We start from the raw sequence: 115,343 nt of genomic DNA on the forward strand, positions 1-115,343 counted from the left end.
GCCCTTACGGCGAGTCACTTTTTGTCAAACGCGACAAAAAGTAACCAAAAAACGCTGCGCTCCATTCATCCGGCCCTCCGCTACGCTCCGGGTTCCCTCACTCCGGCCTTGCTCCCGGGAGGACCGCGCTGCAGGGCCCATCCTGGGCCCCAGCGCTTGACGGGCATCCATGCCCGTCACCTCCCTCCGCAAGGCCTGCGTTCGGCCTCCTGAAGTCGCGAAAGTACGGGCGGCGCCTGGACTGACGCAGCTGTCGCTAGCGAGGTATGAGGATAGACTCCTGATCGGCAACGGCAACGGCAACGGCAACGGCAACGGCAACGGCAACGGCAACGGCAACGAGCAGCACGTCTGCATCTGCGTGATCAGATAAACTGCCTTCATGTCTGATTTTTCTCTTCCCCAAGCCCCTCTGCAACGCCTGGACCTGCCTTGGTTGCGCCACGCGGGAATCGAAGCCGCGGTCCTGCGTCTGGACCTGATCGACCCGCTGATCAGCGGCAACAAATGGTTCAAGCTGCGTCATCACCTGATCCAGGCCCGCACGGCCGATGCCCCGGGCCTGATCAGCCTGGGCGGCAACCATTCCAACCATCTCCACGCCCTGGCGGCCGCCGGCAAGCGCTTCGGCTTCGCCACCGCCGGCCTGCTGCGTGGCCACCCGCAGGAAACACCGACGGTGCTAGACCTGCGAGCCCTGGGCATGGAACTGCACTGGCTCGGTTTCGGCGGCTACCGCGCCCGCCATGAGCCCGGTTTCTGGCAGCCCTGGCAGGCCCGGTACCCAGGTTGGCACTGTATCCCCGAAGGCGGTGGCGGCCTGGCCGGTGCCCAGGGCTGCGGGTTGATCGTCGAGCAATGCCGGGCGCAACTGGCAACGCTCGGCTGGACCGACTACGACGCCTGGTGGCTGGCGGCGGGAACCGGCACGACCCTGGCGGGCCTGGTGCTGGAGGAGGCGGGCAGGCATGTGGTCCATGGCGCCCTGGCCGTGCCCCTGGACCACGGCGTGCCGGAAACCATCGCAACATTGGCGGGCGTGCAGGGCTACCAGCTGCACGACGCCAGCCGTGGCGGTTTTGCCCGTATCGACGACGCGCTGCTGGCGTTTATCGCCGACACCGAACGGCAAACCGGCATGCCGCTGGAGGCGCTCTACACCGGCAAGGCCCTGCTGTCCCTGCGCGACCAGGTCGAGGCCGGGCGTTTCGCCCCCGGCACCCGCCTGGTGTTCCTGCACACCGGAGGCCTGCAGGGACGACGCGGCTACTTGTAGGGCAGCATGCGCAGCAGCGTGTTGTCGCGCCGCACGTAGTGGTGGTAGAGCCCGGCCAGCGCGTGCAGGCCGATCAGCCAGTAGCCCCAGCTACCGATGCGCTCGTGCCAGCCCTTGATGAACTTGCTCAGGTCCGGATCCGGGGCGACGATGGCCGGCAGCTCCAGGCCATAGAACGGGATCGGCTTGTCGGCGGCGCTGAGGATTGCCCAGCCGGCCAGCGGCAGGCCGATCATCATCAGGTACAGCAGCAGGTGCACCAGGTGCGACAGGCCCGTCTGCCAGGCTGGCGGCCTGGGCACGATCGGCGGGGTGGGGCGCGACAGGCGCAGGGCCAGGCGCAGCCAGACCAGCACGAATACCGTCAGCCCGAGCATGAAGTGCAGGTCTTTCATCAGGTCGCGTTCGGCGCTGCCCTTGGGGAACAGGCCGCGCAGCTCGATGCAGGCGTAGACTGCGGCCAACAGCACCAGCATCAGCCAGTGCAGGACGATCGACAGCCGCGCGTAATGGGTCGCGGGAGTGGATGAAACCATGGTGGATCCTCGTCATCAGGTCAAAAAGGGCGCTCTTGCTGGCGCCTGCCCCTAACTCTAATCGCTGGCGTGGAAATGTGTTTGCTTCAGATCTATCAAACGCGGCCGACACAGCGGGCTTGGGTGATGGCTTTGGGCCTGCACCCGATCTCCATCGCACAAGGATCCTGTGTCAATGAAACGCCTCATCTCCACCCCTCGGGTAGCGCTGTTCGGCGCCCTGTCCCTGCTGCTCGCCGGCTGCGAGCAAAACCCGGCGGTCAAGACGCCACCGATTGCCGCCCTGACCATTCCGCTGTGCGTGAACGACGAATGCGCCGTACTGGACCAGAACGGCGCATTCCGAGTCGCCCCAGGCAGCGAGTTCACCCAGATCTATACCCAACCCTTCACCAACGCCTTCATCTTCGGGCGTGGCGACTACTGGCACCTGGCAAGTGGTGACGGCAAGCAGGTGATTCGCGCCGACCTCACCGACGAGCTCTACACCCTGACCCCTGGCCTGTTCGGCTACGTCCGCAATGGCAAGGTCGGGGTGATGGACGAGCAGGGCAAGGAAGTCCAGCCGGCCATCTTCGACAATGTCTATGTCGGTGGCGACAACGACTTTATCGTCTACGAGATCGACGAACTGCGCGGCATCCTCACGCCTCAGGGCGAGAAGGTCAGCGAGGCGGTATTCGACTCAATGTACGTGCGCGAGGATTTCGCCAAGCGCGGCAACTGGGTGCTCGCCGAGCGCCAAGGCGAAAGCTGGGGATACAACCTCAAGACCAAGGTGTTGCGCAAGCTGGACTTCGACACCATTGTCAGCGCGGCCGACGGGTATCTGGTGGTCTCCCGCGAAGGCGGCGCAGGCAAGGGCCTGGCTGATGCCACCGGCAACCTGGTGATTGCGCTCGACAAGGGCTGGCTGGGCACGCCAGGCGGTGGCCTGGTGGCGTATCGGGATGGTTACGACAAACCTTGTGGCTACCTGGATTATCAAGGCAAGGTCGTGATCGAGGCGCAGTACCAGAACTGCGAGACGTTCGGCAAGGTTGGCGGCATGGTGCAGTTGCCGCGTACCGACGAAGACCGGGGCAAAGCCGGGATGATCGGGCATGACGGCAAATGGCTGATCGAGCCCGAGTACGACTCGATCGGCGACGCGGGTATTGGCCTGCTCGGCATGAGTGGCCACCGCCCTGGTTTCAACCATATCGGCAAGCTGCAGAACATGTTCCTGGCAACCTACGGAACCATCGACCTGGACCAGGGGAAGGTTGTGTTCCAGCCCACCTACAAGCAGATCGGTGTGGTCGCGCCCAAGCGCTATGCCTTCACCGAGCTGAAATCGCCGAAGAAGACGGTCATGCTCCTCGGTAGCCCGAGTGAGACGGATACCGTGGGCCTGATGGACGAGCAGGGCAAGGTGTTGGTCAAGCCGGAACAGTTCGTGTCGTTCAAGCTGTTGGCCGATGGCCATCACCTGCTCGCTGCCGAGGGTAGCAGGTCGGACAACTTGCGCGCACTGTATGACCTCGATGGCAAACTGCTGGTGCCCGCCAAATGGCAAGACCTGGAAGTCGACGAGGCGCGTGGCGCGATCTTCGCCTATCGGGTCGAGGGCAATGGCGACGACGCCGTGCGCACGCTGCGCGCCCTGTATCGTCTGGATGGCAGCGTGGTGTTCGACACCAACCGCCTGCCCTGCGGCGCGGAACAGGTGGTCGACGGCAAGGGCCAGGTGCTGTGGCCGAAGGATGCCCAGGCGCATTGCCCGGCGCCTGAGCCAGTGGCCGAGGCGTCCTGACGCTTGAGCTCCCGTCGCCGGCGAATCGGCGGTGGGGGCTGCTTCAGCGTGGGGGGAGGTCTGGCCAGTTGTCGGCCACCAGGAACATCCGTTCGACCTCTGCCCATGTCCCGTCCGGCTGTTCCTCCACCCTGCTCAGCAGGTGTGCGTGGGCATCGGGCTCCAGCCCTTCCCGCCAGGCGGTGAAGCGCGCTGCATTCCAGCAGGCTTGTGCTTCGAACCGCGCCGGTGCCAGCCATGCGTGGCGGGGCAGGGGCTGCCAGCATCCATTATCGGCTTCGCTCCATTGCGATTGACGTAGCCAGCCACCGCGCAGGTGCCGGGGGTTGGCGCCGTCAGGCGAGTGGGTCTGTCCCGACCGTGGGTAGAACAGGTAGCCGCCAAGCCACAGGTGGGCCTGCACCCGATCCAGGCCCAGTCCGGCCAGCACCGAGTGACTCCGCGATCCGCTCGACATGGGCAACTGGTGCTGTACCAGGTGCGCCAGCTTGCGCCCCAGCCGGTCATGGCAACCGGGGCCGAGCCAGAGGTCCGGGTTGCCGCCGTCACCGCTCGGTGGTCCCAGATAGAGCTTGATGGCCAGCTCCAGGTGATGATCGCCTTCGCGGTCGCGCAGCAGGATGTCCAGTTCGCCCAGGGTGTGCCCGCCGTCGCGGATCGCCAGGTTGGCCGCCAGCAGCTCGATGCCCGGCGCCTGCTGCAGGGCGAACTGCCACAGGCTTTCGTAGTACAGGCCCAGGCGCCGGCTGTTCAGGCGTGTCAGCCAGGCCAGCAGCGGCGCAGGCTCCTGGTCGAGCGACGCGAGCCATTGGCTCAGGCGCTGCGGATCATCGGCCCAGGCGCTGCCCTGCAGCGGGTGGCGCTGGGGGCAGCCGGCCTGCGCCAGCAGCGGGGGCGACAGCAGCGCCCAGGCCAGGTCGCGCACGGCAGGGTGGCGCAGCTGGCGGGGCAGGGACTCGAGGTCGGCGAAGGGCATCATCCTGCGAGCATAGCCGGTTTGCCGCTGGCCGGTCCTTTCGCCCATAATCCCGGCATTGTCACCCCGCCGCAGAGCCTTGCAGGAGCACCATGGAGCAATTTCGCAATATCGGTATCATCGGACGCCTTGGCAGCTCCCAGGTGCTCGACACCATTCGCCGACTGAAAAAATTCCTCCTCGAGCGCCACCTGCACGTGATCCTCGAGGACACCATCGCCGAAGTCCTGCCTGGCCACGGCCTGCAGACTTCCACGCGCAAGCTGCTGGGCGAGGTCTGCGACCTGGTCATCGTGGTCGGCGGCGACGGCAGCCTGCTTGGCGCCGCCCGCGCCCTGGCCCGGCACAACATCCCGGTACTGGGCATCAACCGCGGCAACCTGGGCTTTCTCACCGACATCCGTCCCGACGAGCTGGAAGAGAAAGTCGCCGAGGTGCTCGACGGCCACTACCTGGTGGAGAACCGCTTCCTGCTGCAAGCCGAGGTACGCCGCCACCACGAGGCCATCGGCCAGGGCGATGCCCTCAATGATGTGGTGCTGCACCCGGGCAAGTCGACGCGGATGATCGAGTTCGAGATCTACATCGACGGCCAGTTCGTCTGCAGCCAGAAGGCCGATGGCCTGATCGTTGCCACCCCGACCGGCTCCACCGCCTATGCGTTGTCAGCCGGCGGCCCGATCATGCACCCCAAGCTCGACGCCATCGTCATCGTGCCGATGTACCCGCACACGCTGTCGGGCCGGCCGATCGTGGTGGACGGCAACAGCGAGCTGAAGATCGTCGTGTCCAAGGACCTGCAGATCTACCCGCAGGTCTCCTGTGACGGCCAGAACCACTTCACCTGCGCCCCCGGCGACACCATCACGGTGAGCAAGAAACCGCAGAAGCTGCGCTTGATCCATCCGCTGGACCACAACTACTACGAGGTCTGCCGCACCAAGCTCGGCTGGGGCAGCCGCCTGGGCGGCAGGGACGACTGATGCTCGATCCGGCGCGCAGTTTCGACATCATCGGTGACGTGCATGGTTGTGCGCTCACCCTCGAACGCCTGCTCGACGCGCTCGGCTACAAGCGGGTCGGCGGGGTCTGGCGCCACCCGCGGCGCCAGGCGCTGTTCCTCGGCGATATCGTCGACCGCGGCCCGCGCATCCGCGAGGCGCTGCACATCGTCCACGATATGGTCGAGGCGGGCCAGGCCTTCTGCATCATGGGCAACCATGAGTACAACGCCCTGGGTTGGGTTACCCCGGCACTGCCCGGCAGCGGCAAGGCTTTCGTGCGCGAGCACACCCCGCGCCATGCCCGGCTGATCGACGAGACCCTCACCCAGTTCGCCCAGCATCCTGGCGACTGGCACGATTTCATCCAGTGGTTCTATGAGCTGCCGTTGTTCGTCGACGCCGGGCGCTTCCGCCTGGTGCACGCCTGCTGGGACCCGCGGCTGATCGAGCCGCTGCGCCAGCAGTACCCCACGGGCCGCATCGACGAGCACTTCGTGCAGGCGTCGGCGGTGTCCGGCAGTTTCGCCGCCACGGTGTGCAACCGCCTGCTGCGCGGCACCGACATGCGCCTGCCGGACGGCCTGACGCTGACCGGCGGCGACGGCCTGACCCGCGCCTTCTTCCGCACCAAGTTCTGGGAGGAAGACCCGCAGACCTACGGCGACATCGTTTTCCAGCCCGACGCGCTGCCCGACGAAGTGGCCCGCACGCCCCTAAGCCACAGCCAGAAGAACGCCCTGCTGCGCTACGACGAGGACGAGCCGCTGCTGTTTGTCGGCCACTACTGGCGCAGCGGACGCCCGGCGCCGATCCGGGGCAACCTGGCGTGCCTGGACTACAGCGCCGTGCTCTACGGCAAGCTGGCGGCCTACCGCCTGGATGACGAAACCCGCATTGACCCGCACAAGTTCGTCTGGGTCGACGTCGACCGTCCGCAGGCCAGCCAATGAACGTGATCGAAGTACTGCGCCTGCCGCTGGCGGTCGACCTCAGCGGTTTCGTCGCCTTGCTGCGGCGCCTGCAGGTACCGCACCGGGTGGTGGAGGAGGGCGAGGAGCAGGTGCTGTGGGCGCCGCCGGCCATGGCCGGGGATGTGCTCGAACTCTACCGGCGTTTCCCTGATGGCAATGCCGATCTGCAAGCCTTGCCGGAACCCGTGGAGGTCGCTCCGGCGGCGCCTTCGCTGAAGGAGCAGGCCATGGCCTGCAAGGTCACCGCTGCGGTGCTGATCCTGAGCCTGGTGGTCGCCGGGGTAACCGGCCTGGGCGACAACCTGTCGACCATCGGCTGGTTCACCTTCCTGTCGTTCAAGGTGCAGGGCGACTACCTGTACTTCACCCCGTTGCTCCAGGGCCTGGCCGAAGGCCAATGGTGGCGCCTGGTGTCGCCGATGCTGCTGCACTTCGGCGTGCTGCACCTGGCAATGAACGGCCTGTGGTACTGGGAACTGGGCAAGCGCATCGAGTTGCGCCAGGGCCCGTGGATGCTGCTGGGTCTGACCTTGCTGTTCAGCCTGGTGTCCAACCTGGCCCAGCATTTCACCAGCGGCCCGAGCCTGTTCGGTGGCTTGTCCGGCGTGCTCTATGGCTTGCTAGGGCATGTCTGGCTGTACCAGTGGCTGGCGCCCAATCCGCAATTCAACCTGCCCAAAGGCGTGCTGGTGATGATGCTGATCTGGCTGGTGATCTGCCTGAGCGGCGTGGTCGGCCAACTGGGCTTCGGCCAGATCGCCAACGCCGCCCATGTCGGCGGGTTGCTCATCGGATGCCTGACCGGCCTCTTGGGCGGAGCACTCGCCAGGCGTAGACTGTCGGCCTGACTGAGGAGACACCATGTCCACTTTCGCGCAAATGATCGAAAACATCACCCCCGAGATCTACGAGAGCCTGAAGACGGCCGTGGAGATCGGCAAATGGTCCGACGGCCGCAAGCTGACCGCCGAACAGAAGGAGCTGTCGCTGCAGGCGGTGATCGCCTGGGAGATGAAAAACCTCCCCGAGGAGCAGCGCACCGGCTACATGGGCCCGCAGGAGTGCGCCTCGAAGTCGGCGCCGATCGCCAACATCCTGTTCAAGTCGGACTCGGTACATTGATCGAACTCGCTCGTGGCTCTTTGAGCAAGATGGCGGTGCGTCTGGACGCACCGGTCGTTCAATACAGTTTCCGCCTGGATGACGCCGAGGTGCCGGTCAACCCGCTGATCGGCCAGTCGATCCGCCTGGAATACCTCGGCGCGATCCACTGCACCCACTGCGGCAAGCGCACCAAGACCAGCTTCAGCCAGGGTTACTGCTACCCGTGCATGACCAAGCTGGCCCAGTGCGACGTGTGCATCATGGCCCCGGAGAAATGCCACTACGACGCAGGCACCTGCCGGGAGCCTTCGTGGGGCGAGCAGTTCTGCATGACCGACCACGTGGTCTACCTGGCCAACTCGTCGGGCATCAAGGTCGGCATCACCCGCGCCACCCAGCTGCCCACCCGCTGGCTCGACCAGGGTGCCAGCCAGGCGCTGCCGATCATGCGCGTGGCCACTCGTCAGCAATCCGGGCTGGTCGAGGACGTGCTGCGCAGCCAGGTGCCGGACCGCACCAACTGGCGCGCGTTGCTCAAGGGCGACGCCGAGGTGCTCGACCTGCCGGCCATCCGCGAACAGATCTTCGACGCCTGCGCCGACGGCATCCGCGGCCTGCAGGAGCGCTTCGGGTTGCAGGCCATCCAGCCGTTGCCCGACGCCGAGGTGGTGCAGATGCGCTACCCGGTCGAGGCCTACCCGAAAAAGATCGTCAGCTTCAACCTCGACAAGGACCCGGTCGTGGAAGGCACCCTGTTGGGCATCAAGGGTCAGTACCTGATCTTCGACACCGGCGTGATCAACATTCGCAAGTACACGGCCTACCAGCTGGCCGTGCTCCAGTAAAAGGATCGTCACCATGCGTACCGAACAACCGCAAGTGATCTACCTCAAGGACTATCAGGCCCCCGAATACCTGATCGACGAGACCCACCTGACCTTCGAACTGTTCGAGGACCACAGCCTGGTCCATGCGCAGCTGGTCATGCGCCGCAACCCCGAGCGCGGCGCCGGCCTGCCGCCGCTGGTGCTCGATGGCCAGCACCTGGAGCTGCTGAGCGTGCAGCTGGACGATCAGGCGCTGGGCGCCAACGACTACCAGCTCGATGACGACAGCCTCACCGTGCATCCCAAGGCCGAACGTTTCACCCTGGATACCAGCGTGAAGATCCACCCGGAAAGCAACACCGCACTGGAAGGCCTGTACAAGTCCGGCAAGATGTTCTGCACCCAGTGCGAGGCCGAGGGCTTCCGCAAGATCACCTACTACCTCGACCGCCCGGACGTGATGAGCACCTTCACCACCACGGTGATCGCCGAGCAGCATCGCTATCCGGTGCTGCTGTCCAACGGCAACCCGGTCGGTGACGGCCCGGCTGAAGGCGGCCGCCACTGGGCGACCTGGGAAGACCCGTTCAAGAAGCCGGCCTACCTGTTCGCGCTGGTGGCCGGGGACCTCTGGTGCAAGGAAGACACGTTCGTTCGCCAGTCAGGCCGCGAGGTGACCCTGCGCATCTATGTCGAGCCGGAAAACCTCGACAAGTGCGACCACGCCATGGTCAGCCTGAAGAAGTCGATGCGCTGGGACGAGGAAGTCTATGGTCGCGAGTACGACCTGGACATCTTCATGATCGTCGCGGTCAACGACTTCAACATGGGCGCCATGGAAAACAAGGGCCTGAACATCTTCAACTCCAGCTGCGTGCTGGCCCGCGCCGAGACCGCCACCGACGCCGCCCACCAGCGTGTCGAGGGCGTGGTCGCCCACGAGTACTTCCACAACTGGTCGGGCAACCGCGTGACCTGCCGCGACTGGTTCCAGCTGTCGCTCAAGGAAGGCTTCACGGTGTACCGCGATGCCGAGTTCAGCGCCGACATGAACTCGCGCACGGTCAAGCGCATCGAGGATGTCGCCTACCTGCGCACCCACCAGTTCGCCGAGGATGCCGGCCCCATGGCCCACCCGGTGCGTCCGGCGAGCTTCATCGAGATCTCCAACTTCTACACCCTGACCGTGTACGAGAAGGGCGCCGAGGTCGTGGGCATGGTCCATACCCTGCTGGGCGCCGAGGGCTTCCGCAAGGGCAGCGACCTGTACTTCGAGCGTCACGACGGCCAGGCGGTGACCACCGACGACTTCATCAAGGCCATGGAAGACGCCAACGGCGTCGACCTGACCCAGTTCAAGCGCTGGTACAGTCAGGCCGGCACGCCGCGCCTGGAGGTCAGCGAGGCCTATGACGGCGCCGCGCAGACCTACAGCCTGACCTTCCGCCAGAGCTGCCCGCAGACCCCGGACAAGGTCGAGAAACTACCGTTCGTGATCCCGGTGGCCCTGGGCCTGCTGGACGCCGAGGGCAACGACCTGCCGCTGCGCCTGGTGGGCGAGGCGCAGGCCGTCGGCAGCAGCCGCGTGCTGTCGGTGACCGAGGCCGAGCAGACCTTCACCTTCGAGGGGATCAAGGCCAAGCCGTTGCCGTCACTGCTGCGCGGCTTCAGCGCACCGGTCAAGCTGGGCTTCCCGTACGACCGCGATCAGCTGATGTTCCTGATGCAGCACGACAGCGACGGCTTCAACCGCTGGGAAGCCGGCCAGCAGCTGTCGGTACAGGTACTGCAGGAACTGATCGGCCAGCATCAGCGCGGCGAAGCGCTCAAGCTCGACCAGCGCCTGATCACCGCCCTGGCTACCGTGCTTGGCAATGCGTCGCTGGACCCGGCCATGGTCGCCGAGATGCTCTCGCTGCCGGGCGAGGCCTACCTCACCGAAATCAGCCAGGTGGCCGACGTCGATGCGATCCACGCCGCTCGCGAGTTCGCCCGCCAGCAGATCGCCGAGCAGTTGTTCGACGCCCTGTGGTCGCGCTACCAGGCCAACCGCGAGGTGTCGCGCAACACCGCCTATGTGGCCTCTGCCGAGCACTTCGCCCGTCGCAGCCTGCAGAACATCGCCCTGTCCTACCTGATGCTCAGTGGTAAGCCGCAGGTACTGGAGGCGACCCTGGAGCAGTTCGACCAGTGCGACAACATGACCGAGCGCCTCACCGCCCTGGCGGTGCTGGTCAACTCGCCGTTCGAGCCCGAGCGGGCCAAGGCGCTGGAGGCCTTCGCCGAGCACTTCAAGGACAACCCGCTGGTCATGGATCAGTGGTTCAGCGTACAGGCGGCCAGTGCACTGCCGGGCGGCCTGGCGCGGGTCCAGTCGTTGATGCAGCACCCGGCCTTTACCCTGAAGAACCCGAACAAGGTGCGGGCGCTGGTCGGCGCCTTCGCCGGGCAGAACCTGGTCAATTTCCACGCCGCCGATGGTTCGGGGTACCGCTTCCTGGCGGACCTGGTGATCGAGCTCAACGCGCTGAATCCGCAGATCGCCTCGCGCCAGCTCGCACCGCTGACCCGCTGGCGCAAGTACGACGACAAGCGCCAGGCGTTGATGAAGGGCGAGCTGGAGCGGATTCTCGCGTCCGGGGCGCTGTCCAGCGATGTGTATGAGGTGGTGAGCAAGAGCCTCGCTTGAGACCCCTGGGGCTGCTGCGCAGCCCTTTCGCGGCACAAGGCCGCTCCTACAGGGGGCCGCGATCCTCTGTAGGAGCGGCCTTGTGCCGCGAAAGGGCCGCGCAGCGGCCCCAATTGTTCTTGTGGTTAACAAAACATAACGTCCCGCTCGTTGTGTTCCGCCGAACAACCCCGATACGATGACCCGAAGCTATTCCAGGGCTCTGGAACAGGGTTTTCGCAGTACCTGGCAATAGATTGACCCACCACAAGAACACAACAGGGGGCAGTCATGAGAGAGCGGGCAAGGGCACGCTACAGCCTGGCGGCCAGCGCGATGCTGGCGCTGACGCTGAGTATCGGGGCCGGGCAAGTCCTGGCGGCGGTGGCCGCCGAGGAATACTCGGTAGAGTCGGCCAAGGCCAGCCAGAGCCTGTTGATCGGCGCCACCCACGCCGGGCAACGCCTGGTGGTGGTCGGCGACCGCGGCCACATTCTGTTCTCCGACGACCAGGGCCAGACCTGGACCCAGGCCCGGGTCCCCACCCGGCAACTGCTCACTGCGGTGTTCTTCCTTGACGACAAGCGCGGCTGGGCCGTCGGCCACGACGCGCAGATCCTCGCCAGCAGCGACGGCGGCGCGACCTGGAGCAAGCAGTTCGAAGACCTGTCCCGCGAAGCCCCCTTGCTCGATGTGCGCTTCCTCGACCCGCAGCACGGCTTCGCCGTGGGCGCCTACGGTGCCCTGCTGGAAACCCTCGATGGCGGCCAGCACTGGCAGGACGTCGCCGAGCGCCTGGACAACCCCGAGCAGTTGCACCTCAACGCCATCACCCTGGTGAAGGACGCCGGCCTGTTCATCGTCGGCGAGCAGGGCGGCATGTTCCGCTCCAGCGACGCCGGCCAGAGCTGGACCAAGGTCCAGGGGCCCTACGAGGGCTCGCTGTTCGGCGTGATCGGCACCGCCCAGCCCAACACCCTGCTGGCCTACGGCCTGCGCGGCAACCTGTTCCGCTCAACTGATTTCGGCGACAGCTGGCAGCCGATCGAGCTCAAGGCCGAGCGTGGCCCGCTCGAATTCGGCCTGGCAAGCGCTACGCTTCTCGAAGACGGCAGCCTGGTGCTGGTCGGCAACGGTGGCAGCGTGCTGCGCAGCCATGACGACGGGCAGACCTTCAGCGTGCGCAACCGCGCCGACCGCATCGCCCTGTCGGGCGTCAGCGGTCTGGGCGGTGGCGGCCTGCTGCTGGTCGGGCAAGGGGGCGTGCACCTGGCCTCGGCCGACGGCACCCAGGAGGCGCGTCCATGACCAGCCGGGAGAGCTTCGACATGCAGCACAAGGACAAGGCCACCCTGCTGGAACGCCTGATCTTCAACAACCGCCCCATCGTCATCGCCATCTGCGTGTTGGTGAGCATCTTCCTGTTCTGGCAGGCCACGCAGATCCGCCCCTCCACCAGCTTCGAGAAGATGATCCCGCTGCAGCATCCGTTCATCGAGCAGATGCTCGAGCACCGCAACGACCTGGCCAACCTCGGCAACACCGTGCGTGTGTCGGTGGAGTCGACCAAGGGTGACATCTTCGACAAGGACTACATGGAGACCCTGCGCCAGATCCATGACGAAGTCTTCTACATCCCCGGCGTCGACCGTGCCGGCCTCAAGTCGCTGTGGAGCCCCAGCGTGCGCTGGAGCGAGGTCACCGAGGAAGGCTTCTCCGGCGGCGAGGTGATCCCCAACACCTACAACGGCTCCCAGGACAGCCTCGACACCTTGCGCGACAACGTGCTCAAGTCCGGCCAGGTCGGGCGCCTGGTGGCCAACAACTTCAAGTCCAGCATCATCGACATTCCGCTGTTGGAGAGCCACCCCGATCCGCAGGATCCGGGCAAGCAGGTCAAGCTCGACTACCAGCAGTTCTCGCATCAGCTGGAAGAGAAGATCCGCGACAAGTTCCAGGCACAGAACCCCAATGTGAAGATCCACATCGTCGGCTTTGCCAAGAAGGTCGGCGACCTGATCGACGGCCTGGTGATGGTGGCGATGTTCTTCGGCGTGGCGCTGGTGATCACCTGGGCGCTGCTGTACTGGTTCACCTGGTGCATCCGCAGCACCATCGCCGTGCTCATCACCACCCTGGTGGCGGTGGTCTGGCAGCTGGGGCTGATGCATGCGGTGGGCTTCGGCCTGGACCCGTACTCGATGCTGGTGCCGTTCCTGATCTTCGCCATCGGCATCTCCCACGGGGTGCAGAAGATCAACGGCATCGCCCTGCAGTCGAGCGACGCCGACAACGCCCTGACCGCGGCGCGGCGCACCTTCCGCCAGCTGTTCCTGCCGGGGATGATCGCCATTCTCGCCGACGCCGTGGGCTTCATCACCCTGCTGATCATCGACATCGGGGTGATCCGCGAGCTGGCCATCGGCGCCTCGATCGGCGTGGCGGTGATCGTCTTCACCAACCTGATCCTGCTGCCGGTGGCGATCAGCTACGTCGGCATCAGCCAGAAGGCCATTGCCCGCAGCAAGAAGGACGCCACCCGCGAGCACCCGTTCTGGCGCCTGCTGTCCAACTTCGCCAGCGCCAAGGTGGCGCCGGTGTCGGTGGTGCTGGCACTGCTGGCCTTCGCCGGCGGCCTCTGGTACAGCCAGAACCTGAAGATCGGCGACCTTGACCAGGGCGCGCCGGAGCTGCGCCCGGACTCGCGCTACAACCAGGACAACAGCTTCATCATCAGCAACTACTCGACCAGTTCCGATGTGCTGGTGATCATGGTCAAGACCCCGGCCGAGAGCTGCTCGATCCACTCGACCATGGCGCCGATCGACGAGTTGATGTGGACCATGGACAACACCCCGGGGGTGCAGTCGACCATTTCCCTGGTGACCGTGTCGAAACAGGTCATCAAGGGCATGAACGAGGGCAGCCTGAAATGGGAAACCCTGTCGCGCAACCCGGACATCCTCAACAACTCCATCGCCCGCGCCGATGGCCTGTACAACGCCGACTGCTCGCTGGCGCCGGTGCTGGTGTTCCTCAACGACCACAAGGCCGAGACCCTGGAGCGGGTCACCGCCGCGGCCAAGGCCTTTGCCGACAGCCACAACAAGGACGGCCTGCAGTTCCTCCTGGCGGCGGGTAACGCCGGCATCGAGGCGGCCACCAACGAAGTGATCAAGTCGGCCGAGCTGACCATTCTCATCCTGGTCTACATCTGCGTGGCGGTGATGTGCATGATCACCTTCCGCTCCTTCGCCGCGACGCTGTGCATCGTCCTGCCGCTGGTGCTGACCTCGGTGCTGGGCAACGCGCTGATGGCGTTCATGGGCATCGGCGTGAAGGTCGCCACGCTGCCGGTGGTGGCGCTGGGCGTGGGCATCGGCGTGGACTACGGCATCTACATCTACAGCCGCCTGGAGAGTTTCCTGCGCGCCGGCCTGCCATTGCAGGAGGCCTACTACGAAACCCTGCGCTCCACCGGCAAGGCAGTGCTGTTCACCGGCCTGTGCCTGGCCATCGGTGTGTGCACCTGGATCTTCTCGGCCATCAAGTTCCAGGCCGACATGGGCCTGATGCTGACCTTCATGCTGCTGTGGAACATGTTCGGCGCCCTGTGGCTGCTGCCGGCGCTGGCGCGGTTCCTGATCAAGCCAGAGAAGCTGGCGGGCAAGGAAGGCGGGTCGATCTTCGCTCACTGACCAAGGCGGCAGTAGAGTCTGTGGGAGCGGGTTTACCCGCGAATACGATGGTGCACTCACCGACGCATTCGCGGGTAAACCCGCTCCCACAGCGTATACTGTCGGCTCTTTTTTCCATCGGTAATCTCTCGTCCCATGTCCACCCTCGCCACCGCCCTCGCATCCTGCGACATGCTCCTGATCGATGGCCTGCACGCCTTCGACTTCACCTTCGACGCATCCGGCCTCACCATCGAGTGCATGGATGGCCGCCAGCTGCGTCGCTGGACCTTCACCCCCGACCAGATCAGCGCCGCCATCGGCGCGGGCGACGATTGGAGCCTGGCCAGTGACGAAGGCGAGCATCGTCTAGTCTGTATGAGTGCCTTTCGTGCCCCGGATGAAGAAGACGATGAACAGGAAATGGACACGCCTGCTGACCACTAGCCTCATGGCTTTGTCAGTCAACGCCCAGGCCGCCACGTTGCTGGTGGGCAGCTACACCGACAACGGCAGCGAAGGGATCTACCGCTACGACTTCAATGTCCGCACGGGGCAGATCGACGCTACGCCCCGGCAGGTGGTCAAGAGCGTCAGCCCCTCGTGGCTGGTGCTGTCCGCCGACCAGCGCCAGTTGTTCGCGGTCAATGAAACGCCAAAGGGCCAGGTCAGCAGTTTCTCGCTGGGCAAGCAGGGTGAGATCAAGCTGCTGAACCAGGTGCCCAGCCAGGGCGACGAGCCGACCCACGCCAGCCTCAGCCACGACCAGCGCTACCTGTTCGTTGCCAACTACGCCGTTGCCCCCGACCCCGGTGGCAGCCTGGTGGTGATCCCGGTGGCCCGGGACGGCAAGCTCAAGCCTGTGGTGCAGCAGGCCCGGCATGCGCCGAGCAAGGTCAATCCCGAACGCCAGGCCGGTGCCCATGTGCATTCGCTGGTGTTGTCGCCCGATGGCCGCCACCTGTACGCCAGCGACCTGGGCGCCGACAAGGTGTTCATCTACCGCTACGACGGCGCGAGCCCCGAGCATCCGCTGAGTCCGGCGATCCCGCCTGTGGTCGAGTTGCCACCTGGCAGCGGCCCGCGTCACCTGCTGTTCGACGCCAAGGGCCGGCATGCCTACCTGACCCTGGAGATGAGCGCCGAGGTGGTGGTGTTCGATGTGCAGGACGGCGCGTTGACCGAGCGCCAGCGCCTGCCGCTGACCGAGAGCAAGGACGCTGCGGCGAAGGCCGCTGGTGGCCTGCACCTGTCGGCCGATGGGCGCTTCCTCTATGTCAGCAACCGTGGCACTGCCAACGAGATCGTGGTGTATGCCGTGGGCAAGGACGATGGCCAACTTACCCTGCTGCAGCGCCGTTCGGTGGAGGGCGACCATCCCCGGGAGTTTGCCCTCGATCCGGATGGCAACTACCTGCTGGTGGCGAACCAGAAGAGCAACCAGATCGTGGTCATGCGCCGCGATCCGCGCAGCGGCAAGCTGGGGGACACGGTGCAGAAGCTGCCCCAGCAGGCGCCTTCGGATCTCAAGTTTTTGGAATGAACCTGCGTTTGCCCTGTAGGAGCGGCCTTGTGCCGCGAAAGGGCCGCAGAGCGGCCCCAGGATTTCAGCGTTAATGCATCAATCGCCGGGGCTGCTGTGCAGCCCTTTCGCGGCACAAGGCCGCTCCTACAGGGGGCGCGTGTCCAATTATCGATGGGGGTGATATCCGCTACTGCTGCAATGAATTTTTCCAGGCAGATGCATCGGCGTAAGTTTTGACCCAAGGCCCCAACGGGCTAACGTCAACCACCGAAGTCGAGGTCAGCCCACATGAACTTCAATCTCTTCCCGGTCATCGCCGCTTCCGCCATCTCCGCCTCCGTTGTACTGCCAGCCCACGCCCAACTTGAGCAAAGCGCCAAGGCGTCCAACACCCACAGCTACACCCAGAAGTACCTGCAGCAGAGCGCGCATTTTCATGCCGCCCTGAGCAAGCACGCCAATTGAGTGTGTAAAGCCATTGGTAATGGCACAACGCCATGTGATTTAATTTGACGCTGATTTTTTGACTCGCCAAAGGGGCAGAGCATGATGTGGCGTATCACGGCGGTAGTGCTGTTGTTGATGTCCGCGCCGATCCTGGCGCTTTGAGCGATACGCTGTCTCACTTGGCCATCACGGCCTTGAACAGCGGCGATGCCAGCCAGCCCTGCAACCAGCTCCGCAACCGCGGATAAGCCGCCTCGGCGAACCATTCGGGTTCGACCCCGGCAAACTGGCGCATCAGGGGCAGCAAGGCGGCGTCCGCCAGGCTCGGGTGAGCGGCCAGCAGGTAGGGCCTGGTTTCGAGCAGGCGTTCCAGCTCGGCCAGCCAGGGTTCGGCCTGGGCGCGGTAGTACGCCCGGGTGTGCTCGGGGTAGCGCTCGGCGTACTTGTACAGGTTCACCTGCGCCTTGAAGGTGCTGTCGTTGCGCGTGATCAGCGTTTCGGCCTGTTGCGCGGCAGCGGGGTCGGCCTGCAGGCGCCAGTCTTCTGGATCATGTTGGGTGAGCGCCCAGCGCATGATGTCCAGGCTTTCCTCCAGCACCGCATCCCCGGTATCGAGCACCGGCACCGTGCCCTTGGGCGACAATGCCAGCAGCCCGGCCGGCTTTTCCTTCATCTTCACCTCGTGGACCTGCACGTCGCAGCCGGCGTAGCGCAGGGCCAGGCGCGCGCGCATGGCCCAGGGGCAGCGACGGAACGAGTAGAGGATCACCCGCACACCTCCACGTCGCTCAGGCCATTGCCCTGGCGGCGCACCTGGATCTGCACCGGAATGCGCTCGTGCATCTCCTGCACGTGGGAGATCACTGCCACCTTGCGCCCCTGGGCCTGCAGGCCGTCGAGGGCGTCCATGGCCAGTTGCAGCGACTCGGGGTCGAGGCTGCCGAAGCCTTCGTCGATGAACAGCGATTCGATACGCAGAGTGCTCGACGCCATGGATGCCAGGCCCAGGGCCAGGGCCAGCGACACCAGGAAGGTCTCGCCGCCCGACAGCGAATGCACCGAGCGCAGTTCGTCGCCCATCTCGGTGTCCAGCACGAGCAGGCCCAGGGCACTACCGCCGCGCTTGAGGCGATAACGCCGGGCCAGCTGGCGCAACTGGCTGTTGGCGTGATGCAGCAGCAGGTCGAGGTTGTAGCCCTGGGCGATCTTGCGGAACACATCACCCGAGGCCGAGCCGATCAACGCATTCAGACGTGCCCAGCGTTGCCATTGCTGGTAGGCCTGTTCGATCTGTTCGGCCAGGGCCTGGCTGGCCTGTTGCCGGCGCTGGTCCTCGGCCTGTTGGGCGCGCAGCTCGGCGCATTGCTGCTCCTGGGCTGCCAGCTGTGCGGCCAGTTCGGCGAGGGCGGTTTCCAACGCTTCGACGGGCAACTCGCCGTGGGCCTGGGCAGTGTGTTGCTGCAGTCGCTGCTCACGCTCTCCTAGCAACACGCGGCCTTGCTCGACGGCTTTTTCCGCGGCCTGCAGGCGTTGACGCAGCTCGCCCACCTGGCTGTCGTCGATGGCCAGCAGGCGGCCGAGGCCGGCGTCGTCCAACTCCGGGTGTTCGCTGCGCCACTGGGCGATTTCGCCCTGTAGCTGCTGGTGCTCCTGCTCCAGTGCCTGCTGGCGCTGCTGGTTGGCCTTGAGCTCGCCGGCCAGTTGCACGCCCTGGGTGTGCAGCGCCTGCAGTTGCCGGGCGCTGTCTGCCTCGGCGGCGCGGGCCTGTTCCAACTGGGTGTCCATGTGCTGCTGCCAGGCTTCGGCGCTGGGCTGGTCGCCGAGCAGCTCGCCCAGGGTGGCCTGGGCCTTGTGGCGTTGCTCCTCCAGCACGGCGAGTTTCTGTTGCAGCTGCTGCTGGCTGTGCAGGCGTGCCTGTTGCTGATCGCGCTGTTTGTCCAGCTGGACCTGGCGAGCCTGTTGTTCTTCCAGCTCGTCCTTGCGCAGGTCGAGTTGCTGGCGGCGCTGGGCAATCTGCTGGTCGAGGCCGAGGAACGCATTGGCCGGGTCGTCGCGCAGGGCCTGGAGAATGTCCGGGGGCAGCACGCTTTCGAGGCTTTCGAGGGCCTGCGCGAGTTGTTGCTCGTCGGCGGCCAGGGCCTGGTGCTGCTGGTCGAGGTGGCGCTGGGCCTGTTGCTGGGCTTCGCCGGCGGCCTGCAATTGCTGGGTGAGACGGGCGGCATCCCTTTGCAGGGCGAGCAGGGCGCCCTGGCGTTTCTCGTCGCGGTCGATCTCGTCGCCGAGGCGGCGCAGCTGACCGTCGAGCCACTTGCCACGGGCGCTGTCGTCCTGCGGCGCCAGCGCTGGCCACAGGGCATGGGCCTGAACCTGCTCGAGCACGGGCTGCAACTGCTCGCCCAACTGCTGCTGTTGCTGCTGGTAGTCCTTGAGCTGGGCGTTGACCACGCCCAACTCGGTGCGCAGCTCCACCAACCTGGTATTGAGCTGTTCGACCTGCCGCTGCGCCGCCGCTTCCTCAGCCTGGTCGTGGCGACCGAGGCTGTGCAGCAACGCTTCGGGCTGATGGAACGGGTGCTCGGCGCTGCCACACACCGGGCAGGGCTCGCCATCGCGCAGCTGGGCGCGCAGTTCCTCGACGCTGGTGTTACGCGCCAGGCGCTGGCGCTCGAGCAGCTGGCGGGTCAGGGTCAGCGCCTGCTCGGCGCCCTCCAGTTCTGCCTTGGCCGCCGTGCCTTCGCCGATCAGTTGCTGGCGCTGCTGCATGGCCTGTTGCTGGCGCTCGCGCAGTGTATTGAGGCCGTTGCGCAGTTCCATTTCGCGGCCATGCAGGCGCGACAGTTCCTCGACCGCGCGTTGCTGCTTGCGGTTGTCCTGGAGCATGGCGCCGAGCAGGTCGATCTGCTCGGCCAGCGCCTGGGGTTCGGCCCCCGCCTCGCGGAACAGCAACTCGAAATGTTCGCGCTGGGCTTGCAGCTGGGCGTTGGCCTGGCTGGCCTGGGCCTGCAGGCCGGGCAGCTCTTCGCGGCCCTTGGCCAGGCGGCCGCCGATCAGCATCACCTGCTTGAGTTGCGGCAGGTAGGCCTGCCAGGCGTCGGCCAGGCTGCCGAGCGGTTCGCTTTCGGCCAGAGCGCTGTCGATCTGGGCCAGTTGCTCCAGGCTGCGCTGCTGGTTGTCTTCCAGCAGCTGCAGTTGCTGCTGGGCTGCATCGACTTCCTGTTCGGCCTGGGTGCAGGCTTCCCGTTGTTCGGCAAGCTCCTTGTCCAGGCGCGTCAGGTCGCCCTGGGCGGCGAAGGCCTGGCGCAGGCGCGGGGCGTTTTCGCCGTGCAGGGCCTGGTGCTGGACCAGGTGCTGGCGGGCCGTTTCCAGAGCCTGCTGCAGCGCGTCGGTGTGTTGCTGCAGTTCGGTTTGCTGGCGCAGTTGCTGGTCGATATCGGCCAGCACCGGGGCCAGTTGCCCGGCCAGGTGCTGCTGGCGGTGGAACTGGTGGCGCTGGGGCGCCAGGCGCTCCAGGCGTTGCAGGTCGACGCGCTGCTCGGCCAGTTGCTGCCACTCGTGTTGCGCATTTTGCAGGGCCGTGCCGGCTTCGCTGTGCTGGGCCTGCAGGCGCTGCTGTTCGGCAAACCAGATGCGCTGCTGTTCCAGTTGGCGCTGGCGCGCCTGTTCGGCCTTGAACTGCTGCTGGGCCTGTTCCAGTGCCTGGTCGAGGGCGGCGCGGGCTTCGGCTTGCATCGGCAGCAGGTGTTCAGCCTGCTTCTTCAGGTCGTTGTGAACCTCGCCGGTTTCCCGCGCCTTGCTGAAGGCGCGTTGGCCCAGGCGGGTGTAGATCGCGGTGTTGGTGAGTTTTTCCAGCAGTTCGCTGCGCTCGCGGTCGTCGGCCTTGAGGAAGGCGCCGAATTCGCTCTGGGCCAGCATCACCGCGCGGGTGAACTGCTCGAAGTTCAGGCCCAGGCGGGCCTCGACCAGTTGCTTGTATTCGTTCTTGCCGCTGCCCAGCAGCTGCTCGCTGTCCAGGTCGTAGAGGCTCTGGCGGCTGTTCTGCAGCTTGCCGGTGGCTTTTTCGCGGGCGCGGTTGGCTTCCCAGCGGGCGCGGTAGCGGCCGCCGTCGATGCCGACGAAATCGACTTCGGCGAAGCCGCTGCCGGTGCCGCGGCGCAGCAAATTGCGCGGATCCGAGGTGGGGATCTCGCCGTCGGCGTCCGGCACCTTGGCTTCCCGGGCGATGTCGTTCAGGCGCGGCACGCTGCCGAACAGCGCCAGGCACAGGGCGTCGAGCAGGGTGCTCTTGCCGGCGCCGGTGGGCCCGGTGATGGCGAACAGGCCAGCGCTGGCCAGGGGCTCGGCGGTGAAGTCGATATCGACCGGGCCGGCCAACGAGGCCAGGTTTTTCAGGCGGATGGCGAGGATCTTCATGCCTGCTCCTCCTCTTGCAGGACGTCCTGCAGCAATTCGGCGAAATCGGCCAGGGCCTGCTCGTCGGCGGGGTTGCCGTAGACCTGCTCCCAGGCGCGGCCGAACAGGTCCTGCGGGGTCATCTGGGCCAGCTCGACGAAGGCTTGCTCGTCGTCTTCGGCGCGGCCGCTGCCGGCGTATTCGGCGCTGATGCGCACCAGGCGCACAGCCTTGCCCTGCAGGGCGCCTTCGATCTGCTGGCGCAGGTCGGGCTGCGGCTCGTCCAGGCGCACCCGTACTTCCAGCCAGGGCTGGCGGTTGGGGTCTTCGAGCAGGTCGATCACCGGCAGTTGCCCGAGCTGTTCGAGCAGTTCGCCCAGCGGCGCCGGGCCGACCCGTTGCAGGGCCACCGCGCGGGGTACCGGACGCGGCTCGATGCTGACCAGCTCGGCGCCGTCCAGCTCGACTTCCAGGACCTGGTGCGGGTAGTTGATCTCGGCGAACGACAACGGGATCGGCGCGCCGCTGTAGCGGATGCGGTTCTCGCGGTTGACCTTCTGCGGCTTGTGCAGGTGGCCGAGGGCGACATAGCTGATGGCCTTGTCGAACAGTTTGGCCGGCAGGGCCTCGGCATTGCCGATGATCAGGCTGCGCTCGGAGTCCTCCGAGATACTGCCTCCGGCCATGTGCGCGTGGCTGATGGCGACCAGCGCCTGGTCTTTCTTGCGCTTCTTCTGCGCCGCGGCGATCAGTTGCTCATGGACCTGGTTGATGCCCTGCAGGTAGTCGTCGCCCAGCGCGGGGCCGGTGACTTCGGCCGGACGCAGGAAGGGCAGGGCCAGGCACCAGGCGCCGACCTTGCCGCGGGCGTTGGTCAACGGGATCAGCAGCCGCTCGGTGTCCAGCTGGCCCTCGTCGAGCCAGTGCACCCGGCCCAGGGCGTGGGTGCGCAGGCGGCGCATCAGCGGCGCCGGCAGCTCGATGCGCGAGCCGGAGTCGTGGTTGCCGGCGATCATCACGATGTCCAGCTTGGGCTGTTGCTCGTGGGCCTGGACGATGAAGTCGTAGAGGCGCTCCTGGGCTTTGACCGGCGGGTTGACCGTGTCGAAGATGTCGCCGGCGATCAGCAGCGCGTCGGGCTGGCGCAGGCGCAGTTGGCCGAGCAGCCAGTCGATGAAGCAGGCGTGTTCGAAGTCGCGTTCCTGGCCGTGCAGGCTTTGACCCAGGTGCCAGTCGGAGGTATGAAACAGACGCATGGAAGATCCGTTGGGTGAGCGGCAGGGGGCTTATGGACAAGGGCGCTATGGTAACTCATCGCGGGGCGGGCACCGAGTGGCGTTCCCTATGTGTCTGGCGAAAGAGTTGCAGCGCCGATGAGATCGAGCGCCGCGCGGGCGGCGCGCGATTTCGAACACGCTGCAAGGCTCAAGGCATGCTCGGCTACTTCGGATACAACGGCGGCAAGCTACCCGCTTCCCCCGACGGCGCCAGCACCTGCTCGGCCGGCGGGATCGAGCCGATCGCCCGCCACAGCTCGTCGCCGTGCCAATACTGGCCACTCTCGCTGTACAGCGCGCCATTCAACCCATCCAGTGCATCGGACAACGGCACGAAGCGCGCCGCCATCTCGGCCAGGGTTTCCGGCTGCTGCCGGGCCCAGGCGTCCAGCGCCTGGCGGGTAGCCTGCGGGTCGTTGGCCTGGCAGGCGCGCTTGAGGTCGTCGAGCAGCGTGCGCGGGCTCGGGCCGGCCTGCGCCGCGCGCAGCACCGCCGGTTGCGAGCGGGCCCGCCACCACAGGGTGAAGCCGAGCAGGGTGGTCAGGGCCAGGACCAGCGTGGCCAGTTGCCAGGGCCAGAGCGGGCCGGGGCTCAGGTTGCCGTCGCCGACCGGGGTGTCGGCGCTCAGCGCCGGGTTGTCCTGCACGTTCAGGGTGCGCGCCGGCAGACTGCTGTGTTCCAGGTGGTCTTCGCGGGTGTTCCACCAGGTCACCTCCAGCGCCGGCAGGGCCAGGTCGCCGGCGTGGGTCGGCACCAGCGCCTCGCGTTCCTCGCGGTTGGCGACCATGCCGCGTTCGCCGATCTCGTTGCGCAGCAATGGCTGGTCGGGGTAGCGGCGCAGGCCGGTGGCCTCGGTAGCCGGCAGTGGCGGCAACTGGGTGCTCGACAGACCCTCTGCGCGCACGGTGATGTTGCGCGTCAGCGAGTCGCCGATCTGCGTCGGCTGGCGCTCCGGGTCGGGGTTCCAGTGTTCTTCCAGGGTCAGGCTGCGGGCCGGCAGCCAGGGGCGGTCGGCCGGGTAGCTGGCCGGGATCGGTTTGACCGTCAGGCGCAGCGGCAGCGAGCTGACCTGCACCTGGCGGCCGACCCGCGGTGTGCCGGCCGGCTGTTCGCCATTGTCGGCGGCGGTGGCGGTGAAGCGCAGCGGCGGCACGTCAAGGCTGCCGCTCTGTTGCGGATAGATCGCATAGCGGGTCTCGATCACCCCGTGGCGCACGCCGTTGATCTCTTTCTCATAGGTGCGCGACTCGCCCAGCGGGTCGACCTTGGCGTTTTCCAGCTGCAGTGGGCTGAGGCTGCTGTCGTCGTACAGCGCCACCGAATGGTAGATGCGCAGGGTCAGCACGGCCTGGGCCTGGACATAGACCTCGCTGCTGTCCAGGGTGGCCTCGACGAACACCTGCGCCGCCGCGTCGGGGCGCTGGCTGTCGGCCTGCTGCACCTGCAGCTCGATGGCCTGGCTGCGCGACTGGCCCAGCTGCAGCTCGGGGATGCGCAAGCTGCCGCTGCGCCGGGGCAGCAGGGTGATGATCCAGCGGGTGCTGGCGCGGGTTTCGCCGTCCAGGGTGTGCAGGCTGTTGAGCTGGCGCGTGCCGCGCACCTCGAAGTCGGGTTCGAGGGTGCGCAGGTCGGGCTTGCCGAACTGGGTGACGTCCTGGCTCTCGAGGGTGAGTTCCAGGGTTTCACCGGCTTCCAGGCGCGTGCGGTCGACGCTGGCCTGCAGGATCGGTTCGGCCTGGGCCGCGAGGCTCCACAACAGGCCTAGGAGAAAGACGCCGAGGCGACTCATCGTGGGGTTTCCTGATGCAATTGCTGTTCGTACCAGAATTTGCGCCGTAGCAGTTCCGCCGGGTTGTCGGGGATCTCCCGCAGCCATTGCTCCAGGGCCTGGCGCTGTTCGGCGTCAAGGCTGGTGGAGAGCGGCCGCTGGGGCGGCTGGGTGAGGTTGTCGTCATCGCCGCCGGCAGCGCCGGGCGGGGCCTGGGCGTTGCCCTGGCTGTCGCCGTTCTGCTGGCCCTGGGCCTGTTCGTCGCTGCCGGGCGTGCCCTGGGCCTGGCTGCTGGTCGAGCTGCTGTTGCCTTCGGTCTCGTTGCCGGGGGTGCCTTGGGCATCGGCGTTGCTCGGTTGTGTCTCGGCGCTGGCCTGGCGCTGTTGCAACAATTGCTGGACCAGGGCCTGATTGTCCAGTGCCGCCTTCAGGTCGGGCTGGCGCTCCAGCGCCTGCTCATAGGCGTCCAGCGCCGCCTCCAGCTCGCCGGCGCGGGCCAGGGCGTTGCCACGATTGTAGTGGGCGGCCGCCGTGCCGGCCTGGGCAAACGCGGCAGCGGCGCCTTCGAAATCGCCGGCCTGGTACAAGGCCATGCCGCGCCATTGGCTGTCCTCGAAGTGCCGGGCTGCCTCGGCGGGGCGTTGCCGCTCCAGCAGGCGCTGGCCCTGCTGGTCGGGGCGCAGCCACAGGTCGTTGAACTCGAAGGCCTGGCTCGGTTGGGGCAGGGCTAGCAACAGGGGCAGGCAGAACAGCCAGCCACGCCGGCCGGCGCAGGCGGCGAGCAGCAGCAGGGGCAACAGCAGCCAGTAGCCCTGATCGGCCCAGCTGTCCAGTTGCAGGGTCTGGCCATCGTTGTGCAGCAGCCGCGGGTTGTCGAACAGGCCCAGGCCGCGCAGGTCGAGGTCGTCGATGCGGGCGTGGCGGTAGCGCCCGCCGGTCGAGCCGATGAAGCTCTTCAGCGAGGCGCTGTCCAGGCGTGGCAGGAGGATGCCGCCCTGATCGTCCTTGAGGTACTCGCCATTGGCCTGGCGCACCGGGGCGCCTTCGCCGCTGCCGACGCCCAGCATCAGCAGGCTCGGGCCCTGGCGCCCGAGGGCCTGGCGGATGCCTTCGCGCTCGGGTTCGCTCAGTGACGAGCCGATCAGCAGCAGGCGGCCCTGGCCGAGGCCGCTCTGGGCGAGCAGGGCCAGGCCCTTGTGCACGGCGAGGTCGGCACGCTGGCCGGGCTGCGGCATGATCGACGGGTCGACGGCCTCGAGCAGGTTGCGCGTGGTGCCCAGGTCATCGGACAGCGGCACCAGGGTGTGGGCGGAGCCTGCGTAGACGATCAGCGCGGTCTGGCTGTCACGACGGTGCTCGAGCAGGTCGAGGACCTTGCGCCGGGCCTGTTCCAGGCGGTTCGGCGCGCTGTCCTCGGCGAGCATCTGCGGCGTCAGCTCGAGCAGGATCACCAGCGGGTCGGCCGGGCGCTGGCGGGTTTCCTCCAGGCGCTGCCAGCTGGGTCCGAGCAGGGCCAGGACGATCAGCAGCCAGGCCAGGCCCAGGGCGATCCACGGCAGCTTGCTGGTGCTGCCGCTGCCGCCGCCGAGCAAGACCGCATGGAACGGCTGCGGCAGGATCAGCTGCCAGCGCCCGGCGCGCTTGCGCCGGTGCCAGAGCTTGAACAGCAGCCAGCCGAGCAGGGGCAGCACCAGCAGCCAGAGCGGGCGCAGCCATTGTGGCCAGAGTTCGATCATCGCCGCCTCCTCAGGCGCAGGCGCTTGAGGCGCTGGCGCCATTCCGGGTGGGGCTGCAGGAAGCGTGGCTTGCGCAGCAGGCGTTGCAGCAGGTTGTCCGGCCATTGCACGGCCACCACCAGCAGCACGCTGAGCAGCAGCGCCAGGGCCAGTGGCCAGGCATACAGTTCGTGGGCGGTGCGCGCCTGGGTCGGCTGCTGGGCCACCGGTTCCAGCTGGTCGAGGGTGTCGCCGATGGCGCCCAGCTCGGCGCCGTCATGGGCGCGGAAATAGCTGCCGTGGGTGATCTCGGCGATCTCCTTGAGCGAGGCTTCGTCCAGGTCCAGGCTCGGGTTCAGCCCGAGCAGGCCCGGTGTGCCGCTGGCCTCAGGGTTGGCGCCGATGCCGATGGTGTAGATACGCACGCCTTCCTGGGCGGCCAGGCGGGCGGCGGTCAGTGGGTGGATCTGCCCACCGTTGTTGGCGCCGTCGGTGATCAGGATCAGCACCCGGCTCTGCGACGGGCGCTGGCGCAGGCGCTTGACCGCCAGGCCGATGGCGTCGCCGATGGCGGTGTTCTTGCCGGCGATGCCGATCTGCGCCTCGTCGAGAAAGGTTCGCACTGTGCGCCGGTCGAAGGTCAGCGGGGCCTGCAGGTAGGCCTGGCTGCCGAACAGGATCAGGCCGACACGGTCGCCCTGGCGGTCCTGGAGGAAGTCACCCATCAGCGCCTTGACCAGGTCCAGGCGGCTGATTTCATCGTCCCTCCACTGCATGTCGGGGAAGTCCATGGAGCCCGACACGTCCACCGCCACCAGCAGGTCGCGCCCGCTGGCCGACACCGGCAGCGGATCGCCCAGCCACTGCGGACGGGCGGCGGCCAGCAACAGCAGCAGCCAGATCAGGATGAACGGCGCCTGCTGGCGCCAGGTCGGCAGGTTCAATCGTGCGCGGCGCCCGGCCAGGCCTTCGAGTTCGTCGAGAAAGCCCACCTTGAGCACCGGCTCGCCGCTGTCGGCGGCGGGCAGCACCAGGCGCGCCAGCCAGGGCAGCGGCAACAGCAGGAAGATCCACGGCCAGGCCAGTTCAAACATGCTTGCGGATCCAGGTTTCGACCGCCTGGGCGAGCCCGGCGATGGCCTTGTCGTCGAGCTTGCACTCGGGTTTGTAGGTGCCTTCGACCAGCACCATCCAACGGGTCAGGCCGGCGGCCGGGCAGCGGTTGTCGAGAAATGCCAGCCATTTACGGCCGCTGAGGGTGTGACTGTTGGCGCCGGGGTACTGGTTGCGGCACAGGCGCTTGAGCAAGGCATTGATCTGTTGCAGCCAGGCGCCGGCCGGCGCGCCGTCGTAGGGGCGCGGCAGGCGTGCCAGCTCGGCGAGAGCCTCGACACGGATCGGGTCCAGCGGCAGTTCGGCGCGCACCACCTTGCGCTTGCCCGGGCGCCAGCGACGCAGGCGCCAGGCGCCCCAGCCGAGCAGCGGCAGCAGGGCCAGCAGCAGCCACCAGCCGGGCGCGGGCGGCCACAGGCCGATGGCCGACGGCGCGATCAGCGGCTGCAGCTGGTCCAGCGGATTCATCGGGTACTCCCGGGACGCTGCGCGTTCAGGTACTCGCGCAATTGCTCGATCATCTCACTCTGGGTGCTCAGTGGCATCAGCACCACCCGCAGTTTCTGCGCCAGCAGTTCCCAGCGCTCGATGCGCGCCTCGGCTTGCTGGCGATAGGCCTGGCGCAGGTTGGCATCCAGCGTGTCGAGTTCCAGTTGCGCGCCGCGCTGGGCGAAGCGCAGCAGGCCGGCGGCGGGCAGGGCATGGTCGAGCGGGTCGCTGATCGGCATCAGCAGCACGTCGCAGTGGCGCGACAGCATGGCCAGGTGCTGCTCGACACTGGCACTGAGGGCGCGCTCGTCGCAGATGACGATGGCCAGGCTGCCCGGGCGCAGCACCTCGCGCGCCCGGCGCAGGGCCAGGCCCAGGCTGTCGGGCTGCGGCACGGCCTCGGTGTGCAGGGCCTGGTTGACCTTGGCCAGGCGGTTGAGCAGTTGCAGCAGGCTCTGCTTGCTGCGCCGTGGCTTGATCTCGTGGGGCTCGCTGTCGCCGAACACCAGCCCGCCGATGCGGTCGTTGTGGCCCAGCGCCGCCCAGCCGAACAGGGCCGCGGCCTGGGCCGCCAGCACCGATTTGAACACCAGTCCGGAGCCGAAGAACAGCCGCTGGCTCTGTTCGACCATGATGAAGATCGGCCGCTCGCGCTCTTCGTGGAAGAGCTTGGTGTGCGGCTCCTGGGTGCGCGCGGTGACGCGCCAGTCGATATTGCGCACGTCATCGCCGGCCTGGTAGACACGCACCTGGTCGAAGTCCACGCCGCGGCCACGCAGCTTGGAGTGGTGCAGGCCCACCAACGGGCTGCGCTGGCCGGGCCGGGAAAACAGCTGGATCTCGCGCACGCGGTGGCGCATGTCGATCAGTTCGGCCAGGCCGATGCGGATGCCGGGTTCGGCCTGCGGGGTGGTGGGCATGGGGTCAGGCGACGGCAACGACGTCGAGGATGCGCTGGACCACGCGGTCCTGGTCGACCCCGGCCGCCTCGGCCTCGAACGAGAGGATGATGCGGTGGCGCAGCACGTCGAACAGCACTGCCTGGATATCCTCGGGGCTGACGAAGTCGCGCCCGGCCAGCCAGGCGTGGGCACGCGCGCAGCGGTCCAGGGCGATCGAGCCACGGGGGCTGGCGCCGTAGGCGATCCAGTCGGCCAGTTCGCCGTCGAACTTGGCCGGAGTGCGGGTGGCCATGACCAGTTGCACCAGGTATTCCTCCACCGCATCGGCCATGTACAGGCCGAGGATTTCCTTGCGCGCGGCAAAGATCGCCTGTTGGCTGACCCGCCGTTCGGGCTTCACCTCGCCGCCCAGCGCTTCGCCGCGGGCCTGCAGGAGAATGCGCCGCTCGACCGCGGCATCCGGGAAGCCGATCTTCACGTGCATCAGGAAACGGTCGAGCTGGGCCTCGGGCAACGGGTAGGTGCCTTCCTGCTCGATCGGGTTCTGCGTGGCCATCACCAGGAACAACGGCGACAGTTCATAGGTGCTGCGCCCGACACTGACCTGGCGTTCGGCCATGGCTTCGAGCAACGCCGACTGCACCTTGGCCGGGGCGCGGTTGATTTCGTCGGCCAGCACCAGGTTGTGGAAGATAGGCCCTTGCTGGAACACGAAGCTGCCGGTTTCCGGGCGGTAGATCTCGGTGCCGGTAATGTCGGCCGGGAGCAGGTCGGGGGTGAACTGGATGCGATGGAATTGCGCCTCGATGCCTTCGGCGAGCTCCTTGATGGCCTTGGTCTTGGCCAGGCCCGGGGCGCCCTCGACCAGCATGTGGCCGTCGGCCAGGAGCACGATCAGCAGGCGCTCCACCAGTTTTTCCTGGCCGAGGATCTGGGAGGAGAGAAAGGTGCGCAGCGCGATCAGCGCTTCACGGTGTTCCATCGTTGGCGGTTCCTGGGGATGGGCCCTGGCGCGCTGTGAGCGGTGGCCGGGCGGGGGTGGATACTTTAATCCATCCGGGGGTGCGGGGACCAATGGCGGTTTGCAAAATTAGTGTAAAGCAGCGAGTGGGGGCCGAAGACGTTGCGAGCCGTTCGCCTGCAAGCCTGGCCCACTGATGAACCTTTCATGACAAAACTTCGGTAGCAAAGCGCCACCCCCGTCAAAGCCATGGATACCGACAAGGCATCTGGCCATCAGGCCGGTCGAGCCTTGGGGAACGGCCTGGGAGCGGGGCGATGGGGACTATGGAACGCTACACGAAGGTGGGAATGCAGGAGCTTGACCAGCGCCTGGCGAAGATCGTCGAGGCCGCGCGCAAGCAGCCGGTCTCGGTCTACCGCTACGGCGCGCCGTGGGTCTGGATCGTCTCCCAGGAAGACTGGCAGGGCGCCCTGCGCGAGGTGGCCAGTTGCGTGCCGCCCGGGCATTCGCTGGCGCTGCTCAAGCCGCGTATCGAAGCCTTGCTGGACGAGCACCGGACCGCGCTGGCCCAGCTGGCCGAACAGCAGGGCATGATCATCGCCCCGCACACGCTGATGCATGTGTTGCTGCTGCAGCTGCTGTATTCGGTGCCCAGTGAGAAGCAGCTCTACGAGCAACTCAACTACAACCTGCTGTTCCGCTGGTTCGCCGGCCTGGAACTGAAGTCGCGGGTGTGGAACTTCAGCCTGTTCAGTCATGACCTCGGTGTGCTGCTGGGCAGTGCCATGGCCGTGTCACTGCTGCAGCGCATGGTCGACGAGGTGCTCGGCGCAAGCTTGCAGGCCATGCCCGAGTTCAGCCTCAACCTGGCCCTGCTGCACAGCTGGCTGGCACGTCACCAAGGTCAGGCCGCGCCTGACGCAAACCACTAGAAACCCAACGAATTCCTGGCGCTCAAGGGGGCGGTGTGGAGCATTTTTTCTTCAAGCGATGCGGCATGGGCGCAGGGCTGCTGGCGTGCCTGTTGGCGGGCAACGTGGCCGCCGACGAGGCGCAGCGCCGGGTCGAGATCAACGAGTACGTGGTGCGCGGCAATACGGTGCTCGACGCCCAGGCCATCGAAGAGGCGGTCTATCCCTACCTGGGGCCGGACAAGACCCTGGCCGACCTCGAAGGCGCCCGCGAGGCCCTGCAGAAAAGCTACCAGGCCCGTGGCTACCAGTCGGTGTTCGTCGAGCTGCCCGAGCAGAAGGTCGAGGGCGGCGTGGTCTACCTGCAAGTGAGCGAAACCAAGGTCGGCCGCGTGCGCGTGGTAGGTGCCAAGCATTACTCGCCGTTGGAGATTCGCGAGCAGGTCCCGGCACTGGAGGAGGGCAAGGTACCCGACTTCGCCCAGGTGCAGGACGAGCTGGCCACCCTCAATCGCACCCCGGGACGGCAGGTCATGCCGCTGGTGCGCGAAGGGCAGCGTCCGGGCACCATGGACGTCGACCTGCAGGTCGAGGACAAGCAGCCCTGGAACCTGAGCCTGGGCCTGAACAACGACCGCAGCGCCGACACCGAGAAGCTGCGCAGCGTCGTCAGCCTGGGCTACAACAATCTCTGGCAGGCCGGCCACAGCGTCTCGCTGAGCTGGTTCACCGCGCCCCAGGACCGTGACAACGCCGAGGTCTGGTCCGGTTCCTACGCCGCGCCGCTCAATGAGCGCTGGACCGTGCAGTTCTCCGGCTACCACTCCGACAGCAACGTCGCCACGGTGGGCGGCACCAACGTCCTGGGCAAGGGCCATTCCTATGGCGTTTCGGCGATCTACAACCTGCCCGGCGTCGGTGCCTGGGCCAACGCCCTGTCGATCGGCGTGGACTTCAAGGACTTCGACGAGCAGGTCGGCCTGGGCGGCAGCAGCGACAAGGTCCCGCTCAAGTACGCCCCGATCACCCTGGGCTACACCGGCTACCGCTTTACCGAACAGGACCAGCTGAGCCTGGGCCTGAGCCTGGTGGCCGGCACCCGCAGCCTGCTGGGCTACGGCAGCGATGACGCCGAGTTCGACTACAAGCGCTACCGCGCCGATTCCAGCTTCGCCGCGCTCAAGGGCGACGGCAGCTACACCTTCGACTTCGCAGGCTCCTGGCAGAGCGCCTCCAAGCTGGCCTTCCAGCTGGCCTCGGGGCCACTGGTGTCGAACGAGCAGTTCGCCGCCGGCGGTGCCACCTCGGTGCGCGGTTACCTGGCCGCCGAGCGCACCGGGGACGACGGCCTGCTGTTCTCCCAGGAGCTGCGCACCCCGTCCATCGGCCGCTACGTCGGCAGCTACATCAGCGACTGGCGCTTCTACCTGTTCGCCGAAGGCGCCCAGCTGCGCCTGCAGGACGCGCTGCCCGAGCAGGACGACCGTTACAGCCTGGCCAGTGTTGGCGTCGGCACTCGCGCCACGCTCAACGACTGGCTGTCCGGCAGCGTCGACTGGGCCGTGCCGCTCAAGGATGGCCCCAACACCGACAAGAACGCTTCCCGTGTGCACTTCAGCGTGCAGGCGACCTTCTGAACTCACTGACCGGCATCGACCTGGAGACCTCTCATGCAACGCCTGATATTGACCTTGCTGCTGTGCCTGGGCTTCGCCCTGCCGGGCAGCGCCAGCGCCTGGTGGCAGGACGACTGGATGTACCGCAAGCAGATCGCCGTGGACACCACGCCCCAGGGCGCCGGCCTGACCCAGGCGCTGGGGCGCACCGCGCTGCTGGTGCGCCTGCATACCGGCAACTTCAGCTTCGACGGCGTCAGCGAGACCGGCGCGGACATCCGCTTTGTCAGCGCCGATGACAAGACGGTACTCAATCACCATGTCGAGCAGTTCGATCCGCTGATGGGCATGGCGCTGATCTGGGTGGACGTGCCCCGTATAGAAGCGGGCCAGCGCCAGGACCTGTGGATGTACTACGGCAACCCGAAAGCCCAGGCGCCTGTCGGCCAGCCCAGCTTCGACGCCGACTACACCGCGCTCTACCACTTCGACGGTGCCACCGCCCGCGACGCCAGCCCCTATGGCAATCCGTTGCAAGGGCCGACGGTGAGCGTCGACGGCGTGATCGGGCGGGCCATCCAGCTCGGCGGCCAGGGCCTGCAACTGCCGGCCAGCGCCTCGCTGCAGTTGCCGGCAGGTGCGGCGTTCACCTTCAGCGCCTGGCTGCGCCAGGACCAGGCGGTGGGCGAGCAGTTGCTGCTGGCCCGTCGCGAGGCCGGCCACAGTCTGCTGCTGGGCCTGGCCCAGGGCGTGCCTTTCATCGAGGTCGACGGCCAGCGCGCCAGCGCCAACCAGGCCGTGAGCGCCGGTCAGTGGCAACACCTGGCCCTGGTGGGCGAGGGCGGCAACCTGAGCCTGCTGCTCGAAGGCCAGCCGGTGGCGCGCCTGGCCGCCAGCCTGGCGGCCTTCAGCGGTGCCATCGGCGTCGGCGGCGACTTGCCGGCGACCGAAGGCGAGGCGGCCAGTCAATTCGCGCCGTTCGTGGGCGCCCTGGACGAACTGCGCCTGTCCCGCGTGGCCCGCAGCCAGGCCAGCCTGCAGGCCGACGTACTGGCCCAGGGCGCCGAGTCGCGCCTGGTGGCGTACGGTGTCGACGAGGAACAGTCAGGCTTCGGCTTCGGCGGCCTGGGCTTCCTGCTCAAGGCGGTGCCGGTGGACGCCTGGGTGATCATCGCCATCCTGGTGCTGATGATGGTGCAGTCGTGGGTGATCATGCTGCGCAAGCAGCGCACCCTCAACCGCGTCACCGCCGCCAACACTCGCTTTCGCGAGCGCTTCGCCACGGTCGGCACACGCCTGGAGCAGTTCGCCGACGATCAGGACCTGCATGCGCGGCTGACCGACTCCTCGCTGTGGCGCCTGTACCTGGTGGCCGTGCAGGAACTGCGCACCCGCCGCGCCCAGGGCGCCGACACCCGTGAAGTGTCCGCAGCCACCATCGAGGCCATCCGCTGCTCCATGGACGGCGTGCGCACCCGCGAGAACCAGGCGTTGTCGTCGAAGCTGTCGACCCTGTCCAACGCCATCGCCGGCGGCCCCTACATCGGCCTGCTGGGCACGGTGCTGGGGATCATGGTGGTGTTCCTCGGCACCGCCATGGCCGGCGACGTCAACATCAACGCCATCGCCCCGGGCATGGCCGCGGCGCTGCTGGCCACCGCCATGGGGCTGTTCGTCGCCATCCCCGCGCTGTTCGGCTACAACCGCCTGACCACGCGCAACCGCGAGGTCAGCGCCGACATGCGGGTGTTCGTCGACGAGTTCATCACCCGCCTGGCCGAATTGCACGGCGAGGGCCAGGCCGGTGAAGCGGCGATGCGTCCGGGCGGGCGCAGCGTCAACCCGTCGGTTCCGGCGTGAGGGCGCAGCCATGGCATCCGTGAACAACGCCCATGACGACGACGCCGACGCCGCGGTCGACAGCATCAACATCACCCCGCTGGTGGACGTGCTGATGGTGGTGCTGGTGATGTTCATCCTCACCGCTACCGCGCAGGTTTCCGGGATCCAGGTGCAGTTGCCCAAGGCCAGCGCCACGGTGTCGCTGGCCCAGCCCAAGACCAAGGCGATCTCGATCAACGACGCCGGCCAGGTATTCCTCGACGCCTACCCGGTGACGCTGCAGGAGCTGGAGGACCGCCTGCGCAGCGAGAAGGCGCGCAATCCCGACTTCCCGCTGATCGTGCGCGGTGACGCGGGCGTGCAGTACCAGAAGGTGGTCGAGGTGCTCGACCTGCTGCGCCGTCTCGAACTGGCCCAGGTCGGGCTGGTCACCGGCAAACCGAACCAGGGATGAGCGCAGGCATGGAACGTACAACCAACCCCCGCCGCCTGCTGACCTGGGCCGTGCTCGCCGTCGCCGGCGCCGGCCTGGCCTGGCTGCTGTGGCAGTGGGCCAATGACATGGCCGGGGTGCGCCGCGAGGCGCCCAAGGTGCCGGCGATCATCCCGCTACCACCCCCTCCGCCGCCGCCACCGCCCGAGCCGCCCAAGGAGCCCGAGCCGCCGGTCGAGGAGAAGATCGTCGAGCCGCAGCCGGTGCCCGAGGCCGAGGAGGTCAAGCCTGCCGAGGAGGCGCCCGACCCGGCCCAGGACCTGGCCGAGCCGATGCAGATGGACGGCGACGCGCAAGCAGGCGGCGACAGCTTCAACGTCGGCGCCGGCAAGGGCGGCGGCATGGCCGGTGGCGGCGGTGGGGGCCTGGGCAGCGGTACCTACAGCCAGTACCTGGCCTACGCCTTCCAGCGCCTGCTGCGCGACAACCCCGAGCTGCGCAACCTGGTGTTCAACCTGCAAGCCGAGATCTGGCTCAGCGCCGCCGGCGAGATCACCCGTGTCGAGTTGCTGCGCGGCAGCGGCGAGCCGGAGGTGGACGCCCAGGTGCTCGCCGCCCTGCGCGGTGCCGGCGCCCTCGACCAGCGTCCGCCCGCCAACCTGACCTTGCCGGTGAAGATCGCCCTGCAGGGGCGCCGGCCATGAACAACGAAGCACGACTGACCCACAGGAGTTGCAAACCCATGAAGTGCCCAGTCAACCGATTGACCCTGGCGCTCGGCCTGCTGGCCGCCGCCACCGCGGTCGGTCCGACCGTCGTCCACGCCGCGCCGTCGGAGAACGCGACCGTCAACCTGATCCGCCTGCTGGTGGAGCAGGGCGTGCTCAAGCAGGACAAGGCCGATGCGCTGATCGCCCAGGCCGAACGTGAAGCCCAGCAGGCGCGCGTCGCCGGCAGCGCCGCGCCGATTGTCGCCCAGGCCCCGGCGGCCAACGGCGAGGTGCGCGTGCAGTATGTGCCGGCCATCGTCCGCCAGCAGATCCGCGACGAGATCAAGGCCGAGGTGATGAACACCGCCAAGCAGGAAAACTGGGCCGCGCCCAACACCTTCCCCGACTGGGCCTCGCGCATCAGCTTCGACGGTGACCTGCGCCTGCGCTACGAGTCGCGCTCGTACGCCGACGGCAACAGCAACGAGATCGTCGATTTCGCCAAGCTCAACGAAAAGGGCCCCTACGACGTCAACCCCAACAGCAGCTCGAGCCTGCCGCCCTTGCTCAACACCCGCGAGGACCGCGACAGCCTCCTGCGCCTGCGGGCGCGCTTCGGCCTCAAGGCGCAGTTGGCGGAAAACTGGGTGGCCGGCATCCGCGTCGCCACCGGCTCCAACAACAACCCGGTCTCGACCACCCAGAACCTCGGTGGCGGCTTCGGCAAGAAGGACATCTGGCTCGACCAGGGCTACGTCACCTGGACGCCGAGTGAGCGCCTGACACTGACCGGCGGGCGGATCGCCAATCCGTTCATGTCCACCGACATCCTGTATTCCCACGACCTCAACTTCGACGGCGTGGCGGCGCTGTTCGACCAGCCGCTGGGCCGCGACCTCAGCCTGTTCGGCACCGTCGGCGCATTCCCCGTGCAGTACAGCGACGACAACGCCACCAGCAACGGCTTTGACAAGGAAGACAGCGACAACAAGTGGCTGTACGGCGCGCAACTGGGCGCGAAATGGGCGCTCAACGACAACAACCGGCTCAAGGGCGCGATGGCCTACTACCGCTTCGATGACATCGCCGGCGAGCGCTCCAGCCCCTGCGCCCCGTGGGACGGCCAGCCGGCCTGCGACAGTGACGAGAGCCGGCCGACCTTCATGCAGAAGGGCAACACCGTGTTCCTGCTGCGCGACATCACGCCGAACCCGGCCAACCCGACGGCCACGCCGCAGCCGCAGTTCGTCGGCATCGCCTCGGAATTCGAGCTGCTCGACCTGAACCTGGTATGGGACGCCGACCTGCCTCATGACTTCAAGCTGCGCAGCCAGGCCAACTACATCCACAACCTGGCCTACGACGAGGGCGACATGCGCAAGCGCTCGGCCGGGCAGTTGGCCAACAACGTCGACGAAAACGGCAATATCAAGAGCGGCGGCGACGCCTGGATGCTCCAGTTCACCCTGGGCAACGCCCTGGACATGCGCAAGGCCGGCGACTGGAACCTGTTCGCCGGCTACAAGCGCATTGAGCCCGACGCGCTGCCGGACGGTTTCAACGACTCGAGCTTCCACCTCGGCGGCACCAACGCCAAGGGTTATTTCCTCGGTGGCAACTACGGCCTGGCCGACAACGTCTACGCTACAGCCCGTTGGTTGAGCAGCGAGGCGGTCTACGGCGCGCCGTTTGACATCGATGTGCTACAACTTGAAGTCAACACGCGGTTCTAGGGAAGGAGCACGGGCATGAACAAGGGAGCTTATCGCCACCGCTGCGCCTGGTTGATGCTGGCCCTGGGCGCAAGCCTGGCGGCCTCGGCGTCGGCCGAGACCCTCGAGGAACGCCTGCGCGCCCAACTGCGCAGCACCACGCAACAGCTGCAGGCCCTGCAGAGCGAGCAGGCCCAGGCCAGCGCCGCCCGCCAGGCGGCCGAGCAGCAGCGCGACGCGGCCCAGGGCCAGGTGCGCGAACTGACCGCGCAACTGGCCAAGGCCCGCGGTCACAGCGAGCAACTGGCCGGCCAGCAACAGGCCGTGCACAGCCAGGCCCAGGCGCTGGTGGCCAGCAGCAACGAACAACTGCACAAGTACAAGCAGGCCTACGACGAGCTGCTGGCGATGGCGCGCACCAAGGAAAGCGAGCGCGCCACCCTGCAGGCGCAGCTGGGCGAACGTGATGGCCAGGTGCAGCAATGCCAGGCCCGCAACCAGCAGATGTACGGGGTGGCCAAGGAGATGCTGGCCGCCTACGAGAAGGTCGATATCGCCGATGTCATGAAGATGCGCCAGCCGTTCGCCGGTGGCGCCCGGGTCAAGTTCGAGGAACTGGCCCAGGCCTACGGCGACAAGCTCTACGAAAGCCAGTTCGACGCCCCCAAGGGCGTGACCCAGTGATGTTTTCTCAACGCAAGGAAGTAAGCACATGACCGAAGTCACCCTGATCGAAACCGTTAGCGCCGACTCCCTGACCCAGTTGCTGCAGGATGCCGGCTGCCGGGTCAACCGCACCGAGCAGAACGCCGTGGTGCAGTTGCTCAGCGCCAGCCAGGGCGTGGGTTATGCCGTTCGTTTCGGCAACCGGGCCGCGGGCAAGGAGGGCGAATTCCTCGACTTCACCTTCAGCTGTGCCCTGCGTATCCAGGGCGAGCTGCCGGCGGGCCTGGCCGAGCACTGGAATGCCAGCCGGCGCTTCGCCCGCCTGTCGGTGCAGGGCGAGTTCCTGGTGATGGAGCAGGACGTGGTGGTCGCCGATGGTGTCAGTCAGCAGCACCTGCTGGGCAGCCTGGTGCTGTGGGACCGGCTGCTGCAGGAGCTGATCGTCTATCTGCGTGACTACAGCCGTAATGTGGCCGACCAGCAGAAAGTCCAGGTCGCCCACGACCAAGAGCGCGCCTCGTGACGGCGCGCACTCTCTGGGCCGGCGCTGGCGCGCTGGCCATTGTCGCGGTGGCGGTCGCCCTGGCCTTGCGCCCGGGCGACGAGCCGGTGGCGGCGGCGCGTCCGGTGTCGCCCGCCGCCCTGGTGGCCACCGACAACGGCCCGGTACTGGCGCGTCTGGGCGAGCAACAGGTCGGCAGCGGCGAACTCAAGGCGCTGTTCGCCCAGTTGCCCGAGGAAGCCCGTGGCAGCCTGCGCGGCGACCGCCCGGCACTGGAGGCCTGGATCCGCGCTCGCCTGGCGGAAAAGGCCCTGTACCAGCAGGCCGAGGCCCAGGGCTGGTTGCAGCGCCCGGAAATCCAGGTGCAGACCCGCGCGGCCACCGAGCAGATCGTCCTGCGCGACTACCTGAACTCGGTGAGCAAGGTGCCCGACGACTACCCCGGCGAGGCGGAGCTCAAGCAGGCCTATGAGGCAGGCAAGGCCGGTTTGCAGCTGCCGGTGCGCTACCGCCTGAGCCAGATCTTCCTGCGGGTGGAGAACCCCAGGGACGACGAGGCCGTGCGCAAGCAGGCCCAGGCGCTGGCCAAGCAGGCCCAGGCTGCGGATGCCGACTTCGCCGCGCTGGCCCGTGAGCACTCCCAGGATGCCGGCACGGCCGCCGGCGGTGGCGACACCGGCCTGCAGGCCCTGGCGCAGTTGTTGCCCGAGGTGCGTGGGGTGGTGCCAAAGCTCAAGGTGGGCACGGTCAGCGAACCGGTGCAGAGCGCGGCGGGCTACCACATCATCAAGCTGGTCGAGCAACAGCCCGCCCGGGCGGCGACCTTCGAGGAGTTGGCGCCACGCCTGCGCGAGCTGTTGCGGGCCCAGCGCCAGGAGCAGGTGGCCAAGGCCTATGTCGAGGGCATGTTCGACACCGCCACCCTGAGTATCGATGGCGCGGCGCTGAATCAGGTGCTGGAGAGCAGCAGCCGCTAGTCGCCAACAACCATGGAAGAACCGGGCCTGCCCAGGCGGGCCCGCGGGAGGCGAGGAATGCCGATCGATCTGCCCCGGGGGCGAGCCCCGGATACCGCCGTGCCTGTCGTTCGTCGCCAGGTGCCGCTGGCCCTGGACGAACAGACCCTGAACTGTTTCCTGGTCACCGCGCGCTGCGGCTGCTTCATGCAGGCGGCGCGGCGACTCAACCTCAAGCCGGTGGCCCTGCGCAAACGCCTGGCGGCGCTGGAAGCGCGCCTGGGCTACAGCCTGTTCGTCAACCGCAACAACAACCCGGTGCTCAGCCAGCAGGGCGAACGCTTGCTGCAGATACTCCAGGCGCGCGAGCCGGTCGTGCCGCTGCCGCGAGAGCAAAGCGCCAGCGTGCGCCTGGCCGTGGCCGAACCGCTGCTGCAGGACCTGCTGGGCCGCAACCTGATCAACTTCGTGCGCCAGCATGCCGGCATGCGCCTGGAGGTGGCCACCCTCGACGGTCGCCAGGTACCCGAACAGGTTGCCGATGTCGCCCTGTGGTTGGGCGACGCCAGCCACGGTGCCCGCGCCGGCAGCTTTGCCGGTGCCGCCCCCGAGGCCCTGGCCACCCTCGAGTACCTGCCGCATATTGCCAAGCGCTACGCCCGCGAGGCCAACCGACCGACCAGCCTGGCGGACCTGCAGGACTACATGCTGGTGCAATGGCAGGGCGAGGTAGGTGTGCAGGCGCTGATGCCCTGGCAGGCATTGCTGCGCACGCGCTCGGCCGGGGTGACCCAGATCGAGGATTACGAAATGTACTGCCAGCTGATCAAATGCAGCGCCAGTGTCGGCTTGCTGCCGCATTATGCGACGCACCTGGACCGTGGATTGCTGGCCCTGCCGGGCCTGTTCCGCGAGCCGATGCGGCGGCGGGTGTGGCTGGCGGTCAACGGGCAGACCGAAGGTGATCCGCTGGTGCAGGTGATGGTCGGGGCGATCCGGGCGGCGTTCGAGGAACGCCGCGAATGGTTCGCCAGCCTGTAGGCGGGCGGCTTATCCCGCCTTGCGCAGCGTGAGGTTGATCCGCCGCTCGCCCATGCGCGGGTGCACGCCCGGCTTGATCGGCAATACGCCATGAAAGCGCAGGCGGTCCTCGCCACCCCAGACGAGCACATCGCCGTGGCTCAGCGGGATGTGCCGGGGGCGGTCCGAGCGTTGCAGCCCGCCGAACAGGAATACCGCAGGCAAGCCCAGCGAGATCGAGACGATCGGCTGCCCGTAGTCCTGTTCGTCGCGGTCCTGATGCAGGCTCAGGCGGGTACCGGGCAGGTAGTGGTTGACCAGGCAGGCATCGGCCACGAAGCCATCGAAGCCCGCCTGCGCGGCGGCGCGGGTGGCCAGGTCGACCAGCAGCGGGGGCAGGGCGGGCCAGGGTTTTGCGCTGACCGGGTCGATGGGGGTGTAGCGGTAGCCGTTCTCGTCGCTGACCCAGCCCAGCGCGCCACAGTTGGTCAGGGCCACGGCCATGCGCAGGCCGCCGGGGGTGTGCATGTGGCGAAACGGTGCCGCGCGCAGCACCGGGCGCAGGGCGTCGAGCAGGGCCTCGAGTTCGGGCAGGGCGAAGCCGGGCAGCAGCAGGGTATGGCGCGCCAGGCGCTGGGGGTGGGGGTCGAAGAGATCGAGGCTGGACTGGATCATGTCTGGAGGCTGCTGCCTGGGGAGGGGGCCATTATATCCTCCCGAGACAGCAGTTGGCGGTGGTCCACCTGGGAAAACCTGGCCAATGCTCGGGATTGTCCTCTTCGCGGGTACTACGCCAACGTGTAGGAGCGGCCTTGTGCCGCGAAAGGGCTGCAACGCAGCCCCAGGATGTCAGCACCGACGCAGAAATTGCCGGGGCCGCTATGCGGCCCTTTCGCGGCACAAGGCCGCTCCTACAGGTTGGCGTAGTACCTGTGGGAGCGGGTTTACCCGTCTGTCGCCAGGTCAGTTCTTCGACTTCGAATGCCGCCAGCCCTGGTCAAGGAACGCAAACACCACCACCAGCACCCCGGCCACCGCCAGGATCAAGGTCACGCCATCGGTGGAATGAGTCGCCGACCCGGCCACCAGCGCCAGCCCGCCCAGCGGCGCCAAACCGCCGGCCACGGCGGTACCGACCTCGCGCCCGGTACCGAACCCCGATGAGCGCGTCTGGGTCGGGAACTGGCGGCTGAGGAACGAGCCCTGCGGGGCGAACATCATCGGCGCCAGGATCCCGGTGCCCACGGCGATGGCCAGGTAGATCATCATCGGCTCGCCGGTCGACAGCAGTTGCAGGAACGGGTAGGCGAATAGCGCCGACAACAGCCCGCCGAGCATCAGCACGGTCTTGCTGCTCCACTTGTCGCACAGCCAGCCGAAGAACGGCACGGCAAAGATCGCCACCAGGCTGGCCAGGGTCACCGACAGCGAGGTGACATGGGCCTCGATGCCCTTGAACTGGGTCAGGTAGGCCAGCGAGAAGGTCTTGAAGATGTAGCTCAGGGCGTTGTAGCCCACGGCCACGAAGAACACCACCGCCAGGCCCTTGAGGTCATTCCTGAACAGCAGCTTGAGCGGCGACACCTGCGGCTTGTCGTCGGCCTTGTCCAGTTCCTTGAAGTCCGGGGTCTCGGGGATGCTCTTGCGCACCCACAGGCCCACCGCCACCAGGGCGATGCTGGCGATGAACGGGATGCGCCAGCCGCCGGCCAGCAGGAACTCGTTGCCGTTCATGGTCAGCAGGTACACGGTCAGCGACGACAGCAGCAGGCCCAGGTTCAGCCCCAGCGCCGGCCAGGCGCCCTGGCTGCCGCGCTTGCCTTCGCTGGCGTGCTCGTAGGAGGTCACCGCCGCGCCGGACAGCTCGGCGCCGGCGCCCAGGCCCTGGATGATGCGGATGATCACCAGCAGGATCGGCGCCCAGATGCCGATGGTGGCGTAGCCGGGGATCAGGCCGATCAGCATGGTGCACAGGCCCATCATGCAGAAGGTGATCACCAGCACGTGCTTGCGCCCGAAGCGATCGCCCAGGTAGCCGAACAGCACGCCGCCGAAGGGTCGGGCGATGAAGCCGATGGCGAAGGTGGAGAACGCCAGCAGCGAGGCCACCGCCGGGTTGCTCGGGTCAAAGAAGATCTTCGAGAAGACGATCGCCGCCATGGTCGCGTAGAGGTAGAAGTCGTACCACTCCAGCATCGAGCCGAAGATGGTCGCCGCCGCCACCTTGCGCAGGCGCTTGCGTTGCTGTTCGGGGGTTTCGCTCGCGGCCAGGGCCGTCTCGTGTACCGACATTGGGGTTTTCCTTGTTGTCTTTGTAATTGTGGATGCAGCGGGTGGATCAGCGGGCCTGGAGAATCTTCTCGGCGATCATCTGGCCGATGGGGATCGCCGAGGTGGCGGCGGGCGATGGCGCATTGCACACATGCACCATGCGCGGGGTCTCGGCGAACAGGAAGTCGTGCACCAGGGTGCCGTCGCGCATCACCGCCTGGGCACGGATGCCGGCCTCATAGGGCAGCAGGTCCTCGACTTCGAGAGACGGGCAATACTTGCGGCACTGTTCCAGGTAGCCGCGCTTGAACAGCGAGTTCTTCATCTCGGTGGTGCCGGAACCGAGGTTGTTCCAGATGGTTTTCCAGAAACCCGGGAAGCGCGCGTACTCGGCGACATCGCGCCAGTTCACCGAGAACTTGCGATAGTTTTCCCGGCCGAAGCCGAGCACCGCGTTGGGGCCGACGGTGACGCTGCCGTCGATCATCCGCGTCAGGTGCACGCCGAGGAACGGCAGCTCCGGGTCGGGGATCGGGTAGATCAGGTGGTTGACGATCTGGTTCTTGCTCGCCGGCAGGCGGTAGTACTCGCCGCGGAAAGGGATGATCTGGTGGTCGATCTTCACCCCTGCCAGACGCGCCAGGCGGTCGGACTGCAGGCCGGCGCAGGCCACCAGCTGACGGGCGCGCCAGGCGTTGCCGTCGGCACTGATCGCGACGTGGTCGGCATGCTCCTGGATGGCGCGCACGGTGGTGGACAGGCGCAGTTCGCCACCGGCCTGGCGGATCACCTTGGCCATGGAGTCGCACACCTGCTGGTAGTCGACGATGCCGGTGGCATCGAGGAACAGCGCGCCCTTGCCGACGATGTTCGGCTCCCGCTCGCGCAGGGCGCCGGCATCCAGGCGCTCGACCTTCAGGCCGTTCTGCTGGGAGCGTTCGTACAGCGCCTGCATGCGCTGCACCTCCAGGTCGTTGGAGGCCACCAGCAGCTTGCCGCAGACCTCGAAGGCAATGCCGTGCGCGCTGCAGAAATCCTTGGTGGCCTGGGCGCCGCGCTTGCACAGGTCGGCCTTGAGGCTGCCGGGCGCGTAGTAGATGCCGGCATGGATCACGCCGCTGTTGTGGCCGGTCTGGTGGCGGCCGAGGCTGGCCTCCTTTTCCAGAATCAGCAGCGAAGCGCCGGGGCGTCGTTCAAGCAGGGCCATCGCGGTGGCGAGGCCGACGATGCCGCCGCCGATGATGCAGTAGTCGTAGGTCATGCAGGGTACCTTGGTATTCTTGTCGGTGAATCTGCTTATCAGGTTGTCAGACTAAGTAGTGCGTGTGAAAGCCTCGCCAGGCCGCGATGGGGTTCTCCGGGGTCAGTCGAGGTCGGGAAGGTCGAGTTTCAGGCGCTTGGCCGAGGCGCGCAGGTGGGCTTCGGCGCAGCCGGCCGCCGCCTGGCGGTCGCCGTCGGCGATGGCCTGGTACAGCGCCCGGTGCTCGCGCAGGGCATCGGCCGAACCGCCCACTGCCGGGGTGGCGGAGTTTTCCCAGGCGGTGCGGCGGGCGGCGGCCAACTGGCCGCCGAGGAAATCGTGGAAAGCGACGAAGTAGTCGTTCTTGCTGGCTTCGGCGATGGCGCGGTGAAAGGCCACATCGGCGGCCGAGGCCGTGGCGAAGTCGCTGCGCGGGTCTTCCATGGTGCCCAGGGCGGCGGCCATGCGCGCGAGGTCGTCGGCGTCGCGGCGGCGGGCGGCGATGGCGGCGGCCTGGGTCTCGATCCACAGGCGCATCTCGAACATCTGCACCAGGTCCGGCTTGCGCCCCTGGCTGCCGGGGAAACGGAACACCGTGCCGCTGGGCGTCTGCGAGATGTACGAGCCGAGCCCGCGGCGGGCGATCAGCACCCCGTCGGCCTTGAGCTGCGCCACGGCCTCGCGCACCACCGAGCGGCTGACATTGAGCTGTTCAGCCAGTTGCTGTTCGGTGGGCAGGCGCGATTCAGCGGCCAGGCGGCCGGAATCGATCTCGGCGCGGATGGCGTTGACGACCCGTTCGACGAGGGTGTCGGGGCGCTGGAGCTCTAGCATGGACATGGAAGTTCTTATTGGTCAGGTTGTCAGACAATGCCTGTGTCGATAGTGGCCTGTCAATGTCCTGGAAGCTTGCGCGCTACCTGTAGGAGCGGCCTTGTGCCGCGAAAGGGCCGCATAGCGGCCCCGGCTATATCAGCGTGATGCACCAATAAGGGGGCGCTTCGCACCCCTTTCGCGGCACAAGGCCGCTCCTACACGGGCGATGTAACTGCTTAGATTTCGGACACGAACGTTCCGGTCCCGTCGAGGATATTGCGCAAGGTCAGCGCTACTTCCTCCAGGTCGGTCCCGGCGCTGGTCAGGATGATCTCCAGCGTTTCATCCCCCTTCAACGCATCACGATCCCCAGCCGCCACCTCGATCAACAGCCGCTGCGCGCTCAGGGTCACCTTCAGCCCGTCCAGGGTCGACGGCTCGTCATCCAGGGTCAGGTCGACGGTGTCCTCGTCCGGATAACGGGTCAGCAGGAACATCTGGCCCTTGTCGCTGTGGCAGCACAGGGTCGCCATGTTGTCTTCCTCGTCGTCGCAGGGAGTGGCGAAGAGCAGGGCGGTTTTCAGTTGCATGGGCGGCTCGGGTCAATGGCAAGGGAAAGGAATTCTGACAGCCTTGGCGGCCGTGATAAACGTAAAGTTACCGCGCATTGACCGAAATTGTCGCAGCGCTGCAAGCCGCAGTGACCGTTCAGTCGTTAAGCTCCCCAGTCGGTGGACATGACGCTCGTGTCCAACGCCTGGTTTTACCGTCCGGCTTGCCGCGGGTTGGCTATCGTTGATCCGTACCCGGCGGACGTACGCGACGCTTCACCTATAACAAAGCCCAAGCGGAGTACCACAGATGGCGTTTTTCACCGCAGCCAGCAAAGCCGACTTCCAGCATCAACTGCAGGTGGCCCTGGCGCAGCACATCAGCGAACAGTCCCTGCCACAAGTGGCGCTGTTCGCCGAGCAGTTCTTCGGCATCATCTCTCTGGACGAACTCACACAGCGCAGGCTGTCGGACCTGGCCGGCTGCACGCTGTCCGCCTGGCGCATCATCGAGCGCTTCGACCCCGAACACCCGCAGGTGCGGGTCTACAACCCCGATTACGAACGCCACGGCTGGCAATCGACCCACACCGTGGTCGAGGTGCTGCACCACGACCTGCCGTTCCTGGTCGACTCGGTACGCACCGAGCTCAACCGCCGCGGCTACAGCATCCACACCCTGCAGACCACCGTGCTCAGCGTGCGCCGTGGCGCCAAGGGCGAGCTGGTCGAACTGCTGCCCAAGGGCACCCAGGGCGAGGGCGTCAGCCATGAGTCGCTGATGTACCTGGAGATCGACCGCTGCGCCAATGCCGCCGAGCTCAACACCCTGAGCATGGAGCTGGAGCAGGTACTGGCCGAAGTGCGCGGCGTGGTCGCCGACTTCGAGCCGATGAAAGCCAAGATCCGCGAGCTGCTGGAACTGGTGGAGCAGAACGCCTTCGGCCCGGCGCAGAACGACAAGGCCGAGGTGAAGAGCTTCCTGTCGTGGCTGCTGGACAACCATTTCACCTTCCTCGGCTATGAGGAATTCACTGTCGAGTCCGATGCCGACGGCGGCCATCTGGTCTACGACGAGGCCTCGTTCCTGGGCCTGGCCCGCCTGCTGCGCGCAGGCCTGGGCGCCGACGACCTGCGCATCGAGGACTACGCCGTCGCCTACCTGCGCGAGCCGCGCCTGCTGTCGTTCGCCAAGGCCTCGCAGCCGAGCCGCGTGCACCGCCCGGCGTACCCGGACTACGTGTCGATCCGCCAGATCGACCAGGATGGCAAGGTCATCAAGGAATGCCGCTTCATGGGCCTGTACACCTCGTCGGTGTACGGCGAGAGCGTGCATACCATCCCGTACATCCGTGGCAAGGTCGCCGAAGTCGAACGCCGTTCCAACTTCGACCCCAAAGCCCACCTGGGCAAGGAGCTGGCCCAGGTCCTCGAGGTACTGCCGCGCGACGACCTGTTCCAGACCCCGGTCGACGAACTGCTCAGTACCGTCATGTCGATCGTGCAGATCCAGGAGCGCAACAAGATCCGCGTGTTCCTGCGCAAGGACCCGTACGGCCGCTTCTGCTACTGCCTGGCCTATGTGCCACGCGAGATCTACTCCACCGAGGTGCGGCAGAAGATCCAGCAGGTGCTGATGGAGCGTCTGAAGGCCACCGACTGCGAGTTCTGGACCTTCTTCTCCGAATCGGTGTTGGCCCGCGTGCAGCTGATCCTGCGGGTGGACCCGAAGAACCGCATCGACATCGACCCGCAGCAGCTGGAAAACGAAGTGATCCAGGCCTGCCGTTCGTGGCAGGACGACTTCTCGGCGCTGGTGGTGGAGAACTTCGGCGAGGCCCATGGCACCAACATCCTGGCCGACTTCCCGAAGGGCTTCCCGGCCGGTTACCGCGAGCGCTTCGCCGCGCACTCGGCGGTGGTCGACATGCAGCATGTGCTGAACCTGTCGGAAGCCAAGCCGCTGGCCATGAGCTTCTACCAGCCGCTGACCCAGTTGGGCGAGCGCCAGCTGCACTGCAAGCTGTACCACGCCGATACGCCGCTGGCGCTGTCGGACGTGCTGCCGATCCTGGAAAACCTCGGCCTGCGCGTGCTCGGCGAGTTCCCGTACCGCCTGCGCCACGCCAGCGGCCGCGAGTTCTGGATCCACGACTTCGCCTTCACCTACAGCGAAGGCCTCAACCTTGATATCCAGCAGCTCAACGACACCTTCCAGGACGCCTTCGTCCATATCGTCAAGGGCGACGCCGAGAACGACGCTTTCAACCGCCTGGTGCTGACCGCCGGCCTGCCGTGGCGCGACGTGGCGCTGCTGCGCGCCTACGCCCGCTACCTCAAGCAGATCCGCCTGGGCTTCGACCTGGGCTACATCGCCAGTACCCTGAACAACCACACCGACATCGCCCGCGAGCTGACCCGGTTGTTCAAGACCCGCTTCTACCTGGCGCGCAAGCTGACCCAGGAGGATCTGGACGACAAGCAGCAGCGTCTGGAGCAGGCGATCCTCAGCGCCCTGGACGAGGTCCAGGTGCTCAACGAGGACCGCATCCTGCGCCGCTACCTGGACCTGATCAAGGCCACCCTGCGCACCAACTTCTACCAGCCCGACGCCAACGGCCAGAACAAGTCGTACTTCAGCTTCAAGTTCAATCCCAAGCTGATCCCGGAACTGCCGAAACCGGTGCCGAAGTTCGAGATCTTCGTCTATTCGCCACGGGTCGAGGGCGTGCACCTGCGCTTCGGCAACGTCGCCCGCGGCGGCCTGCGCTGGTCGGACCGCGAAGAGGACTTCCGCACCGAAGTGCTCGGCCTGGTCAAGGCCCAGCAGGTGAAGAACTCGGTGATCGTGCCGGTGGGCGCCAAGGGCGGCTTCCTGCCGCGCCGCCTGCCGCTGGGCGGCAGCCGTGACGAGATCGCCGCCGAAGGCGTGGCGTGCTACCGCATCTTCATTTCCGGCCTGCTCGACATCACCGACAACCTCAAGGACGGTGGCGTGGTGCCGCCGGCCAACGTGGTGCGTCACGATGACGACGACCCGTACCTGGTGGTGGCGGCCGACAAGGGCACCGCGACCTTCTCCGACATCGCCAACGGCATCGCCATCGACTACGGCTTCTGGCTGGGCGACGCTTTCGCCTCCGGTGGCTCGGCCGGCTACGACCACAAGAAGATGGGCATCACCGCCCGTGGCGCCTGGGTCGGCGTGCAGCGTCACTTCCGCGAACGCGGCATCAACGTGCAGGAAGACCCGATCACTGTGGTCGGGGTCGGCGACATGGCCGGCGACGTGTTCGGCAACGGCCTGCTGATGTCCGACAAGCTGCAGCTGGTGGCCGCGTTCAACCACCTGCACATCTTCATCGACCCGAATCCGGATCCGGCCACCAGCTTCGTCGAGCGCAAGCGCCTGTTCGACCTGCCGCGCTCGGCCTGGAGTGACTACGACACCGGCATCATGTCCGAAGGCGGCGGGATCTTCCCGCGCAGCGCCAAGAGCATCGCCATCAGCCCGCAGATGAAGGAACGCTTCGCCATCGAAGCGGATCGCCTGACCCCGACCGAACTGCTGCACGCGTTGCTGCAGGCGCCGGTGGACCTGTTGTGGAACGGCGGTATCGGCACTTACGTCAAGGCCAGCAGCGAAAGCCACGCCGATGTCGGCGACAAGGCCAACGACGCCCTGCGCGTCAACGGCAACGAGCTGCGCTGCAAGGTGGTGGGCGAGGGCGGCAACCTGGGCATGACCCAGCTCGGCCGGGTCGAGTTCGGCCTCAACGGCGGCGCCACCAACACCGACTTCATCGACAACGCCGGCGGCGTGGACTGCTCCGACCACGAGGTCAACATCAAGATCCTGCTCAACGAGGTGGTGCAGGGTGGCGACATGACCGAGAAGCAGCGCAACCAGCTGCTGGGCAGCATGACCGACGAAGTCGCAGGCCTGGTGCTGGGCAACAACTACAAGCAGACCCAGGCGCTGTCGCTGGCCGCCCGCCGCGCCCGCGAGCGGATCGCCGAGTACAAGCGCCTGATGGCCGACCTCGAGTCTCGTGGCAAGCTGGACCGCGCCATCGAGTTCCTGCCCACCGAGGAGCAGCTGGCCGAGCGCCTGGCGGCAGGGCAGGGCCTGACCCGCGCCGAGCTGTCGGTGCTGATCTCGTACAGCAAGATCGACCTCAAGGAGCAGCTGCTCAAGTCGCTGGTGCCGGACGACGACTACCTGACCCGCGACATGGAGACGGCCTTCCCGCCGTCGCTGGTGAGCAAGTTCGCCGACTCGATGCGCCGTCACCGCCTCAAGCGCGAGATCGTCAGCACCCAGATCGCCAACGACCTGGTCAACAACATGGGCATCACCTTCGTCCAGCGCCTGAAGGAGTCCACCGGCATGAGCCCGGCCAACGTCGCCGGCGCCTATGTGATCGTGCGTGACATCTTCCACCTGCCGCACTGGTTCCGCCAGATCGAGGCCCTGGATTATCAGGTCCCGGCCGAGATCCAGCTGACCCTTATGGACGAGCTGATGCGCCTGGGCCGTCGTGCCACCCGCTGGTTCCTGCGCAGCCGCCGTAACGAGCAGGATGCGGGCCGCGACGTCGCCCACTTCGGGCCGGTGCTCGCGCAATTGGGGCTCAAGCTCGACGAACTGCTGGAAGGCCCGACCCGCGAGCGCTGGATGGTCCGCTACCAGGGCTTCGTCGAGGCCGGTGTGCCGGAGTTGCTGGCGCGCATGGTTGCTGGCACCACGCACCTGTACACCCTGTTGCCGATCATCGAAGCGTCCGACGTGACCGGGCATGATCCTGCGCAGGTGGCCAAGGCGTTCTTCGCCGTAGGCAGCTCGCTGGACCTGACCTGGTACCTGCAGGAGATCAGCAACCTGCCGGTGGAGAACAACTGGCAGGCCCTGGCCCGCGAGGCGTTCCGCGACGACATCGACCTGCAGCAGCGGGCAATCACCATCTCCGTGCTGCAGATGGCCGACGCGCCTCAGGACATGGATGCCCGGGTGGCGTTGTGGTGCGAACAGCACCGGGTGATGGTCGAGCGCTGGCGCGCCATGCTCGACGACCTGCGCAACGCCAGCGGCACCGACTATGCGATGTACGCGGTGGCCAACCGCGAGCTGGTCGACCTGGCGATGAGCGGGCAGGCGGCGGTGATTCCGTCCTGAGCCTGGTGTTGAAGTAATAGAAAGCCCCGGCAGTGATGCCGGGGCTTTTTCATATCCACTGCGCGGACCCTGTAGGAGCGGCCTTGTGTCGCGAAAGGGCTGCACAGCAGCCCCGGCAATATCCGACTGATGCACAAATCATGGGGGCGCTTCGCACCCCTTTCGCGACACAAGGCCGCTCCTACAGGGACCGCGCAGGCCTTGAGGGTTATGCAGGTCTACTTGAACCGCCGCTCCACGCCTTTTTCCACCAGGATCTTCGCCGAGATCTCCTCCACCGAGAAATGCGTGGAATTGATGTTGGGAATGTTCTCCCGACGGAACAGGTTCTCCACTTCGCGCACCTCGAACTCGCACTGGGCAAAGCTCGAGTAGCGGCTGTTGGGCTTGCGCTCGTGGCGGATGGCGGTCAGGCGGTCGGGGTCGATGGTCAGGCCGAACAGCTTGCTGTGGTGCTTCTTCAGCACCGCCGGCAGTTGCAGGCGCTCCATGTCGTCCTCGGTCAGCGGGTAGTTGGCGGCGCGGATGCCGAACTGCATGGCCATGTACAGGCAGGTCGGGGTCTTGCCGCAGCGCGACACGCCGACCAGGATCAGGTCGGCCTTGTCGTAGTAGTGGGTGCGCGCGCCGTCATCGTTGTCCAGGGCGAAGTTGACCGCCTCGATGCGCTCCATGTAGTTGGAATTGCCGCCGATCGAGTGGGATTTGCCCACGGAATACGACGAATGGGCGGTCAATTCCTGCTCGAGCGGGGATAAAAACGTCGAGAAGATGTCGATCATGAAGCCATTGGACGTGGCCATGACCTCACGGATGTCCTGGTTGACGATGGTGTCGAAAATGATCGGACGCACTCCGTCGCGCTCGGCCGCGGCGTTGATCTGCTGGACCATGGCCCGGGCCTTGTCCAGCGTATCGATGTAGGGGCGCGTGAATTTATTGAACGGAATGCTCTCGAATTGTGCGAGCAGGCTCTGGCCCAGCGTTTCTGCAGTGATGCCGGTACCGTCGGAGATGAAGAACGCGGTTCGTTTCATTTGCACCTGGGGGCCTTAAGCTGCCGAAGATTTCTGGATATGATAGGTTCGGTTTGCCGAACGCGGTTGCTCGGCATTCTCACTTATTTTCCAGGTCCAGGCCACAAGCGTCCGGCCCAGTCAGTCAGGCAGGCGGGCGCCCTTGAGCTTTTCCAATACAGTTAGTGGAGAGATCACCTTGGTAGAGTACGTAGTTTCCCTCGATAAGCTCGGCGTCCATGATGTGGAGCATGTGGGGGGCAAGAACGCATCCCTGGGCGAGATGATCAGTAACCTCGCAGGTGCCGGTGTCTCGGTGCCGGGCGGCTTTGCCACTACGGCTCAGGCGTACCGCGATTTTCTCGAGCAAAGTGGCCTCAACGACCGCATCCACGCCGCGCTCGATGCGCTGGACGTCGATGACGTCAACGCCCTGGCCAAGACCGGCGCGCAGATCCGCCAGTGGGTGATGGAAGCCGATTTCCCGGCGCGTCTGGACGCAGAAATCCGTACGGCCTTCGCCGAGATGGCCGGCGGCAACGACAACATGGCCGTGGCCGTGCGTTCCTCGGCCACCGCCGAGGACCTGCCGGATGCCTCCTTCGCCGGCCAGCAGGAGACCTTCCTCAACATCCGCGGCGTCGACAACGTGATCCGCGCGGCCAAGGAAGTGTTCGCCTCGCTGTTCAACGACCGCGCCATTTCCTACCGCGTGCACCAGGGCTTCGACCACAAGCTGGTGGCCCTGTCCGCGGGCGTGCAGCGCATGGTCCGCTCCGAGACCGGCACCGCCGGCGTGATGTTCACCCTCGACACCGAGTCGGGCTTCCGCGACGTGGTGTTCATCACCGGCGCCTACGGCCTGGGCGAAACCGTGGTACAGGGTGCGGTCAACCCGGACGAATTCTACGTGCACAAGCAGACCCTGCAGGCCGGCCGTCCGGCGATCCTGCGCCGCAACCTGGGCAGCAAGGCAATCAAGATGGTCTATGGCGACGAAGCCAAGGCCGGGCGCTCGGTCAAGACCGTCGAGGTCGAGCGTGCCGAGCGCGCGCGCTTCTGCCTGAGCGACGCCGAGGTCAACGAGCTGGCCAAGCAGGCGATGATCATCGAGCAGCACTACCAGCGCCCGATGGACATCGAATGGGCCAAGGACGGTGACGACGGCAAGCTGTACATCGTCCAGGCCCGTCCCGAGACCGTGAAGAGCCGTTCCAGCGCCAATGTCATGGAGCGCTACCTGCTGAAAGAGAAGGGCACCGTGCTGGTCGAGGGCCGCGCCATCGGCCAGCGCATCGGCGCCGGCAAGGTCCGCGTGATCAACGATGTCTCGGAAATGGACAAGGTCCAGCCGGGCGACGTGCTGGTTTCGGACATGACCGACCCGGACTGGGAACCGGTGATGAAGCGCGCCAGCGCCATCGTCACCAACCGCGGCGGGCGTACCTGCCACGCGGCGATCATCGCCCGTGAACTGGGCATTCCGGCCGTTGTCGGCTGCGGCAACGCCACCCAGGTCCTGAAAGACGGCCAGGGCGTCACCGTGTCCTGCGCCGAAGGCGACACCGGCTTCATCTTCGAAGGCGAGCTGGGCTTCGACGTCAAGCAGAACTCGGTCGATGCCATGCCGGAACTGCCGTTCAAGATCATGATGAACGTCGGCAACCCGGACCGCGCCTTCGACTTCGCCCAGCTGCCCAACGCCGGTGTCGGCCTTGCGCGCCTGGAGTTCATCATCAACCGCATGATCGGCGTGCACCCCAAGGCGCTGCTCAACTACGCCGGCCTGCCGCCGGAGCTGAAGGAAAGCGTCGACAAGCGCATCGCCGGCTACGACGACCCGGTCGGCTTCTATGTCGAGAAGCTGGTCGAGGGCATCAGCACCCTGGCTGCGGCCTTCTACCCGAAAAAGGTCATCGTGCGCCTGTCGGACTTCAAGTCCAACGAGTACGCCAACCTGATCGGCGGCAAACTCTACGAGCCGGAAGAAGAAAACCCGATGCTGGGCTTCCGCGGCGCCTCGCGCTACATCAGCGAGTCGTTCCGTGACTGCTTCGAGCTCGAGTGCCGTGCGCTGAAGCGCGTGCGCAACGAGATGGGCCTGACCAACGTCGAGATCATGGTGCCGTTCGTGCGCACCCTGGGCGAAGCCAGCCAGGTCGTCGACCTGCTTGCCGAGAACGGCCTGGCCCGCGGTGACAACGGCCTGCGCGTGATCATGATGTGCGAGCTGCCGTCCAACGCCATACTCGCCGAAGAGTTCCTCGAGTACTTCGACGGCTTCTCCATCGGCTCCAACGACCTGACCCAGTTGACCCTGGGCCTGGACCGCGACTCGGGCATCATCGCCCACCTGTTCGATGAACGTAACCCGGCCGTGAAGAAGCTGCTGGCCAACGCCATCGCCGCGTGCAACAAGGCCGGCAAGTACATCGGCATCTGCGGTCAAGGCCCGTCGGACCACCCGGACCTGGCCAAGTGGCTGATGGAGCAGGGCATCGAGAGCGTGTCGCTGAACCCGGACTCGGTGCTCGAGACCTGGTTCTTCCTGGCCGAGGGCCAGGGCGCGGCGTGATGCGCTGAAGGCAACACACTGTGGGAGCGGGCTTGGCCCGCGATAGCGCCAGATGGGACAGCAGTGTCTGCAGGTCTGGTTCAATCGCGGGGCAAGCCCGCTCCCACGTTCATATCCTCAGTTTGTTCGTGAACCCATGCAAAGCAGCTCCACCCAATTTCCCGTCGCGTTGCTCAGTGCCGAGCGCCGCGGCGACCTCAGCGAAGACGTCTACCGGATCAAGGCCGGCAACAGCCCCGATCCGAGCGTCGAGCTGGCCGTCACCCGCCTGGGCCTGGCCGATCAAGGCCACGCCCAGGGCGTGCCGGTCATTTTCCTGCACGGCAGTTTCTCCAACCGGCGCTTCTGGTATTCGCCCAAGGGCATCGGCCTGGGCGCCTACCTGGCCCGCGCCGGGTTCGATGTGTGGATCCCGGAGATGCGCGGCCACGGCCTGTCGCCGCGCAACCGCGATTGGCGACAGAACCGTGTGGCCGACTATGCGCGCTACGACCTGCCGGTGATCGGCGCTTTCGTTCGCGAGCAGGCCGGGCAGGCGCCGCACTGGGTCGGCCACTCGCTGGGCGGCACCACCCTGGCGGCGGCGCTGGGCAGCGGTTACCTGGACACCGCGCTGGTGGCCAGCGCGGCACTGTTCGGCACCCAGGTCAGCCGGGTCTACTGGCCGCTGAAAGTGCCGCCGGTGGAGTGGGGCGCGCGCGTGTTGCTCAAGCGCTTCGCGCAGATCTCGGGTTCGCGCCTCAAGCGTGGCCCGGAGGACGAACCCATCGGCCTGGCCCTGGAGAGCCTGCGCTGGAATGGCCTGTTCGGCCGCTTCGGCGACAAGGACAAGGACTGGTGGGCGGGGCTGGCCGAGATCGAGGTGCCGCTGCTGGCGGTGGCCGGGGCCGGTGACTTCCAGGACCCGGTGTGGGCCTGTCGCAAGCTGTTCGAGCAGTTCGGCGGTGACGCCAGGCAGTTCCTGCGGTTGGGGCGCGAGGAGGGCTTCGAGGCCTTCGGGCATGTCGACATGCTGGTCAGCAAGGCGGCGCAAACCCAGGTGTGGCCGCTGGTGGAGCGCTGGCTGAGGGATCCGCAGGTGCCGGTGCATGCCTCGACGGTGGTGATGGAGCCGGTGCCCGCCAGTTGATTCCGCGTGGGGTTCTTCGCGGGTAAACCCGCTCCCACAGGTGAGGTGCGAAACCCTGTGGGAGCGGGTTTACCCGCGAAGAGGCCGGAGCAGACAAAAGCAAACTGACTGCTCGGTCCCGGATGACTGCCGGCCTCCTGCGGTGTAGCCTTGCTCCACATCCGCTTTCGTTGTGACTGACAGGAGTTTCCCATGCAGCATTACGTAACGCCCGACCTGTGCGACGCCTACCCGGACCTGGTCCAGGTGCTCGAACCCATGTTCAGCAACTTCGGCGGCCACGACTCGTTCGGTGGCCAGATCGTCACCATCAAGTGCTTCGAGGACAATTCGCTGGTCAAGGAGCAGGTCGAGCTCGACGGCAAGGGCAAGGTTCTGGTGGTCGACGGCGGCGGCTCGCTGCGCCGCGCGCTGCTGGGCGACATGCTCGCCGAGAAAGCGGCGAAAAATGGCTGGGAAGGCCTGCTGATCTACGGCTGCGTGCGTGACGTGGACGTGCTGGCGCAGACCGATGTCGGCATCCAGGCCCTGGCCAGTCACCCGATGAAGACCGACAAGCGTGGCATCGGCGACCTCAATGTCGCGGTGACCTTCGCTGGCGTGACCTTCCGCCCGGGCGAGTATGTGTATGCCGACAACAACGGCGTGCTGGTCTCGCCGAGCCCGCTGAAGATGCCCGAGTGACGCGCCGTACACCGATGGAGCTTTGATGTTCGAGGAAGACAACGCGCAGTGGGGCCTGGTGCATGCCCTGGTGCTCGATGGCAAGGGTGGCGCGTGCTCGATCGCCCGCACCGAGCTGGACGACCTGCAGCTGCAGCCCCAGGAGAGCCTGTGGCTGCACTGGGACCGCAGTCACCCGCAGACCCGCACCTGGTTGCTCCACGACAGTGGCCTGAGCGAGTTCGCCTGCGAATTGCTGCTGGAGGAGAACACCCGCCCGCGCCTGCTGCCATTGGCCGACGAGCAGATGCTGCTGTTCCTGCGCGGGGTCAACCTCAACCCGGGCGCCGAGCCTGAGGACATGGTCTCGGTGCGTATCTTCGCCGAGGCGCGTCGGGTCATTTCCCTGCGTCTGCGGCCCCTTCGGGCGAGCGACGAGGTCCTGCAGAAACTGGACGAGGGCAGGGGGCCGAAGACCGCCTCCGAACTGCTGTTGCTGATGGGTGAACTGTTGACCGAAAAGGTCCAGGCGCTGGTCAGCGACCTGTCCGAAGCGGTCGATCTGGAAGAAGAAAAGGTAGAATCCGACGAACGGTATTCTCCGGCCCAGGGCAGCCTGCAGCAGATCCGGCGCCGCGCCGCCGGCCTGCGGCGTTTCCTCGCCCCCCAGCGCGACATCTATGCCCAGCTGTCGCGCAGCAAATACAGCTGGTTCGCCGATGCCGACGCCGACTACTGGAACGAGTTGAACAACAGCCTGATCCGCTACCTCGAAGAGCTCGAACTGGCCCGCGAGCGCGCCGCGCTGGTGCTGGAAAGCGAGGACCGGCGGCGCAGCGAGCGGATGAACCGGACCATGTACCGGTTCGGCATCATCACCTGCATTTTCCTGCCCATGAGCTTCATCACCGGGCTGCTGGGCATCAATGTCGGCGGTATTCCGGGCGCGGAAAACCCCTATGGCTTCCTGTTCGCCTGCATGGTCGTGCTGGGGCTGGCAGCAGGGCAGTGGTGGTTGTTCCGGCGGTTGCGGTGGGTGTGATGTATCTTGTCGCGGGGCAAGCCCGCTCCCACGCTCTCAGCGTGGTTCCGTGGGAGCGGGCTTGCCCCGCGATGGGCTCGCACACTCATTTTGAAACACTCGTCCCACATCCCTGTGTGACCCATTGCTCGGCGCCCTCGTCTTTGACTGACATTGCGCGAGGTGCCCATGCACGATCCGTTTGAAGAATCCCTGCGCGACCTGCTCAAGGCGTCGCCGTCCGGCCAGGACCGCGACGACGCCGCCTGCCTGGGTCGCGTGCTCAAGACCGCCAACCGCCAGGTCGGCGCGGGCGATCTGTTCAGCCTGCTTGGCCGCTGGAGCCAGGCGCTGCTGATCGCCGTGAACAATGGCTCGGCGCATGTCGCGCCGGTCCGTCGCAACTCTACCCGCAAACCTGCCGCCGGCAGCAACGCAGATAAGGCCGATTGAATATGGAACTCGATCTCTGGACCCAGAGCCTGGTCACCGCCATGACTGCCCTTTGGACCAAGGTGGCGAACTTCATCCCCAACCTGTTCGGCGCGCTGGTCGTGGTGCTGCTCGGTTTCGTCGTGGCCAAGCTGCTCGACACCCTGCTGTCCAAGGTGCTGGCCAAGTTCGGCCTGGATCGCCTGATGAGTGGCACCGGGCTGACCAAGATGCTCGCCCGGGTCGGCATCCAGGTGCCGATCTCGACCTTGATCGGCAAGATCGTCTACTGGTTCGTGCTGCTGATCTTCCTGGTCTCGGCCGCGGAATCCCTGGGGCTCGAGCGGGTCTCGGCGACCCTCGACATGCTCGCCCTGTACCTGCCCAAGGTGTTCGGCGCGGCCCTGGTGCTGCTGGCCGGCGTGCTCCTGGCGCAACTGGTCAACGGTCTGGTGCGCGGCGCCGCCGAGGGTATCGGCCTGGAGTACGCCGCCGGCGTCGGGCGCATCGCCCAGGGCCTGGTGATCATCATCAGCATCTCGGTGGCCATCAGCCAGCTCGAGGTCAAGACCGACCTGCTGAACCATGTGATCGTCATCGGGCTGATTACCGTTGGTCTGGCCGTTGCACTGGCGATGGGCCTGGGCAGCCGGGAAATCGCCGGGCAGATCCTGGCCGGCATCTATGTGCGCGAGTTGTATCAAGTCGGCCAGCAGGTGCGTATTGGCGAGGTCGAGGGGCACATCGAGGAAATCGGCACGGTCAAGACGACCCTGCTGACCGATGATGGCGAACTGGTGTCGTTGTCTAATCGCGAGCTGCTCGAGCAGCGCGTGAATAGCCGCTAACCGCACAAAAGCTGTTAATGTATGCCGCCGCAAAAATCGGCCCACGGGGCCGAGCGGCGACATTGACCTGACTGTCGGCCAGATCCGTTTTGAATAAAGTTCATTCGCCGCCCATGCGCTATGACCCCCGCGAGCTCACCGACGAGGAGTTGGTGGCGCGTTCGCATGAGGAGCTGTTTCACGTCACCCGCGCCTACGAGGAACTGATGCGCCGCTACCAGCGCACGCTGTTCAACGTCTGCGCGCGCTACCTGGGGAACGATCGGGATGCCGACGATGTCTGTCAGGAGGTGATGCTCAAGGTGCTGTACGGGTTGAAGAACTTCGAGGGCAAGTCCAAGTTCAAGACCTGGCTCTACAGCATCACCTACAACGAATGCATCACCCAGTACCGCAAGGAGCGTCGCAAGCGCCGGTTGATGGATGCCCTGAGCCTGGACCCTGTCGAAGAGGCGTCCGAGGACAAGGCACCGAAGCCGGAGGAGAAGGGCGGGCTGGACAAATGGCTGGTGCATGTGAACCCGATCGACCGGGAAATCCTGGTGCTGCGATTTGTCGCAGAGCTGGAATTCCAGGAGATCGCGGACATCATGCACATGGGCCTGAGCGCCACGAAAATGCGCTACAAGCGTGCGCTCGACAAGCTTAGAGAGAAATTTGCAGGCCTGGCTGAAACTTAGTGGCCAGCAAATACCTCTAACCAACCGGCAAGTTCTGCTAGACTTGCCGTCGAGTTGTCCCCCGGATGTTGGTGGGACTGCTTAACTATCACCAGATGGGGATTTAACGGATGAAATTGAAAAACACCTTGGGCTTGGCCATTGGCTCGCTCGTGGCCGCTACTTCGTTCGGCGTTCTGGCTCAAGGCCAAGGCGCTGTCGAAATCGAAGGCAACGTCACCAAGCAGTACTACGACAGCGAGCGTAACTTCAAGAACACCGGCACCAACCCTGGTGTCCGCCTCGGTTACTTCCTGACCGACGACGTGTCCCTGGACCTGGGCTACAACGAGACCCACAACGCTCGTGGTGAAGTCTTCAACAAAGACATCAAAGGCTCCAAGACCAAGCTGGACGCCACCTACCACTTCGGTACCGTCGGTGACGCCCTGCGTCCGTACGTTTCCGCTGGTTTCGCTCACGAAAGCCTGGGCCAGGCCACTCGTGGCGGCCGTGACCACTCCACCTTCGCCAACGTTGGCGCTGGCGCCAAGTGGTACATCACCGACATGTTCTTCGCCCGTGCCGGCGTCGAAGCCATGTACAACATCGACAACGGCAACACCGAGTGGGGTCCGACCGTTGGTCTGGGTCTGAACTTCGGTGGCAGCGGTGGCCAGAAAGCCGCTCCTGCGCCAGCTCCAGTTGCCGAAGTCTGCTCCGACAGCGACAACGATGGCGTCTGCGACAACGTCGACAAGTGCCCTGACACCCCAGCCAACGTTACCGTTGACGCTGATGGCTGCCCGGCTGTTGCCGAAGTCGTTCGCGTTGAGCTGGACGTCAAGTTCGACTTCGACAAGTCGGTCGTCAAGCCTAACAGCTACGGCGACATCAAGAACCTGGCTGACTTCATGAAGCAGTACCCACAGACCACCACCACCGTGGAAGGTCACACTGACTCCGTCGGTCCAGACGCTTACAACCAGAAGCTGTCCGAGCGTCGCGCCAGCGCTGTCAAGCAAGTCCTGACCCAGCAGTACGGCATCGAATCGAGCCGTGTTGACTCGGTTGGCTACGGTGAGACCCGTCCGGTCGCCGACAACGCCACCGATGCTGGCCGCGCCGTCAACCGTCGCGTAGAAGCTCAGGTAGAAGCCCAGGCCAAGTAATTGGTTTGACGCTTCACGAAAAACCCGGCCTCGGCCGGGTTTTTCTTTGCCCGAGATTTTTCGAGATACACCTGGTCCCCCCCTTTGTAGGAGCGGCCTCGTGCCGCGAAAGGGGTGCGCAGCGCCCCCAGGATTTCAGCATCACGCGGATTGCCGGGGCTGCTACGCAGCCCTTTCGCGGCACAAGGCCGCTCCTACACGAACTGTGGTGCGCCTGCGCGCTTAGCGTTTGAGCAGCACCAGCAACAACACCAGGTTCAACAGCAGCGACAGCAACCCAATCGTGCGCCACACCTTCAACGGCTCGCGCTCCAGCAGCGGCCGTGGCCGCTCGGCCAGCTCCTGGCGATCTCCCCGTTCCAGCAACAGCAACCACTGCTCGGCGGTCTCGAAGCGCTGCGCCGGGTCTGCCGCCACCGCCTGTAACAGGTTGCGCTGCAACCACTCCGGCAAATCCGGCCGATAACGCGCCGGGTTCACTGGCGTGCCGAAGCGTGGGCGCTGGAACGCTTCGACCTCGCCGTAGGGGTAGTGCCCGGTGAGCAGATGATAAAGCGTCACGCCCACGGCATAGAGGTCCTGGCGCGGTGCGGGGGGCAGGCCGTCGAAGGCTTCAGGGGCGAGGAACGAAGGCGTGCCCGGCAGGGCATGGGGCGGGTCCTCGGAAAGCCCCGGGCAGTACGCCAGCCCGAAGTCCAGCAGACGCAGCTGGCCATCGCTGCCATGGTGCAGGTTGTCCGGCTTGATGTCGCGGTGCAGCAGGTTGCGCCGATGCAGTACGCCCACCGCTTGCAACAGCTGGCGGGCGACCTCCAGCCATTGCGCCAGCGGTAGTGGGGGTTGTCCGGCCAGGGTCGTGCCCGGGTACTCGCGCATCAGGTAGTACAGGTGCTGGCGTTGGCTGGCCGGGTGCACTTCAGGGAAGTGGCGGCCGGCGACCCGGCGCAGGAACCACTCCTCCAGCAGCAGGGCCTGGGCGGCCCCGGGCTCCTGGTCGCGAGACTGCGGCAGGGTCTTTAGCAGCCAGGGCTGGCCGTGCGGGTCGCGGACCCGGTACAGCAGCGATTGCCGGCTCTGGGTCAGCAAGCCGTCGACCTGCCAGCCATCGATCGACTGACCGTCACGCAGCGCGCCTGGCAGCGGCCACTGCTGGAGTTGCGCCAGGGTGTCGCCCAGGTTGCTGGCGCCCAGTTGATCCACTCGCACCAGCAAGGCGCTGGCGTTGTCCTGGCTGCCGCGATGGTGGGCGCTGGCCACCAGGGTGTCGGCGGCCACCTGCAGGTCGGGTTGTTCGCGCAGGATCGACTGGATATGCGCATCGCTCAGGCTGGCCCATATGCCGTCGCTGAGCAGCACGAAGCACTCGCCCTCGCGCAGGTCGCCCTCCAGGTAGTCCACCAGCAGTTGCTGGTCCAGCCCCAGCGCGCGCTTGAGCACATGCTGCATGCCGGGCTGGTCCCAGACATGGTCTTCGCTCAGGCAGTGCAGCTGGTCGGCCTGCCAGCGGTACACCCGACAATCGCCGACATGGGCCAGGGTGAAACGTCGCCCGCGCAGCACCAGGGCGCTGAGGGTGGTCAGCAGCGGCTGGCCATTGCCTTGGGCGCGCAGCCAGCGATTCTGTGCCGTGAGCAGGCGGTCCAGGGCCTGGGCAGCGCTCCAGGTGGCGGGCGTGGCGTAATAGTCCAGGGCCAGGGCCTGCAGGCTGGCGCGCGCCGCCAGGCCGCCATCGGCGCACTGGCTGACGCCGTCTGCCAGCGCGCACAGGTAACCCTTGCTGGCGGCCAGCTCCGGTACGGGTGTTACCAGGCGCAGGGCGTCCTGGTTTTCCGGACGCGGCCCGGTGGCGCTGGCCTGGGCAAAGCTCAGTTGCAGGCTCATGGCGCGGCCTCAGACCCGCGCCGCCGTCACTGCCGCCGAGCCCCAGGTGGTGCGCCAGCGTTGCTTGACCCCGAGCAGACCGAACCAGGCCAGCAGGCCGAGGCTGGCGAACAGCCACAGGCCGAGCTGGTAGTCGCCGGTATGCTGCTTGATGGTGCCCAGGCCTGCGGCAAGCAGGAAGCCGCCGATGCCACCGGCCATGCCGATCAGCCCGGTCATCACACCGATCTCCTGGCGAAAACGCTGTGGCACCAGCTGGAACACTGCGCCATTGCCGGCGCCCAATCCGAGCATGGCGCTGACGAACAGCGCCAGGGCCGCCGCCGCGCTGGGCAGGTTGAAGCCCACTGCGGCGATGCATACGGCGGCCACGCCGTACATCGCCAGCAGGGTGCGGATCCCGCCGAAGCGATCGGCCAGAGCACCGCCGAGTGGGCGCATCAGGCTGCCAGCGAACACGCAGGCGGCGGTGTAGTAGCCGGCGGTCACCGGGCTCAGCCCGTACTGGTCGCTGAAGTAGCCGGGCAGGGCACTGGCCAGGCCGATGAAGCCGCCGAAGGTCACGCTGTAGAAGAACATGAACCACCAGCTGTCGCGATCTCCCAGGGCCTTCAGGTAGTCGGCCATGGCCTTGGGCTTAGGCCGTTGCGGGGCATTGCGCGCCAGCAGGGCGAACAGCACAAGGGTCAGCAGCAAGGGCAGCACGGCGAAGCCGAACACATTGTTCCAGCCGAAGCCCGCGGCCAGCGCCGGGGCCAGCAGCGCGGCGAACACCGTGCCGGAGTTGCCGGCGCCGGCGATGCCCATGGCCTTGCCCTGGTGCTGGGGTGGATACCACTGCGAGGCCAGGGGCAGGGACACGGCGAACGAGGCCCCAGCGAAGCCGAGGAACACACCCAGCAGCAACGCCTGCTCATAGCTGCGCACCCCCAGGTGCCAGGCGCAGGCCAGGGCGACGATCACGATGACCTGGCCGATCAGCCCGGCGGTCTTGGGTGACAGGCGATCGACCAGCAGGCCCATGGCGAAGCGCAGTACCGCGCCGGCCAGGATCGGCGTGGCCACCATCAGGCCCCGTTGTTGTGCGCTCAGTTGCAGGTCGGCGGCGATCTGCACCGCCAGGGGGCCGAGCAGGTACCAGACCATGAAGCTCAGGTCGAAATACAGGAAGGCGGCGAACAGCGTGGGCACATGCCCGGATTTCCAGAAGCTCGTATTCATCGAACACCTCGTTGGGCGCGGAAACGAAAAGACGCCGCTACCCGGTCCATGGCTGTGGAGGGGCGAGCGACGTCTTTGTCAGGGTATGGGGGCAACCGCCGTTGGCTACCGGGGTTTTCAGAGCAAGAGGCGGGCCAATATCCAGTCTCGCGCGAACCCTGTAGGAGCGGCCTTGTGCCGCGAAAGGGCCGCAAAGCGGCCCCAGCGATCTTTATGTAAACCCTGAAATCTTGGGGCCGCTGCGCGCCCCTATCGCGGCACAAGGCCGCTCCTACAGAGGGGCGTAACGTCGGTACGGATGGCGCTACCCCAGCATCTGCGACATGGCAATGATCTGTTCCGCCACCTGGATCAGCTTCTGCTGGCGGCTCATGGCCTGGCGGCGCATCAGGGTGTAGGCCTGTTCCTCGTTGCAGTCCTTCATCTTCATCAGCAGGCCCTTGGCCTGCTCGATGAGCTTGCGCTCGGCCAACTGCTGGTCGCGGGCCAGCAGTTGAGCCTTGAGCGCCTGGTCGCTTTCGAAGCGGGCCATGGCCACATCAAGGATCGGTTGCAGCCGCGTGGTCTGGATACCCTCGACGATGTAGGCGCTGACCCCGGCCTGGATCGCCTGGCGCATCACACCGGGGTCATGCTCGTCGGTGAACAGCACGATGGGACGCGGGCGGTCGCGGCTGACCAGCACCACCTGTTCCATCACGTCCCGGCCTGGTGACTCGGTATCGATCAGCACCACGTCCGGGTGCACCGTTTCGACACACGCGGGCAGGTCGATGCTCAGGCTGCTGGCCTCGATCACCTCGAAGCCGGCCTCGATCAGGGCGGCCTTGAGGCGGCCGACTTTTTTTTCCGTGTCGTCGATCAGCAGGATACGCAACATGGCTGGACCCTCAGCGATGGGCGCGGGCGTCAGGCGCCGCGTCCAGGGCGTGCAGTGCGAAGCTGCGCGCATAGCCATGGGGGTCGCTGCCGTCCCAGCGGCTGCCGTCGATCAGCAGGCTGCTGCGCATGGGCGGGTCGGCACAAGGTACGCCCAACGCCGTGGCGGCTTCGCGGTACAGCGTCAGCTGCTGCACCTGGCTGGCGACCGCCAGGTAGTCCGGGTCGTCACGCAGCAGGCCCCAGCGGCGGAACTGGGTCATGAACCACATGCCATCGGACAGGTACGGCAGGTTGGCCCGACCCTGGTCGAACAGGCGCAGGCCGTGGGGATCGTGCCAGCGATGGCCCAGGCCATCCTGGTAGTCGCCGATCAGGCGCGGCTCGATGCTGCCGACCGGGGAGCCCAGGTAGGCGCTGCCGCTGAGCAGTTGCGCCGTGCCACGGCGATTCTCCTGGCTCTGCTCGATGAAGCGTGCGGCGGCGAGTACCGACTTGATTAGCGCCCGGGTGCTGTTGGGGTACTGTTCGACGAAGCCGCGGGCACTGGCCAGGACCTTTTCCGGATGGTCGGGCCAGATCGACTGGCTGGTGGCCAGGGTGAAGCCCTGCCCCTTGGCGACGGCGTCCGCCGACCAGGGTTCGCCGACACAGAAGCCGTCGATGCGCCCGGCCTGCAGGTGGGCGGCCATCTGCGCAGGGGGCACCACCACGCTGGTCACATCGCGCAGCGGGTGGATACCCTGGCTGGCCAGCCAGTAGTAAAGCCAGAGGGCATGGGTACCGGTCGGAAAGGTCTGGGCGAACGTCAGTTGTGCGCCCTGTTGGTGCACCAGCCGCGCCAGTGCCTCGGGGCTGGTCACGCCCTTGCGCTGCAGCGCGGGGGAGAGATTGATGGCCTGGGCGTTCTGGTTAAGGCCCATGAGCACGGCCAAGGGGCTGGCGGGCACGCCGCCGATGCCCAGGTGCACCGCGTACACCAGGCCATAGAGGCAGTGGGCGGCGTCCAGCTCGCCGCTGACCAGCTTGTCGCGCAGCCCGGCCCAGGACGCCTGGCGGCGCAGGTTGAGGGTCAGGCCGAACTGCTGGGCGAAGCCCTGGGTGGCGGCGACCACCACCGAGGCGCAGTCGGTCAGGGCCATGAAACCGATGTCCAGGCTGGGCTTTTCCGGCGCGTCGCTGCCGTTGACCCAGGCCAGGGGCGTTGTCGGGAGGGCTGTGTTCACGAGAATCCTCAGGCGTTCGCGATTGACTGCATGCAACGGACTTAGCAACCCATGTGCCATTGCCCTGTCGCCCCGGCGGCGCGCTGGCTATAATCGCCCCCTCACACACCGCGAGTCCGCCCACCCATGTATACCCTGGCCCGCCAGTTGCTGTTCAAGCTCTCCCCGGAAACCTCCCACGACCTCTCGCTGGACCTGATCGGCGCCGGTGGCCGTCTCGGGCTCAACGGCCTGCTGTGCAAGCAGCCGGCGGCGTTGCCAGTGACAGTGATGGGCTTGAACTTCGCCAACCCGGTCGGCCTGGCCGCCGGCCTGGACAAGAACGGCGCGGCCATCGATGGCTTTGCCCAACTGGGCTTCGGCTTTGTCGAGATCGGCACCGTGACGCCGCGCCCGCAGCCGGGCAACCCCAAGCCGCGGCTGTTTCGCTTGCCGGAGGCCACGGCCATCATCAACCGCATGGGCTTCAACAACCTGGGCGTCGACCACCTGCTGGCGCGGGTGCGTGCCGCGAAGTACACCGGCGTGTTGGGTATCAACATCGGCAAAAACTTCGACACCCCGGTCGAGCGGGCCCAGGACGACTACCTGATCTGCCTGGAGAAGGTCTACAACGACGCCAGCTACATCACCGTCAACGTCAGCTCGCCGAATACCCCCGGCCTGCGTTCGCTGCAGTTCGGCGATTCGCTCAAGCAACTGCTCGATGCCCTGGCCGAGCGCCGTGAGCAATTGGCGCAGGCAAACGGCAAGCGCGTACCGCTGGCGATCAAGATCGCGCCGGACATGAGTGACGAGGAGACCGCCCTGGTGGCGGCGGCGTTGGTCGAATCGGGGATGGATGCGGTGATCGCCACCAACACCACCCTGGGGCGCGAGGGCGTCGAAGGCCTGCCGTTCGGTGGCGAGGCTGGTGGTTTGTCGGGTGCGCCGGTGCTGGAAAAGAGCACTCACACGGTGAAAGTGCTCGCTGGTGAGCTGGGTGGCAAGCTGCCGATCATTGCGGCGGGCGGGATCACCGAGGGGCGTCATGCGGCCGAGAAGATCGCCGCAGGGGCGAGCCTGGTGCAGATCTATTCGGGCTTCATCTATAAAGGCCCGTCGCTGATTCGTGAAGCAGTGGATGCCATTGCCGCGATGCCGAAAGCATGAAATGAACCGGTAGCCGTGGGGGCGGGCTTGTCCCGCGATGGCGCCAGGACAAGTTGCCTGGGCGGACGCCATCGCGGGGCAAGCCCGCTCCCACGTTGCCCGCCGGATAGGATGAAAAAAAGGGCATAAAAAAGGGCCCCTTCAAAGGGGCCCCTGGGCCGCAGCCCGCCGCCCGGATAGGGCGCGCATGGTGACTCGAATTCAGTGTCCTCGTTCAGCCAAGTGCGTGGTTCTCGTTTCGGGTAGAAATGCCAGCGATGCCGGTCTCTGCATTCCAGTATGCTTCACGGCCGTTGCGCCAACCGTTCATCCAGTTTTGATGGCCAGCTGTACCTTCCTGTTTTGGGCACAGTTCTCGGGATTTACCTTGTATGCCGTAAAGAAAACCGCGTGCTTTTTCTTTCTCCTCGGAACTACGTTTCATTCTTTTTCCACTCATAAGGTATTGCCCTCACTTGTTGACTGAAATGTCCCGTCGGCCTCTCCGAGGCCGGGCAGAATCGTTCTGCCGAAGTGCACCCGCTGCTGGCGTGGCGGGTTGAAAGTGCCGCCCCGTTGCGGTGCGACCTGAGATCAGTTCTAACGAATGCAGGTCACAGTGTGAATGATCGATTTGTCATAAGGACGTAACCTTTCCGAAGGTGAGGGGATAAGTAAATAAATGCGACTCAACCTTGTTTGCCGTTGAGCCCGCTATGATCAGGGTTTACCCAACCTTGACGTCAATTGGCCAGCGTTGCTGGATGATGACAGTAATATTTGGTAATGCGACGAAGGGTCACATCTGAGCCCGACGTCCACGCAATTTTCATACTGCCCGACGATCAAAGCCTCTTTCGCCACCCGGCAAAGGCATGATCGACCGGGCGGCCAGGCCTGGCGAGCGTTTCGTCGGGCCACCCGGACGCCTGCTGGAAAGGCGTGCGGGCTAACAGCGGCAGCCGATGCGTCGGCTCGCCATCTACCTAGCCAAAGGCTCTGGATTGCACATGTCGGACCGTTTCGAACTTTACCTTACCTGCCCCAAGGGTCTTGAAGGCCTGCTCGCCGAGGAAGCCCGTCAACTGGGCCTGAACGAGGTGCGTGAGCACACCTCGGCCATTCGCGGCGACGCCGACATGGAAACCGCCTATCGCCTGTGCCTCTGGTCGCGCCTGGCTAACCGCGTGCTGCTGGTGCTCAAGCGCTTCTCGATGAAGAACGCCGACGACCTGTACGACGGCGTGAATGCCGTCGACTGGGCCGACCACCTGGCGGCTGATGGCACCTTGGCGGTGGAGTTCAGCGGCCATGGCTCAGGCATCGACAACACCCACTTCGGCGCGCTCAAGGTCAAGGATGCGATCGTCGACAAGCTGCGCAACCGCGAAGGCCTGCGCCCGTCGGTGGAGAAGGTCGACCCGGATGTGCGCGTGCACCTGCGCCTGGACCGTGGCGAGGCGATCCTTTCCCTCGACCTGTCCGGCCACAGCCTGCACCAGCGTGGCTATCGCTTGCAGCAGGGTGCTGCGCCCCTGAAGGAGAACCTGGCGGCGGCGGTGCTGATCCGCGCCGGCTGGCCACGTATCGCGGCCGAGGGCGGCGCCCTGGCCGACCCGATGTGCGGCGTGGGCACCTTCCTGGTCGAGGCGGCGATGATCGCCGCCGATATCGCTCCCAACCTCAAGCGCGAGCGCTGGGGCTTCAGCGCCTGGCTCGGCCATGTGCCGGCGCTGTGGCGCAAGGTCCACGACGAGGCCCAGGCCCGTGCTCAAGCCGGCCTGGCCAAGCCGCCGCTGTGGATCCGCGGCTATGAGGCCGACCCACGGTTGATCCAGCCGGGGCGCAACAACGTTGAGCGCGCGGGCCTGGGCGACTGGGTGAAGATCTACCAGGGCGAGGTGGCCAGTTTCGAGCCGCGTCCGGACCAGAACCAGAAAGGCCTGGTGATCAGCAACCCGCCCTACGGCGAGCGCCTGGGCGACGAAGCCAGCCTGCTGTACCTCTACCAGAACCTCGGCGAGCGCCTGCGCCAGGCCTGCATGGGCTGGGAAGCGGCGGTGTTCACCGGCGCGCCGGAGCTGGGCAAGCGCATGGGCATCCGCAGCCACAAGCAATACGCCTTCTGGAACGGCGCGTTGCCGTGCAAGCTGTTGCTGTTCAAGGTCCAGCCCGACCAGTTCGTCACCGGTGATCGTCGTTCGGCCCAGGCCGAGGCGGCTGAGGGCGAGCCTCGTCGCCAGGCCCCGGTGGCCAGCGAGCCGGCGCGCCTGTCGGAAGGCGCGCAGATGTTCGCCAACCGGCTGCAGAAGAACTTCAAGCAGCTGGGCAAGTGGGCCCGCCGCGAGAAGGTCGATTGCTACCGTGTGTACGATGCCGACATGCCCGAGTACGCCCTGGCAGTGGACCTGTACCACGACTGGGTGCACGTGCAGGAGTACGCCGCGCCGCGTTCGATTGATCCGGACAAGGCCCAGGCGCGCCTGCTCGACGCGCTGAGCGCGATTCCCCAGGCCCTCGGTGTCGATCCGCAGCGTGTGGTGCTCAAGCGCCGGGAGCGCCAGAGCGGCACCCGCCAGTACGAGCGCCAGGCCACCGAAGGGCGCTTCCAGGAGGTCAACGAAGGCGGCGTCAAGCTGCTGGTCAACCTCACCGACTACCTGGATACCGGGCTGTTCCTCGATCACCGGCCGATGCGCATGCGCATCCAGCGCGAGGCGGCGGGCAAGCGCGTCCTCAACCTGTTCTGCTACACCGCCACGGCCACCGTGCACGCAGCCAAGGGCGGCGCGCGCAGCACCACCAGCGTGGACCTGTCGAAGACCTACCTGGACTGGGCCCGGCGCAACCTGTCGCTCAACGGTTTCTCCGAGCGCAACCGCCTGGAGCAGGGCGATGTCATGGCCTGGCTGGAGAACGCCCAGGACAGCTACGACCTGATCTTCATCGACCCGCCGACCTTCTCCAACTCCAAGCGCATGGAAGGGGTATTCGACGTGCAGCGCGACCATGTGCAACTGCTCGACCTGGCCATGGCGCGCCTGGCCCCGGGGGGTGTGCTGTACTTCTCCAACAACTTCCGCAAGTTCCAGCTCGACGAGCATTTGGCCGCGCGCTACGTAGTGGAGGAGATCAGTGCCCAGACCCTGGACCCGGACTTCGCCCGCAACAATCGTATCCACCGCGCCTGGCAGCTGCGTCTGCGCTGAGCCGACGAGGTACGTGGCACGCCTGCTGGCCAGTGGCTATAACTCAGGACAGGGCGGGACAATACGCAGGACGCTGACCTTGGTTGGAGTCCTCTATGTCGAACCCGGGCGTACCTGCAAAGCGGCTTGGCCTGCTCGGCGACGAGTTGTCGGCCTGGGGCGTGGCCCTGGCGGCGCTGGTCGCCGGGGCGTTGCTCACGGCCGCCCTGGCGATCGCCACCCAGACCTTCTACCAGCAGCAACTGCGCCAGCGCTTCGAGCTGCTGGCCAGTGAGCGTTACAGCCGCATCGCCGAGCGTTTCGAGGAGCAGGAGCAACGCCTGGATGGCTTGCGCCGGTTCTTCGCCTATTCCACTGAAATCACCCCCCGCGAGTTCGATGGCTACGCACGTCCCTTGCTGCACCGCACCCAGGCTTACTCCTGGGCACCGCGGGTAGCGGCCGCGCAGCGCGAGGACTTCGAGCGGCGCGCCAGTGCCTGGCTGGGCCAGCCCTATCAGATCCGCGACCTGGACGCCCAGGGCGATTGGCAGGCCGCGCCTGCGCGTGATCACTACTATCCGGTGCTGTACACCCAGGCGGCGAGTCGCCAGGCCCAGCCCTACGGCTTCGACCTGGGTGGGCAGCCGCTGCGCGCCGCGACCTTGGCCCGGGCCGCCAGCCCCGGCAGCATGGCGGTGTCGGCGCCGCTGGACATGATCAACGTCGAACCGACTTATACCCGTGGCCTGCTGATAGTCGCCCCGGTGTTCGCCGATGAAGCGTCTGTGGGCGATCCCCTTCGAGGGTACGTCATGGCCTTGCTGAGCCTGCATCAGCTGATCGCCGAGAGCCTGCCGACGGTGGCTGACGACAACCTGGTGGTGCGCATCCTCGACCTGTCCACAGAGGGTGGTCACGAGGTGCTGTTCGACTCAGGGATGCCGCCGGCGCGCATGGGCTTTGCCAGCAGTCACCTGCTGCACCTGGCGGACCACCACTACCAGCTCGACATTCGTCCCAGCCAGGGCTTTCTTGCCGCCAACCGCTCGTCGGCGGTGCCGGTGGTGGCGTTGCTCGGTGGCCTGCTCAGTGTCTTGCTGGCGCTGCTGCTGTACAGCCTGTTCAGCCAGCGCCAGCGTGCCCTGGGCCTGGTGGCCCGGCGTACCGCCGAGCTGCGTATCAGCGAGCAGTCATTGCGCGAGACCCACAACCAGTTGCGCAGCGTGCTTGATGCCGCGACCCAGGTGGCGATCATCGCCACCAGCCTGCGCGGGGTGATCGGCACGTTCAATGCGGGCGCCGAGCGCATGCTGGGCTATTCGGCCGGCGAAGCGCTGGGCCAGCTGCGCCTTGAGGACCTGGTCTTGCCCGAGGAGCTGCGCCAGCGGGCCCATGCCTTGAGCGTGCGCTTCGGGCGCGAGGTTGGCGCGGGCCAGGCGATGTTCGCCGAGACGGTGCAGGAGGGCGGCGCGGAGCCGGCGGACTGGACCCTGGTGCGCAAGGATGGCAGCCACCTGCTGGCCAACATGCTGGTGACGGCGGTGCTGGACGAGCAGGGGTTATGGGTGGGCTATCTGGCGATCTGCATCGATGTCACCGAGCGGCGCCGGGTGCACGAAGCCCTGGCGGCCCGCGACCGGCTGTTGGAAAAACTCAGCGCCGAGGTGCCTGGCGGGATCTACCAGTATCGCCTGGACGCCGATGGTCATTCCTGTTTCCCCTACGCCAGCCAAGGTCTGCACGACATCTACGAGGTGGACCTGGCAGTGCTGCGCGAGGACGCCGCGGCGGTGTTCGAACGTATCCACCCGGACGACCTGGAGCGAGTGCGGCGCTCGGTGCGTTACTCCGCCGAGTACCTGACGCCGTGGCGGGAGGAGTACCGGGTGTGCCTGCCGCGGGCGGGGTTGCGCTGGGTGCGGGGGGAGGCGACGCCGGAGGTCGGCGAGCACGGCAGCACGCTCTGGCATGGTTACCTGACCGATATCTCGGACCTCAAGCGGGTGGAGGAGGAGCTGCGGGCGCTGTCGGTGACCGATGCGCTGACCGGGATCTACAACCGGCGATATTTCCAGGAGCGGCTGCGCAACGAACTGGATCGGGCGCAGCGGGATGGGTTGGACCTGGCGGTGATCATGCTGGATATCGATCACTTCAAGCGGATCAACGATCAATACGGGCATGCGGTGGGGGATCATGTGCTGCGCAGCCTGTGCCAGCGGATCGGGCAGCGGTTGCGGCGGACCGATGTGTTTTGTCGGTTGGGGGGGGAGGAGTTCATGGTGTTGTGTCCGGGGAGTAATGCCGAGCAGGCGCGGGTGCTGGCGCAGGAGTTGTGGCAGGGGGTTCGGAGTGTGCCGGTCGAGGGGGTGGGGCGGGTGACGGCGAGTTTTGGGGTGGCGGGGTGGCGGGTTGGGGAGGGGGCGGATGCGTTGTTGTTGCGGGCGGATGCTGGGGTTTATGTGGCCAAGCAGGGGGGGAGGGATCGGGTTGAGGGGGAGTTGTCTTGAGTTAAGCTTGATCTGTTGTTTGATTGTTTGATTGTTTGATTGTTTGATTGTTTGATTGTTTGATTGTTTGATTGTTTGATTGTTTGGTTGTGTTGAAAGTTTTATGCGCATTCATTTGTGATGTCGACGCTTAGTCACCTTTCCGCCCTTACGGCGGGTTACTTTGGTCTTGGCCAAAGTAACCAAAGCCGTTGCGCTCCATTCATCCGGCCCTACGCTTCGCTCCGGGTCCCCTCACTCCGGCCTTGCTCCCGGGAGGACCGCGCTGCAGGGCCCATCCTGGGCCCCAGCGCTTGACGGGCATCCATGCCCGTCACCTCCCTCCGCAAGACCTGCGTTCGGCCTCCTGAAGTCGCGAAGTTACGGGCGGCGCCTGGACTGGCGCAGCTATCGCTAGTTTAAACTTAATTGATCTCTCGATCGCATCGCGGGGCAAGCCCGCTCCCACGCAATAGTCGCCGTTATATATAACCCTGTAGGAGCGGGCTTGCCCCGCGAAAGGGATGGAACAGTCAATGCATAACTAACTGTCAAACAACTAAATTCGCATTTCTTGCTCTTGCTCTTGCTCTTGCTCTTGCTCTTGCTCTTGATTCTAAGCGCGCGATAGTCCAGGCGCCACCAATTGCGACTTCAGGAGGCCGAGCGGAGTTCTTGCGGAGGGAGGTGACGGCCATGGATGGCCGTCAAGCGCTGCGCCCCAGGATGGGGCGTTCAGCGCGGTCCTCCCGGGAGCAAGAACGGAGCGAGGGGACCCCGGAGCGAAGCGTAGGGGCCGGATGAATGGAGCGAGCGGTTTTTGCCTACTTTTGCCCAAGAGCAAAAGTAGGTCGCCGTAAGGGCGAAAAGGTGACTATGCGTCACCATCGCCAATGAATGCGCTTACATCCATCAAAACCAACACCTTAAAGCCAAGCCCCAACCCCAACCCCACTCAAATCAAGGCATCACCCCAACAGTCCCATTCCCCACCTTGGGCTGGCGATAAAGATCCAGCAACACCTGGTCCAGCACCTGGGAAGCCCCCCAAGGCTTGGGATCATTGAGAATGGCCGCCACCGCCCAGGTGTGCCCGTTACTGTCCCGGCTGAACCCGGCAATCGCCCGCACGGTATTCAGGGTCCCGGTCTTGATGTGCCCTTCGCCCGTCATGGCCGTGCGCTTGAGCCGCTTGCGCATGGTGCCGTCCATCCCCACCAGCGGCATCGAGCTGATGAACTCCGCCGCGTAAGGGCTCTTCCAGGCCGCCTGCAACAGCGCCGCCATCTCGCGGGTGCTGACCCGCTCGGCGCGGGACAGCCCCGAGCCGTTCTCCATCACCAGGTGCGGCGAGGTGATGCCTTTCTTCGCCATCCACTGACGCACCACACGCTGGGCGGCACGGGCATCGTCGCCGTCGGCGTCGGTGCGGAACTGCGCGCCAAGGCTCAGGAACAGCTGCTGGGCCATGGTGTTGTTGCTGTACTTGTTGATGTCGCGGATCACTTCCACCAGGTCCGGCGAGAAGGCGCGGGCCAGCAGGCGGGCACTCTTGGGCACGTTTTCGATGCGATCGCGACCCTGGATGCTGCCGCCCAGCTCGTTCCAGATCGCCCGCACGGCACCGGCCGCGTAGGTCGGGTGGTCCAGCAGCGACAGATAGGTCTGCGAGTTGCAGCCGTCGGCGAGCTGGCCACTGACCGTGACGCTGACACCGTCCGGCTGGACTACCGGGTTGTAGCGCACCTCTCCGGTGCACTGCTTGCCGGCCACGGCCTTGACCTGGTTGTCGATGCGGATGCTGGCGATCGGCGGCTCGACCGAGACGTTGACCTTGCCACCGTCGTTGCGGGCAACGAAGCGCAAAGCCTTGAGGTTGACCAGCAGCGAGTCCGGCTTGACCAGGAACGGCTTGTTCTCGTCGCCGCCATCGTCATCGAACTGTGGCAAGTTGGGCTGCACGAAATGGCTACGGTCCAGGACCAGGTCGCCGGTCACGGTACGAACGCCATTGGCGCGCAGGTCGCGCATCAGCAGCCAGAGTTTCTCCATGTTCAGCTTGGGGTCGCCGCCACCCTTGAGGTACAGGTTGCCGTTAAGCACGCCGTTGTTCAGGGTGCCGTCGGTGTAGAACTCGGTTTTCCATTGGAAAGTGGGGCCCAGCAGTTCCAGCGCGGCGTAGGTGGTGACCAGCTTCATGGTCGAGGCCGGGTTGACCGACACATCGGCGTTGAACACGGTCGCCGTGCCCGGGCCGTCCAGCGGCAGCATGACCAGCGACAGGGCGGAGTCCTGCAGCTTGTTGGTCTTGAGCGCCTGCTGCACCTTAGGTGGCAGGCTGGTGTTGACGGCGGCGGCCTGCACGGACAGCGACAGGGGCAGGAACAGGCCGGCGAGCAGCAGTGGGCGGAGCGTCTTGATCATAAATGGACAAACCCTGCAGGCGAGGGGAAAAGACAACGGGGCTGTAGGAAGTGATGGCCCCAGGACAAAATGTAGTGCGCATTATGCCCCAAGCAGCACGAGCATGGGCCTCATTCGACGGAAAAGCGCCGCTAGGCGCCGGAAACTGGTAAAGTGCCGCGCGTAATTAATTGAGAGGATTGTTTCATGGCTACCAACCGTTCCCGTCGCCTGCGCAAGAAACTGTGCGTGGACGAATTCCAGGAGCTGGGTTTCGAACTGAACCTGGGCTTCAAGGAAGACCTGTCCGATGAAGCCATCGATGCCTTCCTCGACGCCTTCCTGGCTGAAGCCATGGATGCCAACGGCCTGGACTACGTCGGTGGCGACGACTTCGGCCTGGTTTGCAAGGCCACCCGTGGTTCGGTCAACGAAGAACAGCGCGCCGCTGTCGAAGCCTGGCTCAAGGGCCGCAGCGAACTGACCAATATCGAAGTCAGCCCGCTGTTGGATGCCTGGTACCCGGAAAAACCGGTCAACCCGGCTTCCTGATGAATGGCGGCGGTACGTCTTGTACCGCCCTCATCCGACCTCGGCCAGGTGCTCCCGTTGCCTGGCCAGGGCTTTCTCCACGCGGCGCATGTGCCGCGCCAGCGCCTGACGGCGCCGTTTCAGTTCAGCCTGGGGCAAGTCCGTCACCTCCAGCGCCTCGCACGCCTCGATCAACGCCTGAGCATCCAGCATCCGTCCCGCGCTGAGGATCTTGTGTGCCTGTAATGCCAGCTCGCCGCCCTCGCGTTGCGGGTCGATGGCCATCAGCGCCTGCAGGTCCTGGCGCAGGCTCAGCAGCAGGGTGTCGAGGATGCGGTCGCGGTCGGCGAGGTTGTCGCCAACGATCGCCGACAGGCCATCGAGATCGAACCGCACGGCGGGCGTATGGTGCTCGTCTTCCTGGTAGGCAATCCGTGCAAGGGCCTTCAACCGCTGCCCCAGCACCTGCAGGCCGATGGGCTTGAGCAGGCAATCGTCCATGCCTGCATCCAGGCATTGCTGGCGCACCTCGGGCTGGGCGTTGGCGGTGTAGCCGAGGATGGTGCAGCGTGGCCGGTTGCGCAGTTGCTCCTCCATGCGCACGGTCCTGGCCAGTTCGAAGCCATTCATCAGCGGCATGTTGCAGTCGACGATGAGTATATCGAAGCAACCCTCGCGCCACTTGCGCAGCCCTTCGCGTCCATCTTCGGCGCTTTCCTGACCAAGGCCCAGGTAGTTCAGTTGCTGTGCCATCAGCAACAGGTTGGCTGGGTGGTCGTCGATCACCAGGATGCGCAGCTGCTGGTCCGGTTGCGGGATTTCCGTGGGCGATCGGGGCTGGGGCGTGACCGGATCGACGCATTGCAGCGGCATCACCAGACGGACCCGGGTACCGACGCCCTGCAGGCTCTGCAGGGTGAGCTCGCCGCCCATCATCGTGCACAGGTCGCGGCTGATGACCAGTCCTAACCCGGTGCCGGCCCTGGCGCCGTCGCTGTAGGGGTTGGCCTGCACGAAGGGGGAGAACAGGCGTTGCAGGTCTTGCTCGTGGATCCCGATACCGCTGTCGCGCACCTCCAGGTCGAGCGTCGGCATGGCAGGTTCGCCATCGTTGCGCAACCTGGCGGTGATGCGCACTTGCCCCTGTTCGGTGAACTTGATCGCATTGCTCACCAGGTTCGACAGCACCTGCTTGAACCGTAGCGGATCGAGCATGGCGTGGCAGCGGGCCTCGGGAGCAATCACCACGTCCAGCACCAGGCCCTTGTGCCGGGCCAGGCCGTCGAATACGCGGCCGACCGACTCGACCAGGGCCGCAAGGTCGACTGCTTCGGGGACCAGGGACATCTGTCCGGACTCGATCCGGGCGATATCCAGGATGTCGCCGATCAGCCCCAGCAGGTCACTGGCCGAATGATGGGCGACCTCCAGCGCAGGGCGGTCCAGCTTGCCCTGGTCGGCGCGCTTGAGGGCAAGTTCCAGCATGCCGATGAGGGCGTTCATCGGCGTGCGGATCTCATGGCTGATGGTGGCCAGGAAGGTGCTCTTGGCCCGATTGGCGTCATCGGCCTGTTGCTTGGCCAGGCGCAGGTCCTGGACCAGATTGCGGCGCTCGCTGATATCGATCCAGCCACCGATGATGCCCTGCATCTCGCCCACCGAGTCGCGGTAGGGCAGGATCCAGTGATAGATCGTCAGCTCGCGGTCCCGCAGGCGCAGGGGGCGATCGAGGATCAAGGGTTTGCCCTGGGCCATCACCCGCTGGTAGTCGTCCTGGACCTGGCGGGTATAGTCGCAGTCGCTGAAGGGGGCCTCGTCCAGGCTCTTGCCCAGGACTTCCTCGAGACTGGCGCCGACGGCCTGCAGGTAGCTGTCGTTGCAGCTTTGCAGGCGTCCGTCACGGTCGCGAACATACATCGGATGAGGCGTGCCATTGAGCAGCGCACCCATGAATTCCAGTTGGTCGTTGAGCGCTCGTTCGGCCCGCTGACGCTGCTTGATCTGACGGCGCAGCCGGGCGTTCCACACCAGTGCGAGGACCAGCAGCACCGCAATGCCCCCCGCCACCTGAAGGATCAGCCGGCGGTAGCTGCGCCAGTAGGCGTCGTCACGCAGGCCATGGTCGCGCCAGCGGCTGTTGATCACCCCCAGTTCCTCCGGCGAAATGCTCAACAGCGCTTTGTCGAGGATCGCCGCCAGCTCGCTGGCCCCGGCGGCGGTCGCCATGGTGAAGGCTGCCGGTTCCGTGCCCACCGTGCTGCGGATGACCAGATTGTTGCTGGTGGCGAGCATGTGGTTGGCGTCGATCAGGGTGGCGATTGCCGCATCCACCGCGCCGCTGCCGAGCAGCACCATGGAGTAGTAGGTGCTTTCGGTGGCGACCTGGTGAATCCGTGGGTGACGTGCCGCGAGCAGGGCGGCCACGCTGCTGTCGCGTGGCACGGCGACGCGCTTGCCCTTGAGTTGCTTGAGGTTGCTGGGCTGGTCGTTGCCGGTGTGGCTGACCAGCACGTAGGCGCTTTCGAGGTAGGGCCGGCTGACCTGCAGCGGGCTGCCGCGACGGGCGTCGGTGGAGAGGCTGGCGATGATATCGGCGCGACCGGACTCGAGCTGGTCGACCATGTCGCCATCGCCGCTGGCGCGCCGGATCTCGAAGCGCAGGCCGGTGCGCAGGCGGATGAGTTCTAGCAGGTCGGCGACGATGCCACGCAGGCGGTCATTGTTGTCGAAGAAGGTCAGGGGCGCGGCGGTGTCGTTGACCACCACGCGCATGATCGGATGTTCGCTCAGCCACTGTTCCTCGCGCGCCGACAACTGCAGCTTGCGATCGGTCAGCAGGCTACCGCTGCTGGCACTCCAGCGCTTGAAGATATCGTTGCGGGTGGTGTTGGGCTGGGCGTCGAGGGCGGCGTCCACCAGGGACTGGAGGGTGAGTGCGTCCTCGCGCATGGCGAAGCTGAAGCCCACGGCTTCGTGCTTGCCGAAATTGGCCATGCGCAGGTGCGGCAGGTGCCCCTGGCTGATCAGGTAGTGGGTGGAAATGGTATCGCCGATGAACACGTCGGCCTGCTCGAAGGCCACGGCATTCAGCGCCTGGGTGGAGGACTCGAAAGTCAGCAGCTCGGCCTTGGGGTAGTTGGCGTGAATCTCCCCGGGCGGCAGGTAGTGATACAGCATGCTCAGGCGCATGCCCGTCAGGCCCGTGTCCAGCGCCCGGGTTTCATCCTCGCGGGTCACCAGCACCGGTTGGTCGATGGCGTAGGGCCGCGACAGCGCCAGGCCCTGGGTCACCGCTTCATAGCCGTTGGCGCTGCCCAGCAGGTCGATATGCCCGCTCTTGAGCGCCGCGACCGCCGCCGGCCGGCTGGGAAAGCGCTGCACCCGCACCGGCAGGCCCAGGGCGCTGCCGATCAGTCCGGCGTAGTCGGCCGTCAGCCCCTGGTACTCGCGCCCGCCCGTGGCGATGTCGAACGGCGGGTAGTCAGGGGCCGAGGTGCCCAGCACCAGTTCCCGGCGCTGCGCGAGCCAGTCGCGCTGGGCCGGTGTCAGGCTGGGCTGGACCGATGCCGGCGCTGAACGGCTGAGCAGGGTATAGGTTCGCCCCGTGTCGACGGTCACGCCGGCACCTTGCAGCGGCATGCCCAGGCACAGCAGCGATGTAACGATGCACCTCCACATCATGACCTCAGACCAGCGCGTTGCGTTTGGCGACGTCGATCAATTCCACCAAAGTGCTGGCGCGCAACTTGTGCATGAGACGTTTCTTGTAAGTGCTGACGGTCTTGTTGCTGAGAAACATGCCCTTGGCAATCTCCTTGTTGCTGCGCCCCTGGGCAAAAAGTTGCAGGACCATGAGTTCCCGATCATTGACCTGGCGGAACAGTTCCAGCTCCTGGTTGCTGCCCGTCGGCGGTGGATTGAGCGCCTGGCTGGGGAAATAGTTGTACCCGGACAGCACGGCCTTGATCGCGCTGAGCAGTTCGCTGAGGTCTTCCTGCTTGCACACGTACCCGGCCGCGCCGGAGTGCATGCAGCGCACGGCGAACAGTGCCGGCGATTGGGCTGTGAGCACCAGGACCTTCAGCGGGATGGCCATGGCCTGCAGGCGCGAGAGCATCTCCAGGCCGTCGAGCTTGGGAATGCTGATGTCGAGGATGACCAGGTCCGGCGGGGTCTCGCGGATCAACTGCATGGCGTCCACGCCGTTGTCCGATTCCCCGACCACCTTGTATCCCTGGTTTTCCAGCAACATCCGTATCGCCAAACGTATGACGGGATGGTCATCAACTATAAAGACTGAGTGCATATTCAACATTCCATGCGGCGCGTGAAGGCAGCCGGCACATTAGCTCAGTTGAATGTCGACGGGCAGGGAAGTGGCTGCCAAAACCGGGATATAGGAATTTACTTACAGTGTTGGCGAAACATTGCTACGAGTGATGTAGATATTGACAGGGATTTGTCAGGGTTTGATCGTTTTGGTGGGGTTGCGTAGTGAGCGTGTTTATTGGGAATCAATATTGCGTGGGAAATTTCATGCGTATTAAACGTCAGTCGTTTCAAGGACGTTTGGGCGCGAGGTTATTGATCGGGTGAGGGCCTCCAGGTGTCCGCCGCGATCCATGCAGCGCCTATGAGATCGAGCGCCGCCCGCGCGGCGCATCGCGGCACAAGGCTGCTCACACAGGCATAGCGCGTGGCTTGAGGGCCGCGCGGTCGCTGTGGGAGCGGCTTCAGCCGCGAACACCGGCGCAGCCGGTGCCAGGCACCGCGTCGTCTGCTTCGCGGGTAAACCCGCTCCCACAGGGATCGCGCCAGATTCTAGAAATTGAGCAAGACAGTTGCTCCCACATCTGTTTCGGGCCAATTATTCCTGTGAATGAGACGGCGCCCGCCTTGGTGCATGCCTCAAGTCCTGCGGGGCGGCATTGGTGTCCATGCTGAAATTGCGTCGGGCCAACAAGGCGGACCAGGTAATGGCACAGGATTGACTGGCCCGAAACAGATGTGGGAGCGGCCTTGCGTCGCGATGCGCCGCGCGGGCGGCGCTCGATCTCATAGGCGCCGAAAGTTTCGCGCCGAACACCCCGTCATCCCCTCACTTCGGACTGGACCGCCCGGTCATTTCCAGAGCCATTTCACTGGCGTAGCTGTCGGTCATCCCGGCGATGAAGTCGATCATGCGCAGGAAGGCGTCGTGCAGCGAACCATGCGGGTCGGGGGCGTTGTTGCCGATCAGGTCCAGCACCCGCCGGCTCTTGAACGACGGGGTACGCCCGCCATGCTGTTCCAGCGCCGCGCCACAGAAGGTATTGAGCAGGATCTCCAGGGTCGTGTAGGCGCCGATCTCGTGCAGGGTCTTGCGCTTGTCCTGGAAGATCTTCTTGCGCGCCATGTCCTTGGCCTGCAGTACGCAGCGTTGCGCCGGGCCATGCATGTGCTCGACCAGGTCACCCGCCAGGCTGCCGGCGAGCAGGGCCTGCTGCTGTTCGACGAAGGCCTGGGCGGCGGCATTGGTCAGGTGCTCGATGGCCTTGCCGCGCAGGATCGCCAGCTTGCGCCGACGTGATTCGCCGGGCCCTAGCAGGCGATAGGTTTCCGGCAGGTCATCGCCCACCAGGTCCAGCAGCAGCGCCTCGACCTCGGCGTATTGCAGCAGGTCCATCTCCAGCCCATCCTCGAGGTCGATCAGGGCGTAACAGATGTCGTCCGCGGCCTCCATCAGGTACACCAGGGGGTGACGGGCCCAGCGCTGGTGCTCCAGCTGCGGCAGGCCGAGCTTGCCGGCGATCTGCTCAAGCAGCCCCAGTTCGCTCTGGTAGCAGCCGAACTTGTGCTTCTTGTAGCCCAGGGCGTCGGCGTGGCGTGCCGCCCATGGGTACTTGAGGTAGGCGCCAAGGGTGGCATAGGTCAGGCGCATGCCGCCGTCGAACTGGTGGTATTCGAGCTGGGTGAGCACGCGAAAGCCCTGGGCATTGCCTTCGAAGTTGAGGAAATCGGTGCGTTGATCGTCGCTCATGTCGTCCAGCCAGCCGCGCCCGGCGGCCTGCTGGAACCAGTGACGGATGGCGTCCTCGCCGGAATGGCCGAACGGCGGGTTGCCGATGTCGTGGGCCAGGCAGGCCGATTGCACGATCATTCCCAGATCGCTGGGTTCGCACCAGTCCGGCAGTTGCTCGCGCAGGGTCTCGCCGACGCGCATGCCCAGCGAGCGGCCGACGCAGCTGACCTCCAGGGAGTGGGTCAGGCGGGTGTGGATATGGTCGTTGCTGGATACGGGGTGCACCTGGGTCTTGCGCCCCAGGCGGCGGAAGGCGCCGGAGAAGATGATGCGGTCGTGGTCCTTGTGGAACGGGCTGCGGCCGAGTTCCTCGGGGCTGTAGAGGGCCTTGCCCAGTCGTTCGCGGGTCAGCAGGGTGTGCCAGTCCAAGGCGTGATCTCCCATCGTAGAGTCGGGATAGCTTCCTGCGTCCGGCGCGCCCGCGCAAGCGTCGGACGCGCCTTGGCCTCAGGGGCGGCGGCTGTTGCCGAGGAACAGGCGGATCAGCGGTACCAGGCTGGTGCCCAGGCGCACCAGGCGCGCCAGGTTGCCGCTGCGCACGCCCTTGCCGGTGAGAAAACCCAGGGCGACGACGGCGCCGATACCCCACAGCGAGCCGTGCTTGACGCCCAGGCCCTCGCCGAACGAGCCGCCCATGCCGCGCAGGCGGCGGACCGGTTCGAGCAACTGGCCGGACTCGTGGCGGATTTCCTGGCGGTGCATTTCCATGCGCAGGCGCAGCAGCGCCTTGCGCAGCTCACGGGGGTTACGGGTGTTGGGCAGTTCGGGCAGGCTCATGGCAGCAGGCGCTCCCGATCCTTGGCCAACTCCTCGAGGGTGGCATTGAACGGCGAGGATTCATCGAACACCGCGGCTTTCAGGCGCAGGCCGCAGTACAGCGCGGCGAGTCCGTAGAACACGCACAGGCCGATGATCCCGGCCAGTCGGTAACTGTCCCACAGCAGCACCAGCACCAGGCCCGACAGCGCGGTCAGCAGCAGCAGGGCGAACACCAGGGCCAGACCTGCGAACAACAGCAGACTGAGGGTGCGGGCCTTCTGCTCCTGCAACTCGATGCCGAACAACTCGATATGGCTGTGCAGCAGGCCCAATATGGCCGCGCCCAGGCGCCGACCGGAGGCGCCCGTGCCGATGGCGTCGTTGTCCATGCCGGCTCCTCAGCGCTTGGCCAGCAGGCCGATCAGCAGGCCGACGCCGGCGGCGATGCCGATGGCCTGCCACGGGTTCTCCTGCACGTATTCCTCGGCGCTGCCAAGGGCCGCCTGGCCGCGAGCGCGCACCGAATCCTGGGTCAACTGCAGGGTCTCGCGGGCCTGCACCAGGCGTTCGTGGATCTGCTCGCGCAGTTCGTCGGCCTGGTCGCCGGCCAGGTTGGCGGTGTCGGCGAGCAGCTTCTCGGTATCGCGGACCAGAGCCTGGAAGTCAGCCATCAATATTTCCTGTGCAGTCTTTGCCGATTTGCTGGCCATGGATGGGCCTCTCCCTGTGGATGTGTGCTGGTTATTTCGAGTGATCGGTGGCGCGGAAGGTTCAGCGGGATGTGTTGGTACAGCGCTTGCTAAAAAGCGGTGCGTGTCCGCCGCGGCTTGCGCCGAAACCATGCGCCAGCGTTGCGGATACCGCTAAACCTTAACCCAATCCACGACAAACCCAAGAAAAAACCACGCAGGCGCCGCCCGGCTCACCGAAACGGGGCAGGGGCCTGGCACCGATCCGGTGCATGGATGCCGGTTCTTGAACTGTCCTGGTGCCTTTTTGCAGGTCTGCCACTTCATGGAAAACATGCACAGCGCGATGGACTCCCTGGTCCATGGCTCCAACACCTTGTTCATCCTCATGGGCGCGATCCTGGTCCTGGCCATGCACGCGGGGTTCGCCTTTCTCGAGGTCGGCACGGTGCGGCACAAGAACCAGGTCAACGCCCTGTCGAAGATCCTCAGTGACTTCGCCGTCTCGGCCCTGGTGTATTTTTTCATCGGCTACTGGATCGCTTATGGCGTGAGTTTCCTGCAACCGGCGGCGACGCTGGCCAGCGATCACGGCTATGCGCTGGTCAAGTGTTTCTTCCTGCTGACCTTCGCCGCGGCCATTCCGGCGATCATCTCCGGCGGTATCGCCGAGCGCGCGCGCTTTGCGCCGCAACTGTGCGCGACGGCGTTGATCGTGGCGTTCATCTACCCGTTCTTCGAAGGCGTGGTGTGGAATGGCAACTTTGGCCTGCAGGCCTGGTTGCAGGCGCGTTTCGGCGCGCCGTTCCATGATTTTGCCGGATCCGTGGTGGTACACGCCATGGGCGGCTGGCTGGCGCTGGCGGCGGTGTTGCTGCTCGGCGCGCGCCGTGGCCGCTACCGCGACGGACGCCTGGTGGCGTTCGCGCCGTCAAGCATTCCGTTCCTGGCGCTGGGCTCGTGGATCCTGATCATCGGCTGGTTCGGCTTCAACGTCATGAGCGCGCAGACCCTGCAGGGGGTGAGCGGGCTGGTGGCGATCAACTCGCTGATGGCCATGGTCGGCGGCACGCTGTCGGCCCTGCTGGCCGGGCGTAACGACCCGGGCTTTCTGCACAACGGCCCGTTGGCCGGCCTGGTGGCGGTGTGCGCGGGCTCCGACCTGATGCACCCGGTGGGCGCGCTGGTCACCGGGCTGGTGGCCGGTGGCCTGTTCGTCTGGTGCTTCACTGCCGCGCAGAACCGCTGGAAGATCGACGACGTGCTGGGGGTATGGCCCTTGCACGGCGTGTGTGGCATCTGGGGCGGCATTGCCTGCGGCGTGTTCGGCCAGGCGGCCCTGGGTGGCCTGGGCGGCGTCAGCCTGGTCAGCCAGCTGCTGGGGAGCCTGGCGGGTGTGCTGGTGGCGTTGGTCGGCGGTTTTGCCGTGTATGGCTTGATCAAGGCGCTGCATGGCCTGCGCCTGAGCCACGAGGAGGAGTTCCAGGGCGCGGACCTGGCCGTGCACCGGATCGGCGCCACCAGCCAGGATTGAGCCAGGTCAGGTGCGCGTTGGCGGGGACGGACCTAGAATGAGCATCCATTCATGCGAATTACGGATGTCTGCATGCTCCCTGAAACCCAGTTGTTCGGCACCGTGGGGTGCCACCTGTGTGAAGTGGCCGAGGCCGTGCTGATGCCGTTCGTCGAGCACGGCCTGCTGGTCGAGCTGGTCGATATCGCCGACAGCGAGGCGCTGTTCGAACGCTACGGGCTGAGCATCCCGGTGCTGCGCCGTTGCGATACCGGCGCCGAGCTGGGCTGGCCGTTCGATGCCGAGCAGGTGGTGGCCTTCCTCGGCTGAGTCGCGCATTGACGAGCGGGTGGCTCGCTCCGTATGCTGTATATAAATACAGTATCCGAGGTGAAGCCATGCTCAATGTCGAGCAACTCAAGTACAGCGTCAATCACATGGCTCCCGAGCGTGTGTGCGAGGCCGTGCTGGAATTGCGCCTCGACGGCATCGTCACCGACGAACGCACGCCGTTCGGCAAGGTGCATTTCAACACCTGCTTTGCCGAGATCGAGGCGCTGTTCCAGCGCGCCGGCTTTCACCGTCCGCTGGACGTGGTGGGCTATCAGGGCCTGAGCTACGCCCTCTACGATCCGGGGCGCTGGGACGCGGTGCAGGTGCTGCGCTGGCTCAAGGCGCGCTGCGAGCCGGCCAGCGAGGCTGGTTGAGGGGCAGGGGGTAGGAGATAATGTCCGCCCACGTAGAACCGAGCCCGATGATGACCACGCCTTTCGACCCCGCCCACCAGCAAGCCAGTACCGTATGCCTGCCTCCGGGGCCCTGGGCAAACGTGCTCGACTGCCTGTGCGATCACTTCAAGGGCATCGCGCGTGAGCAGTGGCTTGACCGCTTCGCCCGGGGCCGGGTGCTGAATGCCGACGGCCAGCCTATTGCGGCGGATACGCTCTATCGGCGGGGCATGCGCTTGCACTATTTCCGTGAAGTGCCCAACGAGAAGGTGATCCCGGTGCAGGAAGAAATCCTGCATGTCGACGAGCACCTGGTGGTGGCGGACAAGCCGCACTTCCTACCCGTCACGCCCACCGGCGAGTACGTCGAACAGACGCTGCTGCGCCGGCTCATCCGGCGCCTGGACAACCCGCACCTGGTGCCGCTGCACCGCATCGACCGGCACACCGCCGGGCTGGTGCTGTTTTCCGCCAACCCGCAAAGCCGTGGCGCCTATCAGCGCCTGTTCCCCGAGCGGCGCATCGACAAGCACTACCAGGCCATCGCAGCGGCCATGCCGCAGCATGACTACCCGCTGGTGCACCGCAGCCGTCTGGTGCATGGCGAGCCGTTCTTCCGCATGCATGAAGTGGAAGGGGCCGACAACAGCGAAACCCACGCCTGTGTGCTGGAGAAGAATGGCGAGCTGTGGCGCTATGGCCTGTCACCGGTCACCGGCAAGACCCATCAGTTGCGGGTGCATATGGCGGCGTTGGGCGCGGGGATCTGCAACGATCCTTTTTATCCGCAGCTGGTCAACGAACAGGATGATTACGCGCGGCCACTCAAGCTGCTGGCCCACAGCCTGCGCTTCGAGGATCCGTTGACGGGTGAGGTGCGTTATTTCGAAAGCCGCTTGGAGTTGGATTGGTAAAGGCCAGTCCCACATCTTCGCCCGGCGCTGTCTTGGGCAAATGTCTCAAGCTGGCGCGATTCCTGTGGGAGCGGGCTTGCCCGCGAACCGGCGCAGCCGGTGCCAGGCAGCGCGTCGCTTGCTTCGCAGGTAAACCCGCTCCCACAGGCATGGGGCATGGCTTGAGGACGGCACCGCCGCTGTAGGCGCCAGCACGGCTGGCGCCTACAGTCTGTCACCGCTGGTCAGCGGTTGAAGCGTTCCACCAGCGAGTACTGGGTACCTGCCGTGCTGGTCAGCTCTTCGCTGAGCAGCGCCGAGCGCTGGGCCTGGCCGGAGGTCTGGTCGGCCAGGTCGGCGATGGTGCTGATGTTGCGGCTGATCTCCTCGGCCACCGCGGACTGCTCCTCGGTGGCGGCGGCGATCTGGGTGGCCATGTCGGTGATATTGGCCACCGCCTCGCTGATACCCACCAGCGCCTGGTCGGCCTCCATCACCCGCTCGACGCCTTCCTGGGCCTGGCGATGACCGGTTTCCATGGTCTGCACCGCGTTGTTGGCGGTCTGTTGCAGCTTGGCGATCAGGGTGTGGATCTGCCCGGTGGATTCGGCGGTGCGCTGGGCCAACTGGCGAACCTCGTCGGCCACCACGGCAAAGCCGCGGCCCATCTCGCCGGCACGTGCCGCTTCGATGGCAGCGTTGAGCGCCAGCAGGTTGGTCTGGTCGGCAATGCCCTTGATCACATCGACCACGCCGCCGATCTCGTCGCTGTCCTTGGCCAGCTGGGTAACGGTCAGCCCGGTCTCGCCCACGGCGGCGGACAACCGCTCGATGGCGTCACGGGTCTCGCCGGCGATGTTGCGGCCCTGGCTGGTCAGGCGATTGGCTTCCTGGGTGGCGTCGGCGGTGCGCTGGACATGGTTGGCCACTTCCTGGGTGGTGGCGGCCATCTGGTTGACGGCGGCGGCGACCTGCTCGGTCTCCACCCGCTGGCGCTCCAGGCCCGAAGAGCTCTGGTGGGCCAAGGCGTCGGACTGGCGGGCCTGGTCGCTGAGCTGCTCGGCGCTGTCCTGCAGGCGGGTCAGGCAGGTCTTCATCCGTGCGTCCTGGCTGAGCATGGCCATTTCCAGGCGCGCCTGGACGCCGCGGCTGTCGGTGTACATCTGCGCGATCAGCGGGTCGGAGGTGGTCTGTTCGGCCAGGCGCAGCAGGCGCTTGAGGCCGCGCTGCTGCCAGCTCAGGCCGAGCAGGCCGAGCGGCACCGACAGGCCGGCGGCCAGGGCGAAGCCCCAGGAATGGCCGAGCCAGTTGCCGATCAGGAAGCCGATCTGGCTGACCAGGATGAACGGCAGCCAGTCCTGCAGCACCGGCAGCCACTTGTCGCGTTTCGGGATGGCCGAGCGGCCCTGGTTGATGCGCTGGTACAGCGCTTCGGCACGGCGGATCTGCTCGGCGGTGGGCTTGACCCGCACCGACTCGTAGCCGACCACCTGGTTGCTGTCGAAGATCGGCGTGACGTAGGCGTTGACCCAGTAATGGTCGCCCGACTTGCAGCGGTTCTTGACGATGCCCATCCACGGCAGGCCTTGCTTGAGGGTCTGCCACATGTGGGCGAACACGGCCGGTGGCACATCGGGGTGGCGCACCAGGTTGTGCGGCGCGCCCATCAGGTCCTCGCGGGAAAAACCGCTGATCTCGATGAAGGCATCGTTGCAGTAGGTGATCACGCCCTTGGCGTTGGTGGTGGAGATCAACCGCTGCTGGGCAGGGAAAGTCCGTTCTCTCTGGGTAATCGGCTGGTTGTTACGCATTGGCTGTTCAATCCGCAAGGCTTTCGACGGGTATCGGCAAGCCTCTGGTTTTATTGAATGAATATTTAACTGGCTTGATCTGGGGCAAGGTGCCATCAGTGCGGCTGAGCTAATGCAGCCCACCTGATCGCAGCCGTTGCCGCCAATATTGCAGTTTTCTTTATAAATGATGACGATCAGGTCTGATCATGACCGATTGTTCAATTCGGGGCCAGCATCGGGTAGCTGAAAGCGGCGAAGTGCGCCAGGTTGACGCAGGTGTGGCACAGCACCGCCGCCGCCAGCCCGCCATGGCGATAGGCCAGACCATACCCCACCCCGGCCAGGGTGGCCAGGTAGAACCATTGCCAGCCACCGGCCAGGTGGGCGAGGCCGAACAACAGCGCGGCCACCAGCAACGCCAGCCCTTCATGCCTGAACAGACGTTGCAGGCCGCCCTGGATATAGCCACGGAACAACAGTTCTTCGGTCAGGCTCACCAACAGCAGGTTGTTCAGCAGCCACAGCCAGGCCTGGTCGGGCCATTTCGGTGCCCAGGCGACCATGCCCAGTGCCCAGGCGCCGCCCAGGCAGGCGAGCAGGGTCAATGGCAGGGTCAGTGCCAGGCCGGGCAGCAGGCCGCGTGGGCGCAGCATCACCAGCCACGGGCAGGCCAGCAGCAACCACAGACCGATCAGAGGCTTGTCCAGGTTGAGGTACAGGGAGAAGGGCACGGCGCCGTCGCTGAGCACGGCCTTGTCGATCACTTTGGCGCTGTGGAAGCCGGGCAGCCAGTGCAGGGCCAGGGCGAGGGCGAGCAGGATGAACAGCAAGTGGCCGAGGCTTTGTTGCCAGCGTACCGGACGGCGGGCGAGCAGTGCGCTGCACAGCAGGGCGAGCAAGGCGGGCAGGGCGGCGAGGCCGAGGCTGCCGTAGGTCAGGGCGATTGCATAGCCGAGGGCGAGCAGGAGCAGGGCGATCCAGTGGGGAAGAGGCATGACATTTCCTTAGTGCCGGTGAATCCGAGGAGGGTAGGACTTACCCCATGGCCTTCAGGACACTTGGATGTTTACGCGCTTGGGCGGGTAATGCCGGGACCGCTTTGCGGTCCTTTCGCGGCACAAGGCCGCTCCTACAAGAGATCGCGTTCCCCTGTAGGAGCGGCCTTGTGCCGCGAAAGGGCTGCGAAGCCAACTATCGCCTGCTTTGCTCCGCGATCAATTGCCGCAGCACATAATGCAGGATCCCCCCTGACTTGAAGTACTCCACCTCATTGAGGGTATCGATCCGGCACAGCACTTCGATCTGCTCCTGGCGCCCGTCCTCGCGGGTGATGCGCACCTTCAGGCTCATGCCCGGGCGGATCTGCGCCCCGCCAAGGCCCAGCACATCGATGCGTTCCTTGCCGGTCAGCCCCAGGCGCTTGCGGTCGTCGCCGGCCTTGAACTGCAGCGGCAGCACGCCCATGCCCACCAGGTTTGAGCGGTGGATGCGCTCGAAACTCTCCGCCAGCACCGCCTTGACCCCCAGCAGGTTGGTGCCCTTGGCCGCCCAGTCGCGGCTGGAGCCGGTGCCGTATTCCTGCCCGGCGATCACCACCAGTGGCGTGCCGTCCTGCTGGTAGCGCATGGCGGCATCGTAGATCGACAGTTTTTCGCCCGTGGGTACGTACAGGGTGTTGCCGCCTTCCTCGCCACCGAGCATCTCGTTGCGGATGCGAATGTTGGCGAAGGTGCCGCGCATCATCACCTCATGGTTGCCGCGCCGTGAACCGTAGGAGTTGAAGTCCCGTGGTTCCACGCCCTTGCCGCGCAGGTAGCGGCCGGCCGGGCTGTCGGCCTTGATGTTGCCGGCCGGGGAGATATGGTCGGTGGTCACCGAGTCGCCGAGCAGGGCGAGGATGCGCGCGCCGTGGATATCGCCGATTTCCGGCAGTGGACCACCGATGTCGTCGAAGAACGGCGGGTGCTGGATATAGGTGGAGTCGTCCTGCCAGACATAGGTGGCCGCCTGGGGCACCTCGATGGCCTGCCACTGGGCGTCGCCGGCGAACACTTCGGCGTACTCCTTGTGGAACATGCCCGTGTCGACCTTGCGCACGGCCTCGGCGATTTCCTGCTGGCTTGGCCAGATATCGCGCAGGTACACGGGCTTGCCGTCCTTGCCGGTACCCAGGGCGTCCTTGGTCAGGTCCAGCCGCACGCTGCCGGCCAGGGCATAGGCCACTACCAGCGGCGGCGAGGCCAGCCAGTTGGTCTTGACCAGCGGGTGCACCCGGCCTTCGAAGTTGCGGTTGCCCGACAGCACCGAAGCGACGGTGAGGTCGGCGCTGCCGATGGCTTTCTCGATCGCCTCGTCCAGGGGGCCGGAGTTGCCGATGCAGGTGGTGCAGCCATAGCCAACCAGGTCGAAGCCAAGCTGGTCGAGGTAAGGTGTCAGGCCCGCGGCCTTGTAGTAGTCGGTGACCACCTTGGAACCTGGCGCCAGTGAGCTCTTGACCCAGGGTTTGCGGGTCAGGCCCTTCTCCACGGCTTTTTTCGCCACCAACCCGGCCGCCATCATCACGCTGGGGTTCGAGGTATTGGTGCAGGAGGTGATGGCGGCGATCACCACGGCGCCGTCGCGCAGGGTGTGAGTCTGGTTTTCGTGGGTGTAGTCGATCTCGCCGGCCTGGTCGGCATTGCCCACCGCCACACCGCCGCCTCCCTCGCTTTCCAGGCGGCCGACCTCCTTGGCCAGTGGTTTGGGCTGCAGCTCGATGAAGTGGTCGAAGGCCTGGGCGACCTGGCCCAGGGCGACCCGGTCCTGCGGGCGCTTGGGCCCGGCGAGGCTGGCTTCGACGTCGTTCATGTCCAGCGCCAGGGTATCGCTGAACAGCGGCTCCTGGCCCGGCAGGCGCCACAGGCCCTGGGCCTTGCTGTAGGCCTCGACCAGTTGCACGGCCTCCTCGGGGCGACCGGACAGGCGCAGGTAGTCCAGGGTTACCTGGTCCACCGGGAAGAAGCCGCAGGTGGCGCCGTACTCGGGAGCCATGTTGGCGATGGTGGCGCGGTCGGCCAGCGGCAGGTCGGCCAGGCCGTCACCATAGAACTCGACGAACTTGCCCACCACGCCCTTCTTGCGCAGCATCTGCGTCACCGTCAGCACCAGGTCGGTGGCGGTGATGCCCTCGCGCAGCTTGCCGGTGAGCTTGAAGCCGATCACCTCGGGGATCAGCATCGACACCGGCTGGCCGAGCATTGCCGCCTCGGCTTCGATGCCGCCCACGCCCCAGCCGAGCACGCCCAGGCCGTTGATCATGGTGGTGTGCGAGTCGGTGCCGACCAGGGTGTCGGGGAAGGCATAGGTGCGGCCGTCCGCTTCGCGGGTCCACACGGTGCGGCCCAGGTACTCGAGGTTGACCTGGTGGCAGATGCCGGTGCCCGGCGGTACCACGCGGAAGTTGTCGAAGGCGCTCTGGCCCCAGCGCAGGAAGGCGTAGCGCTCGCCGTTGCGTTGCATCTCGATGTCGACGTTCTGGGCGAAGGCATTGGGGCTGGCGTAGCGGTCGACCATTACCGAGTGGTCGATCACCAGGTCCACCGGCGACAACGGGTTGATCCGCTGCGGGTCGCCGCCGGCCTTGGCCATCGCAGCGCGCATGGCGGCCAGGTCGACCACCGCCGGTACGCCGGTGAAGTCCTGCATCAGCACCCGCGCCGGGCGGTACTGGATCTCGCGATCGGAGCGACGCTCCTGCAGCCACTGGGCCAGGGCGCGCAGGTCGTCGCCGGTGACGGTCTTGCCGTCTTCCCAGCGCAGCAGGTTTTCCAGCAGCACCTTCAGCGACATGGGCAGGCGTTGCAGGTCGCCGAGCTGGCGCGCGGCGTCGGGCAGGCTGAAATAGTGGTAGGCGCGGTCGGCCACCTGGAGGGTCTTGAGGGTTTTCAGGCTATCGAGCGAGGGCATTTACAACTCCTTGTGCTCCGGTGCCCGGCGACTGCGGGTCGCTCGCCGGTGTCACCGCTCTGGACCGGTCCGCACGGCACGGACCTGGCTGAACAGTCAGGTTAGACCGGTTTGTCCGCCCTGACCCTTTTCTGGACCGATGGGGCGTGTCGTCGGTTCCGATCTTCCTTTATCATTCGCCGCCCTGGCGCCGTCTGCGCCAGTGATGTGGAGTGAGAAATGAATACCCTGTTCATGCATTGCCGGCCCGGCTTCGAGGGCGAGGTCTGCGCCGAAATCAGCGAACACGCCGCCCACCTGGGCGTGGCCGGCTATGCCAAGGGCAAGCCGCAGAGTGCCTGTGCCGAGTTCGTCTGCAGCGAGGCGGACGGTGCCCAACGCATGATGCAGACGCTGCGCTTTTCGCAGCTGATCTTCCCGCGCCAGTGGGCCCGCGGCGCCTACGTCGAGCTGCCGGAGACCGACCGCATCAGCGTGCTGCTCGAGCACCTTGCCGCGCTGCCGGTGTGCGGCAGCCTTTGGCTGGAAGTGCTCGACAGCAACGACGGCAAGGAACTGTCGACCTTCTGCCGCAAGTTCGAAGTACCGCTGCGCAAGGCCCTGGAAAAGGCCGGACGGCTGGTGGACGACGCCCGGCGGCCGCGCCTGCTGCTGACCTTCATCAGTGGCCGGCGGGTGTTCCTGGGGCTGGCCGAGGCCGACAACTCGGCGCTGTGGCCGATGGGCATCCCGCGCCTGAAGTTCCCCCGCGAAGCCCCCAGCCGCTCGACCCTCAAGCTCGAGGAGGCGTGGCACCAGTTCATTCCCCGCGAGCAGTGGGACCAGCGCCTGAACGACGACATGACCGGCGTCGACCTGGGCGCCGCCCCCGGCGGCTGGACCTACCAGCTGGTCAAGCGCGGCATGCTGGTGACCGCCATCGACAACGGGCCGATGGCCGAAAGCCTGATGGACACTGGCCTGGTCACCCACCTGATGGCTGACGGCTTCACCTGGAAACCCCGCCAGACCGTGGACTGGATGGTCTGCGACATCGTCGAGAAGCCGGCGCGCACCGCCTCGCTGATCGAGACCTGGCTGGGCGAAGGACTGTGCCGCGAGGCAGTGGTCAACCTGAAGCTGCCGATGAAGCAGCGCCATGCCGAGGTGCGCAAGCTGCTCGAGCGCATCGAGGCCGGGTTCAAGGCGCGCAAGGTGAAGGTGTCGATCGCCTGCAAGCAGCTGTATCACGACCGCGAGGAAGTGACCTGCCACCTGCGCCGGTTGGACCTGAAACCGCGTTAAACGGGTTTGCCCGGCCACTGTAGGAGCGGCCTTGTGCCGCGAAAGGGCCGCAAAGCGGCCCCAGGATTTCAGCGTGAAAGCAGAAATTGCCGGGGCTGCTCTGCAGCCCTTTCGCGGCACAAGGCCGCTCCTACAGGGGGCTTCGGTTCTCAGCCCCTTGGAGCACCTCGACCGATGCGCCACAATGACGATCATTTTGCGGAGCCCTACATGACCGATTTCACCCACGACGCGATCCTCGACGCCACCGGCCTGAACTGCCCGGAGCCGGTGATGATGCTGCACAAGCACGTGCGCGAGCTGGCCGGCGGCGGCGTGCTCAAGGTGATCGCCACCGACCCGTCGACCCGTCGCGACATTCCCAAGTTCTGCATCTTCCTCGGCCACGAGTTGCTCGGCCAGCAGGAAGAGGCCGGCACCTACCTGTACTGGATCCGCAAGAAGGCCGACTGAGCCGGCTGCGATCGCGCTACACTGCGCTCCCCTGACAGGAGAGCACCATGCTGATAGTTGCCGACGAGAATATCCCGCTGCTCGATGCCTTCTTCGCCGGTTTCGGCGAGATCCGCCGCTACCCCGGCCGGGCCATCGACGCCGCCTGCGTCAAGGACGCCGACGTGCTGCTGGTGCGCTCGGTGACCCGCGTCGACCGGCAACTGCTCGAAGGCAGCCGGGTGCGCTTTGTCGGCACCTGCACCATCGGCACCGATCACCTCGACCTCGACTATTTCGCCCAGGCCGGTATCCACTGGAGCAGCGCGCCGGGCTGCAACGCCCGTGGCGTGGTGGACTACGTGCTGGGCAGCCTGCTGACCCTGGCCGAACTCGACGGCGTTGACCTGGCCAAGCGCGTCTATGGCGTGGTCGGCGCCGGCGAGGTCGGCGGGCGCCTGGTGCGGGTGCTGCATGGCCTGGGCTGGAAGGTGCTGGTGTGCGACCCGGTGCGCCAGGCCAGCGAGGGCGGCGACTTTGTCGACCTTCAGACGATCCTCGAGCAGTGCGACGTGATCAGCCTGCACACGCCGCTGCAACGCGGCGGCGATCACCCGACCTGGCACCTGCTCGACCAGCCGCGCCTGGCCCGCTTGCGTGCCGGCGCCTGGCTGATCAACGCCAGCCGCGGCCCGGTGGTGGACAACGCGGCCCTGCGCGAACTGCTGCTGGATCGCGAGGATCTGCACGCGGTGCTTGATGTGTGGGAGGGCGAGCCGCAGGTGGACCTGCAACTGGCCGACCTGTGCACCCTGGCCACGCCGCATATCGCCGGCTACAGCCTGGACGGCAAGCAGCGGGGCACGGCGCAGATCTACCAGGCCTTCTGCCGCTGGCGCGGGGAGCCCGAGCAGGTGCGCCTGGCCGACCTGTTGCCGGCGCCGGGTCTGGCGCAGATCGAGTTTGACCCGAGCGCGGATCCGGCGTGGGCATTGGCCACCCTGTGCCGGGCGGTCTACGACCCACGTCGCGACGATGCGGATTTTCGTCGCAGCCTGAGCGAAGAGCCGGCCGAACAGCGTGCAGCGTTCGACCTGCTGCGCAAGCACTACCCGGTAAGGCGCGAGATCGAGGGGCTGGCGGTACGTGTCCGTGGAGAGGCGCCGCAGCTGGTGCAACTGGTCAGCGCACTGGGGGCGGTGCTGGCCTGACGGCCAGCCAATAAAAACCCGGCGCAAGCGCCGGGTTGCACGCAATTCGGGGGTCAGGCCTTGCCGACTTTCTTGACCCGGCTGTCTTCCAGGTCCTTGCAGGCCTTCTGGATCATCTGCTCGGTGATCGGGACCTCGCGGCCCTGGGCATCGATGATCGAGCCGCAGACCTGAGGTTGCGGACGGTTCTGGTTCTTGGGCGTATCGGTGTGCTGCAAGCTCATATCCTGTCTCCTCTTTCAGGTTCAAGCTCAAGGTAGTGCTTCGCCGTGACTGGTCTGTGACAGTTTCTTCGGCGTCATGCCGGAACAGTCCAACAGAAAGCGCGACAAAGCTCCAGACACAGGTTAGAACGAATGAGCATAGTCACTGTTGTTCTGTTCGATCATGGGACGGCGACGGATTCCCAGGCGTTGCATGGGGCCGACGAGTGGTAGTCTTGGTCTAATCCGTGCAAAGAACGACTTTCGCCATGCCCGAGCCAATCTCTCCCCGCCAGCGCCGCGCCCTGCACCTGGGCTGGCATTTCGTGCGCCCCTATCGCCGCCAGGCGCTACTGGCCTTGCTGGCGCTGGTGGTCACCGCCGCCATCACCCTGTCCATGGGGCAGGGCATCCGCCTGTTGGTCGACCAGGGGTTCATGACCGGTTCGGCGCACCAGCTCAACCAGACCATCGGCCTGTTCCTGCTGCTGGTGGTGGCGCTGGCGGTGGGGACCTTTGCCCGTTTCTACCTGGTGTCGTGGATCGGCGAGCGCTGCGTGGCCGATATCCGCCGGGCGGTATTCGACCACCTGATCGGCCTGCACCCGGGATTTTTCGAGGACAACCGCAGCTCGGAAATCCAGTCGCGGCTGACCGCCGACACCACCTTGCTGCAGTCGGTGATCGGTTCGTCGCTGTCGATGTTCCTGCGCAACGCGCTGATGGTGCTGGGCGGGGTGATCCTGCTGTTCGTCACCAACCCCAAGCTGACCAGCATCGTGGTGCTGGCCTTGCCCCTGGTGCTGGCGCCGATCCTGCTGTTCGGGCGGCGCGTGCGCAGCCTGTCGCGGCAGAGCCAGGACCGGGTGGCCGACGTGGGCAGCTATGTCGCCGAGACCCTCGGTCAGATCAAGACGGTGCAGGCCTACAACCATCAAGGGCATGACCAGGCGCGCTTCGCCGAGACCGTGGAGGCGGCGTTCGGCGTGGCGCGCCGGCGCATCGCCCAGCGTGCCTGGCTGATCACCCTGGTGATCGTGCTGGTGCTCGGGGCGGTAGGGGTGATGCTCTGGGTCGGCGGCATGGACGTGATCGCCGGACGCATCTCCGGCGGCGAGCTGGCCGCCTTCGTGTTCTACAGCCTGATCGTCGGCAGCGCCTTCGGCACCCTGAGCGAGGTGATCGGCGAACTGCAGCGTGCCGCCGGTGCCGCCGAGCGCATCGCCGAGCTGCTGGCGGCGCAGACGGCTATCCTGGCGCCGGCACGACCGCAGGGGCTGGCGCAGGGCCGTGCCACGGGTGACATCCAGCTGTGCGACGTGCGCTTCGCCTACCCGTCACGCCCCACTGCCGCTGCCATCGATGGCCTGAGCCTGCACATCCGCCCGGGCGAGACCGTGGCCCTGGTCGGGCCGTCGGGGGCCGGCAAGTCGACCCTGTTCGACCTGCTGCTGCGCTTCTACGACCCGCAGGGCGGCGCGATTCTGCTCGACGGCCAACCGATCACCGGGCTGGAGCCGGCCGAGCTGCGTCGCCAGTTCGCCCTGGTGGCCCAGCAGCCGGCGCTGTTCCGTGGCACGGTCGAGGCCAACATCCGCTACGGTCGGCCCGAGGCCAGTCTGGCCGAGGTCGAGGCGGCGGCGCGCGGCGCCCATGCCCATGAGTTCATCGCCCAGTTGCCCCAGGGCTACCAGACGCTCCTGGGTGAAGGCGGCGTGGGTTTGTCCGGCGGCCAGCGCCAGCGCCTGGCGATCGCCCGGGCGTTGCTGGTGGATGCGCCGATCCTGCTGCTGGACGAGGCCACCAGCGCCCTGGACGCGCAGAGCGAGCACCTGATCCAGCAGGCGTTGCCGCAGTTGATGGCCGGGCGCACCACGCTGGTCATCGCCCACCGCCTGGCGACGGTGCAGCATGCCGACCGCATCGCGGTGATCGACAAAGGCCGACTGGCGGCAGTCGGCAGCCATCGACAATTGATCGAGCAAAGCCCACTCTACGCACGCCTGGCCGCGCTGCAATTCAACCCGGCCTGAGCGGCTTGGTTGTCGCTGTTTTGTAACAATTCTGTAGCAATTGCCTGAGACTATCTGCCTCGGCGGTTGCGCAGGTGCTCGCCCTGGCTGCCATCGCCCGATGGCGGCTTTTTTGGGGCCAGCGAACGAGGACAAGGATGCCTCCGTCGGCGGTGCCGTCGCGCGCCGTTTTCCCTCTTCCTTGTTCCGAGATCCGCAATCTTGCGTAAATCCCTCAGAGTGCAAATTCTCTCCCTGCTCGGTGGCAGCCTGGTGGCGATCCTGCTGATCGCCCTGGTGTGTTTCCAGTTCCTGTCGTCCAGCGTGCGCGGCTATGCCGAGCTGGTGGACGGGCCGTTGCGTGCCTCGCAACTGATCGACGAAGCCAACCTGCAGTTCAAGATCCAGGTGCAGGAGTGGAAGAACGTGCTGCTGCGCGGTCGCCAGCCGGCGGAGCTGGACAAGTACTGGCAGCAGTTCCAGAGCCGCGAGCAGCAGGTGCAGCAGTTGCTGGGGCAATTGATCGACAGCAGTGAGCCGGCGCTCAAGGCGCGCCTGGAGCAGCTCAAGGCCAGCCACCGGCAGCTGGGCTCGGCCTATGAGCAGGGACGCCAGGCGTTCCTGGCCGCCGGCGGCGACCCGGTGGCGGGCGACCTGGCGGTCAAGGGCGTGGACCGGGCCACCAGCGACCAGATGAGCGCGCTGGTGGAGCAGTTGCGCGCCGACGCCCACGGGCGTGCCGGCGCCATCAGCGCCAGCGCCGAGCGCACGGTGTGGCTGGGCGTGCTGGTGATGCTGGGCTCGGCCGTGCTGGTCGGGCTGTTCAGCCTGTGGCTGGTCAATCGCAGCCTGGTCGAGCCGATTCGCCAGCTGATCGACTATGTCGCCCAGCTCAGCCAGGGGCGTTTCGCCGCCCGCGTCGACAGCCGCCGCGAGGATGAACTGGGGCGCCTGGCGCTGGCCGCCAACACCCTGCGCGACTTCCTCGCTGACACCGTCGGCCGCCTCAAGGACAACGCCGAGGAGCTGGAAAGTGCCAGCGGCCGGCTGCGCAGCATCGCCGGCGACATGGCCCATGGCACCCACGACCAGTTCCAGCGCACCGACCAGGTCGCCACGGCCATGCACGAGATGTCGGCCACCGCCCAGGAAGTGGCGCGCCACGCCGCCGACGCCGCCCGCGCCGCGGACGAGGCCGACCACAGCGCCCAGGCCGGCGAGCAGGTCATGCAGCGGACCATCGATACCATTGCCGTGGTCAACCGCGAGATCGCCGGTACCGCGACGGTGATCCGTCACCTGGAACACGACAGCACGCGGATCGGCAAGGTGCTCGAAGTGATTCGCGGCATCGCCGAGCAGACCAACCTGCTGGCGCTCAACGCCGCCATCGAGGCCGCCCGTGCCGGCGAGGCCGGGCGTGGTTTTGCGGTGGTGGCCGACGAGGTGCGCAGCCTGGCCCAGCGCACCGCGGCGTCGATCGCCGAGATCCACCAGATCATCGAGGCGGTGCAATCGGGCGCGGTGGAGGCGGTCAAGGCCATCGAGAGCGGCCAGCAGCGCAGCGAGGAGGGCGCCGAGCAGGTGCAGCAGGCCGGGCAGATGCTGCAGCGCATCACCACGGCGGTTGAAGCGATCCGCGACATGAACCGGCAGATCGCCACCGCCGCAGAGGAACAGACCAGCGTCGCCGAGGACATCTCGCGCAACCTGGTCGAGATCACCCGCATCGCCACCGCCAACCAGGAGGCCGTGCAGCACACCGAGCAAGCCGGGCAGCGCCTGCATGGGTTGTCGGGCCAGTTGGGCGAAGTCACTTCCCGCCTCACTGCCTGACAAGCCTGCACGATCCCTGTGTAGGAGCGGCCTTGTGCCGCGAACGGGCCGCAAAGCGGCCCCGGCTATTTTCGCCATGGCGCTGATATCCTGGGGCTGCTGCGCAACCCTTTCGCGGCACGAGGCCGCTCCTACAGGCGTTCGGGGGAAAACCGCCATTCCTCAGGCAAAGTACCCATCCATTTGGCGGATTGCCGCCAACCCGCCCCTGCCAAGCCCACTGCGCCATTGGCCCAGGCCAACCTGGCACACTCCCTGCTTTACGGCGCTCCGGGCCACGGCCCGAGGCGATCGTGCCCCGATTTCGCAAGACTCCTGCTGACCAGAACAACAACATCCGGGCGTGCACGCCGGGGGCAACGACTGCCAGTCCTTCACTTCAATTGGATTGAGCTAATGAAAAAAATCCTGCTGACGCTCCTGTGCCTGAGCGTCATCGGCTGCTCCAAGCCCGCGGAGCCACAGAAGTCCGTCGATGTCCTGCTGATCGGCGGCGGCATCATGAGTGCGAGCCTGGGGACCTACCTCACCGAGCTGGAACCGAACTGGAAGGTCGACGTCTACGAGCGCATGGACCAGGTCGCCGAGGAAAGTTCCAACGCCTGGAACAACGCCGGCACCGGCCACTCGGCGTTCTGCGAGCTGAACTACACCAGCGTCGGCAAGGACGGCAGCATCGACATCAGCAAGGCGGTCAACGTCAACGAGCAGTTCGAGGTGTCCAAGCAGTTCTGGGCCTACCAGGTCGAGCAGGGCGTGCTGAGCAACCCGCGTTCGTTCATCAACAATGTGCCGCACATGAGCTTCGTCTGGGGTGACGACAACGTCGCCTTCCTGCACAAGCGCGTCGAGGCCCTGCAACACAGCTCGCTGTTCCGTGGCATGGAGATCACCGAGGACCACGAGCAGATCCGCAAGTGGGTGCCGCTGGTAATGGAAGGCCGTGATCCCGGGCAGAAAGTGGCCGCGACCCGCATGGCCATCGGCACCGACGTGAACTTCGGCGAGATCACCCGCCAGCTGTTCGCCTCCATGACCCGCAATCCCAATGTGCAGCTGCACCTGAGCCATGAAGTGCGCGACATCGTGCGCAACGACGATGGCAGCTGGAATGTGGTAGTGGCCGACCTGGCCAACGGCGGCAAGGCGTCTTCGGTCAAGGCCAGGTTCGTCTTCATCGGTGCCGGTGGCGGCGCGCTAAAGCGGCTGCAGAAGTCCGGTATTGCGGAAGCTGAAGGCTATGCAGGCTTCCCGGTCGGTGGCCAGTTCCTGATGACCGACAACGCTGACCTGGTTGCCCGCCACAAGGCCAAGCTGTACGGCAAGGCCTCGGTCGGCGCGCCGCCGATGTCGGTGCCGCACCTGGACACCCGGGTGATCGATGGCAAGGAAGTGCTGCTGTTCGGTCCGTTCGCGACCTTCTCCACCAAGTACCTCAAGCACGGCTCGCTGCTGGACATGTTCAGCTCGCTGACCACCCACAACATCAGCCCGATGATGCATGCCGGCATCGACAACATTGACCTGAGCACCTACCTGATGGGTCAGCTGATGCTCAGTTTCGATGACCGCATGGCGGCCCTGCGCGAGTACTTCCCCAACGCCAAGAACGAAGACTGGAAACTGCTCCAGGCCGGCCAGCGCGTGCAGGTGATCAAGAAGGATCCCGAGCACGGTGGCGTGCTGCAGTTCGGTACCGAAGTGGTGGCCGCCGAGGACGGCAGCATTGCCGCGCTGCTAGGCGCTTCGCCCGGCGCCTCGACCGCCGCGCCGATCATGCTGAGCGTGCTGGAGAAGACCTTCAAGGATCGGATCAAGAGTGCCGAGTGGCAAGCCAAGCTCAAGGAGATCGTGCCGACCTACGGCCAGAAGCTGAACAACGACCTCGAGCTGACCAACAAGACCCGTGAGTGGAGCAGTGCGCGCCTGCAACTGCTGTACGTGCCGGTGTTGCCGGAGTAACCGTGTGAGCTGAGCGTGGGAGCGGCGGTGCGCCGCTCCCACAGGTACTACGCCAACCTGTAGGAGCGGCCTTGTGTCGCGAAAGGGCCGCAAAGCGGCCCCGGCGATCTTTGCAACAACGCTGAAATCCTGGGGCTGCTGCGCAGCCCTTTCGCGACACAAGGCCGCTCCTACAAGGTTCAGTGTTGCCCTCACCAGGCCTTTTCGCAGGCAACAAAAAACCCGCTCGAAGCGGGTTTTTTGCGGGATATGGTCGGAGAGACAGGATTCGAACCTGCGGCCTTCTCGTCCCGAACGAGACGCGCTACCTGGCTGCGCTACACTCCGATGTCCAAAATGCTACTGCATCGCTTTTTTCAACGCAACCCCTTGTTGCAAAAAGGAGTTGCGCTAAAAAGCGGGACTGGATCACAGCTCCTTGACGGTGCGGATCTGGTCCTTGTTGATGCGCGTGCGCTTGCCGTCGAGCTGCTCGAATTCGTAGAAACCGGAATCGTCGTCATAGGATGGGGTGTCCACCGCCTGGATCTCGCGGCCGTCGTTCAGGGTGATGACGGTTGGCGAGGCGCAGCCGGCGAGGGCGCCCAGGCCCAGGGCAAGCAGGAAGGCGGGAAGGGTCCGTTGGATCATCGTGTTTCTCCAGTGCGATGGTGCTAGATGTCATTAAGACGCAGGGCGTCCACGCAAGTTCCTTGCACAGTGCAGCATAGCGCCATCGCGGCGGCATTGACCAAGAACAACGCCGCGGGCGGCCTGTGATATAACAGCGCACATTCCCAGTTACCCTGCGACGGACTCCCATGAAAGCCAAGGCAGATACCCCTTTCGTTGCGCTGAACATCGCCGTGCTGACGGTCAGCGACACCCGCACCTTTGACACCGACACCTCCGGCCAGCTGTTCGTCGATCGCCTGAGCGCCGCCGGCCACCGCTTGGCCGAGCGGGTGCTGCTCAAGGACGACCTGTACAAGATCCGCGCCCAGGTCGCGACCTGGATCGCCGACGACCAGGTGCAGGTGGTGCTGATCACCGGCGGCACCGGTTTCACCGGCCGCGACAGTACCCCGGAAGCCGTGGCGTGCCTGCTGGACAAGCAGGTCGAGGGCTTCGGCGAGCTGTTCCGGCAGATCTCGGTGGCCGATATCGGCACCTCCACCGTGCAGTCCCGCGCCCTGGCCGGGCTTGCCAACGGCACCCTGGTCTGCTGCCTGCCGGGCTCGACCAACGCCGTGCGCACCGGTTGGGACGGCATCCTTGCCGAGCAGCTGGACGCCCGTCATCGGCCGTGCAATTTCGTGCCGCACCTGAAGCAGGCGGCGGCCTGTGACAGCCGTGGCTGAGGTGGCCCGGCCCTTGATGCCGGTGGAAGAGGCCCTGGAGCGCCTGCTGGCGCTGGCCGACACGGCGCCCATCGCCGAGACCGAACAGGTACCGCTGGCCGAGGCCGAAGGGCGGGTCCTGGCCCATGAGCTGGTGGCTGGCCTCGACCTGCCGCCGTGGCCCAACAGCGCCATGGACGGCTACGCGCTGCGCCTGGCCGACTGTCAGGGCGAACCGCTGCGGGTGACCCAGCGCATCTTCGCCGGGCATGCACCACAGCCCCTGGAACCTGGCACCTGCGCACGGATCTTCACCGGCGCGCCGCTGCCGGAAGGTGCCGATTGCGTCGAGATGCAGGAAAACACCGAGGTGCTCGAGGATGGTCGGGTGCGTTTCCTCGAACCGCTGGCGCTGGCGCAGAACGTTCGCCCCAAGGGCCAGGAAACCCGTGTCGGCGAACAGGTGATGAGCGCCGGCACGCGGCTGGGCCCGATCCAGCTCGGGCTGGCCGCGACCCTGGGTTTCGGCACGCTCGAAGTGCGGCGTCGGCCCCGGGTGGCGGTGCTGTCGACCGGCGACGAACTGGTCGAGCCGGGCCTGGCCCTGGGCCCCGGGCAGATCTACAACAGCAACCGACGCCTGCTGGTCAGCTGGCTGCAACGCCTGGGCTGCACGGTGGTCGACGCCGGCATCCTCCCGGACGATCTCGAGCGCACCCGCCAGTGCCTGGGCGGGCTGGGCGATGTCGACCTGATCCTGTCCACCGGAGGCGTGTCGGTGGGCGAGGCCGATTTCCTCGGCCTGGCCCTGCGAGAGGCGGGCGAGCTGGCGCTGTGGAAGCTGGCGATCAAGCCGGGCAAGCCGCTGACCTTCGGCCATTACCAGGGGGTGCCGGTGATCGGCCTGCCGGGCAATCCGGCCTCGACCCTGGTCACCTTCGGCCTGCTGACCCGGCCCTACCTGCTGCGTCGAATGGGCGTGGCCCATGTCGCGCCGCTGCGCTTCAGCGTGCCGGCGGGTTTCGACTGGCCCAAGGCCGGAACGCGCCGCGAGTACCTGCGGGCACGCATCGAGGACGGTCGCGTGCGCATCTACAAGAACCAGAGCTCCGGCGTGCTGCGCAGCGCGGCATGGGCCGATGGCGTGGTGGAAGTGCTCGAAGGCACGACGCCGCAACAGGGCGATGCGGTGACGTTCATTCCGTTCAGCGAGCTACTTGGCTAGCACGCCGCCGGCGGCTGCGGCGCCGGCCGGCGCCAGCTGGGTCAGGCGCATGTGCACGTTCTCCAGCTGCTGGGCGGCGACGCTCCAGTCATGACGCTGGCGGGCGAACTGGCGCCCGGCCTCGCTGAGCTGGCACATGCGCCATGGTTGGTTGAGCAACTGGGTGACCAGCAGCGCCAGCTGGCCGCTGTCGTCGCTGCCCAGGTAGTGCTCGCCGTTGTTCATGGCCAGGCCCGAGGCGCCCTTGCTGGTGGTGATCACCGGCAACCCGGCGGCCATGGCTTCGAGGATCTTCACCTTGGAGCCGCCGGCGTGGCGCAGCGGCGCGAAGAACAGTGCCGAGCGCCGTTGCAGCTCGCGCAGATCGGGGCGATAGCCCACCCACTCGATACGCGGGTCGTTCCAGTGCAGCTTCCAGCTGGCCGGCAGGGCGTGGCCGGCAATGGCCAGGCGCACCGCCGGATTGCTCATCCACACCTGAGGCAGGATCTCTTCCAGCGCCCATTCGATGGCCTCCAGGTTGGCGCCGTACTCGAAATTGCCGACGAACAGCAGACGCTGGCTGTGCGGCGTGGGGCGAACCTCCTGGTAGTGGTCGCAGTCCACGCCATTGACCACCACGTTCACTGGGCGCCCGCTGATCTGGCCGATAAGCTCGGCATCATGGGCGCTGACCGCCACCACCTCGGTGGGCTGGCGCAGCACTCGCTGCTCCCAGCGCCGGTAGCGCCAGCGGTCGAAGGCGTTCAGCGGCCGTAGCCACAGGGGCAAGCGGTCGTGGCAGGCGGCGCCCATCACCGATTCCAGGTAGTGCTCGCTGAGCATGTAGGGCAGGCCACGGGCCTGCAAGGCCTTCTCGAACGGCTGGAAACTGTAGCTGTGCTCGATCTGGATCACGTCCCAGGGTTCGTCCAGCAACTGCTCGAAGCGGTGCCTCAGGCAGGGCGCCAGGCCATTGATGATGGCCCGCATGGGGTAGTCGATGATGGGCGAGGCCAGCAGGTTCAGCGGGCTGTGCAGCGCGCGCCGGGGCAGCACCACCAGGCGCTCCACCAGCGGCTCCAGGGCCTCGCGCGCCGCGTCGCTCAAGGGTACCTTGGACTGCACCAGCAAGGTGATCCGGTGGCCATGCTGCGCCAGGGCGCGCAGCAGGTGGTATTGCCGGGTCTTGCTGCCGCTGGTGGTGGGCCAGGGCAGGTAGGGCAGGGTCCAGAGTATGCGCATGAGCCCGAATCCTCGCGGTTGGCCGGGTGTCGGCCCTGGATGGCAAAACGCGCCCTCTGGCAGTCAAGCAGGTGCTGCTGCTGCCGGGGCGCGTCCATAGATATCAGTAAAGCGTACGATGTCGTCTTCGCCCAGGTATTCGCCGCTCTGCACCTCGATCATCACCAGGTCGATGACGCCGGGGTTGGTCAGGCGGTGGCTGCGTCCGGGCTTGATGAAGGTCGACTCGTTGGTGTCGAGCAGAAACTCCTCTTCACCGTTGGTCACGCAGGCCATGCCGCTGACCACGATCCAGTGCTCGCTGCGGTGATGGTGCATCTGCAGCGACAGCGATTCGCCGGGGCGGACCATGATGCGCTTGATCTTGAACCGTGGCCCTTCCTCGAGCACGGTGTACAGGCCCCAGGGGCGGGTCACGGTGCGGTGCAGGCGGTAGGCGTCGTGGCCCTGGCGCTTGAGTTGCTGGGCGATCACCTTGACCTCCTGGCTGCGCGCGGCATCGGCGATCAGCAGGGCGTCGGGGGTGTCGATGACGATCAGGTTGTCCAGGCCCACCGCGCCCACCAGCCGACGCGGCGAGTCGATGTAGCAGTTGCTCACGTCATGCAGCACGGTTTCGCCGTTGCAATGATTGCCCTGGCTGTCGGCCGGGCGCAGCTCGCGCACCGCTTCCCAACTGCCGATATCACTCCAGCCGATGGCGCAGGGCACCACGGCCACCTGGGTGGAGGGCTCCATGAGTGCGTAGTCGATGGAGATGTCGGGGGCCTGCGCGAAACTGTCGGCGTCGAGTTCCACCTGCTGGCCGCACGTCCCCTCCTTGAACAGGCTCTGCGCCAGGCAGTGGGTCACGGTGTGCAGCACCTCGGGGGCATGGGCCTGCAGCTCCTGCAGCACGGTGCCCGCGCGCAGGCAGAACATGCCGGCGTTCCACAGGTGCCGGCCTCCGTCCAGGTAGGCCTGGGCGGTGTCGGCGTCGGGCTTTTCGACGAAGCGGGCCACCCGATAGCCGTCGTTACCCAGTACCTCTCCTTGTTCGATGTAGCCGAAGCCGGTTTCGGCGCGGGTCGGCAGCAGGCCGAAGGTGGTCAGCCAACCTTTTCCGGCCAGGGCCATGGCCCGCTGGACGGCCGCCTCGAAGGCGCCCTGGTCCTGGATCAGGTGGTCGGCGGGCAGCACCAGCAGCAGGCTGTCCTCGCCATGCAGGCGGGCGCAGTGCAGCGCCGCGGCGGCGATCGCGGGGGCGGTGTTGCGGCCGAAAGGTTCGAGGATGAAGTCGAGGGCGATACGCTGGGTACTGACCTGGCGATACTCGTCCTGGGTACGGAACACCACTTCGCGGTTGGTCACCGTGAGCACCCGTTCGACGCCGGGCAGGCTGCTGGCGCGGCTGAAGGTCTTCTGCAGCAGGCTCATGCCATCGGGCAGGCGCATGAAGGGCTTGGGCATGGCCTCGCGGGAGACCGGCCACAATCGGGTACCGGCGCCGCCAGCGATGATGCAGGGAATCAGAACGCTCATAGTCACAGCCTCGAATCAGGGCGCCGGGGGCAGCGCAATGCAAGGAAATCACGACCTGTCAGGCGTCTGGCGGCACAAAGTCAATAAAATGACTTTTCGAGTCGGCTTCGTCCGTGATGGCCAAATATTTGTCAGATGATGCACCTGTGGCGGCCGGCTTTCAATGGTATTTGTGTGAGGCGGCGGTTTTTCGGCGTCGCCGGGAGCAATCTGCTCGTCGCAGTGGTCGAGATTGCGGTAGGGCATTTCTATTCGGGGAGAACGGCATGAGCGAGCGCAAGGCACTGTTGATCCTGCATGGCAAACAGGCCGGCAACGACGAGGTGCGAGCCGCGGTGGGCCAGCTGCGCGAGCGGGGCTGGACCCTGGACGTGCGGCTGACCTGGGAGGGCGGCGACGCCCAGCGCCTGGTCGGCGAGGCCCTGGCCGCAGGCTATGGCCAGGTGGTGGCCGGTGGTGGTGACGGCACCTTGCGTGACGTGGCCGAAGCGATGGGTCTGGCCGCGACCCAGGTCAGCCTGGCCCTGTTGCCGCTGGGCACCGCCAACGACTTCGCCAGGGCGGCCGGCGTGCCCCTCGAGCCGCAGGCGGCTCTTGACCTGCTGGAGGTGCCGGCGCGGCCGATCGACCTGGGGCGGGTGGGTGACCAGTTGTTCCTGAACATGGCCACCGGCGGCTTCGGCAGTCAGGTCACGGCCAACACCTCGGAAGACCTGAAGAAAGTGCTCGGCGCGGCGGCCTACCTGTTCACCGGCCTGTCACGCTTCAGCGAACTGCAGGCCGCCTCGGTGGAACTGCAGGGCCCCGGTTTCCAGTGGCAGGGCGAGTTGCTGGCGCTGGGCATCGGCAACGGCCGCCAGGCCGGCGGCGGGCACGTGCTGTGCCCGGAGGCGACGGTGGACGACGGCCTGTTGGACATCGGCATCCTGCCTGCGCCACAGGAGATGGCCGGCGCCCTGCGCGACCTGTTGGCCGGCGACGGGCTGTTCGTCCGTGCGCGGTTGCCATGGGTGGAAATCAAGGGCGCCCAGGGGCTGGACATGAACCTCGACGGCGAGCCGCTGCAGGCCGCCAGCCTGCGCTTCGAGGCCATGCCACGAGCGTTGCGCGTGCACCTGCCGACGGACTCGCCGCTGCTCAGTCGTCCAGGCTGATGATCTTCTCGCGCACGGCGAACAGCACCAGCCCTGCCACGTCGTAGATCTGCAGGCGCTTCATGATCTGCGAGCGGTGGGTCTCCACGGTCTTGATCGACAGGCCCAGGCCGGCGGCGATCTCCCGGGTCGACTTGCCGCGCACGATCAGGCGCAGGATCTCCAGCTGACGCCCCGTCAGGTTATGACCTTCGCTGCTCGGCTGGCGGCCGTTCTGCGCGCGTAGCAGGGCCTGGTTGATGACGGTGTGGGCGATGGCCGGGCTGAGGTAGCGTTCGTCGTTGCGCAGCGCGGTGAGCGCCTGTTCCAGCTCGGTGGCCGTGGTGTCCTTGAGCAGGTAGCCGTGGGCGCCGCTTTCCAGGGCGCGCATGATCATTTCCGGGTCGGTGTGCATCGACAGGATCAGGACCTTGCAGGTGCAACCGTTTGCGCGCAATTGCGTGAGCGCGTCGAGACCGCTGGTCGAACGCATGGAAATGTCCAGCAGGACGATGTCCGGCGCCAGGCGCAGGACGTGGTCCAGAAGCTGGCTGCCGTCGTCGGCCTCGCCGATCACGGTGTAACCGGGGATGTCCGATACCAGTGCCCTGACGCCTGCGCGAATCAGGGAGTGGTCGTCCACCAGCAGTAATCTACAGGTCATCGGGGGCAGGGGTCCTGGCGCGTTCTTGGCTGCGGGGTGGCCATGGAAAGAGGGCTTCGATCTGGGTGCCTTGGCCGGGCTGGCTGGTGATGGTCAGGCTGCCTCGCAGGGCGGTCACCCGCTCCTGCATGCCGGCCATGCCGCGCTGGCCGTAATCCGCGGGGGACTGGGCCGGCACGAAGCCGCCGCCGTCGTCGTGGATTGACAGGGCAAGGCCGGCCGAGGTGCGTTGCAGGCGAACCACCAGGTTGCGGGCACCGGCATGGCGCAACATGTTGGTGACCGCCTCCTGGGTGATGCGGAAGGCGGCCATGGCCACCTCTTCGCTGATGCCGCCCAGGCGCTGCTTGCATTCCAGGCTCCAGTGCACCTCGGTGTTTTCCAGGGTGCGCAGCAGATGCGCGCGCAGGCTCGCCTCCAGGCCCAGGCTGGCCAGCTGGCGCGGGTTGAGAATGGTGGAAACGTCGCGCACGTTGCTCAGGGTCAGGTCCAGGGTGCTGCGCAGGGTGCTGCAGTGCTCCTGCAGCTCGGCCGGTACCCGGCGTTGCAGCCAGTCGACCTGCAGCTTGGCGGCGGTCAGCAGCTGGCCGATATCGTCGTGCAGCTCGCGGCTCAGGCGCTGGCGCTCGCTCTCCTGCACCTTGAGCATGCGCGTGGCCAGTTCCGCCGGGCGCAGGCTGATCGAACGCGCCCAGTGGCGCAGGTGCCAGCCGACGCCGAGCATAGCAAGCAGTTGCAGCAGCAGCAGGCTGGCCGACAGGGGCTGGGTGCTCAGGTATACCACCAGGTTCGCCGCCAGCGATGCAACGCACAGCAGTGCTGTCGTCCAGCGCAGCAGGGCAACGCTGGAACGGCAACGCTGGAGAAACTTCAAGCGTGGGAGCATAGATAGGGAAGCCACTGAATTATAGCGGTTAGGGGCATTGCACACGTCTGACCAGGGGTTTTACCGCCCCGCTTGCAATCAAGTGCGGAATGCGGATCCAATCGCCCGATAACCTGGGCGCGCATGTTCGAGTGGGCGCATATTATCACTTTGATTGAATTTGGTCGCGGGGGGATAACTGCTTGAAACCTCGTATTTTCCGGGCTGTGGCGGGCCTGGCGGTCGAGGGCTTGGCTAGCAGAGTGCCATTATTAAATGATGTTTCCAGTGCGCGCAGGGCAACTAATAATCCCGCTTCGCAAAAACATTTGGAAAAACTTGTCCAACTTTGCAAGTTTCATCCTGAGCCGACCTTAGTTGTGACTCAGTTGGCTGCATTTAATGTTGCCGGTCGGGCGAGTCGATGCCGGTGCTTGCCGTATGAGGGTGGGCGCAGTACACCCCTGTCTGCTGGCAGTCCGCGCACAGCTGCGTGGACGGCTGGCCCAGGGAGGTGGCCAGTTCGCCCAGCAGCAGCCGTTGTTCGTCGGTGTCCATGCCTAGCTGGCCGGTCTGCGGGTCCAGCAGCTCCAGTTGCCAGTCGAGCAGGGTCAGGCAGGCGTCCAGTGCGGGCAGGCTGCTGCCGTGCAGGTGCTGCTGGGCACAGGTGGGCGCGAGCAGCTTTTGCAAGGCGAACGCATAGTGGGCGACCTCGAGCAGGCCGAGCGCGTCGGCACGGCGGGCCAGGGTATCAAGTGCCGTGGTGAGACTGTGGCAGGCGTCCGGGTCGTTGGCGATCAGTTCCAGGTGCTGCAGGCATTCCTGGGATCGGGCCAGCAGGACCTGTGCGTCCTGCAGAAAGGCCGCCACGGCGGCGTTGTGCAGTGGTGTGCTATCCATCATGGCGCCCCGTGGTCAGGGATTGGCCGTACCAAGATGATCGCTCGCAAAAGCCTGACTCCGTTCATGCAGTGAGAATGGCGTCACATTAATGGCTAATGGATATTGCGAACATCAGGTTGCACCCGATTGCTACTAGGGGATTCCCTGATGAGGATTCAGGTGGGTCGTTCGTTGCGAGCGACGGACGCGGCGGGATGTGGCAGCAGTAAAGCATGATGGTAAAGTGATATCAATCACCCGGCGCGGCTTTTTCCATCAGGGGTCAAGCTGCGCGCGCATCCGCCGATACAGGGGGATGCATCCACTTTTCCCGACTCAAGCCTGGGGGCTTTCCAATGGCTGGCATTCTCGACACGGTAGACCAACGCACGCAACTGGTGGGTGAGAACCGCCTGGAAATCCTCATGTTCCGCCTGGCCGGCCGACAGTTGTTCGCCATCAACGTGTTCAAGGTCCAGGAGGTGCTGCAACTGCCCAAGCTGACCCTCATGCCACAGCGCCACTCCTTCGTCTGCGGCGTGGTCAACCTGCGTGGCCAGACGCTGCCGGTGATCGACCTGTCCCAGGCGATCGGCATGCGCCCGCTGCAGCCTGGGCCGGACAGCACCATCATCGTCACCGAGTACAACCGCTCGGTGCAGGCATTCCTGGTGGGCGGCGTTGATCGTATCGTCAACATGAACTGGGAAGCCATCATGCCGCCACCGGCCAGCGCCGGTCGCCAGCACTACCTCACGGCGATCACCAAGGTCGACGAGAAGCTGGTTGAGGTCATCGACGTGGAGAAGGTGCTGGCCGAGATCGTGCCGTACAGCGCCAAGGTGTCCCGCGACAAGCTGGAAGATCCGGTGCTGGCCCGTGCGCGTGGCCGCGAAGTGCTGCTGGTGGACGACTCCAGCGTGGCCCTGGCGCAGTTGCGCGACACCCTGTCGCAACTGGGGGTGAAGCTGCACGTGGCCAGTGACGGCCTCAAGGCCCTGCGCCTGCTCAAGGGCTGGGCCGACGCCGGGGAGAATGTCTGCGAGAAGCTGCTGATGATCTTCACCGATGCCGAAATGCCCGAGATGGATGGTTACCGGCTGACCACCGAGATTCGCAACGACCCGCGCCTGCGCGGCCTCTACGTGGTGCTGCACACCTCGCTGTCGGGCAGCTTCAACGAATCGATGGTCAAGAAGGTCGGCTGCGACAACTTCCTGTCCAAGTTCCAGCCCGACCGCCTGGTGGATGTGGTGCGTCAGCGTCTGAACATGGATCACGCCTAGGTGTAAGCTTGGTTTTTCCATGGAAACCAGGTGAGCAGGGATGTTTCTGAGTGCGTTGTATCGATACCCGGTGAAATCGGGGCGGGCCCAGGGCCTGCAAGCGTCCGCGGTCGGCAATCTGGGCCTGGACGGTGACCGCCGCTGGTTGGTGGTGGAGGAGGAGAATGGCCGCTTCCTGACCCAGCGGGCCTGGCCCCGGCTGGGGCAGGTTGGCGCCGATTATGGCGAGCAGGGCCAACTGCTGCTCCAGGCGCCGGGGCGGGCACCCTTGGAGGTGCCCGTGCCGCCTGCCGACGACGCCCTGCGCGGCGTCACCATCTGGCGCGATACCTTGCGCGTGCCCGATGCCGGCGATGCCGCCGCGGCCTGGCTCAGCGAGCTGCTGGGCAAGCCAGTAAGGCTGGTGTACTGCCCCGAGCAGCGGGCCCGCTACCTGCCCAGCGGCTACGGCCTGAACAGTGACCGGGCAGCCTTTCCCGATGGTTTTCCATTGCTACTGATCGGTCAGGCCTCGCTGGATGAGCTGAGCCGTCGGGTCGGGCGCCCCATGGAGATGCTGCGTTTTCGCCCGAACCTGGTGGTCGAGGGGGCCGAAGCCTTTGCCGAGGACCGCTGGAAGCGTATCCGTATCGGCGACATGACCTTTCGCGTGCTCAAGCCGAGCGTGCGCTGCATCCTCACCACCCTCGATCCCGCCACGGGCGAGCGCAGCCCGGACCGTGAGCCGTTGACCACGCTCAAGACGTTCCGTGAGAAGGAAGGGGATGTGCTGTTTGGCCAGAACCTGGCGGTGGATGGCGAGGGGGAGCTTAAGGTGGGGATGGACGTCGAGGTCCTCGAATAGAGCCATCGCGGGGCATGCCCGCTCCCACGTTGCGTGGGCGCGGGCTGATGGCGTCCCGATCACATATCGTCGAAATACCGCTCATGCCAATCCACCAGCGGCTGCGGTGAATTGAGCTTCTGCCCGTAGATGACCGAATACGACAGCACGTTCTGCACGTACTGGCGCGTCTCGTCGAACGGAATCGACTCGACCCACACATCGAAGCTCAGGTGCTTGGCGCCCTTGAGCCACTGGCGCACGCGCCCGGGGCCGGCGTTGTAGGCGGCCGAGGCCAGCACGCGGTTGCCGTTGAACTGGCCGTGCACCTGGCTCAGGTAGGCGGCGCCGAGCTGGATGTTCTTGTCCGGGTTGAATACCTGGGCCGGCGAGGCCAGCGGGATACTGAACTTGCGTGCGGTCTCCTTGGCCGTGCCCGGCATCAGCTGCATCAGGCCGCTGGCGCCGACGCTGGAGCGGGCGTCCTCCATGAAGGCGCTTTCCTGGCGGGTAATGGCGAATACCCAGCTCGAATGCAGGCCGCGGACCTTGGCTTCGCGCACCAGGGTGTCGCGGTGGGCCATGGGGAAGCGGATGTCCAGGTCGTCCCAGTACTGGGCCTGGCTGATGGTGCGGATGGCCGGGAAGTACCAGCGCATGTCATAGGCCAGGCGGGCCTGGGCGACCATCTCGTCACGGTTGAAGTGACGGCTGACGTGGTACCACTCGCGGCGTCCCTCGACGATCTGGCCGCGGGCATGGAACTCCAGGGCGCGACGCACGCCCGGGGTATTGCGGACCTTGTTGATCACCGCCTGGCTGAGCGCCAGCGGCTTGTTGTTCAACTGGTAGGGCGTCTGCGCCCGGTCGGCGGCGAGGAAACCATAGAAGTCGCGCTCGCGGGCGACGGTCTTGTACAGCAGCGGGACCTGCGGGTTGTTCGGCTGGGCCAGCTCCAGGCTGCGCGCCTGCCAGTACTTCCAGCGGTTGCTGCTGGCCAGGTCCTGGGGCAGGCGTTTGGTCAGCTCGTAGGCGTCCTCCCAGCGGCCCAGGCGCAGCAGCAGGCGCAGGCGCCATTCGCTGACGGTGTTGTCGCGCAGCTCGGGGTCGTAGCGGGTCATCAGGTCGAGGGCGCGCGGGTCGTAGCGCCGGGCCAGGGTCAGGCCGATCTCGCGGGCGATGGCGACTTTCTCGTCACGGGAGAAGTGCATGCGCTGGGCGTAGTCGTCGAGCAGCGCCATGGCCTGCTCGGGGTCCTGGCGGGCCAGACGGCGCAAGCCGAGGCTGACCACGTCGGACATGGCCTCGTTGACCGGGGTGAAGCGCGACGGCTGGTTGAGCAGCTCGGGCTTCTGCGCCACGTCGATCAGCAGCTTGCCCTGGGGGCCGAGGGTGGTGAGGGTCTTGACCAGGCTGCTGGCCAGGCCGTAGTTGCGTGCCTGGGCCGCCAGCTTGGCGCGCTGCCAGCGCTTGGCCTCGGTCAGCTGGCCTTCGGCCGCCCACATGGAAAACAGGGTATCGCAGGCGGTGGGCTGCGACTTGCCGACGTTCCACAGCTTGTCGGCGGTGGCGAAGCCTTCGGCGCGCAGGCCATGGGAGAGCTGGTACTGGCCGTTGAGGCAGTCCAGTTCGGTGAAATTGAGCTTGGGGTCGTAGTAGCGGGTGAAGGTGTTCCACTCGCCGCGCTCGGCCAGCCAGCGCAACCAGCGCAGTTTCATCCAGTTGGCCTGGGGCAGGTCGCCGTGGGCCTTGAGGAAGCCCTCGATCTCCTCGTTGCTGGCGCTCTTCAGGCGGGCGGTCAGCTCGTCGTAGGTGAGGTAGGGCGTGAGCGGATAGTCGCGCAGCGCCTGCGCGTAACGCAGGTAAGGGCCCTTGTCGCCCTTGGCCAGGGCGCGCTTGGCCTCGTCGTAGTACTGACGCTGCTGGGAAATGTCGATGGCCTGTGCGGCGCTCGCGGCGGTGGCGGTGAGCAGCAGGCAGGAAGCAATTTGTAACAGGCGGCTGCGCATGATACGTCCGGGCAGTAGAACCATGGAAAGTGACGGCGGAGCCAGCACTGTTGGGTATTACTGCCTAGCTTAGCCGTTTGCCGGTGGCCGGTGAAAGCACTGTGCTTGTATCGAGTTGTTATCCGACGCCCTGCTGCCGGCGATGGGCTTTTGATGCCGTGAAGGGTCAAGTCAGGTAGAATGCGCGCCCGGTTTTTGGAGATGATCATGACCCTGCTCAAATTCAGCGATGTGTCCCTCGCCTTCGGCGCCATGCCGCTGTTGGACAAAGTGTCCTGGCAGATCGCCCGTGGCGAGCGGGTGTGCATCATCGGCCGCAACGGCACGGGCAAGTCGAGCATGCTGCGCCTGGTCAAGGGCGAGCAGAAGCCCGACGACGGTGATATCTGGCGCGCGCCAGGGCTGAAGATCGGCGAACTGCCACAGGAACTGCCGGTGGCCGACGAGCGCAGCGTCTTTGACGTGGTGGCCGCGGGCCTGGATGGCGTGGGCGAGCTGCTGGCCGAGTACCACCACCTGAGCCAGAACATCCACGGCGACGAGGACCTGGAAAAGCTCATGCACGTCCAGCACGAGTTGGAGGCCCGCGACGGCTGGCGCCTGCAACAAGTGGTGGAAAGCACCCTGAGCCGCCTGCAACTGCCGGCCGACAAGACCCTGGCCGAGCTCTCCGGCGGCTGGCGCCGTCGCGTGTTGCTGGCCCAGGCGCTGGTGTCCGAGCCCGACCTGCTGCTGCTCGACGAGCCGACCAACCACCTGGATATCGGTGCCATCGCCTGGCTGGAAGATGCCCTGAACGGCTTCAACGGCGCGGTGCTGTTCATCACCCACGACCGTTCCTTCCTGCAGAACCTGGCCACGCGCATCCTTGAACTGGACCGTGGCGGGCTGATCGACTGGAACGGCGACTACGCCAGCTTCCTGGTGCACAAGGAGGCCGAGCTTGCCGCCGAGGCCACCGCCAATGCGCTGTTCGACAAGCGCCTGGCCCAGGAAGAAGTGTGGATCCGCCAGGGCATCAAGGCCCGGCGTACCCGCAACGAAGGCCGTGTGCGTGCGTTGAAGGCATTGCGCGTGGAGCGCGGCGAGCGCCGTGAGCGCCAGGGCAAGGCGAACATCCTTATCGAGGTGGCGGACAAGTCCGGCAAGCAGGTGATGGTGCTGGAGGACGTCAGCTTCGCCCACAAGGATGGTCCGAAACTGGTCAAGGACTTCTCCATGGTCCTGCAGCGCGAAGACCGCATCGGCCTGCTCGGCGCCAACGGTACCGGCAAGACCACCCTGCTCAAGCTGATGCTGGGTGACCTGGAGCCGACCAGTGGCAAGGTCGAGCGCGGCACCAAGCTGGAAGTGGCCTACTTCGACCAGATGCGCCATCAGCTGGACCTGGAAAAGACCGTCATCGACAACCTGGCCGAAGGCCGCGATTTCATCGAGATCGATGGCCAGAACCGCCATGTCCTGAGCTACCTCGGCGACTTCCTGTTCAGCCCGCAGCGTGCGCGCACGCCGGTCAAGGCGTTGTCCGGTGGCGAGCGTGCGCGCCTGCTGCTGGCCAAGCTGTTCAGCAAGCCGGCCAACCTGCTGGTGCTGGACGAACCGACCAACGACCTCGACGTCGAGACCCTGGAGCTGCTCGAGGAAGTGCTGTCCAACTACAAGGGCACGGTGCTGATGGTCAGCCACGACCGGGCCTTCCTCGACAACGTGGTGACCAGCACCCTGGTGTTCGAGGGTGAGGGGCGTGTGCGCGAGTACGTGGGCGGCTACGAGGACTGGATCCGCCAGGGTGGATCGCCGAAGCTGCTGGGCGTGACCGAGAGCAAGAGTGGCAAGTCCGAACTCAACAGTGCGGTGGTGGCCAAGCCGGTGGAAGAGCAGGCGCCTGCGGCCGTCGCCGCGCCCGCTGCCGATGCCAGCAAGAAGAAGCTCAGCTACAAGCTGCAGCGCGAGCTGGAGGCGTTGCCAGGGCAGATCGATGCGCTGGAGCGGCAGATTGCCGAGGTGCAGGAAGAGGTCGGCGCCTCGAACTTCTACCAGCGTCCGATCGATGAAACCTCTGCGGTGCTGGCCAAGCTGGAGAAGCTGCAGGGCGAGCTGGACGTGCTGGTGGAGCGCTGGGCCGAGCTGGAAGGCTGAAATGCATCGCGGGCCAAGCCCGCTCCCACGCAGCCCTGTCTGACGGGCTTTGTGGGAGCGGGCTTGCCCCGCGATTACTGGCTTACTCGGCCTTCTTCTGCAAGCGCACCGCCAGTACATCGCACGGCGCGCCGTGCAGCACGTCATTGGCTGTGGAGCCCAGCAGCAGCGCCAGGCCATGGCGGCCATGGCTGCCGACCACGATCAGGTCGCAGGCTTGTTTCTTGGCAAGTTCATGGATTTCCTGGCGCGGTTGGCCATAGACCAGATGCGAGTCACCTCGCTGGATGTCCGGGTACTTGTTGAACAGGCGCTCCATGCGCTCCTTGGCCTGGTCGAACTGTTGCTGCTGCAACTGCGACAGGTCCATCGGCACGTCGCCGCCGAAGGCCATGGCCATGGGTTCGACGATATGCACCAGGGACACCTTGGCGCCACTGGCCAGGGCGATGGTCTTGGCCCGCTTGATCACCGGGTCGCATTCTTCGGTCAGGTCGACGGCGACCAGAAGATGTTCATAGGACATGTGCAGTACTCCTGACAATCGCGATAGTAGAAGTATGGTCGCTTTCGGGCCGGGCGTTCGTGAATCCTGGATAACCCGCTCATTTGCAACGCTT

At 66.0% G+C, this 115,343-nt stretch carries 93 protein-coding genes, 1 tRNA gene and 2 pseudogenes; 54 read left to right on the forward strand and 42 right to left on the reverse strand.

Features of this window, described 5'->3' with window-relative positions; translation table 11 throughout:
* The first annotated feature begins 169 nt into the window (after positions 1–169).
* Together LU671_RS14355 and LU671_RS14360 are read left to right on the forward strand one after the other, a co-directional pair.
* Positions 170–373 (forward strand): hypothetical protein, encoded by a 204-nt coding sequence (locus LU671_RS14355; protein WP_232855997.1) that lies wholly within the window; start codon positions 170–172, stop codon positions 371–373.
* Positions 374–382: 9 nt separating this feature from the next.
* On the forward strand, positions 383–1,276 hold the full coding sequence (locus LU671_RS14360) for a 1-aminocyclopropane-1-carboxylate deaminase/D-cysteine desulfhydrase (RefSeq protein WP_232855998.1): 894 nt from the start codon (positions 383–385) through the stop codon (positions 1,274–1,276).
* On the opposite strand, the gene LU671_RS14365 is transcribed toward LU671_RS14360, so the two are convergent.
* Positions 1,267–1,812, reverse strand: a complete 546-nt coding sequence (locus tag LU671_RS14365; RefSeq protein ID WP_203647515.1) for a cytochrome b — start codon at positions 1,810–1,812, stop codon at positions 1,267–1,269. The two genes, LU671_RS14360 and LU671_RS14365, sit on opposite strands and share 10 nt — an antisense overlap.
* Positions 1,813–1,987: 175 nt before the next feature.
* Between LU671_RS14365 and LU671_RS14370 the strand changes: the two genes are divergently transcribed.
* Positions 1,988–3,607 (forward strand): WG repeat-containing protein, encoded by a 1,620-nt coding sequence (locus LU671_RS14370; protein ID WP_232855999.1) that lies wholly within the window; start codon positions 1,988–1,990, stop codon positions 3,605–3,607.
* A 43-nt stretch (positions 3,608–3,650) separates the two neighbouring features.
* Here the strand turns inward: LU671_RS14370 and LU671_RS14375 are convergent, their stop codons facing one another.
* The gene (locus tag LU671_RS14375) at positions 3,651–4,631 is read right to left on the reverse strand and encodes a DUF1853 family protein (RefSeq protein WP_232856000.1); all 981 of its coding nucleotides are present in this window, start codon (positions 4,629–4,631) and stop codon (positions 3,651–3,653) included.
* A 44-nt stretch (positions 4,632–4,675) separates the two neighbouring features.
* Between LU671_RS14375 and LU671_RS14380 the strand changes: the two genes are divergently transcribed.
* From LU671_RS14380 to LU671_RS14430, 11 genes are all read left to right on the forward strand, one after another.
* A complete protein-coding gene (locus LU671_RS14380; RefSeq protein ID WP_023632574.1) occupies positions 4,676–5,566 on the forward strand; it encodes an NAD(+) kinase in 891 nt (296 codons plus the stop codon).
* Complete coding sequence (locus LU671_RS14385) at positions 5,566–6,537, forward strand: metallophosphoesterase (protein ID WP_203647512.1); 972 nt, start codon at positions 5,566–5,568, stop codon at positions 6,535–6,537. Before LU671_RS14380 ends, LU671_RS14385 begins: the two co-directional genes overlap by 1 nt.
* Complete coding sequence (locus LU671_RS14390) at positions 6,534–7,406, forward strand: rhomboid family intramembrane serine protease (RefSeq protein WP_232856001.1); 873 nt, start codon at positions 6,534–6,536, stop codon at positions 7,404–7,406. Before LU671_RS14385 ends, LU671_RS14390 begins: the two co-directional genes overlap by 4 nt.
* Positions 7,407–7,419: 13 nt before the next feature.
* Positions 7,420–7,680 carry a YeaC family protein gene (locus LU671_RS14395; RefSeq protein WP_011532970.1) on the forward strand — a complete coding sequence of 87 codons (261 nt, stop codon included), beginning with the start codon at positions 7,420–7,422 and terminating at the stop codon, positions 7,678–7,680.
* Complete coding sequence (locus LU671_RS14400) at positions 7,677–8,507, forward strand: DUF2797 domain-containing protein (protein ID WP_028692915.1); 831 nt, start codon at positions 7,677–7,679, stop codon at positions 8,505–8,507. The genes LU671_RS14395 and LU671_RS14400 overlap by 4 nt, the downstream gene beginning before the upstream one ends.
* Positions 8,508–8,520: 13 nt before the next feature.
* Complete coding sequence (gene pepN, locus LU671_RS14405) at positions 8,521–11,178, forward strand: aminopeptidase N (protein WP_232856002.1); 2,658 nt, start codon at positions 8,521–8,523, stop codon at positions 11,176–11,178.
* A gap of 270 nt (positions 11,179–11,448) precedes the next feature.
* Entirely contained in the window at positions 11,449–12,465 is a 1,017-nt protein-coding gene (locus LU671_RS14410) for a WD40/YVTN/BNR-like repeat-containing protein (protein ID WP_232856003.1), read from the forward strand.
* Positions 12,462–14,855, forward strand: a complete 2,394-nt coding sequence (locus LU671_RS14415; protein ID WP_203647508.1) for an efflux RND transporter permease subunit — start codon at positions 12,462–12,464, stop codon at positions 14,853–14,855. The genes LU671_RS14410 and LU671_RS14415 overlap by 4 nt, the downstream gene beginning before the upstream one ends.
* Positions 14,856–14,990: 135 nt before the next feature.
* Entirely contained in the window at positions 14,991–15,281 is a 291-nt protein-coding gene (locus LU671_RS14420; protein WP_232856004.1) for a DUF5629 family protein, read from the forward strand.
* Complete coding sequence (locus tag LU671_RS14425; protein WP_232856005.1) at positions 15,247–16,377, forward strand: lactonase family protein; 1,131 nt, start codon at positions 15,247–15,249, stop codon at positions 16,375–16,377. Before LU671_RS14420 ends, LU671_RS14425 begins: the two co-directional genes overlap by 35 nt.
* A 270-nt stretch (positions 16,378–16,647) precedes the next feature.
* Positions 16,648–16,824: a hypothetical protein gene (locus LU671_RS14430; protein ID WP_167388412.1), complete on the forward strand. Its 177-nt coding sequence runs from the start codon at positions 16,648–16,650 to the stop codon at positions 16,822–16,824.
* A 157-nt stretch (positions 16,825–16,981) separates the two neighbouring features.
* Here LU671_RS14430 and LU671_RS14435 read toward each other — a convergent pair whose 3' ends face one another.
* From LU671_RS14435 to LU671_RS14475, 9 genes are all read right to left on the reverse strand, one after another.
* Positions 16,982–17,575 carry a glutathione S-transferase gene (locus LU671_RS14435; RefSeq protein ID WP_232856006.1) on the reverse strand — a complete coding sequence of 198 codons (594 nt, stop codon included), beginning with the start codon at positions 17,573–17,575 and terminating at the stop codon, positions 16,982–16,984.
* Positions 17,572–21,216 carry an AAA family ATPase gene (locus LU671_RS14440; RefSeq protein ID WP_232856007.1) on the reverse strand — a complete coding sequence of 1,215 codons (3,645 nt, stop codon included), beginning with the start codon at positions 21,214–21,216 and terminating at the stop codon, positions 17,572–17,574. Before LU671_RS14440 ends, LU671_RS14435 begins: the two co-directional genes overlap by 4 nt.
* Positions 21,213–22,451 (reverse strand): exonuclease SbcCD subunit D C-terminal domain-containing protein, encoded by a 1,239-nt coding sequence (locus LU671_RS14445; RefSeq protein WP_232856008.1) that lies wholly within the window; start codon positions 22,449–22,451, stop codon positions 21,213–21,215. Before LU671_RS14445 ends, LU671_RS14440 begins: the two co-directional genes overlap by 4 nt.
* A gap of 184 nt (positions 22,452–22,635) precedes the next feature.
* Positions 22,636–24,261, reverse strand: coding sequence for a BatD family protein (locus LU671_RS14450; RefSeq protein ID WP_232856009.1), 1,626 nt, complete (start codon positions 24,259–24,261; stop codon positions 22,636–22,638).
* Positions 24,258–25,976, reverse strand: coding sequence for a vWA domain-containing protein (locus LU671_RS14455; RefSeq protein ID WP_232856010.1), 1,719 nt, complete (start codon positions 25,974–25,976; stop codon positions 24,258–24,260). Before LU671_RS14455 ends, LU671_RS14450 begins: the two co-directional genes overlap by 4 nt.
* Positions 25,973–27,049 (reverse strand): vWA domain-containing protein, encoded by a 1,077-nt coding sequence (locus LU671_RS14460; RefSeq protein ID WP_232856011.1) that lies wholly within the window; start codon positions 27,047–27,049, stop codon positions 25,973–25,975. The genes LU671_RS14455 and LU671_RS14460 overlap by 4 nt, the downstream gene beginning before the upstream one ends.
* Positions 27,042–27,536 carry a DUF4381 domain-containing protein gene (locus LU671_RS14465; protein WP_232856012.1) on the reverse strand — a complete coding sequence of 165 codons (495 nt, stop codon included), beginning with the start codon at positions 27,534–27,536 and terminating at the stop codon, positions 27,042–27,044. Before LU671_RS14465 ends, LU671_RS14460 begins: the two co-directional genes overlap by 8 nt.
* On the reverse strand, positions 27,533–28,477 hold the full coding sequence (locus tag LU671_RS14470) for a DUF58 domain-containing protein (protein WP_203647501.1): 945 nt from the start codon (positions 28,475–28,477) through the stop codon (positions 27,533–27,535). The genes LU671_RS14465 and LU671_RS14470 overlap by 4 nt, the downstream gene beginning before the upstream one ends.
* 4 nt (positions 28,478–28,481) lie before the next feature.
* The gene (locus LU671_RS14475; protein WP_203647500.1) at positions 28,482–29,441 is read right to left on the reverse strand and encodes an AAA family ATPase; all 960 of its coding nucleotides are present in this window, start codon (positions 29,439–29,441) and stop codon (positions 28,482–28,484) included.
* 599 nt (positions 29,442–30,040) lie between these two features.
* Between LU671_RS14475 and LU671_RS29730 the strand changes: the two are divergent.
* The 10 genes and pseudogenes from LU671_RS29730 to LU671_RS14525 all read left to right on the forward strand — a co-directional run.
* Positions 30,041–30,140 (forward strand): annotated as a pseudogene (locus tag LU671_RS29730) (transposase); the annotation flags it as partial.
* A gap of 280 nt (positions 30,141–30,420) precedes the next feature.
* Positions 30,421–31,971: a ShlB/FhaC/HecB family hemolysin secretion/activation protein gene (locus LU671_RS14485; RefSeq protein WP_232856014.1), complete on the forward strand. Its 1,551-nt coding sequence runs from the start codon at positions 30,421–30,423 to the stop codon at positions 31,969–31,971.
* A gap of 33 nt (positions 31,972–32,004) precedes the next feature.
* Positions 32,005–33,810, forward strand: coding sequence for a DUF2341 domain-containing protein (locus tag LU671_RS14490; RefSeq protein ID WP_232856015.1), 1,806 nt, complete (start codon positions 32,005–32,007; stop codon positions 33,808–33,810).
* A gap of 10 nt (positions 33,811–33,820) precedes the next feature.
* Positions 33,821–34,246 carry an ExbD/TolR family protein gene (locus tag LU671_RS14495; RefSeq protein ID WP_050707632.1) on the forward strand — a complete coding sequence of 142 codons (426 nt, stop codon included), beginning with the start codon at positions 33,821–33,823 and terminating at the stop codon, positions 34,244–34,246.
* A gap of 8 nt (positions 34,247–34,254) precedes the next feature.
* Positions 34,255–34,929 carry an energy transducer TonB family protein gene (locus tag LU671_RS14500; protein ID WP_232856016.1) on the forward strand — a complete coding sequence of 225 codons (675 nt, stop codon included), beginning with the start codon at positions 34,255–34,257 and terminating at the stop codon, positions 34,927–34,929.
* A 38-nt stretch (positions 34,930–34,967) separates the two neighbouring features.
* On the forward strand, positions 34,968–36,668 hold the full coding sequence (locus LU671_RS14505) for a putative porin (RefSeq protein ID WP_232856017.1): 1,701 nt from the start codon (positions 34,968–34,970) through the stop codon (positions 36,666–36,668).
* Positions 36,669–36,683: 15 nt separating this feature from the next.
* Positions 36,684–37,331: a DNA repair protein gene (locus LU671_RS14510; RefSeq protein WP_203647496.1), complete on the forward strand. Its 648-nt coding sequence runs from the start codon at positions 36,684–36,686 to the stop codon at positions 37,329–37,331.
* 28 nt (positions 37,332–37,359) lie between these two features.
* Positions 37,360–37,836 (forward strand): YbjN domain-containing protein, encoded by a 477-nt coding sequence (locus tag LU671_RS14515; RefSeq protein ID WP_232856018.1) that lies wholly within the window; start codon positions 37,360–37,362, stop codon positions 37,834–37,836.
* Positions 37,833–38,792, forward strand: coding sequence for a peptidylprolyl isomerase (locus LU671_RS14520; RefSeq protein ID WP_232856019.1), 960 nt, complete (start codon positions 37,833–37,835; stop codon positions 38,790–38,792). The genes LU671_RS14515 and LU671_RS14520 overlap by 4 nt, the downstream gene beginning before the upstream one ends.
* A gap of 57 nt (positions 38,793–38,849) precedes the next feature.
* Positions 38,850–39,812 (forward strand): LysR family transcriptional regulator, encoded by a 963-nt coding sequence (locus tag LU671_RS14525; RefSeq protein WP_232856020.1) that lies wholly within the window; start codon positions 38,850–38,852, stop codon positions 39,810–39,812.
* 9 nt (positions 39,813–39,821) lie between these two features.
* On the opposite strand, the gene alkB is transcribed toward LU671_RS14525, so the two are convergent.
* The 5 genes from alkB to LU671_RS14550 form a co-directional block, all read right to left on the reverse strand.
* Complete coding sequence (alkB, locus tag LU671_RS14530; RefSeq protein WP_198744761.1) at positions 39,822–40,466, reverse strand: DNA oxidative demethylase AlkB; 645 nt, start codon at positions 40,464–40,466, stop codon at positions 39,822–39,824.
* Between the two features lie 288 nt (positions 40,467–40,754).
* Positions 40,755–42,083: an MFS transporter gene (locus LU671_RS14535; RefSeq protein WP_232856021.1), complete on the reverse strand. Its 1,329-nt coding sequence runs from the start codon at positions 42,081–42,083 to the stop codon at positions 40,755–40,757.
* Positions 42,084–42,129: 46 nt separating this feature from the next.
* On the reverse strand, positions 42,130–43,323 hold the full coding sequence (gene lhgO / locus LU671_RS14540; RefSeq protein WP_232856022.1) for an L-2-hydroxyglutarate oxidase: 1,194 nt from the start codon (positions 43,321–43,323) through the stop codon (positions 42,130–42,132).
* A 102-nt stretch (positions 43,324–43,425) separates the two neighbouring features.
* Positions 43,426–44,136 (reverse strand): FadR/GntR family transcriptional regulator, encoded by a 711-nt coding sequence (locus LU671_RS14545; protein WP_232856067.1) that lies wholly within the window; start codon positions 44,134–44,136, stop codon positions 43,426–43,428.
* Positions 44,137–44,354: 218 nt separating this feature from the next.
* Positions 44,355–44,708 carry a hypothetical protein gene (locus LU671_RS14550; RefSeq protein WP_203647490.1) on the reverse strand — a complete coding sequence of 118 codons (354 nt, stop codon included), beginning with the start codon at positions 44,706–44,708 and terminating at the stop codon, positions 44,355–44,357.
* 271 nt (positions 44,709–44,979) lie between these two features.
* Here LU671_RS14550 and LU671_RS14555 point away from each other — a divergent pair, with 271 nt between their 5' ends.
* A complete protein-coding gene (locus tag LU671_RS14555; protein WP_232856023.1) occupies positions 44,980–49,845 on the forward strand; it encodes an NAD-glutamate dehydrogenase in 4,866 nt (1,621 codons plus the stop codon).
* Positions 49,846–50,063: 218 nt separating this feature from the next.
* Here LU671_RS14555 and ppsR read toward each other — a convergent pair whose 3' ends face one another.
* A complete protein-coding gene (gene ppsR / locus LU671_RS14560) occupies positions 50,064–50,882 on the reverse strand; it encodes a posphoenolpyruvate synthetase regulatory kinase/phosphorylase PpsR (RefSeq protein ID WP_028692934.1) in 819 nt (272 codons plus the stop codon).
* A gap of 178 nt (positions 50,883–51,060) precedes the next feature.
* On the opposite strand from ppsR, the gene ppsA reads away from it, so the two are divergent.
* The 8 genes from ppsA to LU671_RS14600 all read left to right on the forward strand — a co-directional run bounded on the left by ppsA (position 51,061) and on the right by LU671_RS14600 (position 59,360).
* The gene (gene ppsA, locus LU671_RS14565; protein WP_232856024.1) at positions 51,061–53,436 is read left to right on the forward strand and encodes a phosphoenolpyruvate synthase; all 2,376 of its coding nucleotides are present in this window, start codon (positions 51,061–51,063) and stop codon (positions 53,434–53,436) included.
* 136 nt (positions 53,437–53,572) lie between these two features.
* Entirely contained in the window at positions 53,573–54,565 is a 993-nt protein-coding gene (locus LU671_RS14570; RefSeq protein WP_232856025.1) for an alpha/beta fold hydrolase, read from the forward strand.
* 192 nt (positions 54,566–54,757) lie between these two features.
* Complete coding sequence (gene rraA / locus LU671_RS14575; protein ID WP_023630330.1) at positions 54,758–55,249, forward strand: ribonuclease E activity regulator RraA; 492 nt, start codon at positions 54,758–54,760, stop codon at positions 55,247–55,249.
* Positions 55,250–55,274: 25 nt separating this feature from the next.
* On the forward strand, positions 55,275–56,270 hold the full coding sequence (locus tag LU671_RS14580) for a zinc transporter ZntB (protein WP_232856026.1): 996 nt from the start codon (positions 55,275–55,277) through the stop codon (positions 56,268–56,270).
* Positions 56,271–56,438: 168 nt separating this feature from the next.
* Positions 56,439–56,702, forward strand: coding sequence for a hypothetical protein (locus LU671_RS14585; protein ID WP_028692938.1), 264 nt, complete (start codon positions 56,439–56,441; stop codon positions 56,700–56,702).
* A 2-nt stretch (positions 56,703–56,704) separates the two neighbouring features.
* Positions 56,705–57,529 carry a mechanosensitive ion channel family protein gene (locus tag LU671_RS14590; RefSeq protein WP_110739094.1) on the forward strand — a complete coding sequence of 275 codons (825 nt, stop codon included), beginning with the start codon at positions 56,705–56,707 and terminating at the stop codon, positions 57,527–57,529.
* A 113-nt stretch (positions 57,530–57,642) separates the two neighbouring features.
* Positions 57,643–58,209, forward strand: coding sequence for an RNA polymerase sigma factor SigX (gene sigX, locus LU671_RS14595; RefSeq protein WP_050704759.1), 567 nt, complete (start codon positions 57,643–57,645; stop codon positions 58,207–58,209).
* A 110-nt stretch (positions 58,210–58,319) separates the two neighbouring features.
* The gene (locus LU671_RS14600) at positions 58,320–59,360 is read left to right on the forward strand and encodes an OmpA family protein (protein WP_203647486.1); all 1,041 of its coding nucleotides are present in this window, start codon (positions 58,320–58,322) and stop codon (positions 59,358–59,360) included.
* Positions 59,361–59,582: 222 nt separating this feature from the next.
* Here LU671_RS14600 and LU671_RS14605 read toward each other — a convergent pair whose 3' ends face one another.
* The 4 genes from LU671_RS14605 to LU671_RS14620 all read right to left on the reverse strand — a co-directional run bounded on the left by LU671_RS14605 (position 59,583) and on the right by LU671_RS14620 (position 64,567).
* The gene (locus LU671_RS14605) at positions 59,583–61,241 is read right to left on the reverse strand and encodes a bifunctional protein-serine/threonine kinase/phosphatase (protein ID WP_232856027.1); all 1,659 of its coding nucleotides are present in this window, start codon (positions 61,239–61,241) and stop codon (positions 59,583–59,585) included.
* Positions 61,242–61,250: 9 nt separating this feature from the next.
* Positions 61,251–62,462, reverse strand: a complete 1,212-nt coding sequence (locus LU671_RS14610) for a nitrate/nitrite transporter (RefSeq protein ID WP_232856028.1) — start codon at positions 62,460–62,462, stop codon at positions 61,251–61,253.
* 304 nt (positions 62,463–62,766) lie between these two features.
* Positions 62,767–63,342, reverse strand: a complete 576-nt coding sequence (locus LU671_RS14615; RefSeq protein ID WP_203647484.1) for an ANTAR domain-containing response regulator — start codon at positions 63,340–63,342, stop codon at positions 62,767–62,769.
* A gap of 10 nt (positions 63,343–63,352) precedes the next feature.
* Positions 63,353–64,567 carry a CmpA/NrtA family ABC transporter substrate-binding protein gene (locus LU671_RS14620; protein ID WP_232856029.1) on the reverse strand — a complete coding sequence of 405 codons (1,215 nt, stop codon included), beginning with the start codon at positions 64,565–64,567 and terminating at the stop codon, positions 63,353–63,355.
* A 126-nt stretch (positions 64,568–64,693) separates the two neighbouring features.
* On the opposite strand from LU671_RS14620, the gene LU671_RS14625 reads away from it, so the two are divergent.
* Positions 64,694–65,719 (forward strand): quinone-dependent dihydroorotate dehydrogenase, encoded by a 1,026-nt coding sequence (locus LU671_RS14625; RefSeq protein WP_203647482.1) that lies wholly within the window; start codon positions 64,694–64,696, stop codon positions 65,717–65,719.
* A gap of 214 nt (positions 65,720–65,933) precedes the next feature.
* On the opposite strand, the gene rmf is transcribed toward LU671_RS14625, so the two are convergent.
* Positions 65,934–66,143, reverse strand: a complete 210-nt coding sequence (gene rmf, locus LU671_RS14630) for a ribosome modulation factor (protein ID WP_232856030.1) — start codon at positions 66,141–66,143, stop codon at positions 65,934–65,936.
* 565 nt (positions 66,144–66,708) lie between these two features.
* On the opposite strand from rmf, the gene rlmKL reads away from it, so the two are divergent.
* Complete coding sequence (gene rlmKL, locus LU671_RS14635; protein WP_203647480.1) at positions 66,709–68,907, forward strand: bifunctional 23S rRNA (guanine(2069)-N(7))-methyltransferase RlmK/23S rRNA (guanine(2445)-N(2))-methyltransferase RlmL; 2,199 nt, start codon at positions 66,709–66,711, stop codon at positions 68,905–68,907.
* 95 nt (positions 68,908–69,002) lie between these two features.
* Positions 69,003–71,399, forward strand: coding sequence for a sensor domain-containing diguanylate cyclase (locus tag LU671_RS14640; RefSeq protein ID WP_232856031.1), 2,397 nt, complete (start codon positions 69,003–69,005; stop codon positions 71,397–71,399).
* A 939-nt stretch (positions 71,400–72,338) separates the two neighbouring features.
* Here LU671_RS14640 and dacB read toward each other — a convergent pair.
* Positions 72,339–73,802 carry a D-alanyl-D-alanine carboxypeptidase/D-alanyl-D-alanine endopeptidase gene (gene dacB, locus LU671_RS14645; protein ID WP_232856032.1) on the reverse strand — a complete coding sequence of 488 codons (1,464 nt, stop codon included), beginning with the start codon at positions 73,800–73,802 and terminating at the stop codon, positions 72,339–72,341.
* Positions 73,803–73,988: 186 nt separating this feature from the next.
* On the opposite strand from dacB, the gene LU671_RS14650 reads away from it, so the two are divergent.
* Positions 73,989–74,333: a YggL family protein gene (locus LU671_RS14650; RefSeq protein WP_050704800.1), complete on the forward strand. Its 345-nt coding sequence runs from the start codon at positions 73,989–73,991 to the stop codon at positions 74,331–74,333.
* A 30-nt stretch (positions 74,334–74,363) separates the two neighbouring features.
* On the opposite strand, the gene LU671_RS14655 is transcribed toward LU671_RS14650, so the two are convergent.
* From LU671_RS14655 to LU671_RS14680, 6 genes are all read right to left on the reverse strand, one after another.
* The gene (locus tag LU671_RS14655) at positions 74,364–77,990 is read right to left on the reverse strand and encodes a transporter substrate-binding domain-containing protein (protein WP_442964129.1); all 3,627 of its coding nucleotides are present in this window, start codon (positions 77,988–77,990) and stop codon (positions 74,364–74,366) included.
* Between the two features lie 7 nt (positions 77,991–77,997).
* Positions 77,998–78,618 carry a response regulator transcription factor gene (locus tag LU671_RS14660; protein ID WP_050704801.1) on the reverse strand — a complete coding sequence of 207 codons (621 nt, stop codon included), beginning with the start codon at positions 78,616–78,618 and terminating at the stop codon, positions 77,998–78,000.
* A 792-nt stretch (positions 78,619–79,410) separates the two neighbouring features.
* Positions 79,411–80,742: a deoxyguanosinetriphosphate triphosphohydrolase gene (locus tag LU671_RS14665; protein ID WP_203647478.1), complete on the reverse strand. Its 1,332-nt coding sequence runs from the start codon at positions 80,740–80,742 to the stop codon at positions 79,411–79,413.
* Positions 80,743–80,820: 78 nt separating this feature from the next.
* Positions 80,821–81,150 (reverse strand): hypothetical protein, encoded by a 330-nt coding sequence (locus tag LU671_RS14670; protein ID WP_203647477.1) that lies wholly within the window; start codon positions 81,148–81,150, stop codon positions 80,821–80,823.
* Complete coding sequence (locus LU671_RS14675) at positions 81,147–81,521, reverse strand: phage holin family protein (RefSeq protein ID WP_203647476.1); 375 nt, start codon at positions 81,519–81,521, stop codon at positions 81,147–81,149. The genes LU671_RS14670 and LU671_RS14675 overlap by 4 nt, the downstream gene beginning before the upstream one ends.
* Before the next feature lie 9 nt (positions 81,522–81,530).
* The gene (locus tag LU671_RS14680; RefSeq protein ID WP_186713711.1) at positions 81,531–81,842 is read right to left on the reverse strand and encodes a DUF883 family protein; all 312 of its coding nucleotides are present in this window, start codon (positions 81,840–81,842) and stop codon (positions 81,531–81,533) included.
* A gap of 304 nt (positions 81,843–82,146) precedes the next feature.
* Here LU671_RS14680 and LU671_RS14685 point away from each other — a divergent pair, with 304 nt between their 5' ends.
* The 4 genes from LU671_RS14685 to LU671_RS14700 all read left to right on the forward strand — a co-directional run bounded on the left by LU671_RS14685 (position 82,147) and on the right by LU671_RS14700 (position 84,976).
* Positions 82,147–83,355, forward strand: a complete 1,209-nt coding sequence (locus LU671_RS14685; protein ID WP_232856033.1) for an ammonium transporter — start codon at positions 82,147–82,149, stop codon at positions 83,353–83,355.
* A 72-nt stretch (positions 83,356–83,427) separates the two neighbouring features.
* The gene (locus tag LU671_RS14690) at positions 83,428–83,664 is read left to right on the forward strand and encodes a glutaredoxin family protein (protein WP_050704806.1); all 237 of its coding nucleotides are present in this window, start codon (positions 83,428–83,430) and stop codon (positions 83,662–83,664) included.
* Between the two features lie 68 nt (positions 83,665–83,732).
* Entirely contained in the window at positions 83,733–84,041 is a 309-nt protein-coding gene (locus tag LU671_RS14695) for a transcriptional regulator (RefSeq protein ID WP_203647475.1), read from the forward strand.
* Positions 84,042–84,091: 50 nt separating this feature from the next.
* A complete protein-coding gene (locus LU671_RS14700; RefSeq protein ID WP_232856069.1) occupies positions 84,092–84,976 on the forward strand; it encodes a pseudouridine synthase in 885 nt (294 codons plus the stop codon).
* A gap of 224 nt (positions 84,977–85,200) precedes the next feature.
* Here the strand turns inward: LU671_RS14700 and LU671_RS14705 are convergent, their stop codons facing one another.
* The 3 genes from LU671_RS14705 to acnA form a co-directional block, all read right to left on the reverse strand.
* Positions 85,201–86,766 carry a methyl-accepting chemotaxis protein gene (locus tag LU671_RS14705; RefSeq protein ID WP_110738546.1) on the reverse strand — a complete coding sequence of 522 codons (1,566 nt, stop codon included), beginning with the start codon at positions 86,764–86,766 and terminating at the stop codon, positions 85,201–85,203.
* Positions 86,767–86,966: 200 nt separating this feature from the next.
* Entirely contained in the window at positions 86,967–87,743 is a 777-nt protein-coding gene (locus LU671_RS14710; protein ID WP_203647474.1) for a CPBP family intramembrane glutamic endopeptidase, read from the reverse strand.
* A gap of 196 nt (positions 87,744–87,939) precedes the next feature.
* Positions 87,940–90,693 carry an aconitate hydratase AcnA gene (gene acnA / locus LU671_RS14715; protein WP_232856034.1) on the reverse strand — a complete coding sequence of 918 codons (2,754 nt, stop codon included), beginning with the start codon at positions 90,691–90,693 and terminating at the stop codon, positions 87,940–87,942.
* Between the two features lie 219 nt (positions 90,694–90,912).
* On the opposite strand from acnA, the gene rlmM reads away from it, so the two are divergent.
* The 3 genes from rlmM to pdxB all read left to right on the forward strand — a co-directional run bounded on the left by rlmM (position 90,913) and on the right by pdxB (position 93,620).
* Complete coding sequence (gene rlmM / locus LU671_RS14720) at positions 90,913–91,977, forward strand: 23S rRNA (cytidine(2498)-2'-O)-methyltransferase RlmM (RefSeq protein ID WP_232856035.1); 1,065 nt, start codon at positions 90,913–90,915, stop codon at positions 91,975–91,977.
* 210 nt (positions 91,978–92,187) lie between these two features.
* Positions 92,188–92,430: a sulfurtransferase TusA gene (gene tusA / locus LU671_RS14725; protein ID WP_050704845.1), complete on the forward strand. Its 243-nt coding sequence runs from the start codon at positions 92,188–92,190 to the stop codon at positions 92,428–92,430.
* 47 nt (positions 92,431–92,477) lie between these two features.
* Complete coding sequence (gene pdxB / locus LU671_RS14730) at positions 92,478–93,620, forward strand: 4-phosphoerythronate dehydrogenase PdxB (RefSeq protein ID WP_203647473.1); 1,143 nt, start codon at positions 92,478–92,480, stop codon at positions 93,618–93,620.
* A 53-nt stretch (positions 93,621–93,673) separates the two neighbouring features.
* Here pdxB and LU671_RS14735 read toward each other — a convergent pair whose 3' ends face one another.
* Positions 93,674–93,844, reverse strand: a complete 171-nt coding sequence (locus LU671_RS14735; RefSeq protein WP_203647472.1) for a PA1571 family protein — start codon at positions 93,842–93,844, stop codon at positions 93,674–93,676.
* A gap of 248 nt (positions 93,845–94,092) precedes the next feature.
* Here LU671_RS14735 and LU671_RS14740 point away from each other — a divergent pair, with 248 nt between their 5' ends.
* The 4 genes and pseudogenes from LU671_RS14740 to mqo all read left to right on the forward strand — a co-directional run bounded on the left by LU671_RS14740 (position 94,093) and on the right by mqo (position 99,633).
* Positions 94,093–95,856, forward strand: a complete 1,764-nt coding sequence (locus LU671_RS14740) for an ABC transporter transmembrane domain-containing protein (RefSeq protein ID WP_232856036.1) — start codon at positions 94,093–94,095, stop codon at positions 95,854–95,856.
* A 771-nt stretch (positions 95,857–96,627) separates the two neighbouring features.
* Positions 96,628–96,738: pseudogene (locus LU671_RS29735) on the forward strand (hypothetical protein); the annotation flags it as partial.
* 228 nt (positions 96,739–96,966) lie between these two features.
* Positions 96,967–97,671 (forward strand): methyl-accepting chemotaxis protein, encoded by a 705-nt coding sequence (locus LU671_RS29740; RefSeq protein ID WP_442964130.1) that lies wholly within the window; start codon positions 96,967–96,969, stop codon positions 97,669–97,671.
* A 396-nt stretch (positions 97,672–98,067) separates the two neighbouring features.
* Positions 98,068–99,633, forward strand: a complete 1,566-nt coding sequence (gene mqo / locus LU671_RS14750) for a malate dehydrogenase (quinone) (protein WP_232856037.1) — start codon at positions 98,068–98,070, stop codon at positions 99,631–99,633.
* A 250-nt stretch (positions 99,634–99,883) separates the two neighbouring features.
* On the opposite strand, the gene LU671_RS14755 is transcribed toward mqo, so the two are convergent.
* Positions 99,884–99,960, reverse strand: a tRNA-Pro gene (locus LU671_RS14755).
* Between the two features lie 81 nt (positions 99,961–100,041).
* Entirely contained in the window at positions 100,042–100,263 is a 222-nt protein-coding gene (locus LU671_RS14760) for a YgdI/YgdR family lipoprotein (protein WP_023632528.1), read from the reverse strand.
* 170 nt (positions 100,264–100,433) lie between these two features.
* Between LU671_RS14760 and moaB the strand changes: the two genes are divergently transcribed.
* Positions 100,434–100,973, forward strand: a complete 540-nt coding sequence (gene moaB, locus LU671_RS14765) for a molybdenum cofactor biosynthesis protein B (protein WP_046856412.1) — start codon at positions 100,434–100,436, stop codon at positions 100,971–100,973.
* A complete protein-coding gene (locus tag LU671_RS14770; protein WP_232856038.1) occupies positions 100,957–102,177 on the forward strand; it encodes a molybdopterin molybdotransferase MoeA in 1,221 nt (406 codons plus the stop codon). The genes moaB and LU671_RS14770 overlap by 17 nt, the downstream gene beginning before the upstream one ends.
* On the opposite strand, the gene LU671_RS14775 is transcribed toward LU671_RS14770, so the two are convergent.
* Positions 102,166–103,401 (reverse strand): glycosyltransferase family 4 protein, encoded by a 1,236-nt coding sequence (locus tag LU671_RS14775; protein ID WP_110738539.1) that lies wholly within the window; start codon positions 103,399–103,401, stop codon positions 102,166–102,168. The genes LU671_RS14770 and LU671_RS14775 overlap by 12 nt on opposite strands.
* A 63-nt stretch (positions 103,402–103,464) precedes the next feature.
* Complete coding sequence (locus LU671_RS14780) at positions 103,465–104,922, reverse strand: mannose-1-phosphate guanylyltransferase/mannose-6-phosphate isomerase (protein WP_232856039.1); 1,458 nt, start codon at positions 104,920–104,922, stop codon at positions 103,465–103,467.
* A 266-nt stretch (positions 104,923–105,188) separates the two neighbouring features.
* Here LU671_RS14780 and yegS point away from each other — a divergent pair, with 266 nt between their 5' ends.
* Complete coding sequence (gene yegS / locus LU671_RS14785) at positions 105,189–106,076, forward strand: lipid kinase YegS (protein ID WP_203647468.1); 888 nt, start codon at positions 105,189–105,191, stop codon at positions 106,074–106,076.
* On the opposite strand, the gene LU671_RS14790 is transcribed toward yegS, so the two are convergent.
* The 3 genes from LU671_RS14790 to LU671_RS14800 form a co-directional block, all read right to left on the reverse strand.
* Positions 106,060–106,719 carry a response regulator gene (locus LU671_RS14790; protein WP_203647467.1) on the reverse strand — a complete coding sequence of 220 codons (660 nt, stop codon included), beginning with the start codon at positions 106,717–106,719 and terminating at the stop codon, positions 106,060–106,062. The two genes, yegS and LU671_RS14790, sit on opposite strands and share 17 nt — an antisense overlap.
* A complete protein-coding gene (locus LU671_RS14795) occupies positions 106,709–107,605 on the reverse strand; it encodes a sensor histidine kinase (RefSeq protein WP_110738535.1) in 897 nt (298 codons plus the stop codon). The genes LU671_RS14790 and LU671_RS14795 overlap by 11 nt, the downstream gene beginning before the upstream one ends.
* 378 nt (positions 107,606–107,983) lie before the next feature.
* Positions 107,984–108,484, reverse strand: coding sequence for a histidine kinase (locus LU671_RS14800; protein ID WP_110738562.1), 501 nt, complete (start codon positions 108,482–108,484; stop codon positions 107,984–107,986).
* A 338-nt stretch (positions 108,485–108,822) separates the two neighbouring features.
* Between LU671_RS14800 and LU671_RS14805 the strand changes: the two genes are divergently transcribed.
* Both LU671_RS14805 and LU671_RS14810 read left to right on the forward strand, forming a co-directional pair.
* Positions 108,823–109,752, forward strand: coding sequence for a chemotaxis protein CheV (locus LU671_RS14805; protein ID WP_050704823.1), 930 nt, complete (start codon positions 108,823–108,825; stop codon positions 109,750–109,752).
* Positions 109,753–109,792: 40 nt separating this feature from the next.
* Positions 109,793–110,596 (forward strand): MOSC domain-containing protein, encoded by an 804-nt coding sequence (locus LU671_RS14810; RefSeq protein ID WP_232856040.1) that lies wholly within the window; start codon positions 109,793–109,795, stop codon positions 110,594–110,596.
* Between the two features lie 59 nt (positions 110,597–110,655).
* Here the strand turns inward: LU671_RS14810 and LU671_RS14815 are convergent, their stop codons facing one another.
* Positions 110,656–112,584, reverse strand: a complete 1,929-nt coding sequence (locus tag LU671_RS14815) for a transglycosylase SLT domain-containing protein (protein WP_232856041.1) — start codon at positions 112,582–112,584, stop codon at positions 110,656–110,658.
* 207 nt (positions 112,585–112,791) lie between these two features.
* Between LU671_RS14815 and LU671_RS14820 the strand changes: the two genes are divergently transcribed.
* Positions 112,792–114,723, forward strand: a complete 1,932-nt coding sequence (locus tag LU671_RS14820) for an ATP-binding cassette domain-containing protein (protein WP_232856042.1) — start codon at positions 112,792–112,794, stop codon at positions 114,721–114,723.
* A gap of 82 nt (positions 114,724–114,805) precedes the next feature.
* Here the strand turns inward: LU671_RS14820 and LU671_RS14825 are convergent, their stop codons facing one another.
* Positions 114,806–115,249, reverse strand: coding sequence for a universal stress protein (locus LU671_RS14825; RefSeq protein WP_186733471.1), 444 nt, complete (start codon positions 115,247–115,249; stop codon positions 114,806–114,808).
* Positions 115,250–115,343 lie beyond the last annotated feature (94 nt).

It is taken from the genome of Pseudomonas sp. NMI760_13, from assembly GCF_021283245.1.
Classification (GTDB): Bacteria; Pseudomonadota; Gammaproteobacteria; order Pseudomonadales; family Pseudomonadaceae; genus Aquipseudomonas; species Aquipseudomonas peradeniyensis.

Bases quoted from the DNA above. Each gene is read 5' to 3' on its own strand.
- LU671_RS14775 (WP_110738539.1), bottom strand. From the start codon at position 103,401: ATGCGCATACTCTGGACCCTGCCCTACCTGCCCTGGCCCACCACCAGC.
- LU671_RS14675 (WP_203647476.1), bottom strand. From the start codon at position 81,521: ATGGACAACGACGCCATCGGCACGGGCGCCTCCGGTCGGCGCCTGGGC.
- LU671_RS14820 (WP_232856042.1), top strand. From the start codon at position 112,792: ATGACCCTGCTCAAATTCAGCGATGTGTCCCTCGCCTTCGGCGCCATG.
- mqo (WP_232856037.1), top strand. From the start codon at position 98,068: ATGAAAAAAATCCTGCTGACGCTCCTGTGCCTGAGCGTCATCGGCTGC.
- LU671_RS14800 (WP_110738562.1), bottom strand. From the start codon at position 108,484: ATGGATAGCACACCACTGCACAACGCCGCCGTGGCGGCCTTTCTGCAG.
- dacB (WP_232856032.1), bottom strand. From the start codon at position 73,802: ATGATCAAGACGCTCCGCCCACTGCTGCTCGCCGGCCTGTTCCTGCCC.
- LU671_RS14815 (WP_232856041.1), bottom strand. From the start codon at position 112,584: ATGCGCAGCCGCCTGTTACAAATTGCTTCCTGCCTGCTGCTCACCGCC.
- LU671_RS14475 (WP_203647500.1), bottom strand. From the start codon at position 29,441: ATGGAACACCGTGAAGCGCTGATCGCGCTGCGCACCTTTCTCTCCTCC.
- LU671_RS14700 (WP_232856069.1), top strand. From the start codon at position 84,092: ATGACCACGCCTTTCGACCCCGCCCACCAGCAAGCCAGTACCGTATGC.
- rlmKL (WP_203647480.1), top strand. From the start codon at position 66,709: ATGTCGGACCGTTTCGAACTTTACCTTACCTGCCCCAAGGGTCTTGAA.
- LU671_RS14470 (WP_203647501.1), bottom strand. From the start codon at position 28,477: ATGCCCACCACCCCGCAGGCCGAACCCGGCATCCGCATCGGCCTGGCC.
- pepN (WP_232856002.1), top strand. From the start codon at position 8,521: ATGCGTACCGAACAACCGCAAGTGATCTACCTCAAGGACTATCAGGCC.
- LU671_RS14670 (WP_203647477.1), bottom strand. From the start codon at position 81,150: ATGAGCCTGCCCGAACTGCCCAACACCCGTAACCCCCGTGAGCTGCGC.
- LU671_RS14610 (WP_232856028.1), bottom strand. From the start codon at position 62,462: ATGAATACGAGCTTCTGGAAATCCGGGCATGTGCCCACGCTGTTCGCC.
- rraA (WP_023630330.1), top strand. From the start codon at position 54,758: ATGCAGCATTACGTAACGCCCGACCTGTGCGACGCCTACCCGGACCTG.
- ppsR (WP_028692934.1), bottom strand. From the start codon at position 50,882: ATGAAACGAACCGCGTTCTTCATCTCCGACGGTACCGGCATCACTGCA.
- LU671_RS14680 (WP_186713711.1), bottom strand. From the start codon at position 81,842: ATGGCCAGCAAATCGGCAAAGACTGCACAGGAAATATTGATGGCTGAC.
- LU671_RS14615 (WP_203647484.1), bottom strand. From the start codon at position 63,342: ATGTTGCGTATCCTGCTGATCGACGACACGGAAAAAAAAGTCGGCCGC.
- LU671_RS14525 (WP_232856020.1), top strand. From the start codon at position 38,850: ATGCCGATCGATCTGCCCCGGGGGCGAGCCCCGGATACCGCCGTGCCT.
- LU671_RS14395 (WP_011532970.1), top strand. From the start codon at position 7,420: ATGTCCACTTTCGCGCAAATGATCGAAAACATCACCCCCGAGATCTAC.
- LU671_RS14760 (WP_023632528.1), bottom strand. From the start codon at position 100,263: ATGATCCAACGGACCCTTCCCGCCTTCCTGCTTGCCCTGGGCCTGGGC.
- LU671_RS14810 (WP_232856040.1), top strand. From the start codon at position 109,793: ATGTTTCTGAGTGCGTTGTATCGATACCCGGTGAAATCGGGGCGGGCC.
- LU671_RS14685 (WP_232856033.1), top strand. From the start codon at position 82,147: ATGGAAAACATGCACAGCGCGATGGACTCCCTGGTCCATGGCTCCAAC.
- LU671_RS14600 (WP_203647486.1), top strand. From the start codon at position 58,320: ATGAAATTGAAAAACACCTTGGGCTTGGCCATTGGCTCGCTCGTGGCC.
- LU671_RS14535 (WP_232856021.1), bottom strand. From the start codon at position 42,083: ATGTCGGTACACGAGACGGCCCTGGCCGCGAGCGAAACCCCCGAACAG.
- LU671_RS14740 (WP_232856036.1), top strand. From the start codon at position 94,093: ATGCCCGAGCCAATCTCTCCCCGCCAGCGCCGCGCCCTGCACCTGGGC.
- LU671_RS14390 (WP_232856001.1), top strand. From the start codon at position 6,534: ATGAACGTGATCGAAGTACTGCGCCTGCCGCTGGCGGTCGACCTCAGC.
- alkB (WP_198744761.1), bottom strand. From the start codon at position 40,466: ATGATCCAGTCCAGCCTCGATCTCTTCGACCCCCACCCCCAGCGCCTG.
- LU671_RS14410 (WP_232856003.1), top strand. From the start codon at position 11,449: ATGAGAGAGCGGGCAAGGGCACGCTACAGCCTGGCGGCCAGCGCGATG.
- LU671_RS14805 (WP_050704823.1), top strand. From the start codon at position 108,823: ATGGCTGGCATTCTCGACACGGTAGACCAACGCACGCAACTGGTGGGT.
- LU671_RS14585 (WP_028692938.1), top strand. From the start codon at position 56,439: ATGCACGATCCGTTTGAAGAATCCCTGCGCGACCTGCTCAAGGCGTCG.
- LU671_RS14510 (WP_203647496.1), top strand. From the start codon at position 36,684: ATGAACAAGGGAGCTTATCGCCACCGCTGCGCCTGGTTGATGCTGGCC.
- LU671_RS14795 (WP_110738535.1), bottom strand. From the start codon at position 107,605: ATGCTCCCACGCTTGAAGTTTCTCCAGCGTTGCCGTTCCAGCGTTGCC.
- rlmM (WP_232856035.1), top strand. From the start codon at position 90,913: ATGAATACCCTGTTCATGCATTGCCGGCCCGGCTTCGAGGGCGAGGTC.
- LU671_RS14825 (WP_186733471.1), bottom strand. From the start codon at position 115,249: ATGTCCTATGAACATCTTCTGGTCGCCGTCGACCTGACCGAAGAATGC.
- lhgO (WP_232856022.1), bottom strand. From the start codon at position 43,323: ATGACCTACGACTACTGCATCATCGGCGGCGGCATCGTCGGCCTCGCC.
- LU671_RS14790 (WP_203647467.1), bottom strand. From the start codon at position 106,719: ATGACCTGTAGATTACTGCTGGTGGACGACCACTCCCTGATTCGCGCA.
- LU671_RS14505 (WP_232856017.1), top strand. From the start codon at position 34,968: ATGAAGTGCCCAGTCAACCGATTGACCCTGGCGCTCGGCCTGCTGGCC.
- LU671_RS14695 (WP_203647475.1), top strand. From the start codon at position 83,733: ATGCTCAATGTCGAGCAACTCAAGTACAGCGTCAATCACATGGCTCCC.
- acnA (WP_232856034.1), bottom strand. From the start codon at position 90,693: ATGCCCTCGCTCGATAGCCTGAAAACCCTCAAGACCCTCCAGGTGGCC.
- LU671_RS14490 (WP_232856015.1), top strand. From the start codon at position 32,005: ATGCAACGCCTGATATTGACCTTGCTGCTGTGCCTGGGCTTCGCCCTG.
- LU671_RS14660 (WP_050704801.1), bottom strand. From the start codon at position 78,618: ATGCACTCAGTCTTTATAGTTGATGACCATCCCGTCATACGTTTGGCG.
- moaB (WP_046856412.1), top strand. From the start codon at position 100,434: ATGAAAGCCAAGGCAGATACCCCTTTCGTTGCGCTGAACATCGCCGTG.
- pdxB (WP_203647473.1), top strand. From the start codon at position 92,478: ATGCTGATAGTTGCCGACGAGAATATCCCGCTGCTCGATGCCTTCTTC.
- LU671_RS14420 (WP_232856004.1), top strand. From the start codon at position 14,991: ATGTCCACCCTCGCCACCGCCCTCGCATCCTGCGACATGCTCCTGATC.
- LU671_RS14655 (WP_442964129.1), bottom strand. From the start codon at position 77,990: ATGTGGAGGTGCATCGTTACATCGCTGCTGTGCCTGGGCATGCCGCTG.
- LU671_RS14430 (WP_167388412.1), top strand. From the start codon at position 16,648: ATGAACTTCAATCTCTTCCCGGTCATCGCCGCTTCCGCCATCTCCGCC.
- tusA (WP_050704845.1), top strand. From the start codon at position 92,188: ATGACCGATTTCACCCACGACGCGATCCTCGACGCCACCGGCCTGAAC.
- LU671_RS14365 (WP_203647515.1), bottom strand. From the start codon at position 1,812: ATGGTTTCATCCACTCCCGCGACCCATTACGCGCGGCTGTCGATCGTC.
- LU671_RS14710 (WP_203647474.1), bottom strand. From the start codon at position 87,743: ATGCCTCTTCCCCACTGGATCGCCCTGCTCCTGCTCGCCCTCGGCTAT.
- LU671_RS14440 (WP_232856007.1), bottom strand. From the start codon at position 21,216: ATGAAGATCCTCGCCATCCGCCTGAAAAACCTGGCCTCGTTGGCCGGC.
- LU671_RS14495 (WP_050707632.1), top strand. From the start codon at position 33,821: ATGGCATCCGTGAACAACGCCCATGACGACGACGCCGACGCCGCGGTC.
- LU671_RS29740 (WP_442964130.1), top strand. From the start codon at position 96,967: ATGTCGGCCACCGCCCAGGAAGTGGCGCGCCACGCCGCCGACGCCGCC.
- sigX (WP_050704759.1), top strand. From the start codon at position 57,643: ATGCGCTATGACCCCCGCGAGCTCACCGACGAGGAGTTGGTGGCGCGT.
- LU671_RS14500 (WP_232856016.1), top strand. From the start codon at position 34,255: ATGGAACGTACAACCAACCCCCGCCGCCTGCTGACCTGGGCCGTGCTC.
- LU671_RS14605 (WP_232856027.1), bottom strand. From the start codon at position 61,241: ATGAGCCTGCAACTGAGCTTTGCCCAGGCCAGCGCCACCGGGCCGCGT.
- LU671_RS14415 (WP_203647508.1), top strand. From the start codon at position 12,462: ATGACCAGCCGGGAGAGCTTCGACATGCAGCACAAGGACAAGGCCACC.
- LU671_RS14555 (WP_232856023.1), top strand. From the start codon at position 44,980: ATGGCGTTTTTCACCGCAGCCAGCAAAGCCGACTTCCAGCATCAACTG.
- LU671_RS14360 (WP_232855998.1), top strand. From the start codon at position 383: ATGTCTGATTTTTCTCTTCCCCAAGCCCCTCTGCAACGCCTGGACCTG.
- LU671_RS14570 (WP_232856025.1), top strand. From the start codon at position 53,573: ATGCAAAGCAGCTCCACCCAATTTCCCGTCGCGTTGCTCAGTGCCGAG.
- LU671_RS14460 (WP_232856011.1), bottom strand. From the start codon at position 27,049: ATGTTTGAACTGGCCTGGCCGTGGATCTTCCTGCTGTTGCCGCTGCCC.
- LU671_RS14450 (WP_232856009.1), bottom strand. From the start codon at position 24,261: ATGAGTCGCCTCGGCGTCTTTCTCCTAGGCCTGTTGTGGAGCCTCGCG.
- LU671_RS14355 (WP_232855997.1), top strand. From the start codon at position 170: ATGCCCGTCACCTCCCTCCGCAAGGCCTGCGTTCGGCCTCCTGAAGTC.
- LU671_RS14545 (WP_232856067.1), bottom strand. From the start codon at position 44,136: ATGCTAGAGCTCCAGCGCCCCGACACCCTCGTCGAACGGGTCGTCAAC.
- LU671_RS14590 (WP_110739094.1), top strand. From the start codon at position 56,705: ATGGAACTCGATCTCTGGACCCAGAGCCTGGTCACCGCCATGACTGCC.
- LU671_RS14380 (WP_023632574.1), top strand. From the start codon at position 4,676: ATGGAGCAATTTCGCAATATCGGTATCATCGGACGCCTTGGCAGCTCC.
- LU671_RS14485 (WP_232856014.1), top strand. From the start codon at position 30,421: ATGGGCGCAGGGCTGCTGGCGTGCCTGTTGGCGGGCAACGTGGCCGCC.
- LU671_RS14735 (WP_203647472.1), bottom strand. From the start codon at position 93,844: ATGAGCTTGCAGCACACCGATACGCCCAAGAACCAGAACCGTCCGCAA.
- LU671_RS14385 (WP_203647512.1), top strand. From the start codon at position 5,566: ATGCTCGATCCGGCGCGCAGTTTCGACATCATCGGTGACGTGCATGGT.
- LU671_RS14640 (WP_232856031.1), top strand. From the start codon at position 69,003: ATGTCGAACCCGGGCGTACCTGCAAAGCGGCTTGGCCTGCTCGGCGAC.
- LU671_RS14690 (WP_050704806.1), top strand. From the start codon at position 83,428: ATGCTCCCTGAAACCCAGTTGTTCGGCACCGTGGGGTGCCACCTGTGT.
- LU671_RS14780 (WP_232856039.1), bottom strand. From the start codon at position 104,922: ATGAGCGTTCTGATTCCCTGCATCATCGCTGGCGGCGCCGGTACCCGA.
- LU671_RS14445 (WP_232856008.1), bottom strand. From the start codon at position 22,451: ATGCGTCTGTTTCATACCTCCGACTGGCACCTGGGTCAAAGCCTGCAC.
- LU671_RS14465 (WP_232856012.1), bottom strand. From the start codon at position 27,536: ATGAATCCGCTGGACCAGCTGCAGCCGCTGATCGCGCCGTCGGCCATC.
- LU671_RS14455 (WP_232856010.1), bottom strand. From the start codon at position 25,976: ATGATCGAACTCTGGCCACAATGGCTGCGCCCGCTCTGGCTGCTGGTG.
- LU671_RS14550 (WP_203647490.1), bottom strand. From the start codon at position 44,708: ATGCAACTGAAAACCGCCCTGCTCTTCGCCACTCCCTGCGACGACGAG.
- LU671_RS14370 (WP_232855999.1), top strand. From the start codon at position 1,988: ATGAAACGCCTCATCTCCACCCCTCGGGTAGCGCTGTTCGGCGCCCTG.
- LU671_RS14515 (WP_232856018.1), top strand. From the start codon at position 37,360: ATGACCGAAGTCACCCTGATCGAAACCGTTAGCGCCGACTCCCTGACC.
- LU671_RS14625 (WP_203647482.1), top strand. From the start codon at position 64,694: ATGTATACCCTGGCCCGCCAGTTGCTGTTCAAGCTCTCCCCGGAAACC.
- yegS (WP_203647468.1), top strand. From the start codon at position 105,189: ATGAGCGAGCGCAAGGCACTGTTGATCCTGCATGGCAAACAGGCCGGC.
- LU671_RS14705 (WP_110738546.1), bottom strand. From the start codon at position 86,766: ATGCGTAACAACCAGCCGATTACCCAGAGAGAACGGACTTTCCCTGCC.
- LU671_RS14650 (WP_050704800.1), top strand. From the start codon at position 73,989: ATGGCTACCAACCGTTCCCGTCGCCTGCGCAAGAAACTGTGCGTGGAC.
- LU671_RS14375 (WP_232856000.1), bottom strand. From the start codon at position 4,631: ATGGGCGAAAGGACCGGCCAGCGGCAAACCGGCTATGCTCGCAGGATG.
- LU671_RS14580 (WP_232856026.1), top strand. From the start codon at position 55,275: ATGTTCGAGGAAGACAACGCGCAGTGGGGCCTGGTGCATGCCCTGGTG.
- LU671_RS14425 (WP_232856005.1), top strand. From the start codon at position 15,247: ATGAACAGGAAATGGACACGCCTGCTGACCACTAGCCTCATGGCTTTG.
- rmf (WP_232856030.1), bottom strand. From the start codon at position 66,143: ATGAAACGTAGTTCCGAGGAGAAAGAAAAAGCACGCGGTTTTCTTTAC.